General features: G+C 62.7%; 106 protein-coding genes and 1 riboswitch (2 of these 107 running past the window's edge). Of the genes, 49 read left to right on the top strand and 57 right to left on the bottom strand.

What is annotated here, in order from left to right:
- The 3 genes from AC3D25_RS16740 to AC3D25_RS16730 form a co-directional block, all read right to left on the bottom strand.
- A protein-coding gene (locus AC3D25_RS16740) for an NADP-dependent malic enzyme (protein WP_488889467.1) crosses the window boundary here: on the bottom strand, positions 1-1,752 show its 5' portion. It extends 522 nt beyond the left edge of the window; only the first 1,752 of its 2,274 coding nucleotides appear in the window; it begins with the start codon at positions 1,750-1,752; its stop codon lies off the left edge, out of view.
- A 264-nt stretch (positions 1,753-2,016) separates the two neighbouring features.
- Complete coding sequence (locus AC3D25_RS16735) at positions 2,017-3,246, bottom strand: MFS transporter (RefSeq protein WP_488889466.1); 1,230 nt, start codon at positions 3,244-3,246, stop codon at positions 2,017-2,019.
- A gap of 218 nt (positions 3,247-3,464) precedes the next feature.
- A complete protein-coding gene (locus AC3D25_RS16730) occupies positions 3,465-3,608 on the bottom strand; it encodes a hypothetical protein (RefSeq protein ID WP_488889465.1) in 144 nt (47 codons plus the stop codon).
- 22 nt (positions 3,609-3,630) lie between these two features.
- Between AC3D25_RS16730 and AC3D25_RS16725 the strand changes: the two genes are divergently transcribed.
- Positions 3,631-4,317 (top strand): orotate phosphoribosyltransferase, encoded by a 687-nt coding sequence (locus tag AC3D25_RS16725; protein ID WP_488889464.1) that lies wholly within the window; start codon positions 3,631-3,633, stop codon positions 4,315-4,317.
- Positions 4,318-4,377: 60 nt separating this feature from the next.
- Here the strand turns inward: AC3D25_RS16725 and AC3D25_RS16720 are convergent, their stop codons facing one another.
- Positions 4,378-5,091 carry a response regulator gene (locus AC3D25_RS16720; RefSeq protein ID WP_488889463.1) on the bottom strand — a complete coding sequence of 238 codons (714 nt, stop codon included), beginning with the start codon at positions 5,089-5,091 and terminating at the stop codon, positions 4,378-4,380.
- A gap of 327 nt (positions 5,092-5,418) precedes the next feature.
- On the opposite strand from AC3D25_RS16720, the gene AC3D25_RS16715 reads away from it, so the two are divergent.
- The 6 genes from AC3D25_RS16715 to AC3D25_RS16690 all read left to right on the top strand — a co-directional run bounded on the left by AC3D25_RS16715 (position 5,419) and on the right by AC3D25_RS16690 (position 11,894).
- Positions 5,419-5,976 carry a YbhB/YbcL family Raf kinase inhibitor-like protein gene (locus tag AC3D25_RS16715; protein WP_488889726.1) on the top strand — a complete coding sequence of 186 codons (558 nt, stop codon included), beginning with the start codon at positions 5,419-5,421 and terminating at the stop codon, positions 5,974-5,976.
- Positions 5,977-6,138: 162 nt separating this feature from the next.
- The gene (locus tag AC3D25_RS16710) at positions 6,139-6,705 is read left to right on the top strand and encodes a flavodoxin family protein (protein ID WP_488889462.1); all 567 of its coding nucleotides are present in this window, start codon (positions 6,139-6,141) and stop codon (positions 6,703-6,705) included.
- Between the two features lie 189 nt (positions 6,706-6,894).
- Positions 6,895-7,848, top strand: a complete 954-nt coding sequence (gene argC, locus AC3D25_RS16705) for an N-acetyl-gamma-glutamyl-phosphate reductase (protein WP_488889461.1) — start codon at positions 6,895-6,897, stop codon at positions 7,846-7,848.
- A gap of 458 nt (positions 7,849-8,306) precedes the next feature.
- Entirely contained in the window at positions 8,307-9,695 is a 1,389-nt protein-coding gene (locus AC3D25_RS16700) for a DUF2957 domain-containing protein (protein ID WP_488889460.1), read from the top strand.
- Between the two features lie 61 nt (positions 9,696-9,756).
- Positions 9,757-10,983, top strand: coding sequence for a DUF2957 domain-containing protein (locus AC3D25_RS16695; protein WP_488889459.1), 1,227 nt, complete (start codon positions 9,757-9,759; stop codon positions 10,981-10,983).
- 122 nt (positions 10,984-11,105) lie between these two features.
- Positions 11,106-11,894, top strand: a complete 789-nt coding sequence (locus AC3D25_RS16690) for an OmpW/AlkL family protein (RefSeq protein WP_488889725.1) — start codon at positions 11,106-11,108, stop codon at positions 11,892-11,894.
- 131 nt (positions 11,895-12,025) lie between these two features.
- Here AC3D25_RS16690 and AC3D25_RS16685 read toward each other — a convergent pair whose 3' ends face one another.
- The 3 genes from AC3D25_RS16685 to AC3D25_RS16675 all read right to left on the bottom strand — a co-directional run bounded on the left by AC3D25_RS16685 (position 12,026) and on the right by AC3D25_RS16675 (position 13,891).
- Positions 12,026-12,391, bottom strand: coding sequence for a response regulator (locus AC3D25_RS16685; RefSeq protein WP_488889458.1), 366 nt, complete (start codon positions 12,389-12,391; stop codon positions 12,026-12,028).
- 8 nt (positions 12,392-12,399) lie between these two features.
- A complete protein-coding gene (locus AC3D25_RS16680; protein WP_488889457.1) occupies positions 12,400-12,864 on the bottom strand; it encodes a hypothetical protein in 465 nt (154 codons plus the stop codon).
- A 133-nt stretch (positions 12,865-12,997) separates the two neighbouring features.
- Complete coding sequence (locus AC3D25_RS16675; RefSeq protein ID WP_488889724.1) at positions 12,998-13,891, bottom strand: NAD(P)-dependent oxidoreductase; 894 nt, start codon at positions 13,889-13,891, stop codon at positions 12,998-13,000.
- A 63-nt stretch (positions 13,892-13,954) separates the two neighbouring features.
- On the opposite strand from AC3D25_RS16675, the gene AC3D25_RS16670 reads away from it, so the two are divergent.
- The 3 genes from AC3D25_RS16670 (at position 13,955) to AC3D25_RS16660 (ending at position 16,042) form a co-directional block, all read left to right on the top strand.
- The gene (locus AC3D25_RS16670) at positions 13,955-14,713 is read left to right on the top strand and encodes a Mut7-C RNAse domain-containing protein (RefSeq protein WP_488889456.1); all 759 of its coding nucleotides are present in this window, start codon (positions 13,955-13,957) and stop codon (positions 14,711-14,713) included.
- A gap of 57 nt (positions 14,714-14,770) precedes the next feature.
- Positions 14,771-15,037: a hypothetical protein gene (locus AC3D25_RS16665; protein WP_488889455.1), complete on the top strand. Its 267-nt coding sequence runs from the start codon at positions 14,771-14,773 to the stop codon at positions 15,035-15,037.
- Between the two features lie 279 nt (positions 15,038-15,316).
- Entirely contained in the window at positions 15,317-16,042 is a 726-nt protein-coding gene (locus AC3D25_RS16660; protein ID WP_488889454.1) for a hypothetical protein, read from the top strand.
- A 191-nt stretch (positions 16,043-16,233) separates the two neighbouring features.
- Here the strand turns inward: AC3D25_RS16660 and AC3D25_RS16655 are convergent, their stop codons facing one another.
- The 4 genes from AC3D25_RS16655 to AC3D25_RS16640 all read right to left on the bottom strand — a co-directional run bounded on the left by AC3D25_RS16655 (position 16,234) and on the right by AC3D25_RS16640 (position 20,465).
- Entirely contained in the window at positions 16,234-17,541 is a 1,308-nt protein-coding gene (locus tag AC3D25_RS16655) for an MFS transporter (protein ID WP_488889453.1), read from the bottom strand.
- 200 nt (positions 17,542-17,741) lie between these two features.
- Positions 17,742-18,056 carry a high-potential iron-sulfur protein gene (locus tag AC3D25_RS16650; RefSeq protein ID WP_488889452.1) on the bottom strand — a complete coding sequence of 105 codons (315 nt, stop codon included), beginning with the start codon at positions 18,054-18,056 and terminating at the stop codon, positions 17,742-17,744.
- Positions 18,057-18,198: 142 nt separating this feature from the next.
- Entirely contained in the window at positions 18,199-19,299 is a 1,101-nt protein-coding gene (locus AC3D25_RS16645) for an NAD(P)/FAD-dependent oxidoreductase (protein WP_488889451.1), read from the bottom strand.
- A gap of 188 nt (positions 19,300-19,487) precedes the next feature.
- A complete protein-coding gene (locus tag AC3D25_RS16640) occupies positions 19,488-20,465 on the bottom strand; it encodes an AAA family ATPase (protein ID WP_488889450.1) in 978 nt (325 codons plus the stop codon).
- A gap of 312 nt (positions 20,466-20,777) precedes the next feature.
- Here AC3D25_RS16640 and AC3D25_RS16635 point away from each other — a divergent pair, with 312 nt between their 5' ends.
- The 4 genes from AC3D25_RS16635 to AC3D25_RS16620 all read left to right on the top strand — a co-directional run bounded on the left by AC3D25_RS16635 (position 20,778) and on the right by AC3D25_RS16620 (position 24,210).
- Positions 20,778-21,308: a hypothetical protein gene (locus AC3D25_RS16635; protein WP_488889449.1), complete on the top strand. Its 531-nt coding sequence runs from the start codon at positions 20,778-20,780 to the stop codon at positions 21,306-21,308.
- Between the two features lie 41 nt (positions 21,309-21,349).
- The gene (locus tag AC3D25_RS16630; RefSeq protein ID WP_488889448.1) at positions 21,350-22,156 is read left to right on the top strand and encodes an endonuclease/exonuclease/phosphatase family protein; all 807 of its coding nucleotides are present in this window, start codon (positions 21,350-21,352) and stop codon (positions 22,154-22,156) included.
- Between the two features lie 502 nt (positions 22,157-22,658).
- Complete coding sequence (locus AC3D25_RS16625; RefSeq protein WP_488889447.1) at positions 22,659-22,868, top strand: hypothetical protein; 210 nt, start codon at positions 22,659-22,661, stop codon at positions 22,866-22,868.
- 202 nt (positions 22,869-23,070) lie between these two features.
- Positions 23,071-24,210: an IS481 family transposase gene (locus AC3D25_RS16620; protein ID WP_488888469.1), complete on the top strand. Its 1,140-nt coding sequence runs from the start codon at positions 23,071-23,073 to the stop codon at positions 24,208-24,210.
- Positions 24,211-24,444: 234 nt separating this feature from the next.
- Here the strand turns inward: AC3D25_RS16620 and AC3D25_RS16615 are convergent, their stop codons facing one another.
- From AC3D25_RS16615 to AC3D25_RS16605, 3 genes are all read right to left on the bottom strand, one after another.
- Positions 24,445-24,867: a response regulator gene (locus AC3D25_RS16615; protein WP_488889446.1), complete on the bottom strand. Its 423-nt coding sequence runs from the start codon at positions 24,865-24,867 to the stop codon at positions 24,445-24,447.
- Between the two features lie 187 nt (positions 24,868-25,054).
- The gene (locus AC3D25_RS16610; RefSeq protein ID WP_488889445.1) at positions 25,055-26,044 is read right to left on the bottom strand and encodes an aldose 1-epimerase; all 990 of its coding nucleotides are present in this window, start codon (positions 26,042-26,044) and stop codon (positions 25,055-25,057) included.
- Complete coding sequence (locus AC3D25_RS16605) at positions 26,041-26,823, bottom strand: phytanoyl-CoA dioxygenase family protein (protein ID WP_488889444.1); 783 nt, start codon at positions 26,821-26,823, stop codon at positions 26,041-26,043. Before AC3D25_RS16605 ends, AC3D25_RS16610 begins: the two co-directional genes overlap by 4 nt.
- 303 nt (positions 26,824-27,126) lie before the next feature.
- Here AC3D25_RS16605 and AC3D25_RS16600 point away from each other — a divergent pair, with 303 nt between their 5' ends.
- From AC3D25_RS16600 to AC3D25_RS16575, 6 genes are all read left to right on the top strand, one after another.
- Positions 27,127-28,224 carry a LacI family DNA-binding transcriptional regulator gene (locus AC3D25_RS16600; RefSeq protein WP_488889443.1) on the top strand — a complete coding sequence of 366 codons (1,098 nt, stop codon included), beginning with the start codon at positions 27,127-27,129 and terminating at the stop codon, positions 28,222-28,224.
- Positions 28,225-28,486: 262 nt separating this feature from the next.
- Positions 28,487-29,422 (top strand): ABC transporter substrate-binding protein, encoded by a 936-nt coding sequence (locus AC3D25_RS16595; protein ID WP_488889723.1) that lies wholly within the window; start codon positions 28,487-28,489, stop codon positions 29,420-29,422.
- A 217-nt stretch (positions 29,423-29,639) separates the two neighbouring features.
- A complete protein-coding gene (locus AC3D25_RS16590; RefSeq protein WP_488889722.1) occupies positions 29,640-31,205 on the top strand; it encodes a sugar ABC transporter ATP-binding protein in 1,566 nt (521 codons plus the stop codon).
- A complete protein-coding gene (locus AC3D25_RS16585) occupies positions 31,202-32,179 on the top strand; it encodes an ABC transporter permease (protein WP_488889442.1) in 978 nt (325 codons plus the stop codon). Before AC3D25_RS16590 ends, AC3D25_RS16585 begins: the two co-directional genes overlap by 4 nt.
- Before the next feature lie 10 nt (positions 32,180-32,189).
- Positions 32,190-33,143, top strand: coding sequence for an ABC transporter permease (locus tag AC3D25_RS16580; RefSeq protein ID WP_488889441.1), 954 nt, complete (start codon positions 32,190-32,192; stop codon positions 33,141-33,143).
- Positions 33,144-33,200: 57 nt separating this feature from the next.
- A complete protein-coding gene (locus AC3D25_RS16575; protein ID WP_488889440.1) occupies positions 33,201-33,812 on the top strand; it encodes an alpha-ketoglutarate-dependent dioxygenase AlkB family protein in 612 nt (203 codons plus the stop codon).
- A 9-nt stretch (positions 33,813-33,821) separates the two neighbouring features.
- On the opposite strand, the gene AC3D25_RS16570 is transcribed toward AC3D25_RS16575, so the two are convergent.
- Positions 33,822-34,217 carry a RidA family protein gene (locus AC3D25_RS16570; RefSeq protein WP_488889439.1) on the bottom strand — a complete coding sequence of 132 codons (396 nt, stop codon included), beginning with the start codon at positions 34,215-34,217 and terminating at the stop codon, positions 33,822-33,824.
- Positions 34,218-34,342: 125 nt separating this feature from the next.
- Between AC3D25_RS16570 and AC3D25_RS16565 the strand changes: the two genes are divergently transcribed.
- Complete coding sequence (locus AC3D25_RS16565; protein WP_488889438.1) at positions 34,343-34,840, top strand: MgtC/SapB family protein; 498 nt, start codon at positions 34,343-34,345, stop codon at positions 34,838-34,840.
- Between the two features lie 7 nt (positions 34,841-34,847).
- On the opposite strand, the gene AC3D25_RS16560 is transcribed toward AC3D25_RS16565, so the two are convergent.
- From AC3D25_RS16560 to arsC, 3 genes are all read right to left on the bottom strand, one after another.
- Positions 34,848-36,011, bottom strand: a complete 1,164-nt coding sequence (locus AC3D25_RS16560) for a GGDEF domain-containing protein (RefSeq protein WP_488889437.1) — start codon at positions 36,009-36,011, stop codon at positions 34,848-34,850.
- Between the two features lie 179 nt (positions 36,012-36,190).
- Positions 36,191-36,502 (bottom strand): hypothetical protein, encoded by a 312-nt coding sequence (locus AC3D25_RS16555; RefSeq protein ID WP_488889436.1) that lies wholly within the window; start codon positions 36,500-36,502, stop codon positions 36,191-36,193.
- 125 nt (positions 36,503-36,627) lie between these two features.
- Complete coding sequence (arsC, locus tag AC3D25_RS16550; protein WP_488889435.1) at positions 36,628-37,050, bottom strand: arsenate reductase (glutaredoxin); 423 nt, start codon at positions 37,048-37,050, stop codon at positions 36,628-36,630.
- A 463-nt stretch (positions 37,051-37,513) separates the two neighbouring features.
- On the opposite strand from arsC, the gene AC3D25_RS16545 reads away from it, so the two are divergent.
- Entirely contained in the window at positions 37,514-37,795 is a 282-nt protein-coding gene (locus tag AC3D25_RS16545; RefSeq protein WP_488889434.1) for a hypothetical protein, read from the top strand.
- A gap of 457 nt (positions 37,796-38,252) precedes the next feature.
- Here the strand turns inward: AC3D25_RS16545 and AC3D25_RS16540 are convergent, their stop codons facing one another.
- The gene (locus AC3D25_RS16540; RefSeq protein ID WP_488889433.1) at positions 38,253-39,812 is read right to left on the bottom strand and encodes a methyl-accepting chemotaxis protein; all 1,560 of its coding nucleotides are present in this window, start codon (positions 39,810-39,812) and stop codon (positions 38,253-38,255) included.
- Positions 39,813-40,163: 351 nt separating this feature from the next.
- Here AC3D25_RS16540 and AC3D25_RS16535 point away from each other — a divergent pair, with 351 nt between their 5' ends.
- The gene (locus AC3D25_RS16535; RefSeq protein ID WP_488889432.1) at positions 40,164-40,457 is read left to right on the top strand and encodes a hypothetical protein; all 294 of its coding nucleotides are present in this window, start codon (positions 40,164-40,166) and stop codon (positions 40,455-40,457) included.
- 130 nt (positions 40,458-40,587) lie between these two features.
- On the top strand, positions 40,588-41,157 hold the full coding sequence (locus AC3D25_RS16530; RefSeq protein ID WP_488889431.1) for a J domain-containing protein: 570 nt from the start codon (positions 40,588-40,590) through the stop codon (positions 41,155-41,157).
- A gap of 218 nt (positions 41,158-41,375) precedes the next feature.
- Here AC3D25_RS16530 and AC3D25_RS16525 read toward each other — a convergent pair whose 3' ends face one another.
- The 7 genes from AC3D25_RS16525 to istA all read right to left on the bottom strand — a co-directional run bounded on the left by AC3D25_RS16525 (position 41,376) and on the right by istA (position 52,497).
- Positions 41,376-42,998, bottom strand: a complete 1,623-nt coding sequence (locus tag AC3D25_RS16525) for a hypothetical protein (RefSeq protein WP_488889430.1) — start codon at positions 42,996-42,998, stop codon at positions 41,376-41,378.
- Between the two features lie 245 nt (positions 42,999-43,243).
- Positions 43,244-45,658 (bottom strand): hypothetical protein, encoded by a 2,415-nt coding sequence (locus AC3D25_RS16520; protein ID WP_488889429.1) that lies wholly within the window; start codon positions 45,656-45,658, stop codon positions 43,244-43,246.
- 52 nt (positions 45,659-45,710) lie between these two features.
- Complete coding sequence (locus AC3D25_RS16515; RefSeq protein ID WP_488889428.1) at positions 45,711-46,709, bottom strand: PDDEXK family nuclease; 999 nt, start codon at positions 46,707-46,709, stop codon at positions 45,711-45,713.
- Positions 46,706-48,313, bottom strand: a complete 1,608-nt coding sequence (locus tag AC3D25_RS16510) for a hypothetical protein (RefSeq protein WP_488889427.1) — start codon at positions 48,311-48,313, stop codon at positions 46,706-46,708. The genes AC3D25_RS16515 and AC3D25_RS16510 overlap by 4 nt, the downstream gene beginning before the upstream one ends.
- 22 nt (positions 48,314-48,335) lie before the next feature.
- Positions 48,336-49,754, bottom strand: a complete 1,419-nt coding sequence (locus AC3D25_RS16505) for a TnsD family Tn7-like transposition protein (protein WP_488889426.1) — start codon at positions 49,752-49,754, stop codon at positions 48,336-48,338.
- Positions 49,755-50,180: 426 nt separating this feature from the next.
- The gene (gene istB / locus AC3D25_RS16500; RefSeq protein WP_488889254.1) at positions 50,181-50,990 is read right to left on the bottom strand and encodes an IS21-like element helper ATPase IstB; all 810 of its coding nucleotides are present in this window, start codon (positions 50,988-50,990) and stop codon (positions 50,181-50,183) included.
- Positions 50,980-52,497, bottom strand: a complete 1,518-nt coding sequence (istA, locus tag AC3D25_RS16495) for an IS21 family transposase (protein WP_488889255.1) — start codon at positions 52,495-52,497, stop codon at positions 50,980-50,982. Before istA ends, istB begins: the two co-directional genes overlap by 11 nt.
- Positions 52,498-53,091: 594 nt before the next feature.
- On the opposite strand from istA, the gene AC3D25_RS16490 reads away from it, so the two are divergent.
- On the top strand, positions 53,092-53,862 hold the full coding sequence (locus AC3D25_RS16490) for a hypothetical protein (RefSeq protein WP_488889425.1): 771 nt from the start codon (positions 53,092-53,094) through the stop codon (positions 53,860-53,862).
- 282 nt (positions 53,863-54,144) lie between these two features.
- On the opposite strand, the gene glmS is transcribed toward AC3D25_RS16490, so the two are convergent.
- From glmS to AC3D25_RS16465, 5 genes are all read right to left on the bottom strand, one after another.
- Positions 54,145-55,962 carry a glutamine--fructose-6-phosphate transaminase (isomerizing) gene (gene glmS / locus AC3D25_RS16485; protein WP_488889424.1) on the bottom strand — a complete coding sequence of 606 codons (1,818 nt, stop codon included), beginning with the start codon at positions 55,960-55,962 and terminating at the stop codon, positions 54,145-54,147.
- Positions 55,963-56,051: 89 nt separating this feature from the next.
- On the bottom strand, positions 56,052-57,416 hold the full coding sequence (gene glmU, locus AC3D25_RS16480; RefSeq protein ID WP_488889423.1) for a bifunctional UDP-N-acetylglucosamine diphosphorylase/glucosamine-1-phosphate N-acetyltransferase GlmU: 1,365 nt from the start codon (positions 57,414-57,416) through the stop codon (positions 56,052-56,054).
- Between the two features lie 97 nt (positions 57,417-57,513).
- Entirely contained in the window at positions 57,514-58,503 is a 990-nt protein-coding gene (gene ttcA / locus AC3D25_RS16475) for a tRNA 2-thiocytidine(32) synthetase TtcA (protein WP_488889422.1), read from the bottom strand.
- 2 nt (positions 58,504-58,505) lie between these two features.
- Positions 58,506-58,901, bottom strand: coding sequence for a dihydroneopterin aldolase (locus AC3D25_RS16470; protein ID WP_488889421.1), 396 nt, complete (start codon positions 58,899-58,901; stop codon positions 58,506-58,508).
- A 70-nt stretch (positions 58,902-58,971) separates the two neighbouring features.
- Positions 58,972-59,814, bottom strand: a complete 843-nt coding sequence (locus AC3D25_RS16465) for an SDR family oxidoreductase (protein ID WP_488889420.1) — start codon at positions 59,812-59,814, stop codon at positions 58,972-58,974.
- A gap of 13 nt (positions 59,815-59,827) precedes the next feature.
- On the opposite strand from AC3D25_RS16465, the gene AC3D25_RS16460 reads away from it, so the two are divergent.
- Both AC3D25_RS16460 and AC3D25_RS16455 read left to right on the top strand, forming a co-directional pair.
- Positions 59,828-61,033 (top strand): class I SAM-dependent methyltransferase, encoded by a 1,206-nt coding sequence (locus AC3D25_RS16460; RefSeq protein WP_488889419.1) that lies wholly within the window; start codon positions 59,828-59,830, stop codon positions 61,031-61,033.
- Between the two features lie 1,087 nt (positions 61,034-62,120).
- Positions 62,121-62,315 (top strand): DUF2905 domain-containing protein, encoded by a 195-nt coding sequence (locus tag AC3D25_RS16455; RefSeq protein ID WP_488889418.1) that lies wholly within the window; start codon positions 62,121-62,123, stop codon positions 62,313-62,315.
- Here the strand turns inward: AC3D25_RS16455 and AC3D25_RS16450 are convergent.
- The 4 genes from AC3D25_RS16450 to AC3D25_RS16435 form a co-directional block, all read right to left on the bottom strand.
- Positions 62,312-63,559, bottom strand: coding sequence for a multifunctional CCA addition/repair protein (locus AC3D25_RS16450; RefSeq protein ID WP_488889417.1), 1,248 nt, complete (start codon positions 63,557-63,559; stop codon positions 62,312-62,314). The two genes, AC3D25_RS16455 and AC3D25_RS16450, sit on opposite strands and share 4 nt — an antisense overlap.
- Positions 63,556-64,173 carry a glutathione S-transferase family protein gene (locus tag AC3D25_RS16445; RefSeq protein WP_488889416.1) on the bottom strand — a complete coding sequence of 206 codons (618 nt, stop codon included), beginning with the start codon at positions 64,171-64,173 and terminating at the stop codon, positions 63,556-63,558. Before AC3D25_RS16445 ends, AC3D25_RS16450 begins: the two co-directional genes overlap by 4 nt.
- A gap of 30 nt (positions 64,174-64,203) precedes the next feature.
- Entirely contained in the window at positions 64,204-65,157 is a 954-nt protein-coding gene (locus AC3D25_RS16440) for a complex I NDUFA9 subunit family protein (protein WP_488889415.1), read from the bottom strand.
- Between the two features lie 96 nt (positions 65,158-65,253).
- A complete protein-coding gene (locus tag AC3D25_RS16435; protein WP_488889414.1) occupies positions 65,254-67,221 on the bottom strand; it encodes a lytic transglycosylase domain-containing protein in 1,968 nt (655 codons plus the stop codon).
- A 20-nt stretch (positions 67,222-67,241) separates the two neighbouring features.
- Between AC3D25_RS16435 and AC3D25_RS16430 the strand changes: the two genes are divergently transcribed.
- A complete protein-coding gene (locus AC3D25_RS16430) occupies positions 67,242-67,835 on the top strand; it encodes a 5-formyltetrahydrofolate cyclo-ligase (protein WP_488889413.1) in 594 nt (197 codons plus the stop codon).
- Between the two features lie 1,172 nt (positions 67,836-69,007).
- Here AC3D25_RS16430 and AC3D25_RS16425 read toward each other — a convergent pair.
- Positions 69,008-69,520 (bottom strand): winged helix DNA-binding protein, encoded by a 513-nt coding sequence (locus AC3D25_RS16425; protein ID WP_488889412.1) that lies wholly within the window; start codon positions 69,518-69,520, stop codon positions 69,008-69,010.
- Positions 69,521-69,682: 162 nt separating this feature from the next.
- Here AC3D25_RS16425 and pxpB point away from each other — a divergent pair, with 162 nt between their 5' ends.
- From pxpB to AC3D25_RS16400, 5 genes are all read left to right on the top strand, one after another.
- Positions 69,683-70,342 (top strand): 5-oxoprolinase subunit PxpB, encoded by a 660-nt coding sequence (gene pxpB, locus AC3D25_RS16420; protein ID WP_488889411.1) that lies wholly within the window; start codon positions 69,683-69,685, stop codon positions 70,340-70,342.
- Positions 70,339-71,370, top strand: a complete 1,032-nt coding sequence (locus AC3D25_RS16415; RefSeq protein ID WP_488889410.1) for a 5-oxoprolinase subunit C family protein — start codon at positions 70,339-70,341, stop codon at positions 71,368-71,370. Before pxpB ends, AC3D25_RS16415 begins: the two co-directional genes overlap by 4 nt.
- Before the next feature lie 33 nt (positions 71,371-71,403).
- The gene (gene pxpA / locus AC3D25_RS16410; RefSeq protein WP_488889721.1) at positions 71,404-72,150 is read left to right on the top strand and encodes a 5-oxoprolinase subunit PxpA; all 747 of its coding nucleotides are present in this window, start codon (positions 71,404-71,406) and stop codon (positions 72,148-72,150) included.
- Between the two features lie 114 nt (positions 72,151-72,264).
- Positions 72,265-72,984 carry a DUF969 domain-containing protein gene (locus AC3D25_RS16405; RefSeq protein WP_488889409.1) on the top strand — a complete coding sequence of 240 codons (720 nt, stop codon included), beginning with the start codon at positions 72,265-72,267 and terminating at the stop codon, positions 72,982-72,984.
- Positions 72,981-73,937 (top strand): DUF979 domain-containing protein, encoded by a 957-nt coding sequence (locus AC3D25_RS16400; RefSeq protein WP_488889408.1) that lies wholly within the window; start codon positions 72,981-72,983, stop codon positions 73,935-73,937. Before AC3D25_RS16405 ends, AC3D25_RS16400 begins: the two co-directional genes overlap by 4 nt.
- Before the next feature lie 27 nt (positions 73,938-73,964).
- Here AC3D25_RS16400 and AC3D25_RS16395 read toward each other — a convergent pair whose 3' ends face one another.
- From AC3D25_RS16395 to AC3D25_RS16345, 11 genes are all read right to left on the bottom strand, one after another.
- Entirely contained in the window at positions 73,965-75,158 is a 1,194-nt protein-coding gene (locus AC3D25_RS16395; RefSeq protein WP_488889407.1) for a TraB/GumN family protein, read from the bottom strand.
- Entirely contained in the window at positions 75,055-76,059 is a 1,005-nt protein-coding gene (locus AC3D25_RS16390) for a peptide ABC transporter ATP-binding protein (RefSeq protein WP_488889406.1), read from the bottom strand. The genes AC3D25_RS16395 and AC3D25_RS16390 overlap by 104 nt, the downstream gene beginning before the upstream one ends.
- The gene (locus tag AC3D25_RS16385; RefSeq protein WP_488889405.1) at positions 76,056-77,063 is read right to left on the bottom strand and encodes an ABC transporter ATP-binding protein; all 1,008 of its coding nucleotides are present in this window, start codon (positions 77,061-77,063) and stop codon (positions 76,056-76,058) included. Before AC3D25_RS16385 ends, AC3D25_RS16390 begins: the two co-directional genes overlap by 4 nt.
- 1 nt (position 77,064) lies before the next feature.
- Positions 77,065-77,982, bottom strand: coding sequence for an ABC transporter permease subunit (locus AC3D25_RS16380; protein WP_488889404.1), 918 nt, complete (start codon positions 77,980-77,982; stop codon positions 77,065-77,067).
- 85 nt (positions 77,983-78,067) lie between these two features.
- Positions 78,068-79,078, bottom strand: coding sequence for an ABC transporter permease subunit (locus AC3D25_RS16375; RefSeq protein WP_488889403.1), 1,011 nt, complete (start codon positions 79,076-79,078; stop codon positions 78,068-78,070).
- Positions 79,079-79,191: 113 nt separating this feature from the next.
- Positions 79,192-80,820 (bottom strand): ABC transporter substrate-binding protein, encoded by a 1,629-nt coding sequence (locus AC3D25_RS16370; RefSeq protein ID WP_488889402.1) that lies wholly within the window; start codon positions 80,818-80,820, stop codon positions 79,192-79,194.
- A 543-nt stretch (positions 80,821-81,363) separates the two neighbouring features.
- Positions 81,364-82,203, bottom strand: coding sequence for a methylenetetrahydrofolate reductase [NAD(P)H] (gene metF / locus AC3D25_RS16365; protein ID WP_488889401.1), 840 nt, complete (start codon positions 82,201-82,203; stop codon positions 81,364-81,366).
- A 27-nt stretch (positions 82,204-82,230) separates the two neighbouring features.
- Positions 82,231-82,584, bottom strand: a complete 354-nt coding sequence (locus tag AC3D25_RS16360) for a phage holin family protein (RefSeq protein ID WP_488889400.1) — start codon at positions 82,582-82,584, stop codon at positions 82,231-82,233.
- Positions 82,585-82,687: 103 nt separating this feature from the next.
- On the bottom strand, positions 82,688-84,109 hold the full coding sequence (gene ahcY, locus AC3D25_RS16355; protein ID WP_488889399.1) for an adenosylhomocysteinase: 1,422 nt from the start codon (positions 84,107-84,109) through the stop codon (positions 82,688-82,690).
- Between the two features lie 32 nt (positions 84,110-84,141).
- Positions 84,142-84,264: riboswitch (S-adenosyl-L-homocysteine riboswitch) on the bottom strand.
- Between the two features lie 1,247 nt (positions 84,265-85,511).
- Positions 85,512-86,234 carry an LrgB family protein gene (locus AC3D25_RS16350; protein WP_488889398.1) on the bottom strand — a complete coding sequence of 241 codons (723 nt, stop codon included), beginning with the start codon at positions 86,232-86,234 and terminating at the stop codon, positions 85,512-85,514.
- Positions 86,235-86,255: 21 nt separating this feature from the next.
- Positions 86,256-86,618, bottom strand: coding sequence for a CidA/LrgA family protein (locus tag AC3D25_RS16345; RefSeq protein WP_488889720.1), 363 nt, complete (start codon positions 86,616-86,618; stop codon positions 86,256-86,258).
- A gap of 229 nt (positions 86,619-86,847) precedes the next feature.
- Between AC3D25_RS16345 and AC3D25_RS16340 the strand changes: the two genes are divergently transcribed.
- Entirely contained in the window at positions 86,848-87,786 is a 939-nt protein-coding gene (locus AC3D25_RS16340) for a LysR family transcriptional regulator (protein WP_488889397.1), read from the top strand.
- An 87-nt stretch (positions 87,787-87,873) separates the two neighbouring features.
- Here AC3D25_RS16340 and AC3D25_RS16335 read toward each other — a convergent pair whose 3' ends face one another.
- Entirely contained in the window at positions 87,874-89,547 is a 1,674-nt protein-coding gene (locus tag AC3D25_RS16335; RefSeq protein ID WP_488889396.1) for a DUF937 domain-containing protein, read from the bottom strand.
- A gap of 338 nt (positions 89,548-89,885) precedes the next feature.
- On the opposite strand from AC3D25_RS16335, the gene AC3D25_RS16330 reads away from it, so the two are divergent.
- Positions 89,886-91,577 carry an isovaleryl-CoA dehydrogenase gene (locus tag AC3D25_RS16330; protein ID WP_488889395.1) on the top strand — a complete coding sequence of 564 codons (1,692 nt, stop codon included), beginning with the start codon at positions 89,886-89,888 and terminating at the stop codon, positions 91,575-91,577.
- Positions 91,574-93,019, top strand: a complete 1,446-nt coding sequence (locus AC3D25_RS16325; RefSeq protein WP_488889394.1) for a coniferyl aldehyde dehydrogenase — start codon at positions 91,574-91,576, stop codon at positions 93,017-93,019. The genes AC3D25_RS16330 and AC3D25_RS16325 overlap by 4 nt, the downstream gene beginning before the upstream one ends.
- A 190-nt stretch (positions 93,020-93,209) precedes the next feature.
- Here the strand turns inward: AC3D25_RS16325 and AC3D25_RS16320 are convergent, their stop codons facing one another.
- The 5 genes from AC3D25_RS16320 to fliE all read right to left on the bottom strand — a co-directional run bounded on the left by AC3D25_RS16320 (position 93,210) and on the right by fliE (position 96,406).
- Positions 93,210-93,557 carry an EscU/YscU/HrcU family type III secretion system export apparatus switch protein gene (locus AC3D25_RS16320; RefSeq protein ID WP_488889719.1) on the bottom strand — a complete coding sequence of 116 codons (348 nt, stop codon included), beginning with the start codon at positions 93,555-93,557 and terminating at the stop codon, positions 93,210-93,212.
- Positions 93,551-94,930 carry a flagellar hook-length control protein FliK gene (fliK, locus tag AC3D25_RS16315; protein WP_488889393.1) on the bottom strand — a complete coding sequence of 460 codons (1,380 nt, stop codon included), beginning with the start codon at positions 94,928-94,930 and terminating at the stop codon, positions 93,551-93,553. Before fliK ends, AC3D25_RS16320 begins: the two co-directional genes overlap by 7 nt.
- A gap of 91 nt (positions 94,931-95,021) precedes the next feature.
- Entirely contained in the window at positions 95,022-95,351 is a 330-nt protein-coding gene (locus AC3D25_RS16310; protein ID WP_488889392.1) for a flagellar protein FliT, read from the bottom strand.
- A gap of 6 nt (positions 95,352-95,357) precedes the next feature.
- Positions 95,358-95,789: a flagellar export chaperone FliS gene (fliS, locus tag AC3D25_RS16305; RefSeq protein ID WP_488889391.1), complete on the bottom strand. Its 432-nt coding sequence runs from the start codon at positions 95,787-95,789 to the stop codon at positions 95,358-95,360.
- A 263-nt stretch (positions 95,790-96,052) separates the two neighbouring features.
- Positions 96,053-96,406 (bottom strand): flagellar hook-basal body complex protein FliE, encoded by a 354-nt coding sequence (gene fliE / locus AC3D25_RS16300; protein WP_488889390.1) that lies wholly within the window; start codon positions 96,404-96,406, stop codon positions 96,053-96,055.
- A 375-nt stretch (positions 96,407-96,781) separates the two neighbouring features.
- Here fliE and fliF point away from each other — a divergent pair, with 375 nt between their 5' ends.
- The 13 genes from fliF (at position 96,782) to fliR (ending at position 108,395) form a co-directional block, all read left to right on the top strand.
- The gene (gene fliF, locus AC3D25_RS16295; RefSeq protein ID WP_488889389.1) at positions 96,782-98,557 is read left to right on the top strand and encodes a flagellar basal-body MS-ring/collar protein FliF; all 1,776 of its coding nucleotides are present in this window, start codon (positions 96,782-96,784) and stop codon (positions 98,555-98,557) included.
- A complete protein-coding gene (gene fliG, locus AC3D25_RS16290) occupies positions 98,547-99,542 on the top strand; it encodes a flagellar motor switch protein FliG (protein ID WP_488889388.1) in 996 nt (331 codons plus the stop codon). Before fliF ends, fliG begins: the two co-directional genes overlap by 11 nt.
- Entirely contained in the window at positions 99,535-100,203 is a 669-nt protein-coding gene (gene fliH / locus AC3D25_RS16285) for a flagellar assembly protein FliH (protein WP_488889387.1), read from the top strand. Before fliG ends, fliH begins: the two co-directional genes overlap by 8 nt.
- Before the next feature lie 14 nt (positions 100,204-100,217).
- Complete coding sequence (gene fliI, locus AC3D25_RS16280) at positions 100,218-101,780, top strand: flagellar protein export ATPase FliI (RefSeq protein ID WP_488889718.1); 1,563 nt, start codon at positions 100,218-100,220, stop codon at positions 101,778-101,780.
- Positions 101,781-101,794: 14 nt separating this feature from the next.
- Positions 101,795-102,244, top strand: a complete 450-nt coding sequence (gene fliJ / locus AC3D25_RS16275; RefSeq protein WP_488889386.1) for a flagellar export protein FliJ — start codon at positions 101,795-101,797, stop codon at positions 102,242-102,244.
- Between the two features lie 53 nt (positions 102,245-102,297).
- Positions 102,298-103,800, top strand: a complete 1,503-nt coding sequence (locus AC3D25_RS16270) for a flagellar hook-length control protein FliK (protein WP_488889385.1) — start codon at positions 102,298-102,300, stop codon at positions 103,798-103,800.
- A gap of 185 nt (positions 103,801-103,985) precedes the next feature.
- Positions 103,986-104,486, top strand: a complete 501-nt coding sequence (gene fliL / locus AC3D25_RS16265; protein WP_488889384.1) for a flagellar basal body-associated protein FliL — start codon at positions 103,986-103,988, stop codon at positions 104,484-104,486.
- A 42-nt stretch (positions 104,487-104,528) separates the two neighbouring features.
- Positions 104,529-105,527, top strand: coding sequence for a flagellar motor switch protein FliM (gene fliM, locus AC3D25_RS16260; RefSeq protein ID WP_488889383.1), 999 nt, complete (start codon positions 104,529-104,531; stop codon positions 105,525-105,527).
- On the top strand, positions 105,520-105,984 hold the full coding sequence (gene fliN / locus AC3D25_RS16255; protein WP_488889382.1) for a flagellar motor switch protein FliN: 465 nt from the start codon (positions 105,520-105,522) through the stop codon (positions 105,982-105,984). Before fliM ends, fliN begins: the two co-directional genes overlap by 8 nt.
- Positions 105,981-106,508: a flagellar biosynthetic protein FliO gene (fliO, locus tag AC3D25_RS16250; protein WP_488889381.1), complete on the top strand. Its 528-nt coding sequence runs from the start codon at positions 105,981-105,983 to the stop codon at positions 106,506-106,508. Before fliN ends, fliO begins: the two co-directional genes overlap by 4 nt.
- Positions 106,509-107,303 (top strand): flagellar type III secretion system pore protein FliP, encoded by a 795-nt coding sequence (gene fliP, locus AC3D25_RS16245; RefSeq protein ID WP_488889380.1) that lies wholly within the window; start codon positions 106,509-106,511, stop codon positions 107,301-107,303.
- 14 nt (positions 107,304-107,317) lie between these two features.
- On the top strand, positions 107,318-107,587 hold the full coding sequence (fliQ, locus tag AC3D25_RS16240; protein WP_488889379.1) for a flagellar biosynthesis protein FliQ: 270 nt from the start codon (positions 107,318-107,320) through the stop codon (positions 107,585-107,587).
- 16 nt (positions 107,588-107,603) lie between these two features.
- Complete coding sequence (fliR, locus tag AC3D25_RS16235) at positions 107,604-108,395, top strand: flagellar biosynthetic protein FliR (protein ID WP_488889378.1); 792 nt, start codon at positions 107,604-107,606, stop codon at positions 108,393-108,395.
- Between the two features lie 354 nt (positions 108,396-108,749).
- On the opposite strand, the gene flgL is transcribed toward fliR, so the two are convergent.
- The 4 genes from flgL to flgJ all read right to left on the bottom strand — a co-directional run.
- Complete coding sequence (gene flgL / locus AC3D25_RS16230; RefSeq protein ID WP_488889377.1) at positions 108,750-109,976, bottom strand: flagellar hook-associated protein FlgL; 1,227 nt, start codon at positions 109,974-109,976, stop codon at positions 108,750-108,752.
- Positions 109,977-109,986: 10 nt separating this feature from the next.
- Positions 109,987-111,960: a flagellar hook-associated protein FlgK gene (gene flgK, locus AC3D25_RS16225; protein WP_488889376.1), complete on the bottom strand. Its 1,974-nt coding sequence runs from the start codon at positions 111,958-111,960 to the stop codon at positions 109,987-109,989.
- A gap of 385 nt (positions 111,961-112,345) precedes the next feature.
- On the bottom strand, positions 112,346-113,104 hold the full coding sequence (locus tag AC3D25_RS16220) for a flagellar brake protein (RefSeq protein ID WP_488889375.1): 759 nt from the start codon (positions 113,102-113,104) through the stop codon (positions 112,346-112,348).
- A 283-nt stretch (positions 113,105-113,387) separates the two neighbouring features.
- Positions 113,388-113,866: the final stretch of a flagellar assembly peptidoglycan hydrolase FlgJ gene (flgJ, locus tag AC3D25_RS16215; protein WP_488889374.1), read on the bottom strand. 571 nt of this gene lie beyond the right edge of the window; the window shows 479 of its 1,050 coding nt (coding positions 572-1,050); its start codon lies off the right edge, out of view; it ends in the stop codon at positions 113,388-113,390.

Here is a 113,866-nt window from a genome sequence, read left to right as displayed (position 1 = left end):
CAGGTTCATCGCGGCGAAATGCTTCACGTCGGCCGCTTTGCCCAGCACCTGCTCGATGAACTTCAGATGGCTGTGATACGAGTCGATCAAGCCGCAGATCATGCCGTCGGCGTCGCCAAGACGCACCAGCAGCGCGCCGATCAGCGTGTTGAACTTGCGCAGCGCCGCCTTCGCGTTCTCCGGCGTCACGCCCTCGCGCGCGGCGATCGCGTGATATTCCTGCCAGCATTGCTGATAACGCGGGTCGTCCTCGGGATTGACGATCTCGAAATCGGTGCCGGGCGTGAGCTTCGAGCCCATCTTCTTCAGGCGCATTTCCACCACGGCCGGACGACCGATGATGATCGGCTTCGCGATCTTTTCCAGCAGCACGAATTGCGCGGCGCGCAGCACGCGCTCGTCCTCGCCTTCCGCGAACACGATGCGCGCGGGCGCGGCCTTCGCGGCCTGGAACACCGGCCGCATCACCATGCCTGTGCGATACACCGTCGTGCCGAGTTCCTCGCGATACGCGTCCATGTCGTGGATCGGACGCGTCGCCACGCCCGAATCCATTGCCGCCTGAGCGACTGCGGGCGCGATCTTGATGATGAGGCGCGGGTCGAACGGCTTCGGAATCAGGTATTCCGGACCGAATTCGAGCGAATGGCCTTCGTAGGCTTTCGCGACTTCATCGCCTTGATCGGTCTCTTCGGCGAGTTCGGCGATCGCGCGCACGCACGCGAGCTTCATCTCTTCCGTGATGGTGGTCGCGCCCACGTCGAGCGCGCCACGGAAGATGAACGGGAAGCACAAGACGTTGTTCACCTGGTTCGGATAATCCGAACGGCCCGTCGCGATGATCGCGTCCGGGCGCACCTTCTTCGCTTCTTCCGGGCGGATTTCCGGCTCCGGGTTGGCGAGCGCGAGGATCAGCGGCTTGTCGCCCATCACCTTGACCATTTCCGGCTTCAGCACGCCGGCGCTCGAACAGCCGAGGAACACGTCGGCGCCGTCGATGGCATCGGCCAGCGTGCGCGCGTTCGTGGTCGCCTGATAGCGTTCCTTCGACGGATCGAGATTGCCGCGTCCTTCGTAGATCACGCCCTTCGAGTCGCAGACAAGCACGTTCGACTTTTTCAGGCCGAGATCGACGAGCAGATCCAGACACGCAATCGCCGCCGCGCCCGCGCCGGAACAGACGAGCTTGATCTCGTCGAGCTTCTTGCCGACCACTTTCAGGCCGTTGAGAATCGCCGCCGACGCGATGATCGCGGTGCCGTGCTGGTCGTCGTGGAAGACCGGAATCTTCATGCGCTCGCGCAGTTTCTTCTCTATATAGAAGCACTCCGGCGCCTTGATGTCTTCCAGGTTGATGCCGCCGAGCGTCGGTTCGAGCATCGCGATGGCTTCGACCAGCTTGTCCGGATCGGTTTCCGCGAGCTCGATGTCGAACACGTCGATACCGGCGAATTTCTTGAACAGGCAACCTTTGCCTTCCATCACCGGCTTGGCCGCGAGCGGGCCGATATTGCCGAGCCCGAGCACTGCCGTGCCGTTCGTCACCACGCCGACCAGATTGCCGCGCGAGGTGTATTTCTGGGCGTCGAGCGGTTCGTCGAAGATCGCCATGCAGGCGGCCGCGACGCCCGGCGAATAGGCGAGCGATAGATCGTACTGGTTGGAAAGCGGCTTGGTCGGCGTGACCGAAATCTTGCCGGGCTTCGGATTCTGGTGATACGCGAGGGCGCTTTGCTTCAGTTGTTCGTCCATGATTAGCCTGAGACGTTTAGAGTTTTTCGGGAAATGCGGTCGCTGCGCCGCTGCTGTTCGGTTGTCATGTCCGGCTGCGGCAGGTCGAGCGGAAACCGTTCTGACGGCAACCCCTTCGCACCGGATAGGCGCGGCGTCGCGCCAGCGTGGATGACCCTGGCGGACAGCGTTTTTTGGGGGAGGATTAGTGTACACCCCGCGTCCCGATTGACGCGACGCACCAATCGGCGGGGTTTTCGAGGGGAAACGGCAATGCAGCGGCCGTCAGTCGAGTTCAGCGCCGCGCCGTTCGGGAATCAGGAAAAGCGTCGCGGCGATATCGAGCAAATAGATGGACGCGAGCAGCGTGAGCGCCGCCGCGAACGAGTAGCGCGCGGCGAGCGCGCCGACCGCGACCGGGCCAAATCCGCCGACCGCACGACCGATATTGAACAGCACGTTTTGCGCCGTCGCGCGGGCTTCGGTCGGATACAGCTCCGAAATCAGCGCGCCGTAGCCGCCAATCATGCCGTTCACGAACACGCCCATCAACGCACCGCCGATCAGGAGCGCCGCCGGCGTCGAAAGATTGGCGTAGACGAAAACCATCAGCACCGCGCCCGCCTGATAGGCGAGAAACGTGGGCTTGCGGCCGAAGCGGTCGGCGGCGACACCGAAAAGCCAGATGCCGAGCGCCATGCCGAGCACGGTTGCGGCGGTCCAGAGGCCGGATTTCGTCAGCGAATATCCGAAGGTTTTCGAGAGATAGCTCGGTAGCCAGATCATCAGCCCGTAGTAACCGAAGTTCTGCACGGAACACAAGACGATCACGCCGAGGCTGGCACGCGTGGTTTTTGCATCGGCGAAAAGGTGCTTCAGCGGCACTTTGCCGCGCCCGAGCGCCTTCCGTTCGACAAACATCGCCGGTTCTTCCACCCGGCGCCGCACCAAGAACGACACGACGGCCGGCAGCAATCCGACCGCGAACATCCCGCGCCAGCCGATCACCGGCAAAAGGAGCGGCGTGAGCAGCGCGGCGGCGAGCACGCCGAGTTGCCAGCCAAGCCCGACATACGACGACACCCGCGCCCGTTGCCGCGCGGGCCACGCTTCCGCGACCAGCGCCATGCCGATCCCGAACTCGCCGCCCAGTCCGATGCCCGCGACCGTGCGGTAGAACAGCAAGTCGCCGTAACCTTGCGCCAGCGCGCACAGTCCGGTGAACACGGCGAACACGAGAATCGTCCAGGTCAGCATTTTTACGCGGCCGAAGTAGTCGCTAAGCGTGCCGAAGATCAGACCGCCCGCGACCGCGCCGATCAGCGTCCAGGTCACGAGTGAGCCAGCTTGCGTTGAGGTGAGATGCAAGTCGGCGGCGATCGCCGGCAGCATGAAGCCGAGGATCAGCAGGTCGAAGCCGTCCATCGCGTAGCCGAGCATCGACGCGACGAGCGCGCGGACGGCATACGCGCCCGACTGCGGACGGGTGACGGTGGAACGGTAAGCGTTTGTCATGGAGGCGGCGGGTTGGCGCGCGGCGACGGCCGGACGAAGCGTCGAGGGCTAAAAAAGTGCGCCGAGTGTACGTCGCGCGCCGCCGCGCCACAACTCGCGAAAAAAGTGGCGCGCAGCGGCCTGGACGCGGCCTCGGAGGCGAATATCTCCATGCTTTCAAGCGCTTTACGCGCCTTTCGGCGCTCGCTTGGGCGCGCCCAGTCGGGTAAAATCGCGGGCTACGCGCGCAGCAAACGAGCATCAAACGAGCGGGCAAAGCGGGCGTTTCTCGCCGCCGCTTCTTCGTTCACCGCTTCGTTCACCGCTCCGTTCATCGCTGCGCCACGGGCCTTTTGGGCCTCTTCCGCTTCGAGAAGCGCCACTCTTCAGTCCAAGGATTCGCCCATGACAGGCTTTGATCGCCAGACGATCTCCGACACCACCGCCAAGATGCTGCTGGAAGTGCAGGCGGTGCATTTCAACGCGGAAAAACCGTACATCTTCACGTCCGGTTGGGCGAGCCCGGTCTATATCGACTGCCGCAAGCTGATTTCGTATCCGCGCGTGCGCCGCGGCCTGATGGAAATGGCCGAAACCACCCTTCTTCGCGATGTCGGCTACGAGCAGATCGACGCCGTCGCGGGTGGCGAAACGGCCGGTATCCCGTTTGCCGCGTGGCTGTCGGACCGCCTGATGGTGCCGATGCAATACGTGCGCAAGAAGCCGAAGGGTTTCGGCCGGAATGCGCAGATCGAAGGTTTGCTGACCGAAGGCCAGCGCGTGCTGCTGGTGGAAGATCTGACCACGGACAGCCGCAGCAAGATCAATTTCATCAACGCGCTGCGCACGGCGGGCGCGACGGTGAATCATTGCTTCGTGCTGTTCCACTACAACATCTTCAAGGAAAGCGTGTCGGTCCTGAAGGATATCGACGTCGATCTGCACGCGCTGGCGACGTGGTGGGACGTATTGCGGGTCGCGAAGCAGGAAGGCTATTTCGACACCAAAACGCTCGACGAAGTGGAGAAATTTCTCCACGCGCCCGCCGAATGGTCGGCGGCGCACGGCGGCGCGACGTCCTCGCCGCAATAAAAAAATGGAGTAATCAGTTAAAAGCCGCTCGATCAGAACGAGCGGCTTTTTTATTGCCGTTTAATTGGGCGACTTTAGTGGTTCAGGTGGATCGTCGAGGGTGCCGTCTCCGACATAAGCCGAAAGATTTAGCAATCCATTACTTTGCGCATATTGAAACAGTTCGGAATCTCTTTCAATTCCGAGTTTTCGCATTGCCGTGTTTTTCTGCGTGCTGATCGTTTTAATACTTCGCCTTAATTGAAGCGCTATTTCGGTAATCGTCATGCCCGATACGAATAGCCGCACGACTTCGAGTTCGCGTTTCGATAAAACGACGTCGCGCTGTTCGCCGCTCGTCGTCATGCCCATACTGTCCAGCGCGGCGCGCACGGACGGTCCGACATACTCCTTGCCGTTCATCACATTCGTGATGGCAAGGCCGATATGGCTGAGATCGTCGGATTTGTTGATCACCGCTTTTACGCCAACCTCGCGCAGCCGCTTCAGCAGGGCTGGGTTCTCGAGCATCGTGAGAACGACGATCCGCACGCTGGGAAATTGCCGGCCGATATAACCCAGCAGCGGCATGCCGTCGCCGAACTGACCGCCGGGCATCGCGAGATCCGAAACCAGAACGTCGCACGGCGTTTTCTGTAAAACCGCCATGAGTTCGGTGGATTGCCTCGCCTGGCCGACGACTTCGATATCGGGAAACTTGATCAGGGCCTGCGTTGCGCCGAACAGAATCACAGGATGGTCGTCGGCAATTATCACTTTTATTCGCTGACCCATATTTCACCCTCGACGCTTAATTAGAATAACGATTTACGCATTATAGGCAGCGTGTGTTTTTCCATTTCAATTCTCTTTACTTTGCCAGACGTTACCATGATGTACATTGCCGGCGTTGTAGCACGATTGCGCATGTTAATTTAATCCAACGAACAACTTTGATGCTTTGTTGCGATGTTAAACTCGAATCTGACATTAAACGCATTTCTGAGACAAAAAACATCGTATAGGCGGCGAATGTCGAAACGCCGCCTCGACAGGAGGATCCGCATCATGCGCCTGGCAACCTGGGTCGTGCGTCTTGCTGTGCCTCGTTTTCCCAGCCGTATGGCGGCCCAAATGAGCGGTCCAATGAGCGCCCTTTTTGCCTGCGCGATCGCGGCGTCGCCAGCGTGGGCGCAGGCTCCGTTCACCTTGGTAAGCCAGGACCTCGCGCCCAACGCGCTGGTTCCTGCCGCGCAGGTTTTCAACGCGGGCGACTGCAATGGCGGCAACCGCTCACCGCAGCTGTCGTGGCATGGCGCGCCGGCCGCGACGCAAAGTTTCGCCGTCAGCATCGTGGATCCCGACGCGCCCGGCCGCGGCTGGTGGCATTGGGCGGTGGCGGGCATCCCGGCGAGCGTCACCCGCCTGACCGGCAACGCGAGCGCGTCCGGCGCCCTTCGCGCGATGGGCGCGGTCGAGGCGCGCAACGATTTCGATACCGACGGCTACGGCGGTCCTTGCCCGCCTGCCGGCAAGCCGCATCACTACGTCGTCACGGTGTACGCGCTCGACAGCCGCGGCCTGCGCCTCCGGCAAGGTAGCCCCGCGCTGATGTTCGAGCACGAAATCCGTTTATCGACGCTCGCCACCGCCGCCCTCACCGTGACGTATGGACGTTGACGACGGACGTTGACGGCAGACGTTGACGACGAACGTTGACGACGGACGTTCGCCGCGCCACGTTGGGGCTCAATTTGACGCTATAGACTGACTGTCGCTCCCGCGCCGCACCGTGTGCCGGCGGGCAAAACGCGCAGCGGCCTACTCTCCGAAGGAACCCTCATGTCGAAGATCGTCATCGTGTATCACAGCGGCTACGGCCACACGAAAAAAGTGGCCGAAGCCGTGCTCGCGGGCGCGCAGGATGCCGGCGCGGACGCAAAACTGGTCGCGGTCGGCGATCTCGACGACGCCAGTTGGGCCGAGCTCGACGCAGCCGACGCCATCATTTTCGGCGCGCCGACCTACATGGGCGGCCCGTCCGCCGACTTCAAGAAATTCGCCGACGCCAGTTCCAAGCCCTGGTTCGCGCAAAAGTGGAAAGACAAGATTGCCGCAGGCTTCACCAACTCGGCGACCATGAACGGCGACAAGTTCTCGACCATTTCCTACTTCGTCACGCTCGCGATGCAGCACGGCATGATCTGGACGGGCACCGGCATGATGCCGTCCAACACGAAGGCGGCGACGCGCAACGACCTGAATTTCGTCGGCGGATTCACGGGATTGCTCGCGCAGTCGCCCGCCGACGCCTCGCCCGACGAAGCGCCGCCGTCCGGCGATCTGGAGACGGCGAAGGCGTTCGGCGCGCGCGTCGCGGGCGTCACGGCGCGCTGGATCGCGCAGTGAGCGACATTTATTTCGCGGCGCTTTCTGCGATTGTGCAGCGCTTTTAGGGGACACGGCCACTCGTCCGTTCGGCCAATCTCGCTTGGCCGCCGTCCAATCGACATCAAAGCGCATTAAAATATCGCTTTTGGCCGCTTTCGCGCGAGGTCCGACGGATCTGCGTTGTTAGCGCGAACAAGCGAGATCGAGATGACCACGAAAGTATTTGTCGACGGACAGGAAGGCACGACCGGCCTGAAGATTTTTGAATATCTGTCGGAGCGGCGTGACATCGAGGTGCTGCGCATCGAGGAAGCGAAGCGCAAGGACGTCGAGGAACGCCGCCGGCTCATCAACGCGTCGGACGTGACGTTCCTGTGCCTGCCGGACACGGCGTCGCGCGAGTCGGTGTCGCTGGTGGACGCGGGCAACACGCGCACCTGCGTGATCGACGCGAGCACGGCGTTCCGCACGCAGGACGACTGGGCTTACGGCCTGCCCGAACTCACCCGCGCCCAGCGCGAGCGGCTGCGCACGGCCAAGCGCATCGCCGTGCCGGGTTGCCACGCGTCGGCGTTCATTCTCGCGATGCAACCGCTCGTGGCGGGCGGCCTCGTTCCCGCCAATTTCGACTCCCACGCGTATTCGATCACCGGCTACAGCGGCGGCGGCAAGAAAATGATCGCGGAGTTCGAAGCGGGCGGCAACGCGAAGCTCACGAGCCCGCGTCCTTACGCGCTTGCGCTCGGCCACAAGCATCTGCCGGAAATGGCGGTCCGGTCGGGGTTGACGAAAAAACCCGTGTTCACGCCGATCGTCGGCAATTTCCTGAAAGGGCTGGCCGTTACCACGTATTTTTCGCCCGATCAGTTGAGCCGCGCGGCGAAACCGCAGGACGTGCAGGCGCTGTTCGCCGAGTACTACGCGGGCGAGCCGTTTATCCGCGTGATGCCCTTCGACGCGGACAGCAATCTCGACGACGGCTTTTTCGACGTTCAGGCATGTAACGACACGAATCGCGTCGACCTTTTTGTGTTCGGCAACGAAGAGCGTTTCGTCACCGTCGCGCGCCTCGACAATCTCGGCAAGGGCGCGTCGGGCGCGGCTATCCAATGTATGAATCTGCACATCGGCGCCGACGAACAGGCGGGTCTCGCGCGCTAAATCTCGTTCGCTCCGCCGGGTTTGCGGTCCGGCGCGTAGCGTAGAAAGCAACGCAAAAAGCCGGCTTCATCGAATGATGAAGCCGGCTTTTTCATTCTGGCCGCGCTCGCTGGCCTTTCAAGATCTTCCCGAAGTAACAATTCCCGACATTGAATCCGAGCGCACCGAAATAAGTGCCGCATAGGGAATCTCCGAATATTTAAACGAACGTTCGTTCGTTGATTATTAGGCGGTTTTGCGGCGACTGTGCTGAGTTTTGAGCGTCTGTCAGAACTTTCTTTCGTGATTCGTCGCGCGAGCAAAATTTTTGTTTCAACTCGGCCTGAACGGCCCGCCAGTACAGGATTCGCTGGAAAACCGCTGTTTTAATCGCATCTTTTAGATTTTTTCGTCGACTGACAGCTAGAAAGTGCGAAGTGAAATTACCGACGCACAACATAAAATAGGGAGACAGCGGTATGCGGCATGCCATTTCAAAAACTCTCGCGGTCGCGTTCGCCACCGCTCCCTTGCTGATCGCCTGCGGCGGCGGCAAGTCCGACAATCCGGGTCCGATCAACACGCCGCAGTGCTCGGGCGCGAGTTGCGGCACGCAGGGCGCGCCGGCAATCGGCGCGGGACCGGCCCCGCTTTGTCCGGCGAATGCGGATATCGGCGCGAACACGTATCTCGGCGGCGCGGGCAGCGGCGAGATCGTCAGCATCAACATCGACGCCGTGAACATGAAGTACACGCTGAAGTGGCTGGAATCGCCGATCCCGCTCGTCGCGGGCACCGTGACGCCGACGCGCGCGGGCACCACCGTGACCGGCGCGGTTGCGCATCTTCCGAAAGGCAGCCTCCCGACCGACGAGCAAACCCGCTGCGCTTTCGTCCTCACGCCGGGCGCGGGCGCCGCATCGGACGGTTCCGCCTACGCGACCTACTTCAACCCGCAGAATCCCCCGATCGTGTTCGTCGGCAACGGCGTCGCGGGCGGCGGTATTCCGGGCGGCAAGATCAGTTTCCCGGGCGTCGATATCGTCGTCGCGAAGGAATTCGCCGTCGCGGCGCGCAGCTTCGACTTCTATCCGTTCATCGGCTTTTCGAGCGTGAGCACGAACGTCGCGGATCTCGCGGGGAATTACACCTCGCTGCTGTATCACCTCGTCCCTTCCGACAAATTCAAGGCCGCGGGCCTCACTTCGCTAGAAAGCTACGACGCCGCCGGCCGCTGCACGGCGTTGCCCGGACAAGCGTTCACGACTTGCCAGACGGCGCAGAACCCGTGGCTGGCGGACTCGAAAGGCAGCTATTTCACGAGCGCGAACGCCCCGCAAATCGAAGCGCCGCGCAAAAGCGACGACGGCCTCCTGGGACCGTTCCCGATCGTCGCGAGCGCGCACATGGTGCTCGGCAAACTCAACGGCCAGATCGTGCCGGTGGTCGTGCGAACCGGTCAGGTCAACCCCGTCCTCACGTCGCCGCAAGTGGACGACGAATCAGGCATCGCCATGCTCGCGCCGATCAAGCCGATTGCGTCGGGCGATATCAACGGCGGCTACGTCGGCGCGGATTCGAACTTCAAGTACACGGCGACGTTGCTGCAGAACCAGGTCGGCTCGTTCCTGAATCCGATGACGCAACAGGCCGAAACCGGCTTCGGCATGAACTACACGGCGAGCAACGTGCCGGGTCTCGTCATCGCGCAGACGCAGGACGGCAGCCTCGGGCGGCTGATCGCAGTCGGCGGTCTTTACGCGATGTTCGTCGGCGGTGCGGTGAACGGCGGGCCGACGCCTTCGTCGGTGAACGGCGACACACTCGCGAGCCCGTACTTCGGCATCGGCGCGCAGATCAGCAAGTAACCGTGAGCACGCGGCCGGCGCATCCGGCCGCGACAAAAAGAAAACATCAGGAGGCAGCAGCATGAATTGGAGAACTCTCGTGGCGGTGGTTTGCGCGGCACCGCTCTTGTGGGCGTGCGGCGGCGGCAGCGACGCGCCGCAGCCGCCTGTCGTGCGGCTCTGTCCGGCATCGCTCGACTACAGCACCGCGTTCACCGGCGGCGGCGGCGACGGCGAACTCGTCAAACTGCAACTCGATACCGCCAAACTCACGTGGCAAATCACCTATGTCGAATCGCCGATTCCGGTCACGACCGGCACGATTTCGCCGACACGCGCCGGCACCACGCAAACCGGCACGCTGACAATGGAAACCGGCCTGCCGACGACCAAGCTCAACCAGTGCGCGTATCAACTGAACGGCGCGAGCCTCGATCCGACGCGGCCCGCGCGGATTTTCGTCGGCTTCGGCGTGGCGGGCGGCACGATTCCGGGCAAGCGGCTTCAGTTCAACGGCGTCGTCGGTCAGGGTTTCGTGCCGGATCGAACGTTCCCGTATTACCCGTTCATCGGCTTTTCGACGCTCGAAACGAACTTGGCGAACGTGGCCGGAACGTATAACCAGTTGGGTTATCACGAAGTGCCCTCGCAGACCTACGCGAAAGTCGCGGTGGATTCGAAGATCACCATCAACGCCGACGGCACCTGGAACGAGTGTGACAACACCGGCATCAACGCCGGCGAATGCCAGCAGGCGGGTTCGAACTTCACGCCGTCGCCGGATGGCAGCGGCGCGTTCGTGACCAACAATTTCCTGGGCCAGGTGAAGCCGACGGAATCGGCGACGACGGTCGGCAAGGGCTACATGATCGTCGGCAAGTTGCGCAATCAGCTCGTGCCGATCCTGATCCGCACCGGCTCCGCCAACGCTGACATCACGAAAGGCCTGCCCTACGCCGACGACGAATCCGGCATCTCGATGCTCGCGCCGCAGCAAAACGTGGCGTCGGGCGCGGTGAACGGCGAGTACGTCGGCGTCGATAACCTCTTCAACTACCGCACGACCGCGATCGCCGGCACGCAGGCAACGCTGATCGACCCGTTCCAGCCGTCGCAAGCGTCGCTCGCGCGCGCGCTGAATCTCGACTACACGCAGGCGGTTCCCGGCCTCGTCACCTCGACGGTCGTCAACGCTTCGACCGGCGCGGCGCCGACGGGCAAGCTGATTTTTTCCGGCGGCGTATTCGGCTACCTCGACCTGAGCGACGCCACCGCGCCGTATTTCACGATCGGCGCGTTCGTCCAGTGACATTCAGAAGGCGGCGGCCGGCGCGTCCGGCCCGACCGTCCCGCACGAAAAGGCTGAAGGGAGACAACATGAACAAGCACTACGCCCGGCTCGCGGCGGGGATCGTCGTGTCGGGAACGGCCATGCTGGCCGTGAATAACGCTCGGGCGCAAGCCGCGGGCGACAACGTGGTCGGTCTCGGCTGGTTTCACATCATGCCGCAGGATTCGAGCACGCCGATGACCACCCACGTCGCGCCGACGCCGATCAACACGCCGCTGCGCCTGCCCGCCCAGTTCACGTCCGAAGGCACAAGCCTTTCGACCAAAAGCGCCGACACCGTCGGCCTGACGTTCACCCACTTTTTCACCGATCACATCGCGGGAACGTTCGTGGGCGGCGTGCCCCCGACTTTCGAGATTCAGGGACACGGCACGATTCGTCCGCCCGGCCCGGCGGGCGCGCTCGGCAGCCAGAATCTCGACGAAACGAATCCGCTCGTGAAAAGCGTGCGCCAGTGGAGTCCGGCGTTGTTGTTCCAGTATTACTTCAACGCGCCGACGGCGAGCCTGCGGCCGTTTGTCGGTGTCGGCGTGTCGTATAACTACTTTTCGAACATCAAGCTGACGGACGGATTCGTCGCCTCGACGCAGGAGAATCTCGGCGCGACTCTCGCGGCGGGCGCGGGGAAGCCGGGGAAAACGTCGGTGGAGGCGAAGGCTTCGTCGTCGTGGGCGCCCGTTTTCAATCTCGGCGCGATGTACAACTTCGACAAGCACTGGGGCTTGATCGCGTCGGTCACGTATATCCCGCTGAAGACGACCTCGTCGGTCATCATCAAGGCCGCCGACGGCACGGAACTGGCGACGTCGAAAGCGGACCTGAAAGCCGATCCGATCATCACGTTCGTCGCGGTGTCGTATCGCTTTTGAAAATGCCAAAAAAAAGCCCGCCTAGTTGGCGGGCTGAATCCATATCAGTGGAGACATGGAGGAGACAGAAACGACTTTAGCAAAAACATTGGTGCGTTGCAACAATTTTTGCAGCGGTGCGTCGATCCGCCTCACGGCTCGGTCATCGAGAGTATGAAAGTGAGTTGATCCGCCGAAATCGGTTTGACGAGATGCACGTCGAATCCGGCGTCCTGCGTCATCGCCCGATGCTGCGGCTGTCCCCAACCTGTCAGCGCGACCAGCAACATCGCGCCGCCATTTGGCGACGCGCGCAACGCCTGCGCCGCGGCGAGCCCGTCGAGAAGCGGCATCCCGAGATCCAGAATCACCACCTCGGGCGAAAATTGCTGCGCAACATGCACGGCTTGCGCGCCGTCGGCCGCCAGCGCCACGATGTGACCCATGCCGTTCAGCAGATTCGCGAGACCGGCCAGCGCGTCGTCGTCATCGTCGGCAATCAGGATGCGCTTCGTCATGGAACACCTCACCGGTTGCCGGAAACGACGAGTTTCACCGCGCCCGCGCCCGTCGTGGAGGCCGTGATCTGCGTGCGCTTCGCGGGCGCGCCGAGATAGAAATGCTGGCGGGTTGGAGAATTCTGATCGTGCGTGGCATCGGGCAGACACGACGCGATATCGGCGGCGACACCTTGCAGCGCGTCCGCGCCGCTCGCGTTTTTTGCGGTCCACAAACATTCGTAACTGCCCGCGCGCGCGGCGCAACGGGCGTCGTCGCCGTAGGGTTGCGCGGCGGCGCGGCCGTCGTCCGGCGACAGCGCGGCAAAATCCGGCGCAGCGGCCACGATCCGTTTGAGGGCGATGCACGGACTCGGCGCGTCGTCGGCGCGAGCGTCGCATATCGATAACAACGCGCAGCACGCCGCGCCCAATGCCACCACGTCGCGCAGACGCGCGTTCGCATTGTCCAACAGCGCTCGCCCGGCGTTCATGTCGCGTCTCCGTAAGTCTTTATTCTGCTTTTCCGCAGACAACTGGAGAGCGAGTCTGCGCTCAGGCCAAGCGCTGCGTATGTTCGCCAGCGTATGGTTCGGCGCTGCTTTTACAGCAACTCCGATGCCGCGATCACTTCCCCGCGCGCCGCGCCGCGATCTTGCCGAGCACCGCGAAATCCAGATCGCCGTCGCCATGCGCGAGCACGTCGATCAGGTTGTCGCGCAAGAGGCTCGCCACCGGCAGCGGCGTGTTCACGGCATCGCCCGCAGCGAGCGCGAGCCGCACGTCCTTCAGTCCGAGCCGCGCCTTGAACGCCGCCGGTTCGTAGCGCGCGTCGGCGATCATCTTCCCGTAACCCTGATACACCGGTCCGGGAAAAATCGTGTTCGTGATGAGATCGTGGAAACCATGCACGTCGATACCGTGGTTCGAGATCAGCGCGGCCGCCTCCCCGAACGTCTCGATCGCCGACGCCAGCATGAAGTTCGCCGCCAGCTTCAGCACGTTGGCGTGCGACGGCGTCGTCCCGGCGCGCCACGTTTTCTGGCCGATCGCGTCGAAAATCGGCTGCACGCGCGCGATGGCGTCGTCCGCGCCCGCCGCGATGATATTCAGCTTGCCCGCCGCCGCCACATCCGGCCGGCCGAGCACGGGCGCGGCGACATACGCGATGCCGTGCTGCGCGTGCAGCGCGGCGAGTTCGTCGGCGAGCGCGACCGAAACGGTCGCCATGTTGACGTGGACCAGCCCTTTCGGCGCGTGCCGCAGCAGTCCGCCGTCGATCAGCACGCTGCGCAGCGCGGTGTCGTCGGCGAGCATTGAGAACGCGGCGTCGCCCGCGAACGCTTGCTCGGGCGTGTCCACGACCGATGCGCCCAGATCCGCGATCGCCTTCGTGCGTTCGCGTGAACGGTTCCAGACGCGCACGCTGTGTCCGGCCTTGAGCGCGTTCGCCGCCATCGCGCTGCCCATTTCACCCAGTCCAATAAAGCCGATGTCCATGCCGGTGCTCCTTGTCGAAATTGAAAATCGAGTAGATCACAACGTCCCGAAGCATGCAGCGCGCGCCGATGCGATACTGCTTTCATGGTCACGGCGACGTTTCGTTTCTATCGCGAACTGAACGAATTTCTTGCGCGGGAGCAGCGCGAGCGCGCGTTTTCGTCCGCGTGTCCGGCGGCGGCGAGCGCCAAGCACATGATCGAAGCACTCGGCGTGCCGCACACCGAAGTCGCGCTGATTCTCCTGAACGGCGCGCCGGCTGGCTTCGATACGCCGTTGCCCGACAGCGCGACGGTCGAGGTGTATCCGGCGGGTGCAGCACCCGCGCTGTGGCTCGGCGGCTCGCCGCTTCTGCGCGAATCGCTCGGGACGGACGAATTGCGTTTTATCGCCGATGCGCATCTCGGCGCGCTCGCCCAGTTGCTGCGGCTCGCGGGCTTCGACACGCGCTACGACAACCATTTCGCCGACGACGAAATCGAACGCTTGGCCGCCCGCGAACGACGCGTCGTGCTGACGCGCGACCGCGAACTGCTGAAGCGCCGCAGCGTGGAACACGGCTGCTACGTGCGTGCGCTGCAGGGCGACGCGCAGTATCGCGAGGTGGCCGCGCGGTTGAACCTTGCGCCGCGCGTGCGGCCGTTCCGGCTGTGCCTGATGTGCAACGCGCCGCTGCGTCGCGCGGACCTCGACGAGATCGACGGCCGCGTGCCCGAAGGCGTGCGCGAGCGGCACACGCGCTTCGTCACCTGCGACGTCTGCCGCCGCGTATTTTGGGAAGGCTCGCACTGGAAACGCATGCGTTCGCGCATCGATGCGTTGTCGCCGGAAGGCGGCGCGTGACAAAGCTCGTACAATACGCGTCCCGTATTCGTCTCAATTACTGTCCCGGAGCTTCGCGTGAAGAAATTCGACCTCGAAAAAAACAAGGCGCTCAAGCTCGCCAACGACCTGAAGCAAAGCGGCGCACGTTTTGGCGCCACTGCTCAGCCGAAACTCGATCGCCGTGAGCAGCGTCGGCTGGATCAGGAAAAGGGACTTGTGCCGTTCGCGTGCAAGCTCGATAGCGCGCTGGTGGAGCAGTTGCAGGAGCGGGCTGCCGCGCACGAGGGGGGTATGGCGGAAGTGCTCGCCGAGCTGCTGGTTGCGGGTGGGCTTAAGAGATAGACCGGTGTGGTTTTGCTGGCGCTTTGGTTTTGTTTGCCGGGGCTGGCGGTTTTGCTAGCGCCCTTTGCTTTTGTCGGTTGGCGCTTCCTGGGAACTTGACCAGGTCTTGGGTTGCTGGCGCTTTTGCTTTTGTTTGCCTGTGGTTCTTGGGAGCTTGACCAGTCTTGGGTCGCTGGCGCTTTTGTTTTGGTTGTTCTGTGCTTCTTGGGAACTTGACCAGTCTTGGGTTGCTGGCGCTTTTGTTTGGTTGTTCTGCGCTTCTTGGGAACTTGACCAGTCTTGGGTCGCTGGCGCTTTTGTTTTGGTTGTTCTGTGCTTCTTGGGAACTTGACCAGTCTTGGGTCGCTGGCGCTTTTGTTTGGTTGTTCAGTGCTTCTTGGGAACTTACTTTCGTGTAGGTCTATTAGCACGCCGCTATGCGCGGCAGCAGTCACTTTCTTTGCTGCTGCAAAGAAAGTAACCAAAGAAAGCAGCTTATCCGTCAAGTGTCCACCACACATAACCAACCGGATAGGCGCGCAGGCTGACTCGGCTGTCGCGCAGTTATTCGTATTGGCACAGCGCCTGTCAGTTCCATCCTCGCTGCGCGAGGACGATGGGCATAACAAAAAACCGGCGGTTTGGTTTGGTTTGGTTTGGTTTGGTTTGGTTTGGTTTGGTTTGGTTTGGTTTGGTTTGGTTTGGTTTGGTTTGGTTTGGTTTGGTTTGGTTTGGTTTGGTTTGGTTTGGTTTGGTTTGGTTTGGTTTGGTTTGGTTTGGTTTGGTTTGGTTTGGTTTGGTTTGGTTTGGTTTGGTTTGGTTTGGTTTGGTTTGGTTTGGTTTGGTTTGGTTTGGTTTGGTTTGGTTTGGTTTGGTTTGGTTTGGTTTGGCTTTATTCGGTTATACCTTACTGGCAGGCACTTTGTGCCTGCCGGGATGAATGAGCGGCTCCACTTTGTTTTTGTGGTGCGATGGCCGAATCAGCTTGCGCACCACTCCCGGCGACCGTTCGTGGTGGACGCTTAGTAGGTCACGCTGCTTTCTTTGGTTACTTTCTTTGCAGCAGCAAAGAAAGTGACTGCTGCCCCGCACAGGGGCGTGCTAATAAACCTACACGAAAGCAAGTTCCCAGCAAGCGCAAGCAAACAAACGACTGGGCGCTAGCAAACCCATACCCAAACCCAAACCCAGAACCCAAGACCGAACCCCGGCCAGCCTCAGGCCGCTCCTCCCCGTGCCTCATCAACATCGACATGGCGCGTCGCCGGAATACACGCCACCGCGATCAGCGAAAGCACAATCCCCCCCATCACATAGAACGCGGGCGCAATCGGCGAACCGGTGGCCTTTACGAGCCACGTCACGAAGAATTGCCCGAACCCGCCGAACACCATCACCGCGAGGTTATAGGCAAGCGACAAGCCGGTCGATCGGATATGCGCCGGAAAAAGCTCGGCAAGGAGCGCGCCGAACGGTCCGTAGTACCCGGACAACGTAATCGACAAAAGCGCCTGCACGATCACGAGCCGCAGCACGCTCGGCGCGGCGGCGAGCCACAGAAACAGCGGGTAGATCAACACGAGCGTGATGAGCAGCGACCACATCGAAAGTCCCTTGCGGCCAATCCGATCGGACCACGCGCCCGCGACCGGCGACAGCACCGTCAGCAGCAAATTTCCCACGATCAACGCGGTGAACGACTCGCCGAACGGCAGCTTCAACTGCTTCACCGCGAAGGTCGGCAAATAGCCGATCAACACATACACCGTCACCGTCAGCGCAATCACCGCGCCGAGACCGCACAGCACTTCACGGCCGTGACTGCGCAGCACTTCGCCGAGCGTCGCCGGTCGCGCGGTTTTCTTCGCGTGCAGGAAGGCTTCGGTATCGGTCATGTTGCGGCGAATGTAGAAACCGACCGGCCCGATCACCAGCCCGAGAATGAACGGCACGCGCCATCCCCACGCATGTAGCGCTTCGGGCGACAGGCCGCGCGAAATCGCCGCGCCGACGACCGCGCCGAGCAGCAGCGCCGCCGCCTGACTCGCCATCTGGAAACTGCCGTAGAAACCGCGCTTCGAGAACGGCGCCGATTCGATCAGCAAGGCAGTCGAACTGCCGAACTCGCCGCCCGCCGAGAAGCCCTGCAACAATCGAGCGAACACGATCACGAGCGGCGCGCCGATCCCGATCGCCGAGTAGGGCGGCGCGATGGCGAGCAGGAAGATGCCGAGCGTCATCAGCGCGATCACCATCGTGAGCGCGGCCTTGCGTCCCGCGCGGTCGGCGTAGAGGCCGAGCACGATGCCGCCGACGGGCCGCATCACGAACGCGACGCCGAAGGTCGCGGTGGTGAGAAGGATCGAGGAATAGTCGCTGTCGGTGGGAAAGAACAATTGCGCGATCACGACGGTCATGAAACCGAACACCGTGAAGTCGTACCATTCGAGCGCATTGCCGATCACCGCCGCCGCCACGGCACGCGTGTTCGGCGTAGTCCTTGTAGTGCGATTGTCTGTTGCCATGATTCCCCCGCCCTTGGGCGCACTGCTGTTGTTGTCGTGTGCAGCGGGATGCGGACTCGGGCGAATCGACGCCCCGTGCTTCGTGCCTTGGCGAGTGTAAAGAGCAAGGGGAGCGTAATCAAGCGACGACGAAAAGCGCGCCGGGCATGTCCGCCCGGCGCGCTGCTTACTACGGTGCTGCTCTCTCAGGCTTTTTGCGTTCAGGCCTTCTTGTTGTATGCGTTGCACCAGCCCTTCGACGCCACTTGCTTCGCGCCGAACATCGGGCAGCCGGCATAAGCGTCGGCGGCCTTGCCCTGATAGAACGAGCAATTGCCGCAATCCTGGCCGGCGGCGTATTTCGGGAACTTGGCTTTGTCGACGGTGGCTGCGTCGAGCTTGTAACCCAGCGCCTGCGCGGTCGGATCGGATTCGGCGACCTTCTGGGCGTCGGCGGCGAACGCGGTGCGCGAGAGCGCCAGCGTCGAGACGACGCCCGCGCTGGAAATGAGGAATGTGCGGCGTGATGCTTTCATCGAGGCGACTCCACTGTATTGGGGGAACGCCGTTCTGGCGACGGCGATGCCCGAGCATAACAACGTGAAGGCGCAGCGAACGACCCAAATTTCAAAGATAACCGACGACGAAATGTGACGGCTGACCGGCGATCGAACGCGATCAGCGCAGCATGTCCGCCACTTTTTCCGCGATGGCGAGCGACGCCGTCAATCCCGGCGACTCGATGCCGAACAGGTTCACGAGTCCCGGCACGCCGTGCGCCGATTTGCCCTGGATGATGAAATCGGCCGCCGCCTGGCCCGGACACGAAAGTTTCGGGCGGATCCCCGCGTAGGCTGGCTGCAGCGAGTCGTCGGGCAGGCCCGGCCAGTAAGCGCGGATCGCCGAATAGAACGCGTTGGCGCGTTCGGGATCGACGTCGTAGTTGATCGACTGGACCCATTCCACGTCCGGGCCGAATTTTGCCTGACCGCCAAGATCGATGGTGAGATGCACGCCCAAGCCCGCTTCGTTCGGCATCGGATAGATCAGGCGGTCGAACGGCGCGCGTCCGCTCACGCTGAAGTAGTTGCCCTTCGCGAAATAGAGCGGTGGCACGTGACGGTCGTCGAGACCGTTGATCCGCGCCGCAAGCGCGTTCGCGTACAGCCCGGCGCTGTTGACCACGCACGCGGCCTGGAAGCGCGCGGGCGCTTCGCCGCCGGTCGTCACGACGAAGCGGCCGTCGCGCGCGTCGATCGCCTCGACCGGCGTGTGAAACGCGATGTTCGCGCCGTGGCGCTCGGCGTCGCCTTGCAGGGCGAGCATGAACTGATGGCTATCGACGATGCCGGTTTCCGGCGAATACACCGCTTCCACGCACTGAAGCTGCGGCTCCATCGCCATCGCGTCCGCGCCCGAAAGGCGCACCAGTCCGGTAACGCGATTCTCGATGCCCTTCTGTTCGATCGCGGCGAGTTGCGGAAGCTGGTTGCGTGCGGTGGCGACGAGCAGCTTGCCGCATCGGCGATGTTCGACGCCATGCGTCGCGCAAAAGTCGTACAGCATCGCGCGGCCTTTGACGCAGAGTTCCGCTTTCAGCGAACCGCGCGGGTAATAGATGCCCGCGTGGATCACTTCGCTGTTGCGCGAACTCGTGCCGGTCCCGATCGCCTCGCCGGCTTCCAGCACCATCACTTCGCGGCCGCGCGCGGCCAGCGCCCGCGCGATCGCGAGTCCGACCGCGCCCGCGCCGATCACCACGCATTCGATCTGATCCATGTCGTTTCGTCTCGCGCCACATTGATGATTACATTCTATGCGTCCGACTATTGCACGTTGCACAACAAACGACCGTTCATTTCACCGCTTTTTGAAGGCATTCCGGAAAAGGCAAGAAATAGCGGGCCTTTTGTCAAAAAAACCACCTTTCAGTGGCTTTTTTGGCAAGTTTTCCACAAGCCACGCTTTCAGAATCCGATCGCTTTCTTGCGTCCCGCATGATCGATTTCGATATCGCGCGCTTCAACCACGTGCCGACCGTCGATCCGCGCGTTGCCGAACGCGTTCAGCATCGCCCGGCGCATCGCGCGCGGCGAAGCGCGGGTCAGCGCGTCGAGCGGTGCGTCGCCGAGCGTTTCCGGAAAGCGCCGTCCCCACACGTGCGACGTGCGGATTCCGTCGTAGATCGACTGCGCGATCCGGCGCGCGCCATCGCGATCCGGCGGCGGAATCTCGTACACGTTCATGCGGTTCATCAGCGGTTCGGGAATCGCGCGCGCGTCGTTCGCGGTCGCGATCCACACGACGTTGCCCGCGTTGATCGGCACTTCCGCGAACTCGTCGGTGAAATTTTGTGCGGTGTCGTGTTCGAGCAGCGCGTAGAGCGCGCCGAGCGGATCGTATTGCGCGTCGCCGGTGGCTTTGTCGATTTCGTCCACGGTGATCACCGGATTCGCGTAGCTGCCGTTCACGAGCGCCTCGAAAACCTTGCCCGGCTTGGCGTTGCGCCATTGCGACGACGCGCCCGAGAGAATCCAGCCGGCCGTGAGCGAACTCATCGCGACGTAGTGACACGACGTGCCAAGCAAACGCGCCAGTTGTCGCGCGAAATGCGTCTTGCCGATGCCGGGGTCGCCGAGCAGCAGCATCGGCATGAGTTCGAGGCGGTCCTCGGTTTCGAGACACAGCGCGATCTGCTTGCGGATATCGGCCAGCGGTTCCTCGAAATTCGGCAGCGCGCCGACCAGATCGTCGATGGACGGCATGCGGTTCGGCTTTACGCAAAAGCGCAGATTACCCGCCTTCAGCATCTTTTCGTAGGTGGCGCGCAGCGCGTCGCTCGCGCCCTCGGTCAGATCGTTGAGCGCGGCCTCGACGTCGTCGAGGCTGTACACCTCGCTGAACGACGCGACCGAAAGTTCCTGTTTGACCACGGCTGTTGACATCTCGCACCCCGTCTTTTTGTGAATCGGCGGTTTCAGTGTCATCGACGAGAAATGGGCGCGCAAGCGAGCACTCTCCGGCGTGTGCTGCTAATGGTGGCGCGCGGCGGCGCTCCGGGCTGTAAAACCGATCCGCTTGTATGATTAAAGAATTATCGGCGGAACGCGGCGGAGTTATCGGTTCGCCGTCCATTCAAGCCCAAGCGAATTCAGGTGCGGATCGTGCTCCATGTGTACGCGGCCAGTCTCGCTCGCGGCCTGAACCCCGCCGCCATGTCGCTGTCAGAAAACAACTTCGCCGGAGAAATGCGCCCCATGCTGAAACGAAGCACCGTCCGAAGCACCGTCCGATCGATTGCCCGAAGCGCGCTGTGCGCCGCCGCGCTCGCCGGTTCCGTTGCGGCCGAGGCGCAGGTCGCGATGCCGCAACCGGTCAAGTGGGAGCTTCAGGTGATGAGCGACGGCCAGCAGATCGACGCGTTTTCCGGCACGACGAGCGTGGGCCAGGCGCGTACCGATACGCATCACCACGTCGTCAAAAACCGCGTAGGCTGTGCGGACCAGCCGGCGGGCGATATCGACTTGCAGCGCACGCTGACGCTCTCGCCGGTCCACGCGAGCGCCGACGACGTGACGCTGTCCATCGAGGCGCAGGAAACGCTCGAAGATCCGTCGAACCGGACCACCGCCGAAGGCTGCAAGCTGCCGCCGCAGCCGCGCCAGGTGAACGCCTCGCATCCGGGGCTGGTGCTGAAGCCGGGCGAGTGGTCGAGCTGGACGATCATCGAAAAGAATCCTTCACTGACCTACCGGGTGCGCGCCAGCTTGAGCACGCCGGCTCAATGACACCGTGACGCCACGAGCCGCGCGGTCCACGACAGATACGCATGCGAAATCCCGAACTTCTTCCCGCCAGTCCGCCCGCGACGCTTGAAGCGCCGGATTTCGTCGCGGTGAGCTGGAACCTGCACAAGGGCCGCTCGCCGCTCGGCCTTCAGGCGTGGAGCGCGATGCAGCGCTGGGTGCAGTCCACCCGTGCCGACGCGTATTTCCTTCAGGAAGCGATGGCACGCCGCATGCCGCAGCCCTTGCTCGCCACGGGTTTCGGCAATCCGCTCGCCGCGCCGCCGGAGGACATCTGGCATTGTCAGGCGACCGAAATCGCGACTGCGCTCGAACTCCAGATCGCGCTTGGGCCGAACGTGTTCAAGCCATCGTGGCGGCATGGCAACGCCATTCTGTCGCCGCATCCGCTCGACCTCGGCGGCCGCTGGGATATTTCCGCGCACCGGTTCGAACGGCGCGGCCTGCTCGTCGCGCGCGCGACCTTCGCCGGACGTTCGATCACTTTGCTCTGCGCACATCTGGCCCTCACGCGCTCGGCGCGCTTGCGTCAGATGAACTGGATTGCGCACTGGATCGCGCGGGAAGCGCCGGACGGCCCGCTCGTGCTGGCGGGCGATTTCAACGATTGGCGCAATGATTCGGTGCCGTTGTTCGGCGAACTGGGCATGAACGAAGTCGCGACCTTGCTCGGGGAATCGGGGCGGACGTTTCCGGCGTTCTCGCCGGCGCTCGCGCTGGACAAGATGTTCGTGCGAGGGATGAAACCCGTCGAGTGGATTACGCCGACGCAAGACACGGCTTGGCTTTCGGATCATTTGCCGTATATGGCGCGGCTTCACGTAGAGTGAACGGGGCGCTGGCGCTTGGGTTTAGGGTTTAGCGCTCTTGCGGTTTTCGCTTCCAGCAGGGTTTGGTGCTGCTGTTCAGCGCTTTCTGGGAACTTGCTTTCGTGTAGGTCTATTAGCTCGCCGCTATGCGCAGCAGCAGGCACTTTCTTTGGCTTGCTGCAAATAAAGTAACCAAAGAAACCAGCGGCGGTTTGGCGCCGTGGGGCGGCTTGAGATTGGATTACACCGGCAGATGTTCGGGCGCTTCTTGGAAACTTGCTTTCGTGTAGGTCTATTAGCACGCCGCTATGCGCGGCAGCAGTCACTTTCTTTGCTGCTGCAAAGAAAGTAACCAAAGAAAGCAGCTTATCCGCCTAAGTGTCCACCTCGAATAACCTCGCGGATAGGCGCGCAGGCTGACTCGGCTATCGCGCCGTTATCCGTATTGGCACAGCGCCTGTCAGTTCCATCCTCGCTACGCTTGGACGACGGGCATATTTGAAAAACCGTCGGTTGGTTTGGTTTGGTTTGGTTTGGTTTGGTTTGGTTTGGTTTGGTTTGGTTTGGTTTGGTTTGGTTTGGTTTGGTTTGGTTTGGTTTGGTTTGGTTTGGTTTGGTTTGGTTTGGTTTGGTTTGGTTTGGTTTGGTTTGGTTTGGTTTGGTTTGGTTTGGTTTGGTTTGGTTTTTCGGTTATGCCTTACCGGCAGGCATTTATGCCTGCGGGGATGAATGAGCGGCTCCACTCTGTTTTGTGGTGCGATGGTCGAATCAGCTTGCGCACCACTCCGGGTTACGGGTCGTGATGGACACTTAGACGGTCACGCTGCTTTCTTTGGTTACTTTCTTTGCAGCAGTGTACAGACCGGAGACATAGCTGACAGGTGTACGGAGACATGGTTGACACTTTCGGGTAATCGAACGCCCGAAATCCTCCCATGCCCTGGAACGTAAAAGACACCATGAGTCTCCGACAGGAATTCGTTCAACTCGCCACCCAACGGAGCGTGCCGTTCAGCGAGTTGTGCCGACGTTTCAACGTCAGCCGCCAGACCGGCTACAAGTGGCTTGCCCGCCACTCGACGCAAGGCCTTGAAGGTCTCGTCGATCGCTCGCGTCGTCCGCACGACAGTCCCGCGCGCTCATCCGATGAGATCGTCGCCGTCGTGCTCGACCTGCGCCGCGAGTACGGCTGGGGCGGACGCAAGATCGAGCGTCGTCTGCAAGATCTCGGCCACGCCAATGTGCCCGCACCCTCCACGATCACCGAGATCCTGCGCCGTCACGACCTGCTCCACGCGCCTGAGGACAGACCGCAGCGGCCCTGGCAGCGCTTCGAGCACGAGCATCCGAATGCGCTGTGGCAGATGGATTTCAAGGGCGATTTCCCGACCCTGGAGGGTGGCCGCTGTGCGCCGCTGACGGTGCTCGACGATCACTCGCGCTTTAACATCGTGCTCGCCGCCTGCGGCCGGACAACCACGGAAGTCGTGCAGACCGAGCTCGAGCGGGCGTTTCGCTGCTATGGGCTACCGTCACGCATCAATACCGATAACGGTGCGCCGTGGGGTTCCCCGAGCGCGCCGGGCCAGTTGACCGAGCTCGCGGTGTGGCTGATCAGACTGGGTATTCACGTGAGCTACAGCCGACCGTATCATCCTCAGACGAATGGCAAGGATGAGCGATTCCATCGGTCGCTGAAAGCTGAAGTGCTGGCGCGGCACGTGTTCACGACCCACGCCCACGTGCAGCAGGAGTTGGAACGCTGGCGACAGGTGTACAACACGCAACGCCCGCATGAGGCGCTGGACCTGGCGACGCCGGTGAGCCGCTACCAACCCAGCCCGCGAGCGATGCCCGAGCATCTGCCAGAACCGCAATACGGGCCTGCCGATGAAGTGCTGCGGGTCAATTCAAATGGCCTGGTGCGTTTCAGAGGCGAGGCGCTGCGTCTGTCGACTGCGCTCAAAGGGCTGTACGTGGCCGCACGTCCAAAGCACGACGAAGACGGCGTAATTGAGTTCTGGTTTGCCCATCAACGCATTGCAAAACTTGACCTGAAAGCAGCAAAACCCTGAACATCAGGTGTCAACGATGTCCTCGTACATGTGTCAACTATGTCTCCGGTCCGTACACAGCAGCAAAGAAAGTGACTGCTGCCGCGCACAGCGGCGAGCTAATAGACCTACACGAAAGCAAGTTCCCAGAAACCACAAGCAAACAAAACCAAAGCGCGAGCAACCAAAACCCCGAGCAAACTGCCAAAAACCACCAGCACCCAGAACCACAAGCGCCAGCAAAAACCAAAAACCCTAAACGTTCCGGCTAGCGTGCGGCCCAAAAGACCGCGCAATGAGCGCCTCGATATCCGTGAACGACACGGGCTTCACCAGATGATGATCAAACCCGGCTTCCCGCGAGCGCTGCCGGTCGGCCTCGCCACCGTAACCCGTGAGCGCAAGCAACAACGCCGACCGCGTGGCAGGACGCGAGCGCATCTGACGCGCGACCTCAAATCCATCCATACCGGGCAGTCCAATGTCCAGAATCACCACTTCGGGCTTGAACGCGTCCACATCCGCGAGCGCGCTCGGTCCATCGTGCATCGTGCGCACATCGTGGCCGAGCGTCTCCAGCAACATCGACATGGCTTGCGCCGCATCGACGCTGTCGTCGACGAGCAACACGCGACGCGGCTCCCCGATGGCGTCGTTCGCGACGTCTGTACTGTTCATTGCATTCCTTGGCGGTCGATCGACAGCGCGCTCATCCTGACCCCACCGGCACGCTGTGTTTTTGAGATAAAACAAGTAATTTTGCGGCACTTTAGCACACGCATTCGCCGGGCGTAAATGCGCCGCCGCCCCTGTCCAGTGGCCCCTCTCCACGTATTTTTGATGTGCGGCGAATAATTGTGACGTTTTATTTCGAGATCGGTGATGAGAAATCCAGGCGAGGAATCCAGCGGAATTCCGCACTCACCGATTCACCCGGCTGCAACACGCCTCCGCCGACTGTTTCCGGCGCGGCGTCGAGATTGAGCCAGTCCGCCGTGTTGCTGACCGGCTCCACGCACAGCAAGTCGCGGCGGTCCGATGGCGCGTAGATCACCGTGTGCGCGAACGCGGGGTCGGCGCGCAACGTGAGCGCGCGCCGTTCGTCCGGCCACGCGATGGTAGCCTCGCCGCTCCACTGTGAAAAATTGTTGTCGAGATCGAAGGCGTCGGCGGAAAGTCCTTCCGGCGATGCCAGCGCCGACACCGACGGATGCGCGCCCAGGTGCGTCGGCAGCAGATCGGCGCTGGCGTGCCACATCGTGGCGACATGTGCATGAATCCGCGTTGCAGGCGTGCGCGGGTAATAAGGATGGTGACCCATGCCGAACGGCATCGCGCGGCTGTCGAGATTGCGCACGGTCATCGTCACGGCGAGCCCGGTTTCGCTCAACTCGATACGCTGCGACGCCTCGTAGCGAAACGGCCAGCGCTCGGCCGGGGCGTCGGCGGGCGTATGCGAAAAATGCAGTTCGACACTCGACGCCGTCCTCGCGCCGACACGCCACGGACGCCGCCACGCGTGGCCGTGCAGCGCGTGCTCGAAGGCGTTGCCATCGGCGCTCAGGTCGATATCGCGGCCATCGAAATGAAAACGCGCGTCGCGGAGACGGTTGCAATACGGCAGCAGCGGGAAACTCGCCATGCCGAGCGGATCGCGCGCGGCGAGTGCGTTGGGCGTCGCGGGACGCAGCCAGTGCAGCGGGCCGCCGCCGTCGCCGGGTTCATCGAAAAAAGCCGCGATCGCGCCGCCCGTTTCCGGCGCGATCAGCGCGCGCCGTCCGTGCGCCCGCAACTCGACGAGCGAGCCGTCCAGCACGCGAGCGGCGTAGTCGGCTGTGAAGTCGGCGGCGGTCAATACGCGAACTGCCGGTAGTTTTCGTCGAAATGACGCGGTGCAGCATCAACTTGCGGGTTGTAGCGCAGAAGTCGCCGGGCGCGCGCGGGCAGGTTTGCGAACGTGTCGCGCGGCACCTCGATCCGCACTTCCGGCCGGAAATACCACGAACGGCTATACCCGATCACGACCATCGGGCGCGGCGTGCCGGTCAGGTTCGGCGTGCCGCGATGCAGGCCGCGCACATCGCGCAACATGACGTCGCCGAGGCGCATCGGCACGCGTTCGGCGGGAAAGCGGCCACTTTCGAGACCGGCGAGCGCTTCCTCGCGCGACACGCGATGCGTACCGCGCGTGTTTTCGAGCGAGCCGTTTTCCTCGTCCACATCGACCAGCGGAAAATTCAGCGCAAGCTGGAACGATGGCGTTTCCGGATACGCGTCGAAAAGCGGCGGCGTGTCGCGGTGCCAGTCCTGAAACGCGGAGCCGCGCACTGGGGTATCCGTGGCGAGCTGGCACATCACCGGGTCCGGACCCGCCACCCGTTCGACCACGCCGAGAATGTCCTCGTCGCAGAAGATCGCGGGATCGGCGAACAGGCCGTCGAATGGCAAGGTCACGTAGTAGCGGCCCGCGCCGCGATTGCCCTCGGCCGCCGCGTGCGGCGCGAGAAGCGGCTCGAACGCCGCGCGCCACTTGTCCAGCGTCGCGCGCGGGAAATGGCCGGGAAACATCACGCATCCGTCGCGCTCGAACGCGGCGGCAAGCGCGTCGCGGGCGCTCTCGTCATAACGAGGCATCGTTATCTCCTGAATGTGACGCCGCGCGTCGAGGCGCGGTCGGTGCTAGCCAGCGGCTGCGAGCCGACGGCTGCGAGCCAAACGGCTATCAGCACGCACCAAGAATCGCACGGTTCCTGACAGAACGTCAATATTATTAGTAATAACCATTAGACGCCGATCTGAAGGCGGAAAGCACCGCCACACGGTGGTTTCCGCGTGTTGTACGTCGGTAATATTAGTGCTACCGTCGTCCCGCCGGCGCGCTCTCAAAAAGCGCGCCGCCTCCCGCATCGACAACGCCGCCCGCGCGCGGCCCGCACAATGAAAAAATCCACGCAACGCCGCCCGACGATGACCGACATCGCGAAGCTCACCGGCGTTTCGCAATCCACCGTTTCGCTCGTGCTGAACAACGCGACCGGCGCGAAATTCTCGGACGCCACACGCACGAAAGTGCTCAAGGCCGCCCAGGATCTCGGCTACCGGATGACCCAGCGCGACCCGCTTTCCGAGCTATCCGACCTGTCGGCGGCCAACCAGCGCAACCTGATCGTTTATCTCGCCGATGAAATTTCCACGAGTCCGCATCCGGTCGTGAATATCGACGGCGCGCGTGACGCCGCCTTCGCGCACGGCCGTCTGCTCTCGGTTTACTCGACCCACGGCAATGCCGAAATCGAGCAGCAGGTGCTCGACGCGACGCTCTCGAATCCGCATGTGCTCGGCGTGATCTACGCCACCGTGTACACGCGGCGTGTGACGCCGCCGCCGGCTTTGTCGAAGGTGCCGGCCGTGCTGTTGAACTGCTACACGAGCGACGCGGAGCTTTCTTCGGTCGTGCCGGCCGAGGTCGCGGGCGGCCACACCGCGACGGATTATTTACTGCACGCAGGCCACACGCGGATCGGCTATATCAACGGCGAGCCGTGGCAGGACGCCGCGCGCGACCGGCTGAAGGGTTATCGGATGGCGCTCGCCACCGCCGATCTGCCGTTCGCGCCGGAACTCGTGCGCGAGGGCGACTGGAGTTCGGGCGCGGGCTTCGAGCAGACGCTTTCGCTGATGCGCGAGCCGAACCCGCCGACCGCCATTTTCTGCGCGAACGACCTGACGGCGCTCGGGGCAATCGAGGCGTTGAAGCAGCTTGGCTTGCGCGTACCGGAAGACGTGTCCGTGCTCGGCTACGACGATCAGGAAATCGCGCGCCACACGCATCCGCCGCTGTCGACGGTCGTGTTGCCGAACTACGAACTGGGCCGCTGGGCAGTCGAAACGCTGCTGCAGGAAGAGCACAACCGCGCAGCGGGCGCGCCGCTCAGGAGACGCGTCGTGAAGCTCGACGGTCCGCTGGTGGAACGCGGCTCGGTCAGGGTAATTACCGAAGCAAAACAGCCCGCAATTAATAATATTAGCGATTGACCAATAATAAAATGCGGTGAAATAATCGTCGCACTTCGCCACGGAGGAGAACGAAGGGCCGAGCACCCTTTTTCCGCGAAGCACCCATTAAAACCAAATACCTCGAAGCACCCGTCGCACCGTCATAGCCATAAAAAAACACCCATCCTTATCGGAGGAAGACATGCTGTCGTCAACAAACACCAACAAAACGTCGAGCCGGTCGCAATCTCACATTCGTTCGGCGGTGCGCCCGCTGGCGGCTTCGCTCGTCGCGCTCACGATGTTCGCGGGTATCGGCGCGGCGCACGCCGACGACGCTCTGCCGAAGATCGCGAACAAGAAGCCGCTGCGCGTCGGCTTTGCGCAGACCGAGAGCAACAATCCGTGGCGTCTCGCGGAAACCAAAAGCTTCAAGGACGTCGCGGCGAAATGCGGCTGGCAGATGGTGATGACCGACGCCAACAGTTCGCCCGCCAAACAGGTCGCGGATATCCAGAGCATGATCGCGCAGCACGTCGATCTGCTGGTGTTCCCGCCGCGCGAGGAAAAACCGCTCGCGCCGGTCATTCTGCAAGCGAAGAAAGCCGGCATTCCGGTGATCCTGGTGGACCGTAACGTCGACCAATCGCTGGCGAAGGCAGGCCGGGACTACATCACGTTCATCGGCTCGGACTTCATCGATCAGGGGCAACGCGCCGCCGACTGGCTCATCAAGGCGACAGGCGGAAAGGCAACCATCATCGAACTCGAAGGCTCGACCGGCGCGTCGGCGGCGAACGATCGCAAGAAAGGCTTCGACGACGCCATCGCGAAGAATCCGGGCATGAAGATCGTCGCGTCGCAAAGCGGCGATTTCGCCCGCGACAAGGGCCGCCAGGTCATGGAAACGCTGCTGCAGGCGCATCCTGACGTGACCGCCGTCTACGCGCACAACGACGAAATGGCGCTCGGCGCGATCGCCGCGATCAAGGCGGCAGGCAAGCAGCCGGGCAAGGACATCACGATCGTGACCATCGACGGCACGAAGGGCGGCATGGACGCCATCGCCGCCGGCGAACTTGGCGCGAGCGTGCAATCCAGCCCGTTCTTCGGCCCGCTCGCGTGCGACGTCGCGCAGAAGTTCGCGAAGGGCGAAACCATCCCGCCGTGGGTGAAAGTCTCCGACCGCTTCTACGACAAGAGCAATATCAAGGAAAGCATGCAGTACGGCTATTAAGCCGCTGTAGAGCGCCCGCAAGAGCAACGTTGGTGTTTGGAGCGGCGCGCCCACGCGTTTTGCGGGCCGCCGCTTCTTTTGTATCGGCGAGACCGTTCGCGCATCTCGTGCGCGGACGCCGCCAGAAGGAGACGCTGCAATGGAGACGCCTGAACACCCGCGCGCCGCCGCGAAATCCGCCGCAACGCCGCAAGGCGGTCAAGCCCCGCTGCTCGACATGAAGGACATCGACATCGCCTTCGGCGGTGTCGCTGCGTTACGTCATGCGCGGCTCACGGTCGCGGCGGGCGAAGTCCACGCGCTGATCGGCCAGAACGGCGCGGGCAAGTCCACGCTCATCAAGATTCTCACCGGCGCATACCAGCGCACGGGCGGCACGATCCGCTTCGACGGCCGCGAAGCCGATTTCCGTTCGCCGAAGGAAGCCCGCAACGCCGGGATCAGCACGATTTATCAGGAAATCAACCTGGTGCCGTTCCGCTCGGTCGCCGAGAACATTTTTCTCGGCCGCGAGCCGCGACGGTTCGGGATGATCGACTGGAAGACGGTGCACGCCCGCGCGAAGGAATTGCTCGACTCGTTCGGCTTGCAGATCGACGTCGCGAAGCCGGTGCGCGAATACTCGACCGCGATCCAGCAAATGGTCGCGCTCGCGCGCGCCGTATCGTCGGACGCGAAGATGGTCATCATGGACGAATCCACTTCGTCGCTCGACGAACGCGAAGTCGAATTGCTGTTCACGGTCGTGCGGCGTTTGCGCGACGACGGCCGCGCGGTCATCTTCGTCTCGCACCGGCTGGACGAGCTTTACGCGTTGTGCGACCGCGTCACCGTGATGCGCGACGGCCAGACCGTCGCCGAAAGCGCGATGGCGGACATGGACAAGCTGCAACTCGTCACGACGATGCTCGGCCGCACGCTCGCCGCCGTCGTGCAGGAAGACAGCGCGGTCAAGGAAGCAAACCTCGCGCGGCGCGGCGCGGTGGCGATATCCGCGAGCCAGTTGAGCGCGGGCGCGAAGGTCGCCGATGTTTCGCTCGATGTCCACGCGGGCGAGGCCGTCGGTCTCGCCGGGCTGCTCGGCTCCGGCCGCACGGAAACCATGCGCCTGCTGTTCGGCGCGGACGCGGCGCAGAAAGGCACGCTCTCGATCGGCGGCGAAAAGGTCACGCTGAAGTCGCCGCAAGACGCGATCGCTCGCGGGATCGCGTATCTCACCGAGGATCGCAAGGGCGAAGGGATCGTGCCGCAGCTTTCCGTGCGCGACAACCTGACGCTCGTGTGCCTGCGCACGCTCACGAAACACGGCGTGGTGGACGTGGCGAAACAGCGGGTGATCGTGGACCGGTTTATCGAGTCGCTCGGCATCAAGCTGCGCTCGCCCGACCAGCCGATCCGCGAACTTTCCGGCGGCAACCAGCAGAAAGTGCTGCTCGCGCGCTGGCTCGCGACGAATCCCAAGCTGCTGCTGCTCGATGAACCCACGCGCGGGATCGACGTGGGCGCGAAAGCGGATGTCGCGAAGATCGTGCGCGAACTGCGCGATTCGGGGCTGGCGGTGTTGTTGTCGGCGTCGGAACTGGAAGAACTCACCGCCGTGGCCGACCGGGCGGTCGTGATCCGCGACGGGCGGACGGTCGCGCAACTCGACGGCGCGCAGATGAGCGAGGCGTCGATCATGGACGCGATCGCCTACGGCGCGGGCGAAGCCTCGGCGCTCGTGGAAGCGGCCGAAGGTACGCAGACGAGCACGCAGACAAGCACGCAAGGAAGCACGACATGACGCAAGAAACGCAAACCGCGCCGAGCGTTCAGGCGACGCCGCGCAAGAAGTATCGCGTGACGATCCAGCGCGAGATCGCCGTGCTGATCGCGATGATTCTGTTCAATCTGCTGTTCACCAGCCACTTCTGGTCGCTGCAGACCTTCAACGTGAATCTCACGCAGGTCGTGACGATCGTGATCGTCGGGATCGGCATGACGCTGGTGGTGGCGACGGGCGGGATCGATTTGTCGGTGGGCGCGTCGATGGCGATTTCAGGCGCGCTCGCGCCGATGCTCTTCATGAATATCGACGGCCCGCTCGGCATCCTGCTCGCCTTCACGCTGCCGATATTCGCGGCGGCGCTGTGCGGCGTGTTCAACGGCTTTCTAGTGACGCGGCTCGCGGTCCAGCCGATCGTCGCGACGCTCGTGCTGTTTATCGCCGGGCGCGGCATCGCGCAGGTCGCAACCGACGGCAGCCTGCAGGCGTTCAACAACCCGGCGTTCCAGTGGATCGCGCTCGGCAAGGTCGCGGGCGTGCCGTTCCAGATCCTGCTGATGTTCGCGCTCGTCGCGCTGTTCGCGTGGATCGTGCGCAAGACGCTGTTCGGGCAATACCTGCTCGTCACCGGCGGCAACGAACAGGCCGCGTATCTCAGCGGCATTCCGACCGCGCGCGTCAAGCTGATCGCCTACACCGTCTGCGCGGCGCTCGCGGGTCTCGCGGGGCTGATCTCGATCTCGGTGAATTCGTCGTCGGATGCGAACGTGGTCGGCCTCGGCGTCGAACTCGACGCCATCGCGGCGGTCGCGGTCGGCGGCACCGCGCTGACGGGCGGCAAAGCTCACATTTTCGGGACGCTGATCGGCGCGCTGATTATCCAGTTGCTGCGCTACACGCTGCTCGCGCATGGCATTCCGGACGCGGCGGCGCTCGTCGTGAAGGCGGGCATCATCATCGCCGCCGTGTACGTGCAGCGTCGTCCGCGCTAAGGAACCCACGATGAAAAAGAACCTTCCTATCCTGATCGCGCTCGCCGCCCTGCTGATTTTCGGCGTCGTGCGCTATGAGCATTTCGCGTCCGCGTACAACATCATGTCGTTCTGGCGCTATAACTCGATGTTCGCGCTGATTTCGGTCGGCATGGCGTTCGTCATCATCACTGGCGGGATCGATTTGTCGGTCGGCGCGGTGGCGGCGTTGTCCAGCGTGGTCGCAGCGCTTGCCAGTTCGCACGGCGGCGTCGCGGCGGTGCTCGCGGGCGGCGCGGCGGGACTTGCGGTCGGCGCGCTCAACGGCATGATCATCACGCATATGCGGATCCTGCCGTTCATCGTCACACTCGCGACGAGTCTCGGCGCGCACGGCGCGGCGCTCCTGCTCGGCCACAACGACGCCGTATCGATTGCCGCCGATTCCAGTTTCGCCACCTTCGGCCAGGGCGATCTGTTTGGCCTGCCGATTCCCGGCCTCGTCGCCGTGGCGGCGGCCGTGCTCGGCTGGCTCGCGCTGCGCAGCACGACGTTCGGACGGCACGCACTGGCGATCGGCGGCAGCGAGGAAGCGTCGCGCCTGATGGGCCTGAACGTCGATCGCACGCTGGTCGCGGTGTATGCGCTGAGCGGCCTGCTCGCCGGACTCGCGGGCGCGATTCTCGCGGCGCAGTTCGGCGCGGGGCAGCCGAACGAAGGCATCGGCTGGGAACTGTTTGCGATTTCGGCGGTGGTGCTCGGCGGCACCCTGCTGACGGGCGGCGAAGGATCGATCGCGATGACGATTGCAGGCGTCGTCTTGCTCGGCCTCGTGTTCAACCTGCTCAATTTCGAGAACGGGCTCGGGTTCATCAGCTTGTCGGCGTACTGGCAATCGGTGATTCGCGGCGTGTTTTTGCTGCTCGTGATCGTGTTGCAAGCGCGCGTGCTGAAGAAACGGGGCGGTGTGAAAGTCGCGCATTGAGCGTGTGACGTCTGCTATCGTCGGGTATCGCACTGCACCTGGATTCACCGACGCGCCATGTTCGACCTGTTCGACGACATACCCAAGCCCGATATCGACTGGCAGCCCGACTGGCTCGCGCCGGACATGGCGTCCGACCTGATGGCCGCGTTGATCGACGAAGTGCGCTGGCAGCAGGACACCATGACGACGCCCGGCGGCCGCGTTCCGTTGCCGCGCCTGACCGCGTGGGAAGGCGAGCCGGACGCGGTGTACGTGTATTCGGGCATCCGCAACGTGCCGCAGCCGTGGAGCGCGGCGGTATCCGAACTGCGCACGCGCGCCGAAGCGGCGTCGGGCGCGCGCTTCAACAGCGTGTTGCTCAACCGCTACCGGAGCGGTCAGGACAGCATGGGCTGGCACGCCGACAAGGAACGCGAACTCGGCGCGGAGCCGGTCATCGCGTCGGTGAGTCTCGGCACGACGCGCACCTTCGAATTCCGTCACGCCAAAAGCCGCGCGCTCCACGCGCTGAAACTCACGCACGGCAGCCTGCTCGTCATGCGCGGGCGCACGCAACTGGAATGGGTTCATCGCGTGCCGAAGGAGCCGGAAGCGCGCGGCGAACGCATCAATCTCACGTTCCGCTGGGTCGATGCACTCGCAGCGCCCAGGCCGCGCGGACGCTAGCGCGCTTTTTCACGGCCGCCGCACGACGAAATCGATCTCCACGAGCGCATCGCGCGCCAACCCGGTCACGCCGATACACGTGCGCGACGGCAGCGGCTTCGGCTCGAAATACGACCGGTAGACGGTGTTCATCGCGGCGTAATCGCGCTTGAATTCGGTCAGGAAAATCCGCACGTTGACGACGTGATCCAGCGTCAGGCCGAGGCCGTCCAGCACGAGGATCAGGTTGTCCATCACGCGACGCGTCTGGCGTTCCACGCCTTCGGGCAGCGGCGCGGCGTCGTCGGCGGGATCGGTCGGCATCTGGCCGGTGATAAAAACCCACCCTTCGCTTTCGGCGGCGTGCGAAAACGGGCCGACCGGCGTCGGCGCGGCGTCGATCATCGAAAATTTCGGCAAGCTCATGGCGTCCTGGCGGGATTTGGCGTCTCGTGGCGTCTCGCGGCGATGCGAAACGCGGTTAAGGTAACGTCATAACTGTGCGTCGCCCACTTGCGCCATTCTGCCCCGCGAAAATTCATCGAGGTTCCATGCTGCCCTTTCCTCTCTTCGCCGATGCCGTCGTCCGCATGCTGTGGGCGGTCGCGATCGGCTGCGTCATCGGTCTGGATCGCGATCTGCACGGCAAGCCCACCGGCATGAAGACGCTCGGCCTCGTCTCGCTCGGCGCGTGCCTCGCGACCATGGCGGCGATGGGATTTTCGGGTCCCACGCTCTCGGCGGGCACCGACGTGTCGCGCGCCATTCAGGGGATCGTCACCGGCATCGGATTTTTGGGCGCGGGGGTGATCGTCCAGAATCCGAGCCAGTACAAGATTCGCGGACTGACCACGGCCGCGTCGATCTGGGTCACGGCGGCGGTCGGGATCGTCTGCGGGCTCGGCGCGTGGAGCGTCGCCGTTGCGGGAACCGTGCTGATGATCGTGTTGCTGACGCTCGGGCGGATCGCGGAAAAGGCGATCCATCGCCGCTGGATGAGCAAGCCGCGCGAGGAACGCGAAGCCGCCGCGATTCCCGACGACGAATGACCGGAATTCACGCGGTATCGTGCGCTTCGACCCGGTTGCGCCCCGCCTGCTTGGCCGCATAGAGCCGGCTGTCGGCGCGGGCGAGCAACGCCGCGAGCGGCTCGTGGCCGACCCAGCCCGCGATGCCTGCGCTGAGCGTGTAATGGAGCGGCCCGTCCGGCAGCTCGCACGGCGTGGCTTCGACGGAGAGCCGCAAGCGCTCGACCAGCGCGATCACATCGACCGCGTGCGGCGCGCGGCACATCAGACAAAACTCCTCCCCGCCGATCCGGCCGAACGCATCGTCTGGGCGAATCCGCGAGCGGACGATCGACGCGAAATGGCGCAGCACAGCGTCGCCGGCAGCGTGGCCGTGGAGATCGTTGACGCTCTTGAAGTGGTCGAGATCCACGACCGCCACGTATTCCCGCTCGCCATCCGCGGCACCTGCGCCTAAGCGCGCGGACGCCAGTTCGAGAAACGCCTTGCGCGACAGCGCGCCGGTCAGGTCGTCGAAGCGCGCGAGGTGTTCGAGACGTTGCGCGAGCCGGTCGTGCGCCATCATCACGAGACCGATACACACGGCCGGCAGCACGAGAATGCCAAGCGCGAGAAACGCGATCTGCACCGGACCGGGTTCGAGGAGCATGGCCTGCGCGGGCGGCGCAACCGCGTAGATCGCGCCGCGCGCCAGATGGGCGATGCCGCCAAGACCCGCCGCGCCCGCGACATAAAGGTAGTTATAGCGCGGCCGGTCTTTCGGACGCGAAAGGACGACGCGCCCGGCGATCGCGAGCGCGCACGCCGCATGAAATCCCGAGACGATCACCACGCGCGCGTTCACATCCGGGCGCACAAAGGTGAAATGAACGATCCCCGCCATGACCGCGAGCCACGCGCTCCAACCGAGCGCGGCGCGGCGCGCGTCGATGCGAATGCCGAAGAACTGGTTACAGCCCTCGTAGATGATCAGCACCGTCGCCGCGAGCAGCTGATTCGCGGTCACGATCCCGAGCGCAGGCGGCAAAACACCTTGCAGCGAGAACAGCACCAGCCCGACGAGCGCGATCACGTTCGCCCACACCCAGCGCGTCACGCCCGCGATCCTGTGCGGCAGGAGCGAGACCAGCACCAGGATCGAGAGAACGCTCGACAAGGCAGTGACGACGAGAATGCTGAGTGGACTGAACATCGAACACGAGAGGTGACGCCGCGCGGCGAGGACCTTGAGCGGCGGAACGCGGCGCGCGCGGCACGCGCTCGAAATGCCTTGAGCGCAGCGGGCGGCGCGTCCGAATGACGGCTTGGCTGCTGATCTATCGGCGCGGGCGTTTCAAACTTTAGGTGAATTGCGTCGACGCGGATACACGATCAATAACCGCCGCCCCAGCCGTGGCGCTCTTGCCAGCGATGTTCGCGCCAGGCTTCGCGCCGCCATTGCTGCTCGCGCCATTCGTGGTGACGCCAGGCGCGTTCGCGGCGGTCGTCGTAACCGTAGCCGCCGCCGTAACCGCCGTCACCGCCATAAGCGACCGCGACCGGCGGGCCGCCATACACCGCCTGCGGAGCGGCGTACACGCCCGGCACGCCGATCCCGACCGCCACGTCCACATGCGCGGACGCGCTCGCCGACGCCACCAGCACGCCGACACCGAGAATTGCCCCAAGGATCTTCTTGTTCATTTTTCGCGCTCCTTGCACACCGTGCAGAGTCAGTAAGGACGGTGTGAGTCTAGAAGGCGAGACCGGACACAGGTGCAACAGCGCTGCGAGAGTGGTAACTCGACGTTACGGTCCGAGTTAGCTGTTTAACGGACGCGCTGACCCTTATCGTCGATGACCATTTCGCCGTCCTCCTTCGCAAACGGCCCTTGCTGCGGCGACGGCAGAATATCCAGCACGCGCTCGGACGGACGACAGAGCCGCACGCCGAGCGGCGTCGAAACGAACGGGCGGTTCAGCAGCATCGGATGCACGACCATTGCGTCGAGAAGCTGCTCGTCGGTGAGGGAAAGGTCGTCGAGGCCGAGTTCCGCGAACGGCGAGCCTTTTTCCCGCAGCGCCTCACGCACGCCGATACCCGCGCGCCCGATCAGCGCAATAAGCGTCTCCCGGCTCGGCGGCGCGACCAGATATTCGATCACCACCGGCTCGATGCCCGCATTGCGAATAAGTGCAAGCGTGTTGCGCGACGTGCCGCACTTCGGGTTGTGATAGATCGTGACGGTCATGGCTGGCTCTCTGACGGAAGGGATCGACGGGATGCTGCCGACATTGTAGGGAATCCGGATGGCGATGGGTTCACGGCGCAGCGCCCAACGTGCGGCGTTTTTTCAGGCGGAAGGCAGGATCAAGTGTAGTAGCGATTGTGCTGTTCATTCGCCTGAGCGCGGCCTATAACGCAGTTATAGCGGGCTTTTTCCGACTTTCTTCGAGCCATTCCGGCCACGGCGCCGGCTCTTTTCCGGCTCAGTCGCGCCGCTTCGCCGGGTTCGTCCGGCGCATTCCGTATTGTTACGAATTGAACAAAACCGGCATTCGCCGAAGCGGCCTCGCCCGACATCGCGTCGCGTCATGACACGCGCCACGTCACCTCACGTCGGCCGATTCGCCACGCATCGCACAGACTGGTTTCGCCTTTCGCCGCCGAATCCTTGCGGGGCGAGACCGCACGTAAGCCATGAAGGAGTCGATATGAAAACACGTTTGATTTCGGCGATAACCCTCGCCGCCGCGTTTGCCACGTCCTTTGCGGGCGCGGCGAGCGCGCAGAGCGCGAACGACGCGCAGCAGCGGCCTGTCGCCGCGAGCGCGCAACCGTCGGCGAGCGCATTCCAGCGCGACGCAAACGCGTCCGAGCAATCCACGACCGACATGTCATACGGCGGCGTGCCGGAGACGAAGGGAGACGCAGGCGCGCCGGCTGCGAAGCCGTGCACGCATGGACCGCAATGCGATATTTTCTTTGGGAGTTGAGTTGAGTTAAGTTGAGTTGAGTTGAGTTGAGTTGAGGCGATGAGACGGAGCGCGTGAAAGCGCGCCCACCTCAAAACAAGCATGTGGACAGGCCGCGAGCCCACTCGGCTTGCGCGCGTTCAGCGAAAGGCGCGGAACCGATCGATTCCGCCCATGCCGCGCAAGGACGATTGGAGCATTGAAAGAAGGCGAAGGTCACGCCCTACCGGCAGGCATTTATGCCCGCCGGGACGAATGAGTGGCTCCACTTCGTCGAGCGGTGCGATGCGACGGCTGGTCTATCGCGCCACTCCCGGAAACCGCCCGTGGTGGACACTTAGGCGGCCACGCTGCTTTCTTTGCTTACTTTCTTTGCAGCTAGCCGAAGAAAGTAAGTCCCGCCCCGGACAGGGGCAACGCTAATAGACACACACGAAAGCAAGTTCCCAGCAGGCGCTGGAGGACCACAACACCCCCATTACCCCGCAGTACGAAACACCGCCACCGCCGAACTCAACCGCCGAGCCTGCTCCTCGAGCGACCCAGCCGCGGCCGCCGCCTCCTCTACGAGGGCGGCATTCTGCTGCGTAACCTCGTCCATCTGCGTAACGGCGATATTGACCTGATCGATACCGGTACTCTGCTCCGCCGACGCCGCCGCGATCTCGTTCATGATCGCGCTCACGCGGGCGATCGCGCCGACGATCTCGGTCATCGTCGTACCGGACCGCTCCACGAGGTCAGCGCCAGCTTCCACCCGCGACGTAGACGCATCGATCAAACCCTTGATCTCTTTCGCCGCGCCCGCGCTGCGTTGGGCGAGCGAACGCACCTCGCTCGCAACAACGGCGAACCCGCGCCCTTGCTCCCCGGCGCGCGCCGCCTCGACCGCCGCATTCAGCGCAAGAATATTGGTCTGAAACGCAATCCCCTCGATCACGCCGACAATATCGGCTATCTTCCGCGAATCGCCGACCATCGTGTGCATCGTGCCGACCACTTGCTGTGTCAGTTCGCCGCCCTGTGCCGCAAGCCCGGAAGCGCCCTGAGCCAGCACGCTGGCTTCTTTGGCGTTCGCGGCGGTCTGCTTGACGGTCGACGTCAGTTCCTCGATGCTGGCCGCCGTCTGCGCCAGCGACGAAGCCTGCTCCTCCGTGCGCTGCGACAGATCCGTATTGCCGGTCGCGATCTCGCTCACGCCGACGTTGATCGACTCGGTTCCGCTGCGCACCGTGCGCACCGTCGAGGTCAGCGAATCCTGCATCTTTTGCAGCGCCGCGCTCAGACGCCCCATTTCGTTACGGCTCGTCACCTCGATCCGCGCGGTAAGGTCGCCATCCGCGATACGGTGAAACTGCGCAATCGCCGCGTTCACCGGCACGACGATCGCGCGCATTAGCGCCGCGCGCCCCGCCCAGGCGAGCAGCAACGCGACGACCAGGCCCGCCGCAACCACGCCGCTCACGGCGGTGAAGCGCGTCTGCGCTTCGTTGTAGCGCTGCTCGGCGTGATCGAGTTGCAGCTGTTCGAGCGTCAGCATCGACTTTTCGTAGGTGCCGTAGAGCGACGGCAACTGCTTTGCCTGCAACTGCAGGAACGTCTGCCGGTCGCCGGATTTGAGCGCCGCGAGCGCCGGTTCGACGCCGTCGCGCAGGAACGTCTCGCGCTTCGTCTGCATATCCTTGATCAGCCCCTGCTCCTCGGCGTCGTCGCCCGCGCGGCTCACGAAATGCGCGAGACGCTCGTCGGAGCCTTGCCGGTATTGATCGAAGCGTTTCAGCACCGCATTCGCGCCGTCCTGGTCGTTGAGTTCGGCGAGCGACGCGTAGGTCGCGAGCGCGAGCCGCAAGCGCAGCAACTGACCGGCGCTGCCTTCGAGATCGGCAACGGCGGGGGTATCGACCGTGTACATCTGCTTCAGCGACTCGTTGCCCGCGCGCATCGACAGCAAGCCCGCCGCCGCGCCCACGATCAACACCACGCCGAAGAACGCCACCATGAGGCTCAGACAACCCCGGATGGACAGGCTTTTCAACATGCTCCTTCTCCTCTTCTTATCTTTCGAACACTCGAAATAATCGATTTGCTTCCGATCCGGACGCATTGCGCCGGGGCATCCCGTTGATGTGTGGCGTTGATCCGGTACTCCGGGAGTCACCGTAACTAACGGCGCCGAAAGGAAAATATTTATGGAGAGGGCATTAAGTATGTTGATAAAACTCAAATTAAAATCGAATAGCCCAATTAATGGGTTTATTGGCGATCCCATTGCAAAGATAACGCCGCTTCGCGACTTCACGCGCGGCACGGCGATTGCAGGAGAAACCTTACCGCGGCGTGTTTCGTTTTCTCATTTCACGCGCCGCGTTCAAAACTCAGGGAGACGGCGATGAAAGTATCGAAGAAAGGATTGTTGATTTCGGCCCTTATGCTGGGCCTCTCGGGCGGCGCGTTCGCGCAGGGCAACGGAGGCGGAACGGCCGGCGGCAATGGTGCGGGCCAGGGCGGCACCGGAATGAGCACGCCGAACGCGGGCGGCGTGACGGGATCGACTTCGGGCGCGACGGGGTCGAGCACGATGAGCGCGCCGTCGAGCAGCAAGCACATGAAGAAGTCGAAGAAGGCCACCAACGCTGGCGGCAGCGATGGCGATGCATCCGGAAGCATGCAAAAGTCGAACTGATCGAAGTCGATCGCTGTATCGACCGACGTCAAACGCCCGGCCCGCGCGGCCGGGCGTTGCTTTATGGGCACCGGATAATCGTCATTTTTGCGTGCTAAAGTGGCCGCACGAAATTCGGGGCGAGTGAACGATGGCAACGCTTTACGATACGCTCGGTGTGCACGACAAGGCCACCGAAGAAGAAATCAAGCGCGCGTACCGGAAGGCGGCGATGCGCTGGCATCCCGACCGCAACGCGGGTCACGAAGACGCGGCGCGGGCGGCGTTTCAGGAAATTCGCGACGCCTACGCCATCCTCTCCGACCGTGGGCAGCGCGAGGTATACGACGCGATTTTCGCGGCGGAGATGCGTCGCTGGGAGGACGAGCATCAGCGCGAGGAACGCGAGCGTGAGGAGCGCGAAGCGGCGGCGCGAGCAGCGGCGGAGGCGGTGTATGCCGAACGCATCGCGCTCGCGATGCGTTTCGCGACGCAGGGATTCAATCGCGATGTGGTATTCGGCGTGTTGCTCGGGCACGAATGCGAGGCGAGCGTCGCGCGGCAGATCGCGGAAAGTGCGGTGGCGTTGCATGAGTCGCGCATTCAGGCCGAGCGCGAGCCTGAACCCGATGAAATGAAGCCCGGCGAGCCGGAAGCGAAGCCAGCTAGTGCGCCGTTCGGATCGTTCTGGTATCAGTTTCTCAATGGGCTGCGCGCGTGAAATATCAATAAAAAACCCCCTTCCGGGGGTTTTTATTTCGTAGCAGGTTCTAACAGTTGTACTTAAAGGCGCTAATTGTCCTTAAGGGTTCGAAAAATTCTTATAAATCAACGGCCCGCTCGACCATCAGCCTTGCTGCCGCGAACGCTCATGTGTTGTACCTAGAAAAGTCCGTTCAGTTAGCGCAGTTCTAACAGTTATGCTTAAGCATGAACTCGTCAGGCCGGACTCTCGTCTGCCTCGTTGGGTTCGCCGATAAAATCGTCGAACGATAGGTGTGAAAACTTGGCAGCAGCCTGAGAAATCTTCCGCTTCGAAACCGGATTGATGACATCAATCGGAGCCGCCATCGGATGCTCCAGAAAGTGTTGCTTCACGACCTTCCGAAGGTCGGGGAACTTCTTCACCGATTCTTCGATGTCTTGCGCAAGCACGACCTTGATGTTGTACCGGCTCGGGTCCACGTTTGCCTGTGCGTCCGCGATTCTTCTTTGAGATTCCGGCGAAAGCTCGCCAGTGAGCCACAGTTCGAAAGTGAGCGTGAGATTCTGGAACTCGGGATGGTCGAGCGTTTGTCTTCGGACGCTCGGGATGCGCTTGGTCAGCCAGGCCTCAATTTCTTCATCCGGCAATCGGTTGCCGGGTATCAGCCCCCTGCATTCAATGAATCGAATCTCTTGGCCCGGTACGACTACCCTGACATCTACTTCGGCAACGTCCTTGCCACCCTTACGATAAATCATGTTCATGACGATGGTCGCGCTGGCCACCGTCCTGCGCATCACGTCTGCGACGATAAACTCAAACAGCGCCCCACGTAGCGTGCCGGCGGCGCCCGCGACCTTTCCAAGCTTGTCGAACAGCTGAGAGAATTTTTCGGGGTCGACTGCTTCTGTCGCTGCTTGCACGAGCGTGCCGCTCAATTCCATCAGTGCGCGGGCCACGTCGGTACCGAACAACGACTCTGAGGTCGCGGGAATAATTCCTTCGCGCCGGATAGCTTCGAGGGCTTCGCGGGTATAGCGGTGGGCGACGAAGAACTGCAGCGTGCGGACGTTGCGCACCTGGCGTAGCGTTCTGCATTTGTATATGAAGGGCTGGAGGTCGTTCAACCCGACCTCATCCTTCAGGAGCACGTCCAGAACCATAAAACCGGGTTTTGGGCGGCCGGCGCTCCAAGTCGCAAGCGCACTGACATATGACGGCGCCGTCAGGTCCCACTGAAAAACCGAGACGGTAGGTGCGGCACCCACTTGGCAGTTTCGCAGCTTGAAGCTCCCGTAGCTGCCGAGCCCCAGTTTCGCCGCCCACTCCTGAACGGACTCGAGGAGCACGGTTTCCGCTATAAGTCGAGCGCGTATCCCAGGGAGCAGTTCATCAAGCGACGTGTCCTTCTTGGCGAATGCGAAGCACTCGCCCAAGCCCGGCACCTCTATGGTCTGGAACAACTCGGTGTCCACAAGGTCCTGCCAGACACGCTCGAACGAGATTTGCCGGTCGCCGGACGAGATGCCTGCCGCCGATGCTAGATGTGCCAGCGGAAGTAGGCCGCCGCGCGCACCAAGGGCTCGAATCACTCGCGCGTAGGCCCCGTTACCTTCTTGAAGCGCTTCGGCTAATCGCGTCCAGAATTTGGTGCTCCCGTATTGCGCAGCGGTATACAGAAACTTGGCACGGCGGGCGAATGGCAGCTTCAGCTCGCGCACTGACTTGCTTCGCCGTTCGACTTTCTTTCGAGCTGCTGCGGGCGTAATGCCCAACCATGTTTCAAGACCGACAGCAAGCTGGCTGCTTAACTGCGGCCCATCTTTAGCCAGCAGCTCAAGGATTTCATCACTCATTGCCTATTTCCTGTCACAGAGCGCTATTTATAATAGCAAGGCGGAGTGACTGCGGCTCGCAAATTTTTGTTTGAGCCGTCAAAAATATTGTTTAAAAACAATTACTTGACCGATGCTCTCTGATTTCTGTCGTCAAAATTCGTGCGGAACGCTGTCACAGTATGCCTAGCAACTCGTCGATTGCCTCCTACCGCTCCGCCCTCGAGGTGAGCGCTGGGACGCTCGCTGGAGACGGGGCTGGACGCCTACGCGCCGAGGCGTTGCGATGCGGCACGCAAATGTGCGGCCAAGATTGCGTCGTATTCATCGTCGAAGTCAGCATCGATAACGACCGTACCATCTTCTGTCAGGAACACTTCCGACTTCACAGCCTCAAACTGCTCCCGTTCCGCATCGACGTTTGCGGTCACGCCTTCCGCTCTTGCAAAGCGCTTCCTATCTTGACGTACCTTCGCGTTCTTGCGAGCTCCGCGAATCGTCTCGGCTTCGAGAACCGTATCGACCTTCTTACTCGAGCGCCGATGGTGGTCGCTCACCTTCTTCTGCGCCTTGTTCGTGAGCATATTCATGTGATGGCGATGCCGGCCTTTCTCAACTTCATCCTCTGTCGTCAGTGCAGCGTCATCCAGGTTTCGAAGCTCAGCAGCTTTCCAGGTAACCCTTTCGAGCATCAACTCATCTTGCTCCACAAGTCTCAACTCGCCGCGGGTACCGCGATTGTCCCGCCACTGAAGCGTCGTCGCATGAACTCCGACACGCTTGTACTCAATTTTCATCTTTTCTGACTTGCTAACCCGGGTGGCCATAAAGTCATCGTAGTAGTTGTCAAGCTCATCAGACCTCCATCGCATCGATAGGTAAGCAACCTTCCCGCCGCGAACCGTACCGTCGCGCCAGGGGATGAACTTCTCCCAAGCCTCGCGCTCAGTAAGTTCGACCTTTTGGTCGCCGATGCGCGCGGCTTGGTGATACTGCCAGAGAGCGGTAGGATTGATACGGTGGCAGCCGTTCATGCGCATGGTGTCGCTCCGCAGATGGCGTCTCTTTGCAAAGCGATTGACGTGCTGGATGGCCAGCAGGACCAACTCCTCCAATTGCTCCACCGTGATGGGCGTTTCTTTTCTTGCGCGGTCGCGAAGGTCTTTCGAGAGAATATCGCGCTGCCGTGTGTATGCACCGCGTGCTTCCGCCATCAGCCGTAACATGATGCCGTTCAGGCTCTCACCGGTTCCCTTTTTCTCGCCTGCTGCTGGGGGCGCCAGGTACATGATGAGATGCATCTCCTTGCACGCCGTGTCGATAACGGCATCGCTCGCACCTGCGCCATTGTCGACAAAGACGCCATCTATAGACCCATGCGGCAAGTCCTCGACGTCGTGGAGACCGAGTTCCCGGGCACGCGGGGCTTTGTCAATATAGATGGATGCTATGCATCGGCGAAAGGATTCATTGTCCTCGCCAGCCATCGCGATTTCATACCCGACCACAGCTCCGGTCCGCCGAGAGACAGCGAAGATGATGGTCACGAAGATTGGTTCAATCTTATCAGCGACGAGCGCCGCGACAGGAACCTTGGCAACAAAGCCATCAACGTCAACAATTTCGAGAGTCATGTCCAGAGTCAGGTGCGTCGCCTGCCCGGACTTTGAGGATAAATATTTCCGCGACAGCCGGCGACCAAGTTGTCTGCGTTTGGCGTCCGTCGCCGCAAGGATGTATTTGTTGACGTGGTAGAGGAACTGCTTCCAGCTGGGAATCAGGCGCTCGGGATACTTCTCATACTGGTCGCTCACCATCGCGCTGTACGCGTTTGTGAGCGTCATCTTTTCGCCGATGAAGTATTTTTCGATAGCAGCGACAAATTTGGCGAAGTCTGCTGGACGCACATGGGTTTTGCGCATCATTCGCGGATGCCCCAGGTACTTAGTTTTGTCGTCGGCGATTTTCTCCAACCGCGTGCTCGGGCCGGGACGCCGGGTGTTTACTGCTATGCGCTGTTGGCCTGCTCCGCCTCTACGGTCGGTTCGTTTAATCAGTGCGCGCGGTACGCCACCGTAAGCGCAGTGTCTGTAGAAATATTCGAGGATTGTGGACTGGTAACCTGGAGGCTGCCCCATGTTCTGCCAGACGTGACGCAGCGCCTCCCTCCTGGCGTTCGGGTCGCTCAAGATGAACGGATTGAACATGTCCTTTGGTGCACCGTTGTAGTCGACCGTAACATCCGAATAGGCCTTGACGATAGACTTCCTACGGTCAAGGCCAACCAAGCTCGCATCGGAGACAGGAATAGACTCCTTTTGGATTTCATCCGGCGTGAAAATGTCTGAAATGGAGTAGACATCGCTCAGTGGGTCTTCATCACCGTCGAGAATCCATCGCTCCCAATGACCACCTCCGTATAGTGTGCCGCTTCCGCTTCCCGCGACCAGACGGAGAACATAGAGGTGGCGATTGTTTGCGTCCCACGTTACTGCCCGATAAAAGGCACCCCCGTTATCACGTCTGCGGGCAAACAATTTCATCGGAACCAGCCCGGAGGGCCATGCTCGCCGATGGTAGCTTTCAATGATGCGTGCTGCGAACGCTTCGTCCGTAATGATGCGAGGGGGAGGAACGGGCGAGCTTTCCTTCGCCGCGGGAGGCATGATATGCGAGCGCATGAGCTTCTCCTTGAAGCACGGCCGGCTGAAGCGCCGGCCTGAATGAAAACGTTTAAGCGAGCGGAATCGGGAGTCGCGTGTCGACGCGCTTCGAGTGGTCCAACGTTACGAATCCGTGCGACACAGCCGATACGAAAAGATGAACCACTGTGTTCATGCTGACGCCCATGCTCTCCGCGCGACGCTCCAGTACAGCTTCGAGGGTTCCGCGAACGCTATGAGTCATCAGGTTGTCTGCAAACTGTTTGGAGCGCTCATAAAGATGGCGCACCTTTTCGCTCTTTGCCATTGACCACAGTGCGGCGCAGTTCGCGAGCTCGCGGCTCGGAATTGCGTTGGAGCGCAGCATCTCCCACGTCCAGTCCCGGCCAGCGCAGATTGTGCGCTCCTTGATTATTCGGTCCTCATCCTTCTTCTCAAGAACGTGGCGAGCGTGCTTAACGCTCACGACGTGGTAGCGCAGTGTGTGCAGATTCGGATGCCAATAAGTGAGCACCAAATCAAACGTGAGCAAGTCCGAGCGATTCATCTTTTTACCCGTGGCCTGCGCTCGTAGATATGCCTCTTCGGTGTAGTACGGATACTGCTCACGAATGTCGACCACGTACGGATGGAACATCAACGCGAGCTGAATTGTGAACTCACCCATCGAAAGGGCTTGTAGAAGCCGATTTTCTTTGAGGCTTGGTAACACTCCGCGCGTTGCAAGTGATGGCTTCCGTGCTTCCAGTATCGATTCGTACCGCTCCCCAGTCTCCCAGTTGTATTCATCGAAGGGCTCGACCACAAGGCCAGGAGGTGTAGCGAAGGGACGCGGCAAATCAAGAATCGCGAATTTGGTCTGCTCGATTAGCTTTACGTGCTCTGAAGAGCAATCAGAGCTGGTCTGCGCAGTCTCAGGCTTCGGTATGATGGTCGCAGCCTCACGAATGTAAGGTTGACGATGGTAGCCCGTCGCTCGGGGCTTGCGGGCCGGCTCTTTGTAAGCGTCGAGCACAAAATCGAACTCAGGCCGTTTATCTGAGGGATTTCGCATGACTGGCGCAATCATTCGAATGCCTGTGCCGCCTTAGGCACATCTTGTTGTGCGTCGCTACACAATAGAAAGTCAACCAAGGGCGCAACCGGACTCTGGTTCGGCTGCCGTCGGTTTTCTCGCGGACGCCGCTTTGCCGTATCGGTCCTTTCGAGTGCACGCACTATTTCTGTCCCTTTCGTAGATACGGGGCGGCCCACTCTGGTGCACCAGTCATCCCGACTCTCGGAGTGGTTCGTCAACGCTTCGTCGGTCAGCGGGAAGAGATGACGGTACTGGGTCTTTTTGGAAAGGATAGTGCCCGCCAGAAGTCTCTTCGTCGAAACCTGCCTTCCGCATCCACTTCGCGCGAATTTCAGGGCGAGACTTACTACCCGCTCCGATAGTAGTTTGTCAATCACCTTGTTTCTGTCGGCGTCAAAGGTGATTTCTGGCACGCTTTCTCCGGCCGCCCTGAGCGATTTGACTGTTGGCGCGTATTGTCCGGGGCATGCCAGCTCCTTCCGAATCCCCCTATGGTTGAGATGCGGCATGTTTTCGCGAATGGCAATGTATTTGAGTTGTGCTCTCGCTGCCAACGACTCGCGATTTCTTTCGACAAAGCTACGGGTCTTGCGCGATGCGTATGTGAGAAGTTCCAGTTCAAGCCGCTGTCCTCCCGGCTTCCGCTTCAACGGCCTGAATTGAATGTCGTCTGCATTCATTTCCTCGATAGCGTTTTCGACGTTAGTCCAACCGTCGAAAAGAGCCATCAGCAGCGCGGAACTTTGCAACGGATTTAAGTAAACGAGTTTCCCCGTGAGACGGTCATTCGACAGGCCCTCGGTAGACAGAACGCCGCACCGTTCAAGAAGTCTCTTTGTCGAATGATTGGAAAGGTAGGCATGGGCGAGCTTCGTCTGCCTCACGTCAAACTCACTAAGCCCCAACTCTCGAGTACGACGTCGGACCACTTCGCCAATCGAATCACGATTCAAGCCAGGCATGTAGTCGGGGCAGAGCAACAGATTACTAACTCGATGAAGCTCTATCTCATGCTCCTCCTGGGACGACGACATCCCCGATACTTCATCAAGTGGCTTGAGTCCGCAGCCACAATGCTTCCCGGGCCATACGAGTTTGTTGTGGTTTTGTATGACCGCGCATTCTTCGCATCCGACCTCCAATGGGCGCCTGTGTTCTGAGCAAAACAGCAGTCCCGGCACCATGTTGGCCCGGTTCCAGTATGGTGTACCGCAGAGGGCAATGTTCGACTTTGCGCATTCAGGGCACAGGGTAGGAAGCACTCGAAACCTGCCACCGTTTGGACCATTCATGCCTAGAGGCGCCATGATTCCGGGCACGTACTCATGTTGAGTGTGTTTGATAATCACGTCGGTTTGCTCTGGGGTAGCCGTCCTCAGTTGCAGAGGCAGGAAGGTGTGGTGCCCGCGAAGGTCCTCAAACGTGCCGATGACATCTTTGAAGGGCTCGATGTAGCGGTCAAGACCGCTCGGCGCGTACCACGTTCCGGTCACCACATCGTGATGGGCATTCGCACTGGTTCTCGAAAAATACTTTGTTAGTAGTTCACCCTCTTCAATCGGGAAGTAGGCGCTGGGGAGTTTAAAATCTGTCATCGATTGCTGGGCAAGCGGCCCGTTAGCGTTTGGTGTGCGCGCGGACGGTTTCCGGGCGAAGATTGGCGATGCGCGCGATAGAGCTATCGGCTTGAGCGCAGGCACCCGGAGCGACCGTGTTCAATGCGTGCGTCACCCTGCGGGTAACGAAAATGCGCTTCCTTCCAGGAAGCTGAGCATGGGGGCCGGCCCCGCCTAGCCGCTCGGAGATTTGAGAAAAAGCGTGGTCACGCATTCCGAAGGCGAGCCGGCTTTGATACGAAGATGGAAGCGGCGGCCTGCCATGTTTCGATGCGCGATAATCCTCCGGCGTCGATGAAATGAACGTCTCGACCGCGGTCGGCGGCGCCTTCAACCGTCTCCCGCCATGCCGACGAATCTTCGATACCTCGTTGAGCTTGAGCCACGCCCGGTCATTGCGATACAACCAAGCCCAGGCCGCCGACGAGAGGCGACGAATCAATGAGCGCGAAGTGCCTTTATGCTGCGCGCACGTGGAGAGCCACTGAGACCGGTGCTCCTCGACCTCCCTCTGCTCCTTCGCAGTCTGTGGTGCAAGCGGTCGAGTACGTCGTGCACGCAAGGGAAGTGTGTCGGCCTCGGTCCCGAACATCGCAAGCAGAACAACCATGGTCGGATGGATGGGACGACCGCGTGCTGCATTGCGGATAGCAGACTCAACGTAGTCTCCTTCTTCTGTGATGTGAGTAAGGCGCGGGTCTTCGAATCCAGAAGAAAAGAAGCGTTGAAAGTCGCTCCGCAGGCTGGCTAGACTCCAACGGTTAGACTCGTTGAGGTAGCGGCGCTCGGTGAGAAGTCGTGCAATTTCCGACCAAGCCGTTTGCCTGTTGAATGAGCGAGTCGCTAGGTCAGTCGCCCACCGCGCGTATCTCACCGAGTTCTGGTGCGCGGCCTCAGACACGGGATGTATGAGTAGCGCTTCAAGTCGGCTTCCCGCACCGCCACACCTAAGCAACGCGTCATGGTGAATGCATCGCGTGACGTAGTCGATGCAGTGAGTCGTATGGTTCGCCGAACGACCAAGAAGCCGCTGGTCCAATCGCGCGCATTCTGGGCACTCTAACTCGGTACGGTTGCCGCATTGACAAAGCGCATCGAGCGAGGGACATGGAGTGCGGACCCGGCCGTCGGTAAGCGCACGCATTAGGGCCTCACGCGACAGTGCCGTCATGCCAATGGCGTGCCATTCGGCAAGGCTGTTGGCAACCAGGACAACGGCCGGTGGGCCGTAGTAGTTCTCGGTTATTGCGCAGAACCGACTTGCCCTGCATGGCAGCGAGTTCGCGATAGGGGTTGAGTGCCGACAGAACGACGCGTAGGCGAGCTTCGCGTCTCGGGAATCGGTCGTTTGAGCAACCATTTTGAGTATGGAACAGGCGCTCTCGGCTTCGGCCGCGGCGAAGAACGTGTACGTGCTCACGCGTCCGTCTCCTCGGGCTTCCTGGCAGGCGGGCTGCCAGACTGTGCGAGTTCACGGTTCACATCCGTCATCAGTCTATTGATGAGAGCGGCTGCGGTCATGATGGAGCCGCTCTGAGAAGAGTCATTGTCGCTGTCAAGCGCAAGAATTGACTGCACGACCGTCGGGAGTTCGAGCCAATCGCTGAACCACCTGATACGACCGAGAGTGAACGTACCGGAGCGCCGTGCGCGACGTACCGCCTCGAGCATCGGTTGCTGCAACAGGAGCGCCTGATGAGCGTATGCGAAGAACTGTGCCTTCGACAGCTCGGCCTTGCCGCCAGTTGCCCACGTTCCGGCAACGAAGGCTCCGACTGTTGATTTCCACTGGAAACTGACCCACTGTTTTCATCTAAAATTGACCCACCCCTGAAGCGCCAAAGCGCTACTCTGGTGCGTCGATTTCTGTCTTTTCTGCGGGTTTAGGTGAGGCTTTACGGGCGATGGCTCGTTTCGCCGGTTGCCCTGCGCTGCTGTTCCGGAAGCGCCACGAGTTGTTTCCTGTTTCTACAATATGGCAATGATGCGTTAAGCGGTCTAGCAGGGCTGTTGTCATCTTCGCATCACCGAATACGTTCGACCACTCCGTGAAGCTCAGGTTGGTCGTCAGAACGATGCTGGTGCGCTCGTAAAGCTTGTTGAACAGATGGAACAGCAATGCGCCTCCTGTCTGAGTAAAGGGCAAGTAGCCCAACTCATCAAGAATTACAGCATCCACATACATCAGCCGATTGGCGAGTTGCCCCGGTTTGCCCGCTACCTTCTCCGCTTCTAACAAGTTCACCAGTTCGACAGTGGAGTAGAACCGGACCCGCTTGCCGTACTGCTGGACTGCCTCGATACCAATAGCAGTTGCGAGATGCGTTTTGCCAGTTCCCGGGCCGCCGATAAAGACGATGTTTTGAGCGGACTCGCTGAACTTTAGTGTGTGAAGCTCCCGAACAAGGTTCTCATCGACGCTGGCTTCCGCAAACTCAAAGCCAGCCAAGTCCCGATGCGCTGGGAAGCGTGCCGCAGTCATTTGATACGCAATGGACCGGACTGCCCGCTCCGCCGTCTCAGCCTTCAGAAGCTGGCGCATGAAGTCCTCTGGGTCAAACTCGTTGTGACGCGCCTGAGCCAACAATTCAGGCCAGGTTTGTGCCATGCCGTGCAGCTTCAGCGCTTTCAATTGTGTGGCGGTTTCAATCGACATGGCCTTTCTCCTCTGGCGGCAAGTAACGAAGTTGCTCATAGCGGTGAACGTCTGCGAGCGGCTCGACCTTCAGTCGCAATGCGGTCTGAACGACTTCTCCGCCAGACGACCGAGTGGTGCTTTTTAGACGCGCAAGAATGTTGAGCACATGGTCGCCGCTTGGGCGACCTGATTCCAACGCTAATTCCACAGCAACCAGGACTGCTTCGAGGCCATGAACCGGCGTCGCCGACAACACCTGCACCATCACGCGGTCCCCACCTTCCTGCCGAAGCAGGTGACGCTGTAGTCTCTGCATAGGCTCCGGCATCGTCAGGAACGGTGCGCCGTTACGCAGTGCACCCGGTTTCATCGCGACCAACGCGACGTAGTGCTGCCAGTCGTAGAAGGTCTGGTAACGGTCGAAACTGCGCGGGTGGCGTGCGACCTCCTCGCCGTCTGCGACGACGCTCAGGTAGGTTGGATAGATGCGCAGACTCGCAACCTGATTAGCGTGCTTCGTGGGCACGCTGTAGCGGTTGCGCTGGAAGTGAATCAGGCTCGTAGAGGAAACACGAACGGGCTGCTCGATGTAGCCATCGAACGGTTTCGGATTGGCCATGAGTTGCGGCCGTTCCTCTTGCAGTACGTCGGCGACAGTCAGCTCCGGCCATTGGGGGTGACGCAGCTCCTGCCAAGCCGCTTTGCAGCGTTCGCCAAGCCAGATGTTCAGAACGTCGAGTGACTCCCAGCGCTGGCGAATTGCTTCATGCCAAATTTGCCGTCGTCGGTCTTGGACGTTCTTTTCGACGATGCCTTTCTCCCAACCGGCTGCTCGATTACAGAACTCCGGCTCGAACAGGTAGTGGCCGCACATCGTGTGGAAACGCGCATTGATTGCCCGCTCCTTGCCCGGGCCGACCTTGTCGACGGCGGTCTTCATGTTGTCGTATATGCCTCGACGCGGAACGCCACCCAACGCCTGAAACGAACGTGCGTGCGCGTCGAACAACATCTCATGACTCTGCGTGTAATAGGCAACAAGCCAGAAGGCGCGGCTGGCGGCCAACTTTAAGTGCGCGACCTCAAGCCGCTTGCGCAAGCCCCCAACGAAGACGTATTCGCAGCTCCAGTCAAACTGGAATGCTTCGCCATATTCAAACGCCATCGGGACAAACGCACCGCGCGGAGATTGTTCCTTTGCCTCGCTCCAGGCCCGAATGAAAGCGCAGATACGCCCATAGCTTCCGTCGTAACCAGCAGCGCGGAGGTCTTCATACATCTGCCGTCCGGTGCGGCGGTCGCGCTTAGGCCGCCGAGTGTCCGCGACGAGCCACATTCGCAATTGCTCGGACCATGGGTCTACCACACTGCGGTTCACGCGTTTGGGGTAGCGCGGCACATCCTCTTTCGGCTCTCTCAACCACTGCCGAACAGTATTTCTGGATAAGCCCGTGCGCCGGGATATGTCTCGGATAGAGACGCCGTCGCGGAAGTGCATCCGCCGAATCTTGGCCAACATGCTCACCGTAATCACTCCGGTTCTCCGCTCGGGCTACCGAGCGGACATTCGAACATGTGGGTCAATTTTCGATGAAAACTTTTAACCCAAGTGGGTCAGTTTTGCATGGCCATCAACATACGACGTTAGCCGCTATGTCGACTTGACGCCCGCAGACTTCCGTGCGAAGAGTCTGGCGAAGGGCTACATGCGGAACTACCGCGGGTTGAGCGTCTCCGAAATGATTCAGCGGTTCACGCCGGAAATTGTTGCGCAATATCTGCCATTCGTCGAATGGACGAGGGAGGACTATGCGGGCATTGGGCAGTTTCTCGCTGCAAACATTGGCAGATTTCAAAATTCGAATTATTCAACAGCGTTCCGCAAGCTGGCGTGTCTCTACGACCGTGCCGTGTATGGATGGGAATAGAACGAATTTAAGACATTTGCTAAGCCTGTACTGGCTATAGCTCAACAGAAATTTCGACTGACAGCCGCAAGCCCACCGAGCAGAGGCGACATATCGACAAGTCGTCGCGCAACCAAGTGGCGAACCTCGCCCTCGCATTGCCACGTCCCGTAGCTGCCCAACATAGAACAACTTATACGGACCGGTCACAAGTGAATTTCGAACTCTTCGAGAAATACGAATCTGCAATCCGGGACTACCGAGGCCCACAAGGCGACCCGCTATCTGCATCCCTTCGCATGCACGGCAACGGCGACCTGGTGGTGTATTACGCGCCGTTCGAGTGGGTGAATCCCTCGGCGAAGCTGGTGCTTGTGGACGCTACGCCCTGGAAGGCGCAGGCCGACATTGCGTTGACCGAGGCGAACCGCGCACTGCTCGAGGGTGCTCCCGCCTCCGAGGTGTTACGCCGCGCCACCCTCGCCGCCGCCTTTGCCGGTGTGACGCGCCAACGCGTCGTTGCGCTCCTCGACCATATCGGCGTGCATCGGTGGTTGAGTCTGAGTTCAAGTGCAGACTTGTTCGGCGAAGCGGGCGGCTTGTTGCAGGTGTCGTCCGTGCTTCAGTTTCCCGTATTCAAAAACGGCGAGAACTTCAGGGCCGGTTGGCATCCCGAAAGAGACCCGATGCTGCGCCTGCAAATGCGAAGCCACTTCGGGAATATGGCTAAAGCGATGCCAGAAGCCGTCTTCATTCCGGTGGGAGCGGCTGCGTCGAGAGGCATCGAGTGGCTGACCAAAGATGGCTTCGTGAGCATGGAACGAGTGCTTCATGGTCTCCCCCATCCACGCAAAGAAGAACCCGACCGCACGGCGTATTTCCTGGGCGAGAAGGAACGCGCTGACCTAAACGACAAAACACATCCCGACAAGATTGATGCGGCGCGTGATTACCTGCGGAGCGCGGTCGCGGCACTGAAGTGAGTTGGTCGCAGCTAGGCGGGAGTGCGGCTTGGCGCTCGGTGGAGACAAATGCGAATAACGAGCGTCCGGAAAACGGGGACGGAGCCACAAACGCTAACTAACGGGATGTATTTGCCCGCGTTGGTGGCGTCCTTGAGCTGTTGCGTCCTGGTTCTATTAGTTACCCTTAAGCCCCGCCACGCCTAGGTTTCCCGGCGGTCCGATGGGCTTAAGGATAACTTTTGCAGACGCTTTAAGTATAACTATTAGAAGTTGCCATTCGCCAACGTCACCGTCCCAAAATCACTCCACCGTCACCGATTTCGCCAGATTCCGCGGCTTATCCACATCCGTCCCGCGCGCGCACGCCGTGTGATACGCCAGCAATTGCAACGGCACGACGTGAAGGATGGGCGAAAGCTGGCCGTAGTGTTCCGGCATCCGGATCACGTGAATGCCTTCCTCGCTGACGATCCGCGTGTCGGCATCCGCGAACACATACAATTCGCCGCCACGCGCGCGCACTTCCTGCATGTTCGACTTCAGCTTTTCCAGCAGCGTGTCGTTCGGCGCGACAGTTACAACCGGCATCGCCTCGGTCACGAGCGCGAGCGGGCCGTGCTTCAATTCGCCCGCCGGATAAGCCTCGGCGTGGATATACGAGATTTCCTTGAGCTTCAACGCCCCTTCGAGCGCGATCGGATAGTGCAACCCGCGCCCGAGGAACAGTGCATTTTCCTTCCGCGAGAATTCCTCCGCCCACGCAATGATCTGCGGCTCCAGCGCCAGAACGCTATTCAACGCCGCCGGCAAATGCCGCAATTGCGCAAGATATTCCGCTTCCTGCTTAGACGTTACATGGCCGCGCATCTTGCCGAGCGTGACCGCGAGCACGAACAAGCCGACCAGTTGCGTTGTAAACGCCTTAGTCGATGCCACGCCGATTTCCGTCCCCGCGTGCGTCAGGAACGCGAGTTCGGTGAGCCGCACCATTGCGCTCGTTGCGACGTTGCAGACCGCCAGCGTGTGCTTGTGCCCGAGCGATTGCGCGTGTTTCAGCGCGGCGAGCGTGTCCGCGGTTTCGCCCGATTGCGAAATCACCGTCACCAGTTGCCGCGGATTCGGCACCGATTCGCGATATCGGTATTCGCTCGCAATCTCCACTTGCGTCGGAATCTTGGCGATGGATTCGAGCCAGTATTTCGCCGTCATCGCCGAATACGAACTCGTTCCGCACGCCAGAATCAGCAAGCTGTCGATATCGCCGAACACGTCGCCCGCCTTCGCGCCGAAAATACCCGGATCGAAGGTTTCGCCTTGCGGAATGGTGTCGGTGATCGCGCGCGGCTGCTCGAAGATTTCCTTCTGCATGTAGTGCCGGTACGGTCCCAGTTCGACCGCGCCGCCATAAGCCGCCACCACGCGTACTTCGCGCTTCGCCGGCAGGCCGTCACGATCGACGATCTTCACGCCGTCCAGCGTCAGTTCCACCACGTCGCCTTCTTCGAGGAACGCGAACCGGTCGGTGCTACCCGCGAGCGCGAGCGCATCGGAGGCGAGGAAGTTCTCACCCTCGCCCACACCGACGACGAGCGGCGAACCCTGCCGCGCGCCCACCACGGTATGCGGCTGCGCCTTGTGGAACACGGCAATCGCATACGCGCCGTGCAACTGCCTGGCGGCATCGCGCACGGTCTGAAACAGGTCGCCGCGATACAGGCTGTGGATCAGATGCGCGATCACTTCGGTGTCGGTCTGCGACACGAATTCGTAGCCCTTGCCTCGCAGCATCTCGCGCAGCGACTCGTAATTCTCGATGATGCCGTTGTGCACCAGCGCGAGTTCGTCGCGCGAGAAAATCGGGTGCGCGTTCGCCGTCACCGGCGCGCCGTGCGTCGCCCAGCGCGTGTGGGCAATGCCCGTAACGCCTTCGAGATGCGTCTCGCGCACTTGCGCGTCCAGGTCCGCGACCCGCGCCACGCTGCGCGCGCGCTTCGGCTCGCCGCCGCTCAGCACCGCGACGCCGCACGAATCGTAGCCGCGGTATTCGAGACGGCGCAGCCCTTCGACCAGCACCGGAACGATGTTACGTTGCGCAACCGCGCCGACAATTCCGCACATGGGATCTCATCCTTTGCAATGATGTTTTCGGGCGCTCGGCCGGCGGATCGAAGTCCGAATGCCGGCGGGCGCACCTGTTCTACGTACTTTCAGGTCTTTTTTGGCTTTACAGGCCGCACGTAACCGTCTTTTGCGATCTGCGATTTCTCGTTGAGCACCAGCTTCCCCGGCTCGACGTCCTTCCAGACCGTCGTCCCCGCCGCGATCGTCACGCCTTTGCCGATCCGCACCGGCGCGACGAGTTGCGTATCCGAACCGACGAACACGTCGTCTTCGATCACCGTGCGGAATTTGTTCGCGCCGTCGTAATTACAGGTGATCGTGCCCGCGCCGATATTCACGCGCGCGCCGATATCCGAGTCGCCGATATAGGTCAGGTGGTTCGCCTTCGAACCGTGGCCCATCACCGCGTTCTTCACTTCGACGAAATTGCCGACGTGCGTTTCGTCGCCGAGCTGCGCGCCCGGGCGCAGCCGCGCGTACGGTCCGAGCACGACGTTCGCGCCGGTCGTGCCGCCTTCGATATGCGTGAACGCGTCGATACGCGTGCCCGCGCCGATGGTCGCATCGCGAATCACGCAATTCGGGCCGATCTTCACGTTATCCGCGAGACTCACGCGGCCTTCGAACACGCAATTCACGTCGATCGACACATCGCGGCCGCATTCGAGCGTACCGCGCACGTCGATCCGCGCCGGGTCCGCGAGCGTCACGCCCGCCACCAGCAGCGCTTCGGCGACATTGCCCTGATGGATGCGCTCCAGTTCGGCCAACTGCTGCTTGCTGTTCACGCCGAGCGTCTCCCACTCTTCGTCCGGCTGCGCGGTCACGATCTCGACGCCCGCTTCCAGCGCGCGCTCGACGACATCCGTGAGATAGAACTCGCCCTGCGCGTTGTCGTTTTTCAGCGACGCCAGCCAGCCGGCGAGCTGCGCCGTCGGCGTGACGATGATGCCGGTATTGATTTCGGCGATCGCAAGTTCGGCCGCGCTCGCGTCCTTCTGCTCGACGATCTTCACGACCGAACCGTCGGCCTGACGCACGATCCGGCCGTAGCCGGCCGGGTCGTCGAGCGTGACGGTGAGAATGCCATAGCGCTCCGTACCTGCCGCTGCAATGAGCCGCTGCAACGTGCTCGCGCGCGTGAGCGGCACGTCGCCGTAAAGAACAAGAGTCGGAACGGAGGGATCGACGAGCGGCAAGGCCTGCTGGACAGCGTGACCGGTGCCGAGCTGCTGTTCCTGCACGGCGAACTGGACATCGGGCGCGGCGACCGCTTCCCGGACCTTCTCCGCGCCATGTCCGATCACGACCACGAGCCGCGTGGGTTCGAGCGAACGCGCGGTTTCGATGACATGAGACAGGAGCGGCCGGCCGGCCAGAGGATGGAGCACTTTGGGCAAGGCGGATCGCATGCGCTTGCCGGTGCCTGCCGCCAATATCACGATGTTCATGGCGTCAGCTTCGTATGAAGGTTTATGAGACTTGAATATAACATGCAGCCCCGCGCCTCAGAATGCCGCGCGGGCTGCATCTGCGCTGGTGCGAGGGTTAGCGCACGTCGTCGAATTGAACGATGGAAATGGACTGCTCGCCGCTCTCCGCGCCGCTTGCGCACGGCTCTTCGTCGAACGCGATGTCGCCTTGCGCGTCCGGCTCGCCCGTCGCCCGTAAACCGGCGAACGGAAACAGCGTGTGATCCATCAAATGCGACGGCACGACCTTGCCGAGCGCGTTGAACATATTTTCGACCCGGCCCGGAAAGCGCTTGTCCCAGTCGCGGATCAGCGCCTTCATTTCCGCGCGCTTCAGGTTCGGCTGGCTGCCGCACAAATTGCATGGAATGATAGGGAATTCGCGCAACGCCGCGTATTTCTCCAGGTCCGTTTCCTTCACGTAAGCGAGCGGACGGATCACGACGTTCTTGCCGTCGTCGGATTGCAGTTTGGGCGGCATGCCCTTCAGCTTGCCGCCGTAGAACATGTTCAGCAGCAGCGTTTGCAGAATGTCGTCGCGATGATGGCCGAGCGCGATCTTGGTCGCGCCCAGTTCGCCCGCGACGCGATACAGAATGCCGCGGCGCAGCCGCGAACACAGCGAACAGGTCGTCTTGCCTTCCGGCACGAGGCGCTTGACGATGCTGTACGTATCCTGATTCTCGATATGGAACGGAATGTCGAGCTTCGCGAGATATTCCGGCAGGATGTGTTCGGGATAACCGGGCTGCTTTTGATCGAGATTGACGGCGACGATATCGAAATTGATCGGCGCGCGCTCGCGCAGGCGCATCAGGATTTCGAGCATCGCGTAGCTGTCCTTGCCGCCGGACAGGCACACCATGACCTTGTCGCCTTCCTCGATCATGTTGAAATCGCCGATCGCCTGGCCGACCTGGCGCGCAAGCCGCTTGAACAGCTTGTTGTTCTCGTAGGCTTCCTTCTGCTCGCGACGCGTCAGCGCCTCGCGCGCGGGCCGCGCTGCGGGCGAGTCGGCGTCGGCGTCTTGCGCGGCGTTTTGGTCCAGTTCGACGGGCGAATTCATGCTCAAACCTCTTTGATACGGAAAACTTCGACGCCAACCGCGTCGCAATCGGGATAAACATCCGGCTTTTCAGTCGATACGACCACCGCGCGCACCTGCGGATGCGCGAGCAGTTGCGCGGCGACGTCGTCGCAGAGCGTTTCCTGCAAATGAATGTGGCCTTGCGCGACGCGTTTCGCGATGGTCGAACGCATGAAATCGTAATCGACGACTTCGCGCAGTTTGTCCGCGACCGGCGTGGACAGCGCGAGCGGCACGTACAACTCGACATTGATCACGACGCGCTGCTCGCCCTGCTTCTCGAAGTCATGCACGCCGATATTGATGCGCACTTCGTAGTTGCGCAGAAAAAGCCGCCGGCAATCGGCGAGCCGGGGATGCGAAAGTGCCGCAAGCATGGTCGTTTCCAGTTAATTCGCGCCGATTCGCGGCGCGTAAAGCAAATTCGGTTTGGAGGCGAACGGGCGATCAGCCGCGTTCGCCCATCATGTACATCACGTCGCGCGGGCTCGGCACCAGGTGTTGCCCGCCATCCACGACCAGCGTCGTGCCGGTCACGCCCGGCGCATCGGCGAGAAAGCACGCCGCCGCCGCGACGTCTTCCACGCGCGAGGCGCGCCCGAGCGGCGTCACGCGGTGCGCCTTCTCGAACTGCTCGGGCGTCTGTCCGGCGGAAATCACCGTCAATCCGGGCGCGAGCCCGACCACTCGCAGTTTTGGCGCCAACGCCTGCGCGAGCGCGACGGTCGCGTTGTCGAGCGCGGCCTTGGTGAGCGTGTACGACAGGTAATCCGGGTTCATGTTGTACAGCTTCTGGTCGAGCACATTGATCACGACGCCGCGCAGGCTTTCATCGTCGATAGCGGCGTCCGGCACGATTTCATGCAGCGCGCGCGCCAGCGTGAGCGGCGCGGCGAGGTTGATCGCGGTCATTTCCAGCAGCTTCGCGTAGCCGAAATCGTTCGCGGTGTCTTCGTCGAAACGCGATGCCGAGTTCACCACGCAAGTCAGGCCGCCGAGCGACTCCACGCACGCCGGGACGAGCTGACGCGTTTGCGATTCCACGGCCAGATCGGCCTGCAACACGACGGCGCGCCGCCCGAGCGCGCGAATTTCATCCGCGACCGCGTGCGCGTCGTCCGCCGATTCGCCGTAATGCACGGCGACATCCCAGCCGCGCGCGGCGAACGCCAGCGCGATACCGCGCCCGATGCGTTTCGCCGCGCCGGTCACGAGCACGACGCGCGCGGTGGCCTGACCCGACGGGTCAGACGGGTCAGACGGGACGGAAACCGAAGTAGAAACGCTCATTTACAATGCCGGAATGAATCCGAATGCTCTCCAATCCGACAGTTTACCTGCTCCCGGCCCCGACGCGCTCGCGCAATCGGCGGCGCTCGTCGCGCTAATCCATGCGGAAATCGACGCTCGCGGCGGCTGGCTGCCGTTCGCCCGCTATATGGAACTGGCGCTCTACGCGCCCGGCCTCGGCTACTACAGCGGCGGCGCGATGAAATTCGGCCGGCGCGCCGAGGACGGCAGCGATTTCGTCACCGCGCCCGAACTCTCGCCGCTGTTCGCGGCGACGCTCGCGCGGCCTATCGCCGAGGCGCTGCACGCGAGCGGCACGCGCGACCTGGTGGAATTCGGCGCGGGCACGGGCAAGCTGGCGGCTGGCCTGCTCATCGCGCTCACTGAACTCGACGTGCCGTTCGACAGCTACGCGATCGTGGATTTGTCGGGAGAATTGCGTGAACGCCAGCGCGCGACAATCGAAGCCGATGCGCCCGCGCTCGCCGCCAAAGTGAAATGGCTGGACGCGTTGCCCGAGCATTTCGACGGCGTGGTGATCGGCAATGAAGTGCTCGATGCGATGCCGGTGCGGCTTGTCGTGCGCAAGCTGGGCGCGTGGCACGAGCGCGGCGTGATCCGCCACGGCGCGACTTTCGCGTTCCTCGACAGACCGCTGGACGCGGACCCGCTCGTCGCCATCATCGATGAAGCGATCGACGCGACGAACGACGAACCGTTCGTGGAATACGTGACGGAGACGCACGAGGCGGCGCTCGCGTTCACGAAGACCATCTGCGCGATGCTCACGCGCGGCGCGGCGTTTTTGATCGACTATGGATTTCCGCGCCACGAGTTTTATCACGCGCAGCGCGCTGGGGGCACGCTGATGTGCCATTACCGGCATCGCGCGCACGCCGATCCGTTTCTTTTTCCCGGCTTGCAGGACATTACGGCGCACGTTGAATTCACCGGCATTGCCGAAGCGGGCGTTGAGACCGGCGCCGATTTGCTCGGCTTTACCACGCAGGCGCGTTTTCTGATGAACGCGGGGATTACCGACGTGCTCGGGCAGATCGATCCCGACGACTTTAAGCGCTTTTTGCCTGCGGCCAATGCGGTGCAGAAGTTGTTGTCGGAGGCCGAGATGGGGGAGTTGTTTAAGGTGATCGCGTTTTCGCGCGGGATTGGCGATACGGTTCGGGCTTTTGCCTTTGGCGACCGTTCGCACACGTTGTAGTTTGCTGGCGCTTCGGGGATTTGGTTTGCTGGCGCTTGGGGATTTGGTTTGCTGGCGCTCGGGGATTTGGTTTGCTGGCGCTCGGGGTTTTGGTTTGCCTGCGCTTCTCGGGAACTTGCACTGGGTTTTGGTTTGCTCGCGCTCTCCGCTTTTGCTTGCCTGTGCTTTCTGAGAACTTGCTTTCGTGTAGGTTTATTAGCACGCCCCTGTGCGGGGCAGCAGTCACTTTCTTTGCTGCTGCAAAGAAAGTAACCAAAGAAAGCAGCTTATCCGTCTAAGTGTCCACCACGAACCGTATCCGGGAGTGGCGCGCAAGCTGATTCGGCCATCGCAACACTCAACAGAGTGGAGCCGCTCATTCATCCCCGCAGGCACGAAGTGCCTGCCGGAACGGCATAACCGCAAAACCAAACCGAACCGAACCGAACTGAACCGAACGAACCGAACCAGACCAACCCAACCCAACCCAACCCAAACCGACCGCTGGTTGTTAGATCCGCCCGTCGTCCGAGTGTAGCGAGGATGGAACTGACAGGTGCTGTGCCAACATGAGTGAATGCGAGTTATGCGAGTCAGCCTGCGCGCCTATCCCTGTTGTTATTCGGGGTGGACACTTAGGCGGATAAGCTGCTTTCTTTGGTTACTTTCTTTGCAGCAGCAAAGAAAGTGACTGCTGCCCCGCACAGGGGCGTGCTAATAAACCTACACGAAAGCAAGTTCCCAAGAAGCACAGAACAACCAAAACAAAAGCGCCAGCAACCCGAGTTAGCGAGGATGGAACTGACAGGTGCTGTGCCAATATGAGTGAATGCGAGTTATGCGAGTCAGCCTGCGCGCCTATCCGCGCGGTTATTCGGGGTGGACACTTAGGCGGATAAGCTGCTTTATTTGGTTACTTTCTTTGCAGCAGCAAAGAAAGTGACTGCTGCCCCGCACAGGGGCGTGCTAATAAACCTACACGAAAGCAAATTCCATAGAAGCACTGAACAACAAAAGCAACGAGCGCCAGCAACCCGAGAACCGGGCAAGTTCCATAGAAGCACAGAACAACAATTCCCGAGCGCCAGCACCCCCAAAAAGGCACCTTATGATCCGCTGGCTACTGACCACCTTCATCGCCCTGTCGATTCTCTCGGCCTGCTGGCCGTGGCTGCGCAAACTCGGCATCGGCCGGCTACCCGGCGATTTCACCCTGCGCATTTTCGGGCGCGAATATCCGTTCCCGTTCATGTCCACGATCCTGCTCTCGATCGTGCTTTCGCTGATCGCCCGCGCGCTCTAGCCCTTCAATTCGCCGCCGAGCGCCGCCTGCACCGCCGCGACCCGCGCGTCATGCACGGCATCCTTGATCCTCGCGGGTGCGCTCGCGTGTTGCTGCGCCACCGCCCCCGCATCCACCGCGCGCGCCGCGACCAACGCATCGCGCAAACGCTCGGCCTGCGGATACGGCTGCTGCGACAAACCGAGCCGCCCACGAGCATCGGCGAGACACGCCTGCAAGGCCTCCGCGAACCGCGCGGGCTTGCGCAGCGCGTCGCATCGCTCGAACAGGCGCACCAGCGCCGCCGCGCCCATGTCCATCACGCGATGAATGTTGCCATGCTCGCGCGCGACCAAAAGCGCGAGATCGCGGCAGTCGTTCGGCACGCGCAGCCTTTCGCACAATGGCCGCAATAGATCGACACTGCGCCCTTCATGGCCGATGTGACGCGGCAAAATATCGTCGGGCGTCGTGGCCTTGCCGAGATCGTGGGTCAGCGCGGCAAAGCGCACCGGCAGCGCGAAACCCTGCGACGCGGCGTAGTCCACCACCATCATGACGTGTACGCCGGTATCGACTTCGGGATGGTAATCGGCGCGTTGCGGCACGCCCCATAACGCGTCCACCTCCGGCAAGATGCGCGGCAGCGCGCCGCAGTCGCGCAAAACCTCGAACATCCGCGACGGCGTCCTTTCCATCAGCCCGCGCGACACTTCCTGCCACACACGCTCGGGCACGAGCGCGTCCACTTCGCCCGCTTCGACCATGCGCCGCATCAGCGCGCGCGTTTCATCGGCGACGGTGAAATCGGCGAAGCGCGCCGCGAAACGTGCGATGCGCAGAATCCGCACCGGATCTTCGACAAACGCATCACCCACGTGCCGGAACAGCCGCGCCGTCAGATCCGACTGACCGTCGAACGGGTCGATCACCGGGCCGGTCAGTTCGCCGTCGGGCCGCACTTCGCGCGCCATCGCGTTAATTGTCAGATCGCGGCGCGCCAAATCTTCTTCGAGCGTCACGTCAGGCGCGTAGAAAAACTGGAAGCCGTGATAGCCCGCCGCCGTCTTGCGCTCGGTGCGGGCGAGCGCGTATTCCTCGTGCGTGTCGGGATGCAGAAACACGGGGAAATCCTTGCCGACCGGACGAAAACCCTTCGCGACCATCTGCTCCGGCGTCGCGCCGACCACCACGTAATCGCGATCCTGCACCGGCACGCCGAGCAATTCGTCGCGAATCGCGCCGCCCACCGCGTAGATATTCATTGCTCGCTCAGCGCGCCGTCGATCCACGCGCGCACCGCCGGCAGCGCGCTCAGGCGTTCGACGTAACCGCGCGCCGTCGTGCCGAGCAACGGCGCGTAGGTGTTGAAACGCATTGCGACCGGCGCGAACATCGCGTCCGCGATGCTGAATTCGCCGAACAGAAACGGACCGCCCGACGCGGCGAGGCATTCGCCCCAGATCGACTCGATCCGCGCGATATTCGCCAGCGCGCCCGGCGTCGCGCCCTGGCCCGGCGCTTTCGTGTGAATTTCCATCGGCATGTTCTCGCGCAACTCGCCGAAACCCGCGTGCATTTCCGCGCTGACGCTGCGGGCGCGCGCCCGCGCGGCGGCATCGCGCGGCCAGAGCGCATGCTCCGGAAAGCGCTCGGCGAGCGTCTCCATGATCGCGAGCGATTCCCACACGGCATCGCCGCTATCGGTGACAAGGCACGGCACCTTGCCCGACGGCGAATACCGCTCGATATTCGCTTTCGATTCCGGCCGGCCCAACCGGATCAGCGTTTCCTCGAAGGGAATGGCGAAGTGCTGGAGCACGATCCAGGGCCGCATCGACCACGACGAGACATTCTTGTCACCGATAACGAGTTTCATAAGCACGCAGCACATTGAGGTTCAGGGAATTCAGCGGCCCGCTGTCGCGCGAAACGCGTTGAAGCGCGAACGCGGCGACGAGCCGGTCAGGTACATCGGCGCAATGGCCTCCATGCTCGCCGGTTCGATACCAAGTTCCGGCGCAAGCGGCCCGCTCGCGATGCTCGGCGTTTTGGCCGAATCCAGATTATCGCGCGACATCATCGGTTCGCCTGGCGCGAGTTCGAGCGTCATCGCCTGAAGGCGGCCGAGGCTCTCGGGCAGCTTGATGATGCGCGGATGCTTGCCGATCGCCGCGCCGCTGAAGCGCACGAGTTCCGCGAGCGTGTAGACGGACGGACCCGCGAGTTCGTAGATGCGGCCGTTGGCGGCGTCGAGGTCGAGCACGTTGACCATCGCCGTCGCCACGTCGGCGACGTAGACCGGCTGGAATTGCGCGTCGGCGGAGGCGAGCGGAATGATCGGGAAAAGGCGGGCGAGAAACGCGAACTGGTTCAGCAGTTTGTCCTCGGGACCGAAGACGACGGATGGCCGGAAGATCGTGTAATCGAGCGCCGATTCGCGCACGAGCTTTTCGCCTTCGCCCTTCGAGCGCAGATACATGCTCGGACCGTCGCGATCCGCGCCGATCGCGCTCATATGCAGCAGGCGCTGAACGCCCTTCGACTGGCACGCCGCGACGATCTTGCGCGGCAGTTCCACGTGATTGCGCGCGAAATCGGGACCGTAGGGATCGCCGGCGCGGGAATGCAGCACGCCGACGAGATTAATCACAGCATCGGCTTCCGCCACGAAAGCGGCGAGTTGCGCGGGATCGTGAATGTCCGTTTCGATGATATCGACGGGCAGCATGCTCAGGTGCGCGGCGCTCGCGCGTCGGCGGGTCGCGATGCGAACATGCTTGCCGCGTTCGACAAGCGCATTCACGAGATGACTGCCGATAAACCCCGAACCGCCGATCAACGCTACCGTTTGATGTCGCATGCTCGCCTCTGGAATGGCGGCGGCTGAGCCGTCGCGTGAACGGCCGTGGTCGCCGCGTCGGTTCCGAGGCCCTCGCGCCGCCCGGGCTACGACCGCTTATGGCGCGATATAGCCGAGCCGCGCCTTGAGCGACTGCGGGCGGCCTTCGAACAGCGCCGCGTAATACACGGTGTTCGACAGCACGTTCTTCACGTAGTCGCGGGTCTCGGTGAACGGAATGGTTTCAGCAAAAATCGCGCCTTCCACCGGCGCGTTCAAGCCCTGGCGCCACTGGCGCGGCCGGCCGGGTCCCGCGTTGTAGCCGGCGGTCGCGAGCACGGCGGAATTGTCGAATTGGCTGTAGATCATCGACAAATAGTTGGTCCCGAGCAGAATGTTCGTGTTGATGTCGTTCATTTGCGCGCGCGTGACCGAACCCATGCCGATCTTTTTCGCGACCAGTTGCGCCGTGCCCGGCATCAACTGCATCAGCCCGCCCGCGCCCACGTCCGAACGCGCGTTGATGATAAATCGCGACTCCTGGCGGATCAGGCCGTAAGCCCATTCCACGTCGAGACCGGTGTCCTTCGCGTCACGCTCGACAATCTCGCGGAACGGCGACAGATAGCGCAGCGTGAAATCGTGCTCGGTCCGGGTTTTATCGGCGGTATTGACCGTGCGGTCGAACAGTTCGATGCGTTTCGCGTACTGCGCGGCGGCGATCAACTGACGGTCGTTCATCGTGCGCAGCGGCCAGTTCCATTCGCGGTTGCCTTCGAGCCGCAAGTTGAGCGCATAGAAACGTTGCGACAGCGCGAAGCCCGGCACCGATTCCATCTGATCGATCTCGGCGCTCGATACCGTCGTGCGTTGCGGCACGGTGATCTTCTGGCCGAGTTCCTCGGCGGCGAGCTGGCCGTAGAAGTTGTATTGATCGGCGATACCCTGGAATTCCTGCGCCGCCGTGGCCGCGTCGCCCGCTTGCTTCAGCGCGCGCGCGTGCCAGTAAATCCACGCGGGCTGGTTACGCAAGGCGGGCGGCATCTGCTCGACCGACCAGCGCACCATGTTCCAGTCGCCCGAGAGCAGCGCGCTGCGCGTGCGCCATTCGTAAGCGGGATTCGACAACGGCGCGTTCACCGAGAGCCGATACCAGTCCGTCGCGCCCGGAATGCGCTTGAGCGCCGCCTGATAACCGATCGTGCCCCAGCCCACCGCGCGCTCCGCTGCCGTGAGACCGGGCGCGACCGAACTGAAGGTGGCGGCGGCCATTGCCGGGTCGTTGCGGGCCATGCGCGTGACGGCGAGCAGCGCCAACTGATGCGCGGGCGTGTTCGGCATGACGCCGCGCGCGAGATAGAGCGGCGGCGTGGTGGTGGCGTTGTCGAAGAGCGTGGGATCGGGGCGCTCCTGACCCAAAGCATCGACGATCTTCGCGCCTGTGCTCGTGTAGTTCTGCTCGTAGGCAAGACGGATTTGCTGCCACACGTCGTCGCTCGTGAACTGTTGCGCACGCGCGAGCGCGCCGATCAGATCGACACAACCGTCGCCGTAGGATTTCGGATCGACGAGCAGCGTGCGCGCCGCGTCCGCCACGTTTTCTCCACGCGACGCCCGTGCTTCGAGCGCGTAGCACTTCACTTGCGTGTCGTCGTTCAGCACGAAGCGCGCGTATTGCTGCTCGAAGTTGCGCCAGTCGTGACGGCCGCCGAGCACGACGAGGTAGTCGTTGCGCATGCGATCGGCGATGGCCTGACCGTCGTAGCGCTGCAGGAACGACAGCACCGGCGCATCGGGCGCATCGACGCGCGCGTGACCTTGCGAGTCGAAGAGTTGCGGCTTGATCGTGAAGTATTCGAGATACGAAGGCGCCGGATAATTCGGAATTTGCGCGGCGAGTTGGATGGCGCGGCCTGCATCGTTCGACCGCGCGGCTTCACGAAGCTGCAGGAAAATACGGTCTTCGGCGGAAGGCGTGTAGTCCGCGTCGGGACGCACTGCGGAAGCCGTGCTGCAAGCGACGAGCGTCGCGGCGGCAAGCGCCGCGCCGACCGCGAGATATACTCGATTAAGGCGTTTTGACATCGTTATTTATGGAGCGCGAATTGAATCAGAGCATAGCACGCCACCCCTCTGGAGAATCCAAAAGCGCGCTGCGTTCGACCCTGCTCGCAACCCGCGAAGCACAAGGCGGAGCGCCCGATTTCGAGGCGCGAAACGACGCGCTCGCGCGGCGTTTGATGGCCGCTGTCGCGACGCATTCGCCGATGTGTATCGGCTTTTACTGGCCCGTCGGGGGCGAGTTCGACGCGCGCGCGGCGCTGGCCGTCTGGCTCGCGCTCGATCCCGCGCGTCGCGCCGGGTTGCCGGTGGTCGTCGAGCCACATGCGCCGATGGTCTTTCACGCCTGGCGCGAGGGCGCGGAGATGAAGTCGGGGCGTTACGGCATTCCCGTGCCGCGCGAAGAAGAAGTGTGTGTGCCGGACTTGCTGCTCGTGCCGTGCGTTGGTTTCGATGCTGCGCGGTTTCGGCTTGGGTATGGCGGCGGGTATTACGATCGGACGCTTGCTGCTTGGCCGGGAGCGGCGCGGCCGACGACCATCGGGGTGGCGTTCGAGTCCGGACGGTGCGACGCTCTGCCGCACGAGGTTCACGATCTGCCGTTGGACGTTGTGGTTACTGAGTCGGCGGCCTACTAGTTTTGCCTGTTCGGCGTGGTCGGTGGTTTGGTTTGCCTGTGCTTTCTGGGAACTTGCTTTCGTGTAGGTCTATTAGCACGCCGCTATGCGCGGCAGCAGTCACTTTCTTTGCTGCTGCAAAGAAAGTAACCAAAGAAAGCAGCTTGTCCGCCTAAGTGTCGACCTCGAATAACCACGCGGATAGGCGCGCAAGCTGATTCGGCTAACTCGCATTCGTCGGTATTGGCACAGCACCTGTCAGTTCCATCCTCGCTGCGCGAGGACGACGGGCATAACAAAAAACCATTGGTTGGCGGTCGGTTTGGTATTTGCAGTCATCCGTTCCGGCAGGCACTTCGTGCCTGCCGGAATGGATGAGCGGCTCCACTCTGTTGAGTGGTGCGATGGCCCAATCAGCTTGCGCACCACTCCCGGTTACGGTTCGTGGTGGACACTTAGACGGACTAGGTGCTTTCTTTGGTTACTCTTTGCGCTAGCCAAAGAGTGTGACTGCCGCCTCGCATAGCGGCGTGCTAATAAACCTACACGAAGGCAAGTTCCCAAGAAAGCGCGTTGCATGCGCTAGCTATGCCCAACGTCCGCGCGCAGCGAGGATGGAACTGGCAGGCGCTGTGCCAAAAGGAAAAACTTCGCGCTACCCGAATCAGCCTGCGGGCCTATCCGCGAAATTATGTGTGGTGGACACTTAGGCGGATAAGCTGCTTTCTTTGGTTACTTTCTTTGCAGCAGCAAAGAAAGTGACTGCTGCCGCGCATAGCGGCGTGCTAATAAACCTACACGAAAGCAGGTTCCCAAGAAGCACCCGAGCATCAGACGGTGTAACCCACCCACCCCAAGCCGCCCCACGGCGCCGAATCTCGTGCTGCTTTCTTTGGTTACTTTCTTTGCAGCTAGCCAAAGAAAGTGACTGCTGCCGCGCATAGCGGCGTGCTAATAAACCTACACGAAAGCAGGTTCCCAAGAAGCACCCGAGCGTCAGACGGTGTAACCCACCCACCCCAAGCCGCCCCACGGCGCCGAATCTCGTGCTGCTTTCTTTGGTTACCTTCTTTGCAGCTAGCCAAAGAAAGTGACTGCTGCCGCGCATAGCGGCGTGCTAATAGACCTACACGAATGCAAGTTCACAGAGAGCGCAGGCAAACAAAACTAAAGAGCGCAAGCAAAACCAAAACCTAAAGCGAAGCGGCAGCCCTAGCCGCAGTGTCATACAACCCAGAAGCCGTGCGCATCACCTGCGCCGCCTCCCCGATCTGCAGATTCGTCAGTCCACTCTCGCGCAGCGTACTAATAAGACAACGCTCGCGAACCTCGCGATACTTCCCGCACAGTTCCCTCCCCGCATCGGTCACCGAAAAGAAAGCTTCTTTGCCAGTTCGCTCACTTTTAACGTAGCCACGCGCAACGAGCTTCTTCAACGCATAACTAGCGACATGCGTGTCCTCGATATTGAGCACGAAGCAAATGTCCGCGAGCTTTTTCTGGCGGCCGCGATGATTCACATGGTGCAGCAGCGACACCTCCACCGCCGTCATGTCCTTCGCGCCGGCCGCCGACATGCAACGCACCATCCAGCGGTTGAACGCGTTGCTCGCCATGATGAGCCCGTATTCGAGTTCGGAAAGCTCCGCGCTCGATTCGGACACGAGATGCTCGGAAGACACTATCTTGCCAGGGTGACGGGACATGGCGATCAACACGCGGTAGGTTCGTTCAGATGCCGCGAAATATGCCCTCGAGGCGCTAGGAACGAATCATAGTAGATAATTCGTTGATATTTTATTGATAACGTACATTCATCGAAGCGCTCGGTCGGTCGTGCCGCACGCTTTTATCTACCGCGAAGACGCATGACGAAACCGACAATTCATCCGCTTGGCGACACCGCGCTGGTCTGCTCGGCACCCGCGCCCGCCACGCTCGATTGCCAGCGCCGGGTCTGGGCGCTGGCTGACCACGTCCGGCTCTGGCCGCACGTGGTCGAGGTCGTTCCCGGCATGAACAACCTGACCATCGTGTTCGATCCGCTTCAGGCGGATTACGAAGTGCTCGCCGCCGAACTCGAAACCGCGTGGGACGCGGCCGAGCCGGACACGGGCGCGAACGTCGCGGCCGAAATCGAGATTCCCGTGCGTTACGGCGGCCCGGACGGCCCCGATCTCGCGGCGGTCGCGAAACACACGGGCCTCACCGTCGATGAAGTCGTGAAGCGCCACACCAGCGCGCAATACATCGTGTTTTTCCTCGGATTTCAGCCCGGCTTCGCGTATCTCGGCGGCCTCGATGCGTCGCTCCACACGCCGCGCCATTCTTCGCCGCGCTTGGAAGTGCCGGCGGGATCGGTGGGAATCGGCGGGGAGCAGACGGGGATTTATCCGGCGGTGTCGCCGGGCGGCTGGCAGTTGCTCGGCCGCACCGATCTCGCACTCTTCGACCCCACACGCAACCCGCCCACGCTGATGCAACCCGGCGACCGCGTGCGCTTTACGGCGCTGGAGGTGTCGGTATGATCGACGTGATTCGCGCGGGCGTGCTGACGTCGGTGCAGGACCTCGGACGCCCGGGCTACCGGCATCTCGGCGTGAGTTCGGGCGGCGCGCTGGATGCGCTGTCGCTCGAAATCGGCAACCGGATCGTCGGCAACCGGCCGGATGCGGCGGGGATCGAAGTGACGTTCGGGCCGACCGTGCTGCGCTTCAAGCACGCGACGCGCGTCGCCATTACCGGCACGGATTTCGGCGCGACGCTCGACGATAAACCGGTCTATTCGTGGTGGAGTCTGCCGGTCGAGGCGGGACAGGAACTCACGCTGCGCGCGGCGAAGCGCGGCATGCGCGGTTACGTGTGCGTGGCGGGCGGGATCGACGTGCTGCCGATGCTCGGCTCGCGCAGCACGGATCTCGGCGCGTGTTTCGGCGGCCTTGGCGGGCGGGCGTTGCGCGACGGCGACCGTTTGCCGGTCGGCGTGCCGCTGCCGCATCGCGGGATTGCGTTTTCACCGGCCGAACCGGCGTTCGGCGTGAAGGCGCCCGCGTGGTGCAAGTTCGTGCTCGTCGACGAACCCGTGCGGCGCGGACGCCACGCGCCGGGCATCGCATGGTCGATCCCGATCCGCGTGTTGCGCGGTCCGGAATACGAGCGCTTCACGCCGGAGGCGCAGCGCAATTTCTGGAACGAGGAATGGACCATCACGCCGAACAGCAACCGGATGGGTTTCCGGCTCGCCGGCACGGCGCTGGAACGGGCGGACACCGGCGATCTGCTGTCGCACGCGGTCTTGCCCGGCACGATTCAGGTGCCGCCGAACGGCCAGCCGATTATCCTGATGGGCGACGCGCAGACGACAGGCGGCTATCCGAAGATCGGCGCGGCGATTCGCGCGGACGTATGGAAACTGGCGCAGGCGCGGCTGAACAGCGGCGTGCGCTTTATCGAGACTTCGGTCGAGGAAGCGCGCCACGCGCTCGCCGAAGAACGCATGTATGTGAGACAGGTTGAAACCGCCATCGCAATGCACGAAGAGCGTTGCGCGCGGTAATCGGGAGCCAGGAACATGAACCAAGTCAAAGTGATGGAAGTGGATCTGAACGCCGATCTCGGCGAAGGCTGCGGCTCGGACGAGGCGCTGCTCGACCTCGTAAGCTCGGCCAACATCGCGTGCGGCTGGCACGCGGGCGGCGCGACGGCCATGCGCGAATGCGTGCGCTGGGCGGTGGAAAAAGGCGTGGCGATCGGCGCGCATCCGAGTTTCAACGATCCCGAGAATTTCGGCCGCAAGGAAATGGACCTGCCCGCCGCCGACATCTACGCGGGCGTGCTGTATCAACTTGGCGCGTTGTCGGCGATCGCGCAGGCCGAGGGCGGACGGATCGCGCATGTGAAACCGCACGGCGCGCTTTACAACCAGGCGGCGCGCGATCCGAAAATCGCCGACGCGATCGTGTCGGCGGTGCATGACTTCGATCCTTCGCTGCTCATCTTCGGTCTGGCGAACAGCGGTCTCGTGGATTCGGCGCGCCAGTCGGGCATCGTCGCGATCGAGGAAGTGTTCGCGGATCGCGGTTATCGCGCCGATGGCTCGCTCGTGCCGCGCAAAGATCCGGGCGCGCTCCTCGACGACGAGGAACAGGTGCTCGCCCGCACGCTCGCGATGGTGCGCGAACAGCGCGTGCAGGCGGTGAGCGGCGAATGGGTGCCGCTGAACGCGCAAACCGTCTGCCTGCACGGCGACGGCGAACACGCCTTAGCCTTCGCGCGGCGGATTCGCGGCGCGCTGGAAGCGGCGGGCGTCGAAGTCCGCGCGGCCCACGCCGGCTGATCCGTTTCCGGAAAAAATCACACGACGCCTCGCAGAGTTTTGCGGGGCGTTTTCACAAGCGACGATGAAACCCGGCGTTCGAATCCGGCGCGCCACGACACAACGGGAGACTGCATGACAACCGCCATCAACCTCTGGCCGCTGATCGGCGTGGCCGTCATCATCGCGGGCTTTATCCTGCGTTTCAATCCGATGCTGATCGTGGCCGCCGCCGCCATCGCCACCGGTCTGGCCGCGCATTTTCCGCTCGAACGCATTCTCGCGGCGATCGGCACGGGCTTTCTCAAGACGCGCAATATTCCGCTCATCATCCTGCTGCCGCTTGCCGTGATCGGCTTGCTGGAGCGCCACGGATTGCGCGAACGCGCGCAGATCTGGATTTCGAGCATCAAGGCGGCGACCGCCGGACGGCTTTTGATCGTGTATCTGCTGATCCGCGAACTCACCGCCGCAGTCGGGCTGACCGGACTCGGCGGCCATCCGCAAATGGTGCGTCCGCTGCTCGCGCCGATGGCCGAAGGCGCGACCGAAGCGCGTTACGGCAAGCTCTCGGACGCCACGCGCTACACGCTCCGCGCGTATTCGGCGGCGACCGACAACGTGGGCCTCTTCTTCGGCGAGGACATTTTCGTCGCGTTCGGCGCGATCGTTTTGATGGTCACGTTCCTGAAGGAAGCGGGGATTGTCGTCGAGCCGCTGCACGTGGCCGTGTGGGGCATCCCGACGGCGATCTGCGCGTTCATCGTGCATGGCTTCCGGCTGTGGCTTCTGGACCGGAAGCTCGCGCGCGAACTCGGCGCGCTGACCCGCAACGCCGCCGGAGAAAAGGCATGACGCTCTCCATCGACTATCTGTTCTATCTGCTCGGCATCGTGCTCGTGGTGGTCGCGGGCATGATCCTCACCGACAAATCGCACCCGCGCCGCCTGACGGCCGGCACGTTCTGGCTCGTCTACGCGCTGATTTTCTTGATCGGCGATCACCTGCCGGTAACGGTGGTCGGCGTGCTGGTCGTGGCGATGGCGCTGATTGCCGGGCTCGGCGGCGTGACGGCGGCCAAGCCCAAAATGCTCTCCGACGAAACCCGCCGCCAGAGCGCCGTGCGTCTCGGCAACACGCTGTTCGTCCCCGCGCTCACGATTCCGGTCGTCACCGTGATCCTGACGCTTTCGGCGAACCATCTGGTCTTCGGCGGCGTGCCGCTGCTCGATCCGAAGAACGTCACGCTGATGGGCTTCGGGATCGGCTGCGTGGTTGCGCTGGCGGTGGCGTGCGTGATGACGCGCGACACGGTCGGCCAGTCGATGAAGGAAACGCGCCGTCTCGTGGATGCGCTGTCGTGGGCCGCCGTGCTGCCGCAGATGCTCGGCATGCTCGGCCTCGTCTTCTCGGACGCGGGCGTCGGCAAGGCGGTCGCGCACGTCACGACGGCTTACGTGAATCTCGATTACCGGCTGGTCGCGGTGGCCGTGTATTGCGTCGGCATGGCGCTTTTCACGATGGTGATGGGCAACGGCTTCGCCGCGTTCCCGGTAATGACGGGCGGCGTGGGCGTGCCGATTCTGGTCGGCGTGTTCCACGGCAATCCGGCGACGATGGTCGCGATCGGCATGTTCTGCGGCTATTGCGGCACGCTGATGACGCCGATGGCCGCGAACTTCAACATGGTCCCGGCCGCGCTGCTGGAGTTGCCGGACAAGAACGCGGTCATCAAGGTGCAGGTGCCCACCGCACTCACGATGCTGGTGGTGAATATCTTCTTGCTGAACTGGATGATGTTTTTATAGCGCGCGAACGCCGCGCTAACGTTCCATTCATGCCGGTTCCACGTTGAATCCGCGCTGGCGCAACAACTCCAGCACGCCGCGCCGCCCGCCCAGATGCAGCGCGCCAATGGCGACGAACACCGGCTTGTTCGGCCCCGCGATCTGCAGCATGCGCGCGACGAAACGCCGGTTGCGCTCGTATACCACGCGCGCATCGACCGTCGCCGCGACGCTCTTCGAGCGCGCGAGCTTCTCGGTCTTGGCGTCGTCCCAGGCCTTGAGCGCGTCGGCATCGCCGATCCTCCACAGCCGGTGCAATTCCTTGACGTCCGCGACATTTTCGGCGGGCGTCTGCACCAGATCCTGCGCGAGCATTTCGCGCTGCTGCGCCGACGAAAGCCGCGTGAACGTGGACATCTGCTCGGCGAGCGTCTCCAGCCCCACGATCTTCCCGCGCGCCCGCAGATACACGTTCTGAAGCTGCGCTTCCGAGCCATAGTCCGATTGCAGACCGGCGTCCACGGTGTCGTAGGTTTCCACCAGCATCGACGCGAGCCACGGCCGCGTATGGCTGATCTGATCGACCGCGCCCGCGTGCGCCTGCATCCGCGCCTCGACCTGCTTCCACATCGCGTCCGGCAAATAGTCGATCAGACATGCGCTGCGGCACATGCCGTAACGCGTCACGTCGTCTTGCGACACGAGCATGTCGTCGGGGGAAATTTCGAGCGCCAGCGTGGGCGATGCGTCGAGCGCGGCGAGGATGGGCTTGCGAAAAGGCTGGTCGGCCGGATAGTCGTCCGGATAACCGACGTGCAGCGTGCCGAGCAGATACAGCGTGGTCTGCCCTTTGGTCGCCACGTAGAACGGCATGCGCGGCGGCGTGCTGCGCACCGGGCCGCTCGCCGTCGTGCCATTCGAGCGGTCTGGCCGCTGCGACGGCGGCGTGAGACCGGGCAGCGATGCGCGCGGCGGCGGCGCCGACTGGGGCCCCGACGGCGACTGCACGGCGGGTGGTGGAACGGCGGGTGGCGGAACCGCCCGCGCGTCGATCGCCACGAACAAGCTCGACAACACGAGCGCCGCCGCCAGCACGCCGATTGCGAGGCGGCGCGACACGTCTCGCGCCGCCGGCGAATCAGGCATCGGCGTCCCCCACCTCCTCGGCGCGATGACACGATACGTGCCGGCCATCGACGAAACGCAGCAGCGGTTCTTCCGTCCTGCATCGCTCGATTGCATACGGGCAACGCTGGTGGAACGTGCAACCCGACGGCGGATTGAGCGGCGACGGCATTTCGCCTTCGAGCTTGATCTTGATGCGCCGGTCTTCCTCGAACAGCGCGGGCGTCGCCGACATCAGCGAGCGCGTGTACGGATGGCGCGGATTCGCGTAGATCGTCTTCTTGTCGCCGAGTTCGGCGACGCCGCCGAAGTACATCACCATCACGTCGTCGGCGATATGCTCGACCACCGAAAGATTGTGCGAGATGAACACGTAGCTCGTGCCGAACTGCTGCTGCAAATCCATGAACAGATTCAGGATCTGCGCCTGAATCGACACGTCGAGCGCGGAGACCGGTTCATCGGCGACGAGAATCTGCGGATCGAGAATCATCGCGCGGGCGATGGCGACGCGCTGGCGCTGGCCGCCCGAAAACATGTGCGGATAGCGCGTGGCGTGCTCGGGCCGCAAGCCGACCGTGCGCATCATGTGGGCGATGCGCTCGGCGCGTTCCTGCGACGACAGTTTCGTGTTGATCGCGAGCGGTTCGCCGAGCGTCTGCTCGACGGTCTTGCGCGGATTCAGCGAAGCGAACGGATTCTGAAAAACCATTTGCACGCGCTGACGCAAATCGGCGATCTTCGCGCGGTTCGCGCTCGCCACGTCCTCTCCGTCGATCAGCAAGCGCCCGGACGTGGGCGCTTCGATCATCGTGAGCTGGCGCGCGAGCGTCGATTTACCGCAGCCGGATTCGCCGACCACCGCCAGCGTCTTGCCGCGTTCGAGCGCGAACGAGACGCCGTTCAGCGCCTTCACCGTGCCCTGGCTGAACATGCTGCGCTTCACGCTGTAGTGCTTCGTCAGCTTGTCGGCGACGAGTACCGTGTCCTTGCCCGCCGTTTGTGCGACTGCGTTCATCGCGCGCCTCCGTGTGTTGCCAGACCATCCATGTTCAACGGCTTGATGCAGCGCGCGCGCACCGCCGGGTCGCGCGGATCGAGTTGAAAGAGCGCCGGACGTTCCTTCAGGCAAGCATCGACGACATACTTGCAGCGCGGCGCGAAGAGGCAACCCGTCGGCCGGTCGTCGCGTCCGGGCACCATGCCCGGCAACGCCGCGAGACGCTCGGCGCCGCGGCTATGCTCGGGAATCGCGGCCAGCAGCGCTTCCGTGTACGGATGATGCGGCTCGCTGAAAATCGTCGGCACATGATTCATTTCGATGACTTCGCCCGCGTACATCACGGCCACGCGTTGCGCGACTTCCGACACTACCGCGAGATCGTGCGAAATCAGCACAAGCGCCATGCCGCGATCGCGTTGCAGCGCGACCAGCAACTCCATGATCTGCGCCTGGATGGTCACGTCGAGCGCGGTGGTCGGTTCGTCGGCGATCAGCAGTTTGGGATTGCACGCGACCGCCATCGCGATCATCACGCGCTGGTTCATGCCGCCCGACATCTGGTGCGGAAACGCGTTGATGCGGTTCGCGGCGTCCGGAATGCCGACCTGATCGAGCAGTTCGAGTGCGCGCCGGTTCAGCGCGTCGCCGCGCAGACCTTCGTGCAGCTTCAGCACTTCCTTGATCTGGTAGCCGACGGTGTAGCTCGGGTTGAGGCTTGAGAGCGCGTCCTGGAACACCATCGCGATGTCCTTGCCGATGATCTTCCGGCGCTCGCGTGCCGACGCCTTGAGCAGGTTCTTGCCGTCGAAGGTGACTTCGTCGGCGGTGACGATGCCCGGCGCGTCGATCAGTCCCATCAGCGCCATCATCGTGACGCTTTTGCCCGAGCCGGATTCGCCCACCACGCCGACCACTTCCCCGGGCGCAACCGACAAGTCGATGCGGTCCACGGCGGGCAGCCCGTTGAAGCTGACCGCCAGATTGCGGATAGTCAGCAGATCGTTCGATTGAGCACTCATGTCAGGCCATCCGCTTGAGTTTGGGATCGAGTGCATCGCGCAGCCCGTCGCCGAGCAGGTTGATGACGAGCACCGAGATCAAAATGGACAAGCCCGGCATGGTGACGATCCACCACGCGCTTTCGATGTAATCGCGCGCCGAGGCCAGCATCGCGCCCCACTCCGCCGCCGGCGGCTGGACGCCGAGGCCGAGGAAGCCGAGCGCGGCGGCATCGAGAATGGCGGACGAAAAGCCGAGCGTCGCCTGCACGATCAGCGGCGCCGCGCAGTTCGGCAACACTTGCGAGAACATCAGCCGCACCGTGCCCGCACCCGCGACGCGCGACGCCGTCACATACTCGCGCTGCAACTCGCCGAGCGCGGACGCGCGCGTGAGCCGCACGTAACCCGGCAGCGCGACGATCGCAATGGCGAGCATCGTATTGACGAGTCCCGGCCCGATGATCGCGACCACGGCCACCGCCAGCAGCAGCGAAGGCAGCGCGAGCAGGACGTCCATGACGCGCATGATCGGCGTGTCGAGCCAATGGAAGAACGCGGCGAGCAGCCCGAGCACGACGCCCGGAATGAGCGCGAGCACGACGGAGACGAAGCCGATCCAGAACGACAGCCGCGCGCCGTACATCAGGCGCGAGAGGATGTCGCGGCCCGCTTCGTCGGTGCCGAAGACGAACTTCCAGTTGCCGCCTTCGTTCCAGGCGGGCGGAATTTTCACGAAGTCGCGATACTGCTCGATCGGGCTATGCGGCGCGATCAGCGGCGCGAAGATCGCGATAAAGACCAGCACCAGTACGATCACGCCAGCCGCGACCGCGCCGCGATTGCGCGAGAAGTTCGCCCAGAACTCGCGGCCCGCGACGAGGCGTCCGGACGGCGGCGGCGTGACGGCTTGGGGGAGGTTATTTTGTATGTCGGCCATTGTCATGCCTCCCGCTGAGCCGCCTCAAGGGCGGCATGCGCCCCCTCGGGGGGCAGCGAACGAATGTGAGCGTGGGGGTACATGTTTACCTCGTATGGCGAATGCGCGGATTCAACACGCCGTACAACAAATCGACGACCAGATTCACGACAATCACCAGCGTGGCGATCATCAGAATACCGCCCTGCACGACGGGATAATCGCGTCGTGAAATAGCGTCGATCAACCATTTGCCGACGCCCGGCCACGAGAACAGTGTCTCGGTCAGCACCGCGCCCGCGAGCAGCGTGCCGACCTGCAGGCCGATCACGGTCACCACCGGAATCAGCGCGTTGCGCAGCGCATGAACCACGACGACGCGCGACGGCGAGAGCCCTTTCGCGCGCGCGGTGCGGATGTAGTCCTCGCGCAGCACTTCGAGCATCGACGAACGCGTCATGCGCGCGACGACGGCGAGCGGGATCGTGCCGAGCACGATGGTCGGCAGAATCAGGTGGCTCACGGCGGACTTGAACGCGCCTTCGTCGGTCGAGAAGAGCGAGTCCCACAGCATGAAGCCGGTGACGTGCGGAATGTCGTATTCCACCGCGATGCGGCCCGACACCGGCGTCCAGCCGAGCTTGGCCGAGAAGAACATGATGAGAATGAGACCCCACCAGAAGATCGGCATCGAATAACCGGTGAGCGCCGTGCCCATGACGCCGTGATCGACCACGGTGCCGCGCCTCAACGCCGCGATCACGCCCGCCGGCAAGCCGACGACGAGCGCGAAGATCATCGCGCAGAGCGAGAGTTCGAGTGTGGCGGGGAAGCGCCCCATGAACTCGCCCATCACGCTGGTATTCGTGATGATCGACGTGCCGAGGTCGCCCTTGAGCGCGTGGCCGACGTAGGTCAGATATTGGAGAGGAAGCGGCTGGTCGAGGCCCAGTCGCTTCATGGCTTCGGCGTGCATCGCCGGATCCACGCCGCGTTCGCCCATCATCACTTCGATGGGGTCCCCCGGGATCAGGTGGATCAGCGCGAACGCCAGGATCGTGATGCCGATAAACGTCGGGATCACCATTCCTATGCGTCGCAAAACGAATCGGAACATGGTCGTCTCTTTTGGGGAGGGAAAATGCGACCGGCGACGCGGGCTTGTGACCCTTGTCGCCGGACCTTTTCGACTAGTTGTGAGTTAGTGCAAAAAACGTACCGCTATCAAGCTTACTGCATGCCGACGCCGTCGAAGCGCACGAAGCCGAGCGGCTCGATCTTGATGCCGGTCACCTTCTTGCTGACCGGCTGATAGACGGTCGAATGGGCGATCGGCGAGAACGGCAGTTGCTGCGCGAAAATCGCTTGCGCGTCGGTGTAAGCCTTCGTGCGCTGGCCGACGTCGTTCGTCACGCGGCCCTTGTTGACCAGATCGTCGAACGGCTTGTAGCACCACTTGGAAAAGTTGCTGCCCTTCACCGCGTCGCAGCCGAGCAGCGTGCCGAGCCAGTTGTCGGGATCGCCGTTGTCGCCCGTCCAGCCGATCAGCATGGCGTCGTGCTCGCCCGCGTGCGCGCGTTTCAGGTACTCGCCCCATTCATACGAAACGATATTCGCCTTCACGCCGATCTTGGCCCAGTCGGCCTGGATCATTTCCGCCATCAGACGCGCGTTCGGGTTGTAGGCGCGCTGAACCGGCATCGCCCACAGCGTGATTTCGAAGCCGTTCGGGAAACCCGCCTTCGCGAGCAACGCCTTGGCCTTGGCGGTATCGTAGGTCTGGCCTTTCAGGTTCTTGTCGTAGGACCATTGGGTCGGCGGCATCGGTGCGACGGCGGCTTGACCCGCGCCCTGATACACCGAGTCGATGATCGCCTTCTTGTTGATCGCCATGTCGAGCGCCTGACGAACCTGCACGTTGTCCAGGTTCTTCTTCGTCACGTTGTACGCGACGTAGCCCTCGTTGAAACCGGCCTGCGACGGCGTGTCGATACCCGATGCAGCCTTCAGCGGCGCGATATCGCCCGGACGCGGATAGCTCATCACCTGGCACTCGTTGCTCTTCAGCTTCTGCACGCGGACGGCGGCGTCAGGCGTGATCGAGAAGATCAGCTTCGAGATCTTCACTTCGTTCGGCTTCCAGTAGTCAGGATTGCCGTCGAAGCGGATGGTCGCGTCTTTCGTGTAGCTGCGGAAAATGAACGGGCCCGTGCCGACCGGGAACTGGTTGATGTCGGCGGCCTTGCCGTCCTTCAACAGCTTGTCCGTGTATTCAGCCGACAGGATCGACGCGTATTCCATTGCCACGTTCTGGATGAACGGCGCGTTGACTTCCTTCAGCGTGAACTTGACCGTGTACGCATCGACCTTCTCGATCTTCGCGATGAGCTTGTCGAGGCCCATGTCCGTGAAGTACGGGAACGACACCGGATACGCCTTGCGGAACGGCTGGTTCGGATCGAGCATGCGGTTGAACGTGAACAGCACGTCGTCCGCGTTGAATTCGCGAGTCGGCTTGAAGAACGACGTCGTCTGGAATTTCACGCCGTGACGCAGATGGAACGTGTACGTCAGGCCGTCGGCCGAGACATCCCACTTTTCCGCGAGACCGGGTTCGACCTTCGTGCCGCCGCGCTCGAACTCGACCAGGCGGTTATAGACGGTGAACGTGTTCGCCGTGAAATCGGTGCCGGTGGTGTACTGCGCGGGGTCGAAGCCAGCCGGGCTGCCTTCCGAGCAGTAGACGAGCGTTTTATTGGGGATCGCCGCGTGCGCGACCGTTGCCGCACCGAGCGTCGCCGCGAACATGGCGACGGTCATCGACCGACGGGCAGCTCGCAACAGGCCATTTTTATTCATGTTTCCTCCAGTTCGATACCGGCCGAAGCCGGCGTAGCGCGATATTACTGAGCTTTGCCAGCCCGAACAAGGCGGCGGATCCGGCGTGAAGCCGGCCGTATCGCGTGTCCGGACGCAGCGCTTGATCGCGACACGTGAAAGTCGCTGTGATCGGCGCGAGCTTGTCAGGTCGCGGTCTGAGCGGCGCGCATCGCGCGCCGCCGCGTTTTTCTTACGGGCGGTGAAAGCTGCCCGAAACGCGCATGTCATGGCGAAAAGACAGGCTCAACGGCGAATTCGGGCGCTACCGTAGCATGAACAAATTGAACGCGCGAACTTGCGCTTTGCCGCAAAACCGTGGCTATCGATCGAATCGAATGCGTTTTTGTTATCGACCCTGTTCAAGGATGATAGGTCGGATGGCGAAATATTGAATACGGCATTTTTTCGACGCGCGCACAGTTCGCGAATGCGGATCGCGGCGTGAGCAAGGCGGCGGTGAATGGGCGGAAGAACCGCGCGGCGAACGCCGCGCGGGTGAAACATGAGCGCGATGCGGCGCGATCAGGCCGCTTGCAGCCCGAGCCGTTCGCAGATCGTGCGCGTCGAAACGGCGCTGTTTAGCGTGTAGAAATGAATGCCCGGCGCGCCTTCGCGGATCAACCGCTGACACAGTTGCGTCACGACGTCGAGACCGAACGCGCGGATCGCTTCGCGGTCGTCGCCGAAACTCTCCAGACGCCGCGCGATCCATTTCGGCACTTCCGCGCCGCACATATCCGAGAAGCGCATCAATTGCGAGAAGTTCGTGATCGGCATGATGCCCGGCACGATGGGAATCTCCACGCCTTGCTTCTGCGCATCATCGACGAAGCGGAAATAAGCGTCCGCGTTGTAAAAGTATTGCGTGATCGCGGAATTCGCACCCGCCTTCACTTTGCGCACGAAATTTTCCATATCGGCGCGCGGCGAACGTGCTTGCGGATGATATTCGGGATACGCCGCGACCTCGATATTGAACCAGTCGCCGTGTTCCGCGCGGATGAATTCCACCAGCTCGGACGCGTAACGCAGCTCGCCGACTTCGCCCATGCCCGACGGTAAGTCGCCGCGCAACGCGACGATATGGCGAATGCCGTGCTCGCGGTACTGGCCGAGAATATCGCGCAGGCTTTCCTTCGACGACCCGACGCAAGACAGATGTGGCGCGGCTTCCAGCCCTTCCTGCGCCATTTCGACGACGGTATCGAGCGTGCCTTGCTGCGTCGAGCCGCCCGCGCCGAACGTCACGGAGACGAACTTCGGCTTGAGCCGCGCGAGTTGAGCGCGCGTCGCGCGCAGTTTTTCGACGCCTTCCTGCGTTTTCGGCGGGAAGAATTCGAATGAAAGTTCGATGGGTTTCATGATGATTTGAGCGGGCGGCGCGCTGCGCTACCCAAAATTGCGCTGGCCGAAGATCAGCGCCGACAGCAGCCACGACACGATGCTGTACAGAATCGAGCCAAAAAACGCCGACCAGAAACCCGACACCTCGAAGCCTTTCAGGAGCGACGCGCAGAGCCAGAAGCACAGCGCATTCACAACGAGGATAAAGAGCCCGAGTGTCACGATCGTCACCGGCAGCGTGAGCAGGATCAGCACCGGGCGCAGCACGGTATTGATGAGCCCGAGCACGATCGCGACGATGAGCGCCGTGCCGAAGCTGCGGATGTGGATCGACGGCACGAGGTAGGTGATGATCAGAAGCGCGAGCGCGTTGATCAGCCAGGTCAGCAGCACGGACATCGAGGGTTCTCCGGATTGAGGGAAAGCGTGTTGCCTGCGAACACGGGCGGGACGTTGCCGTCCGCGCCCGCGTGTTTACCGCATAAGCGTCATACCGTCGCGCTTAATAACGGTAGTGGTTCGGCTTGAACGGACCGTTCTTGTCGACGCCGATGTAGCCGGCCTGATCGTCGGACAACACCGTCAAATCCGCACCGATCCGGCCCAGATGCAGGCGCGCGACCTTTTCATCGAGCTGCTTCGGCAACACGTACACCTTGTTCTCGTACTTTTCGCCCTGCGTGAACAGTTCGATCTGCGCGAGCGTCTGGTTCGTGAACGAGTTCGACATCACGAACGACGGATGGCCCGTCGCGCAGCCGAGGTTCACCAGACGGCCTTCAGCCAGCAAAATGATGCGCTTGCCGTCGGGGAAAATGATGTGATCGACTTGCGGCTTGATGTTGTCCCACGTGTACTGGCGCGTCGATGCAACGTCGATTTCCGAGTCGAAATGGCCGATGTTGCAGACGATCGCGTTGTTGCGCATCGCTTTCATGTGATCGTGGCCGATCACATGGTAGTTGCCGGTTGCCGTCACGAAGATGTCGGCCTTGTCGGCGGCGTATTCCATCGTCACGACGCGGTAGCCTTCCATCGCGGCCTGCAGCGCGCAGATCGGATCGATTTCCGTGACCCACACGGTCGCGCCCAGACCGCGCAGCGATTGCGCGCAGCCTTTGCCTACGTCGCCGTAACCCGCGACCACCGCGATCTTGCCCGCGATCATCACGTCGGTTGCGCGCTTGATGCCGTCGACCAGCGACTCGCGGCAGCCGTACAGATTGTCGAACTTCGACTTCGTGACCGAATCGTTCACGTTGATGGCCGGGAACGGCAGGCGCCCTTCCTTTTCCATCTGATACAGACGATGCACGCCCGTCGTGGTTTCTTCCGTCACGCCCTGGATGTGTTGCAGGCGCGTGGAATACCAGGTCGGATCGGCGTCGAGATGCGACGCGATCGACTTGTACAGCGCGATTTCTTCTTCGTTGGTCGGCTTCGAAATGACCGAGCGGTCTTTTTCAGCCTTCGCGCCGAGGATCAGCAGCAACGTGGCGTCGCCGCCGTCGTCGAGGATCATGTTGGCGAATTCGCCGTTCGGCCATTCGAAGATGCGGTGCGAGAATTCCCAGTATTCGTCGAGCGATTCGCCCTTGAACGCGAACACCGGCGTGCCGCCCGCGGCGATGGCGGCGGCGGCGTGATCCTGCGTCGAGAAAATGTTGCACGACGCCCAGCGCACGTCCGCGCCGAGGGCCGTCAGCGTTTCGATCAGCACGCCGGTCTGGATGGTCATGTGCAGCGAGCCGGCGACGCGCGCGCCTTTGAGCGGCTGTTGCGTCTTGTACTCTTCGCGCGTCTGGACGAGGCCGGGCATTTCGGTTTCGGCGATATCGAGTTCCTTGCGGCCCCAGGCAGCAAGCGACATATCGGCGACAACGAATTCCTTGGAATTCTTGGAATCGAGAACTGCGGCGTTCATCACGCCCTCCTTTCTAAATAAAGACTAGAAATGTGACGTGAGCGCCGTTCGATGCGGCGGGTCAGTGAGCGCTTATCGCGCTTTCGAACCGTCCGGATTGAATGCTACCGAGCCTGGCGGCCATGAGTCTGGCCGTCGCAACGCTCCTCGGAAGCGAGGGTTGATTGTAGCAAATTGCCCGAAGGGGGTGGGCGGGCGTTTGGGGCCCGCGGGGGGGGGGGGGGGCGTTTGGGGCCCGCGGGGGTGGGCGGGCGTTTGGGGCCCGCGGGGGTGGGGGTGGTCGGGGTTGTTGGGGGTTGTTGCAGGTTGTTGGGGGTTTTTGCGTCTTTTGGGAACTTGCACTGGTTTTGGTTTGCTCGCGCTCTTTGCTTTTGTTTGCCTGTGCGCTCGCGATACTTGCGCTGGTTTGGTTTGCTGGCGCCCGTGCTTTTGTTTATCCGTGCTTTTGTTTGCCTGCGCTCTCTGTGAACTTGCATTCGTGTAGGTCTATTAGCACGCCGCTGTGCGCGGCAGCAGTCACTTTCTTTGCTGCTGCAAAGAAAGTAACCAAAGAAAGCAGCTAGTCCGTCTAAGTGTCCACCACGAACCGTAACCCGGAGTGGTGCGCAAGCTGATTCGGCCATCGCACCACAAAACAGAGTGGAACCAGTCATCCATCCCCGCAGGCACGAAGTGCCTGCCGGTAAGGCACAACCGGAAAAACCAAACCAAACCAAACCAAACCAAACCAAACCAAACCAAACCAAACCAAACCAAACCAAACCAAACCAACCAGCCAGCCAGCCCGCCCGCCCGACGGTTTTCAGATATGCCCGTCGTCCGAGCGTAGCGAGGATGGAGCTGACAGGGGCTGTGCCAATCCGAACGAATGCGCGACAACCGAATCAGCTTGCGCGCCTATCCGTGTGGTTATGCGAGGTGGACACTTAGACGGATAAGCTGCTTTCTTTGGTTACTTTCTTTGCAGCAGCAAAGAAAGTGACTGCCGCCGCGCATAGCGGCGAGCTAATAGACCGACACGAAATCAAGTTCCCAGAAGCGCGTTGCGAGGCGGCCTACGCCCGGCGTCCAAGCGCAGCGAGGATGGAGCTGACAGGAGCTGTGCCGATCCGAACGAATGCGCGACGACCGAATCAGCTTGCGCGCCTTTCCGTGTGGTTATGTGTGGTGGACACTCAGGCGGATAAGCTGCTTTCTTCGGTTACTTTCTTCGCAGCTAGCCAAAGAAAATGATTGCCGGCGCGCATAGCGGCGATCTAATAGACCGACACGAAAGCAAGTTCCCAGAAACCGCACGCAAACAAAAGCACAAGCGCGAGCAAATCAAAACCCGGGGCGACTTCCCAGAAGCCGCATCAAGATCCGACGGCGAACCCAACCCCACCCAGCGCAGCAAAAAAACCTAGAACGGTAAAAACACCAACGCCGGCGCGAGCAAAACCATGACCACTCCGGCGATCATCATCGTCAAACTGGCGACCACGCCTTCTTCGCTGCCAAGCTCGCGCGCCTTCGCAGTCCCCACCCCATGCGCTGCGGCGCCAAACAACGCACCACGCGCAAGCCGCGTCCGCAAAGGCACGAGCGCCAGCACGATCTCGCCGAACAACATGCCGCAAACGCCCGTCGCGATGACGAACAGTGCGGTCAAATCGCGCGGCGCATGAATCCGGTCGGAAACCGCCAGCGCAAAAGGCGTCGAAACCGATCGCGTCGCCAGACTCCGCTGCAATTCCGGCGACAAATGCAGCAATTTGGCAAGCGCCAGCGATCCACCCACCGCCACCAAAATCCCGACCGTCACGCCCACCGAAAGCGAAATCCAGTGCCGTTTCAACAAATGCCGATACTCATAGATCGGCACGGCGAACGCCACCGTGGCGGGCCCGAGCAGCCACATCAGCCAGCGCGTGTCGGCGAAGTACACGGAGTACGGAATGCGCGCGACCACCACGATCAACGCAAGCAACGCCGGCACGGCGACCAGCGGCGTCAGCCACGGACTCTTGAAGCGCGCGTACAGCCGCTTGGACGCGAAATAAAGCGCGACCGTCAGCACGAAACAACCGGCGGCGATCAACCGCGCGGCGTCGTCGGCGAAAAGGGAATCGTAGAAATGCGTCATGGCGCGCTCGTCGATCAAAACTCAGGCGCGCGCGGCGTGACGCGCTGTCATCACGCGACGCAGTTCGAGTCGGCGTTCTAGTTTCGCGGCCTGTTCGACCGCAAACGCGACCGCGACCATCACCATCAACGTCCCGCCGATCACCACCAGCGCCAAACGCCAGCCGTCTTCCCGGAAAAGGCCGCCATACTGCACCGCAGCAACCGCCGCCGGAATGAAGAAAAGGAGCATGTCGGTCAGCAGCCAGTCCGCGCCCGCCTTCACGAAACGCGGCGCGATACCGCCGCAAAAGAGCAGCGCCAGCAAAGCCAGCAAGCCGACCACGCTGCCCGGAACCGGCAAATGCAAGCGACGCGCAGCGAAATCGGCGGCGAACCAGATCATCGCGAGGACCGCGCTCTGCGACGCAATCAGCACGAAGCGGCCGAGCGCGGCGCGCGAGCCGCGAAAAGGCGTCGAGGCAAGGCGGATGGCGGTTGCAGAGGTCGTCATGGCGTTCTCGGGTGATCGATTAGGGTTAACCTGTAGCCCAGTATAGAGACGCCCGAAACATAATAAAAATGACTTAAAATTATCTGTTTCATTCCAAATTGGAATTCACCGGAGAGTCGCGATGGAACTGCGCGCGCTGCGATATTTCGTCGAAGTCGTGAAGCAAAAGAGTTTCACCGTCGCCGCCGAGCAGATGTTCGTCACGCAGCCGACCATCAGCAAAATGGTGAAGTCGCTCGAAGATGAAATCGGCTCGCCGTTGCTGCTGCGCGAAAGCCGCCAGATGGTGCTCACGGACGCGGGGCGGATCGTCTATCAGCGTGGCCTCGACGTTCTCGCGGCCCACGCGCGGCTCGAAGCCGAACTTAACGATCTCGGCACGTTCGGGCGCGGCACGCTGACAATCGGCATTCCGCCGATGGGCGGCTCGCTCTTCACGCCCGCCATCGCCGCGTTCCGCACGCGCTATCCGAAGGTCGAACTGAAACTGTTCGAGCGCGGCTCGAAGGCGATCGAGGCGGCGCTGCTCGACGGCGAAATGGAACTGGGCGGCGTGCTGCAACCCATCGATCTCGCGATGTTCGACGTGCTCCCGGTCAGCCGCCAATTGCTGTGGCTCGTGGCGCAACGCGGCTCGCGCTGGGACCAGGAAGCCGAAATCGCACTCGCGGATCTCGCCCTCGAACCGTTCGTTTTCTACGGCGAAAGCCTCGCGCTCAGCGACGTCGTGCTCAACGCGTGCCGCGAGGCCGGTTTCGCGCCGACCATCGTCGGGCGCAGCGGCCACTGGGATTTCATGGCCGCGCTGGTCGAAGCGGGTGTCGGGATTGCGCTGTTGCCCGCGCCGTATTGCCGGCGCCTCGATACCGAAGCGTTCACCTGCCGTCCGGTCGTGGCGCCCGAAATTCACTGGGACATGGCGGTCGGCTGGCGGCGCAACGGTTATCTGAGCCACGCGGCGCGCGCGTGGCTCGCGGTGGCGCGCGAAACGCTGCCCGCCAATCTCGGACAGGATTTTCTGCAGAATCCACCGGGCGATTCCTCGGCCCGAAGACGCTAGGCGCTTCTGGTTGAAGCATAAAAAACGCCGCCCGGCTGGATACCGGGCGGCGTTTCTCAATCCGGGAACGCATCCCCGATCAAATCATCACTGCTGGACGGCGAACTCGATACGGCGGTTCGCGAACCGGCCGCTTGCCGTCGAGTTGTCGGCGACCGGATGCGCGTCGCCGAAACCTTCCGCGCTGAGCGTGTCAGCCGCGACACCACGCTTGACGAGATCGGCGCGCACGGCTTCCGCGCGCTTCTTCGACAACGCGAGGTTCGTCGAAGCATTGCCGACGTTGTCCGAATAGCCGCCCACTTCCAGCTTGACCGGCTTGCCGCCCGTCGCGCACGCTTTCAGCAGTTGCGCGGATTTTGCGAGCGCGTCCTGCGCGTCTTTCGGCGGCATTTTCGAGCCCGTCGCGAAGTTGATGACCTGAAGGTTCAAGACTTTGGCGACATCGGCCGATTCGCAATCGTCCGGCTTGAGCGACGAAAACGCGTTCATGAACGAATCCTTCGCGCTCTGCACGGCTTGCTTCACATCGAACGTGCCGATGGTGAAGCCCGCGCCGAACAGCGACTTCAGCTTGTCGAGCCAGCCGAAACGCGGGTCGGCGGCGGCACCGCTCAGTTCGATCTTGTCGCCGGTGATCTTCACTTCCGCGCCGGGAACCTGCATCAGCGGCAACAGACCGCTCAGCTTGTCGAGCCAGCTTGCGGGTTTCGTCTCGGGATCGACCGTGACGTCCGCGTGGAACTTGTCAGCGCCGAACTTGGCGGTCAATGCGTCGATCAGCGTCTTCTTATCCGCTTCGCTGCCAACCGTGGCGTTGACGGTCGGAACGCCGGTTTTATCGACGGCGAACGTCAGCAGCGCATCCTTGGTCGGCACGATGGCCGGGGCCGACGCGGGCGCCGGTTCGGACGCTGCCACCGCGGAAGCGACCGGCGCCGAAGCGGCTTCGGACACAGCCACGGCAGCCGATGCAGGCGCCGGTGTCACAGCGGCGGGCGGCGTCTCCTGGTTCGTGCAGCTACGGCCGAGCAATACCGCCAGCAGCGCGAGCGCGGCGGCGATCGCAATCCACCACCATTTCTTGCTGCGCGGCTTTTCCGCCACCACGACATTGGGAACATTGCCCGCGTGCGCCTGGACACCTTGCGTCACCGGATGATCGAGGTGCGAGGACACGGCCTTCATCTGCGCCGCTACTCCCGAAATGAAGCTGGTCGCGCCGCCCAAACCGAGCGCGGCCGCGATATCTTCGGTCATGCTCGCTTTGACCATCGGCAATTGGTGGCCGAGCAAAGTCGGCAACTGGCCGACGTTGCCGCCGTTCTGCGCGAAATGGTGCTTGAGCACGCCGAACAGCGTCGTCGCGACGAGGCCCGTCAGCGCGTGTGTCGCACCCGCCGCGACGCCCGTCTGCTGTGCAACCTTGTTGCTGAGCGTTTCGACACGCTCCGGCGTGGAGATCGCGGAAAACACGCGCGAACCCATGCCGACGAGTTGCTGCAGGCCGTCGCCGTGAACGAGTTGCGGCAATTGATCGACGATATTGACGTCGGATTCCGGCGACATGATGGCGGAGAACAATCCGCGCGCGCCTTCGGGCGATGCGGCCTTGTTCATCAGGGCGCCGATCAGCGACGGGGCGACCAGGCCCACCACGCGCTTCGCCGCTTCCGGCGCGATGCCGAAGCGTGAAGAGACCTGCTGCAACACGCTTTCGGTCAAAGCGCCCTGGACCAGCTGTATTAAATTAATGCTCATGAAGTAGCTTCCTTGATGCGTGATGTAACGGAGGCCGGAACGGCGCCCATTGAGAGCGGCGCGATTATAGGGCGCGCGCTATTGAATTAAGCTTGACTAATTAAAAATCGGAATTTGCTCAAAAGCGGCGTCGCGACGCGTTCGGGCACCGGTGAAAAACCGTGTTTTGTGCCATCGTGGAAAGCGGAATTCACGCCGCGAAATCCCGGGAATTCTCCGAACGGTTCGTCTACCGGGCGAACGATCGTGCGGCCTATGATTCCCTATTTCGAGATAAGGTCCGGGCGCGCCCGCCAGGCCGCTCGTCGGCCAGAAATCTGTCCGCTCAGGAGACAACCATGACCGCGACCGCCGGGCCGTCGTTCGGCCAGACCCACGAGGTAACGAACCAGACGCCGCCGCTCGCCGGTTACGACGCGTTCGCCGCCGATCCCGCGCTTGTCGCGGCGGTGGACCGGGAAGGCGCACGCTGGCACGCGGCGGAACTGTCGCGGGTCGGCGTGGCGCTGACGCAGCCGGAAACGCTCGTCCTCGCCGATCTCGCCAACCGCCACGCCCCGGAACTCGCCACGCATAACGCGCGCGGCGAGCGGATCGACGCGATCGAGTTTCATCCGGCGTGGCATGCGCTGCTGGCGTCGCTGCGCCGCGACGGCATGCACGCAATGCCCTTCGACACGCCGCGCACCGGCGCCATGGCCGCGCGCGCGGCGGGTTACTTTTTGCACGCGCAACGCGAATCAGGCTCGCTGTGTCCCGTCACCATGACGTTCGCCAGCATTCCGGTGCTGCAAAAAGAAGCGGCGCTTTATGCCACGTTGCGCGAGCAATTGCTGTCGCGGGAGCACGATCCACGCGACATTCCGCTCGGTTCAGGCAAGCGTTCGATGCTGATCGGCATGGGCATGACGGAGAAGCAAGGCGGCTCGGACGTGCGCAGCAACCAGACGCGCGCCGCCGCGCTGGGCGCGGGCGGGCGCGGCGGCGAGTATCGGCTGGTCGGTCACAAATGGTTTTTCTCCGCGCCGCAAAGCGACGCGCATCTCGTCCTCGCGCGCACCGGGGAGCACGACGCGTTGTCGTGCTTCTACGTGCCGCGCTTCGCGCCCGACGGCAGCCGCAACGCGGTTCAAGTGCAGCAACTGAAGGACAAGCTCGGCAACCGGTCGAACGCGAGCAGCGAGGTGGAATTTCTGGACGCTTACGGCGTGATGATCGGCGAGGAAGGGCGCGGCGTGCCGACCATTATCGAGATGGCGAATTTCACGCGGCTCGATTGCGTGATCGGCAGCGCGGCGCTGATGCGCGCGGCGCTCGTGCAGGCCATCCACCACGCACGGCACCGGCGCGCGTTCGGCGCAAAACTCGTCGATCAGCCGCTGATGCGCAACGTGCTTGCCGATCTCGCGCTGGAATCGGAGGCGGCGACCGTGCTGTTCATGCGTCTCGCGGCCGCATTCGAAGGCAGCGCGTCGGACGGCGCGCTGGAAGAACGGGCGTGGCGGCGGATCGTGACGCCCGCCGCGAAGTTCTGGATCTGCAAGCGCGCGCTCGAATTCACCGGCGAGGCGATGGAAGTCTGGGGCGGCAACGGCTACGTCGAAACGGGTCCGATGGCGCGTTTCTATCGCGAAGCGCCGGTCAATTCCATCTGGGAAGGCTCGGGGAACGTGATGTGCCTCGACGTGCTGCGCGCATTCGAGCGCGAAACCGACGCCGCGCACGCGCTTTTCGCCGCATGGGACGTGACGGCGCGCGAAAACCCGGCGCTGGGCACGGCGCTCGCTGCGCTGATTGCGTCTCTTCGCGCCGATCCCGCCACGCGGCAAGCGTCCGCGCGCCGGATCGCGCAGCAACTCGTGCTCGTCGCGCAGGGCGTTTTACTTCAGCGGCACGCGAGCGCCGAGGTCGCGGCGGCGTTTATCGAGACACGTCTGGGCGACGCGCGCGGCGAAACCGGCCGCGTGTACGGCACCCTTCCCGCTCGTTTCGATCATCGCGCGCTGATCGATCGCGCTTTTGCGGCGTGAAGCTGACCACCACGGAACCTATCTTGAAGAACGATTTCACCGGCCAGACGCCGCTAGACCTGCTTTTCAACGACGCGCGCGCCGCCTTTGCGCGTGCGCCCTTTCCGGCATGGGAAGAACGCGCCGCGCATCTCAAAACGCTGCGGGCGATGCTGCTCGACAATCGCGAGGCCATCGCCGCCGCGATCAGCGAGGATTTCGGCTTTCGTCCGAAGCAGGAAATCGAGGTGGCGGAGATTCTGCTGGTCAAGTCGCAAATCGATGCAGCGCTGCGCCGCGGCAAACGCTGGATGCGCGCCGAGCGCCGCGCCATCAACAAGTGGATGTTTCCCGCCCGCGCGAGCATCGTGCCGCAGCCGCTCGGGGTCGTGGGGATCGCGGTGCCGTGGAATTATCCGGTGCTGCTGTCGCTCGGGCCGCTCGTCTGCGCGCTCACGGCGGGAAATCGCGCGCTCCTGAAGATGTCGGAACTCACGCCGCGGACCGGCGCGCTGTTCGAAAAGCTCGCCGCCAAGTGTTTCGCGCGCGATCACGTGGCGTTCATCGCGGGCGACGCCGTGCCGGGCGCGGCGTTCACCGCGCTGCCGTTCGACCATTTACTGTTCACCGGATCGACGCAAGTCGGGCGCGAGGTCATGCGCGCCGCCGCCGCGAATCTCACGCCGGTCACGCTGGAACTGGGCGGAAAGTCGCCCGCGATCATCGGCCCGGACGCGCGTTTCGATTTCGCCGTGGATAGCATTCTCACTGGCAAGACGCTCAACGCAGGGCAGACCTGCGTCGCGCCGGACTACGTGCTGGTGCCGCGCGGCACGGAAAGCGCGTTTATCGAGCGGGCGCGGCGCGCGTTCGAGCGCATGTATCCGGATCTGGCGAGCAATCGCGATTACACGTCGATCATCACGCCGCGCCACTTCGCGCGGCTCGAACAGCTCGCGCGCGAGGCCGATGCGGGCGGCGCGACGCTGCATCGGCTGGCCGATATGCCCGCGAACGCCGAGACACGGCGCTTTCCGCTGACCGTGGTGACGGACGCGCCCACCGATTGCCCGCTGCTGAATGAGGAAATCTTCGGCCCGTTGCTGCCGCTCGTGCCCTACGAAACGCTCGATGACGCCATCGCCTATATCAACGCACGTCCGCGCCCGCTTGCGCTGTATCTCTACGACGAGCAGCGCGCGACTGTCGAGCGAGTGATCCGGGAAACAGTCTCAGGCGGCGTTTCGATCAACGAAACGCTGCTGCATCTGGCGTGTGAAAGCCTGCCGTTCGGCGGCGTCGGCGCGAGCGGCATGGGCGCGTATCACGGTAAGGAGGGATTTCGGACTTTCTCGCAGATGAAACCGGTGCTCGAACAAAGCAGGTTCAACGCGCGCGGATGGGTTTCGCCGCCGTATGGCCGGCGCTTCGCCGCGCTGATGCGCGTGATGATGCGGTTCTGACAGGCGGGTTGGGCAAAGCGCCGCAGGCAGGAGCGAGTGGCGCAGTCGGCGGAGCGGTTGGCGGCGCGGTTCGCGGCGCAGTCGGCGGCGCAGTCGGCGGCGCAGTCGGCGGCCCGATTGCCGACGCAGCCGGCGGCGCAGTCGGCGACGCGGGAAGCCCGCGCGCTACGCACCAAGCGCGAGCGTCCGCTCAGCGGCGCGGCTTCCTCGGCAGCTTCTCCGGCAGCGGGCCAAAAGCCGCAGCGGGCGGCCCGCCTTCCTGCGCGGCGGCGTCGCCGTTTTCCAGCCGGTAAAGCCACGCCAGCAACTCCGCGACCGCCTGATACAACGCGGGCGGAATGCGCGAATCGAGATCGAGCTGCATCAGCAGCGACACCATTTCCGGCGATTCGTGCACATACAGCCCGGCGTCCTTCGCGCGCTGCACGATCATCTCCGCGACCAGCCCGTAACCCTGCGCGACCACGCGCGGCGCGGCGTCGCGCTGGTTCGGATCGTAGGCGAGCGCGGTGGCTTGCTTGCGCTTCTCGATCACGATTTCACCCCGTCGTCCGCCGACCCAGCGCGCGCGCCGAACAAGTGCGCAAGCGGCGATGCGACCGGCTTCGCCTGCGCGCTGTAGCTTTGCGCGGCCTGCAACTTGATCGCTTCGGCACTCGCGCCGCCGTCGATCGGCCGGATCGTCAGGCCCGTGAGTTTCAATCCGGCGGCGTCGAGTTGCTCGCGAAAGGCGTCGCCGTCGCGAACGAGCCGCGTCACGCCGTTCGCGCTCGCCTTGACCCGCGCGACGAGTTGCTGGCCCGTAAGAATGAGATCGGCGTCCACGGTGCCGAGCGTCGGCAGCGTCAGCGTGATGCGCGTGCGCCACGGGCGCTCGGCGTCGGCGGGGTGATCGGCGGTGCGCGCTTCGCGTTCCTGCGGCGCGATATCCCAATCCATGCGCGCGCCCGGCCACACTTCGCCGGACCAGCGGAACTGGTCGGTTGCGAGGACATCGAGTTGCTGGCGCACCAGCGCAATGGTCGCGGGATGAATCCCCGCCGCGATCGACGCCTGCACGGCGGATTCGCGCGGCGATACGCTGCCCGCGCCCGCCGACGCCTGTCCGGTCTGGCCCGGCGCGTTCGAAAACACGGAGGCCGGCATGTCTTTCACCGATTCGGCGAGCGCGGCCGCCTGTTGCGCGTTCTGCGGCAACGCGACGGGATGCGGATCGGCCGCGCCGGGCGCGCGCGCCGTGGCGACGTCGATCGCGGGGATATCGATCGAGGGCACGTCGAGAAAGCCGTCGTCCGGTGCGTTGCTGCCCGAAAGCGCCGAAGGCGGTTCGAGGCGCGCCTGCGGTTCGGCCGCAAGCGACGCGGCCGTGCGCTGGCCCGCGAGCCACTGGACCAGATGGGATTCGTAGAACAGACCGCTTTGATCGACGGTTTTGGCGAGCGCGCTTGCCAGCACGGACGAAGGCAGCGGCGGCGCGGGCGGTGCGAGCGCGGCCGCGGCATTCGCGGCGAAGGCGGCGTCGGGACCGTCGGGCGGGGTGAGCAATGCGTCGAAAAGGGTGCCGGTGATGCTGGCGAACGCGCTCGCCGCAAGCGGCGGGCGCGGCGCGGTCGGCCAGAGCGGCGCGCTGCTCGTCAGAATGGGGGCGACGCCACCGCCTAAACGCGAAATCACGTCGAGCGTGCGTGCCACCGTGCTCAGCGCGGTTTGCGCGGACGGCCCGGCGGCGGCGAGCGGCGTGGCGAGCGAGACGGCAGGACTTGCCAGCGGCGTATCGATGGCAAGCTGAAACGTGTTCGCCTGCGCCGTCGTCTGGCCCGTCGCCGCGCCGTTCGACGGGCGGATCGCGGATAAGAGAATCTCGGTCCGGCTGGCGAGCAGCGAAGCGATCGCAGAATCCAAGCTCGTCATGCCGGTTACCTTTCAACCACCGCGACAACGCGACGGCCCTGTTGACTGGCGAAACTTGCGATTCCGCCACTTTCCATTACAGCGGACCGCCTTAGCGCAGTCCGATCATCTTTTTCAGCACTCGCGCGGGCCGGTTCACCGTGAACAGCGCCGACAAACGCGCGAGACTCGGCGAACTCAGGTCGCGGATCGCGGCGTCGTCCGCCAGGATCCGGCGCACGAGATCGAGCTTGCGCGCCCGCGAAAGATCGTCGAGTTCGGAACTCGCATCGACTTCCTTCAAGCGGTCGATCAATTCGCGATACCTGCCCTGCATCGTCTTCAGCTCGCTCCACTCCCCGCTGCGCGCGGCCACCAGCATTTGACCGGAAAGCGCAGCGATTGCCTCGTAGTGAGCGAAATATTCTTGAATTGTGTTCATTCGTAGTCAGGCATTCTCCGCAGCTTGCGCTGCGGTCAATCGTGCCACTTCCGGTCCGATGCCGATCCAGGCTTCTTCGAGCGTCGCCAGCAGGCCATCCACTTCAATCAGCCGCTGTTCGTCCGCATGCAGGTTCGCGAACAGCAACTGACGCGTCATATACGTGTAGAGCGCATCCAGACGGGCCGCGATATCGCCGCCCACTTCCTTGTTCAGTGCCTGTTGCAAGCCGCTCGCGACGATATCGATCGCTTTCGTGATCGAATCGCCGCGCGCCGGAATGTTGCCTTGCAGCAAGTGCATCCGCGCCTGCGCAATCGCGCGGCGCGCGCCCTGATAAAGCATCGCGATCAGCCGGTGCGGGCTCGCGCCCATCACCCCAGTCTCGACGCCCACGCGTGCGTAGGCGTTGGCACCAGTGTGTCCTTGGGAATACATCGAGCTTCTCCTTTAAACGATGCAGATCGCGTCGGTCCCTACCCGCGGCGCGCACTGCTTTGGTGCGTCGCGTCATGCGGATGGGCGCCGGTGCGAACCGGTATGAATCAATGCTGGCAAAACGGTTCTCAAAACTTCTGACCATTTGCCGAGCGGTTACCGGTGTTATCGGAAAAGCGCGGAAAAGCTTTAGGGCAGAGGCCATCGCAGCCGCCGGAAGCATCGCATCCGGCCGGCCTGAACCGGATCTGGAAAAGCGTCCGTCAGACCGAAACCTGCATGATCTCGTTGTACGCCGTCACCAGTTTGTTACGCACTTGCAGGCCGAACTGGAAGCCCACGTTCGCTTTCTGCATATCGACCATCACGTCGTTCAGCGACACGTTCGGCGCGCCGATTTCAAACGCATGAGCTTCGCTGACCGACTTTTGCTGGTTGTCGCTGATCTTGTCGATGGACGACTTGAGCGCGTCGGCAAAGCTGCCCGCCGATGCCGCGCCCGACGCGGAGCCGCTCGCGCCCGTCACGCTGCCCGACGCCGACGTGCCGCCCGCGGCCTGCGCGGCGAGCGATTGCAGTTGCGACAGCGCGGAACCCAGCGGATTAATAGAATTCATGTCTTGCTCCGTAATTCGGAAAAAAAGCGCGGGAAAAAGCCCGGAAATAAGCGCGGTAGAAAGCTCGCAGCGAAATTCGCGGGGAAACCGGGCGGCTGTATCGAGGGTGCTTCGGGACATCGAACCGGGACCGTCCCCGGCCGCAGAAACAGGCCTCTTCACCAGTGTCTGGGCGGTTCGTCGATACAGCCTCACCGATTACGAAAGAGAATATCAGCCGGGTCCTGGCTAAAGCCGTGAAAGAACGGGTAAAACCCGGCTCTGTTCGCTCAATAGACTTCTGCGCCACTGCGGATAATCCAATCTCGAAAAGTCCTCTACGGGCGCCTGACCACAGGGCGACCAGGACTTCCCAGATTCGGAGAGCTTTAAAGCATGGACACGTCCACCAATTCCCTTATTACCCCCGACGCCCGGATGAGCCTGGCCGGTACGCCCGCTGGCGTAGGCGGCAACGGTGCGCCCGCGAATCTCGGTGGCGGCGCGGAGTTCGGCGGTTTCGCCCAGCGCGTGCCCGGACTTTCGCAATTCCGCTCGAATCCGCGGATGCCGCTGATCGTCGCAGTCGCGTTTCTGGCCGTCGTGGTCGCCGCGCTGGTGCTGTGGTCGCGCCAGCCTGACTATAAGGTGCTGTTCAGCAACCTCTCCGACCGGGACGGCGGCGCGATCATCGCCGCGCTCCAGCAGGGCAACATTCCCTACAAGATCGCCGATGCCGGCGGCGCGATCCTCGTGCCGAGCGAACAGGTCCACGAAACGCGTCTGCGTCTCGCGAGCCAGGGTTTGCCGAAGAACGGTTCGGTCGGCTTCGAACTGATGGACAACCAGAAGTTCGGCATCAGCCAGTTCGCGGAACAAGTGAACTACCAGCGCGCGCTCGAAGGCGAACTGGAAAAGACCATCGGCTCGATTTCGTCGGTGAAAGGCGCACGCGTTCACCTCGCGATCCCGAAGCCCAGCGTTTTCGTGCGCGACAAGGAACTGCCGACCGCCTCGGTGATGGTCGATCTCTACCCGGGCCGCGTGCTCGACGAAGGCCAGACGTCCGCAATCCAGCACATGGTGTCGTCGGGCGTGCCGGACATGCCGGTCAAGAACGTGACCATCGTCGATCAGGACGGCAATCTCCTCACGCAGCAAAGCGCCGCCAACGGTCTCGACGCGTCGCAGCTCAAGTTCGTTCAGCAAGTCGAGCACAACACGCAAAAGCGGATCGACGCGATTCTGTCGCCCCTGTTCGGCGCGGGCAATGCCCGGTCGCAAGTGAGCGCGGATATCGATTTCTCCAAGCTGGAACAGACGGCGGAAAGCTACGGCCCGAACGCGAATCCGCAAAGTACCGCGATCCGCAGCCAGCAATCGAGCGAGTCGTCGGAACAGTCGGGCAGCGGCGCGTCGGGCGTGCCGGGCGCGTTGTCGAACCAGCCGCCGCAGGCATCGTCGGCGCCGATCTCCGCAGCGGCGCCGGGCGCGAGCGGTGCAGCGGCTTCCGGCCCGCCGGTGAACCAGCGCAAGGACACCACCACGAATTACGAAGTGGACCGCACGGTGCGCCACTACGAACAGCCGATGGGCGGCATCAAGCGCCTGTCCGTGGCGGTGGTCGTGAATTACCAGAAACAAGTGGATGCAAAGGGCAAGGTCACGATGACGCCGCTGCCCGCCGAGCAACTCGCGCAAGTCCAGCAGCTGGTCAAGGACGCGATGGGCTACGACGAAAAGCGCGGCGACTCGGTGAACGTGGTCAACAGCACTTTCTCCGCCGATCTGAACACGCTCCCGGACGTTCCGTGGTGGCGCACGCCGGACATGATCGCCCGCGGTATTGCGCTCGCGAAGTATCTCGGTATCGGCGCGGTGGCTCTGTTCCTGTACTTCAGCATGGTGAAGCCGGCAATGCGCCGCGCCTTCCCGACGCCGGAACCGGCTGCAGCGCTGCCGTCGCCGGAGGAACTCACGCTGCTCGACGGGCCGTCGCTCGGTGGACCGGCGAAGGTGGAAGAAGAAATGGATGCCGAGGTCAGTCTCCTCGGTCATGAAAGCAACAAGGCAAAATTTGACCGCAACCTCGATTACGCACGGATGGTCGCGCGTCAGGATCCGAGAATCGTTGCCACGGTCGTGAAGAATTGGGTGTCCGATGAACGCTGAAGGTCTCACTAAATCCGCACTTCTCCTCATGTCGATTGGCGAGGAAGAAGCCGCCGAAGTCTTTAAATATCTCGCTCCGCGCGAGGTGCAGAAGATCGGCGCAACGATGGCGGCACTGAAAAACGTGACGCGCGAGCAGCTCGACAACGTGCTGACCGAATTCGTGCAGGAAGCCGAGCAGCACACGGCGCTCTCGCTCGATTCGAGCGAGTACATCCGCTCGGTGCTGACCAAGGCGCTCGGCGAAACCAAGGCGGGCGCGCTGATCGACCGGATTCTGCAGGGCAGCGATACGAGCGGTATCGAAGGCCTGAAGTGGATGGATTCGGCGGCGGTCGCGGAACTCATCAAGAACGAGCACCCGCAGATCATCGCGACGATCCTCGTTCACCTGGACCGCGATCAGGCATCGGAAATCGTGGCGCTCCTCACCGAGCGGCTGCGCAACGACGTGCTGCTGCGGATCGCGACGCTCGACGGCATTCAGCCGGCGGCGCTGCGCGAACTCGACGACGTGCTCACGACGCTCCTCTCCGGCAGCGACAACCTGAAGCGCGCGCCGATGGGCGGCATCCGCACGGCGGCGGAAATCCTCAACTTCATGTCGAGCAACCACGAAGAATCGGTGATCGAGACGGTGAAGGAATACGACGCGGAACTGGCGCAGAAGATCATCGACCAGATGTTCGTGTTCGAGAACCTGCTGGACCTGGAAGACCGCGCGATCCAGTTGCTGCTGAAGGAAGTGGAGTCGGAAACGCTGATCGTCTCGCTGAAGGGCGCGCAGCCTGGCCTGCGTCAGAAATTCCTCTCGAACATGTCGCAACGCGCGGCCGAACTGCTCGCGGAAGACCTCGATTCACGCGGCCCGGTCCGCGTGTCGGAAGTCGAGACGCAACAGCGCAAGATTCTCCAGATCGTGCGCAATCTCGCCGAAAACGGCCAGATCCAGCTAGGCGGCAAGGCCGAGGACGCATATGTCTAACGCGGCCACGCAAAAGGCCCAGCTCTCGGCGTATCAACGCTGGGAGATGGCGTCCTTCGATCCGGTGCCGGTGGACACTTCCGCCGCCGACCAGGCCGCGCTCGAAGCGCATTTGCTGCGCGTGCAGGAAAGCGCGCACGCCGAAGGGTTGTCGGCCGGTCATGTCGCCGGTCAGGCAATGGGTTATCAGGCGGGCTACGAACAAGGTTTCCATAAAGGTTTCGAAGAAGGCCGCGCCGCCGCTCACGCGGAAGCCGCGCGCCTCGCCACGCTCGCCGACGCGTTCAAGATCGCGCTCGCGGCGGCCGATTCCGTCGTCGCCGAATCGCTCACGGCGCTCGCGCTGGATATCGCGCAACAAGTCGTGCAGCAACATCTGACACTCGATCCGACCGCAGTTTTGAGCGTGGCGCGCGAAGTGATCGCCGCCGAGCCGGCGCTCGCGGGCGCGCCGCATCTGACGGTAAGCCCGTCGGATCTGCCGATTGTCGAAGCTTATTTGAAGGAAGAGCTCGAAGCCGCTGGCTGGACCGTCCGGACCGATCCGGCAATCGAACGCGGCGGCTGCCGCGCCCAGGCCGCGACCGGCGAAGTCGACGCGACCAATGCAACACGCTGGGAGCGCGTCGCCGCCGCGCTCGGGAGAACGCAACCGTGGTAAATCCGCAACCGCACGTGGCGCCCGCGCCGCAACACGCCGCGCCCGTCGCGCGCCGCGTCACACAGGAAGGTTTGTCCGAGCTCGAACAGGAACTCGCCCGCGCGTCGTTCGGACCGCTCGCCGCCGAAGTGGACGACGGAGAAACGCCGAGCGTCGAAGAGCACGCCGCGCAAACCATCGCCGAACTCGCCGATATCGCCGGGAATCCGCATCTGGACGGCTGGCGCGCGCAACTCGAAGCGCTCAAGGGCCGCAGCATGATTTCGAAGCCGCTGCGCCCGTGTGGACGCCTGACGCGCGCTGCCGGTCTGGTGCTGGAAGCGGTCGGCCTGCGTCTTGGCGTGGGCGCGGAATGCATGATCGAATTGCCTCCCGGAAGCTCGATTCCGGTGGCCGAAGCCGAAGTGGTCGGTTTCTCCGGCGACCGCCTGTTCCTGATGCCGACGACCGAAGTGTCGGGTCTCTTGCCCGGCGCGCGCGTGTATCCGCTGGAAAGCGCGCCGATCGCCGATCCGATGGCGGGCGCGAAACGCCTGCCGGTCGGCTGGAACATGCTCGGCCGCGTGGTCGATGCGTCGGGCCGCCCGCTCGACGGACTCGGCGCGCTCGGCTCGAAAGTGGATGCGCCGCTCACCGCGCCGACCATCAACCCGCTCAATCGCGAGCCGATCCATAAGGTGCTGGACGTCGGCGTGCGCGCGATCAACGCGTTGCTGACCGTCGGACGCGGCCAGCGCATGGGCCTGTTCGCGGGCTCGGGCGTCGGTAAATCGGTGCTGCTCGGCACGATGGCGCGTTACACGAGCGCGGAAGTGATCGTGATCGGGCTGATCGGCGAACGGGGCCGCGAAGTGAAGGAATTCATCGAGCAGATTCTGGGCGAGGACGGTCTCGCGCGCTCGGTGGTGGTGGCCGCACCGGCCGACGTCTCGCCGCTTCTGCGGATGCAGGGCGCGGCTTACGCCACCTCGCTCGCCGAATATTTCCGCGATCAGGGCAAGCACGTTTTGCTGCTGATGGATTCGCTGACCCGTTACGCGATGGCGCAGCGCGAGATCGCGCTGGCAATCGGCGAGCCGCCCGCGACCAAAGGTTATCCGCCTTCGGTGTTCGCGAAGCTGCCCGCGCTGGTCGAGCGGACCGGTAACGGACCGGAAGGGGCCGGATCGATTACCGCGTTCTACACCGTGTTGACCGAAGGCGACGACCAGCAGGATCCGATCGCCGATTCCGCGCGCGCCATTCTGGACGGTCACATCGTGCTCTCGCGTTCGCTCGCGGAAGCCGGTCACTATCCGGCCATCGACATCGAAGCGTCGATTAGCCGGGCAATGACCGCTTTGATCGACGATAAGCATCTCGACCGAGTGCGTATGTTTAAGCAAATGCTGTCGCGCTATCAGCGCAACCGCGATTTGATCAACGTCGGCGCGTATTCCGCCGGCCGCGACGCGCTGCTGGACCGTGCGATTGCGCTGTATCCGCGCATCGAAGCGTTCCTGCAGCAGGGATTCCGAGAACAAGCCGAGTTTGAACCGAGCTTGGCGCAACTAGACCAGTTATTCGCAGGAAGTTGAGGAAGCATTAGCCCATGTCCAAAAACTTGCCCATCAACACCTTGATCGACCTCGCCCGCGAGGAGCTCGACGCCGCGACCAAAAAGCTCGGCAAGCTCCAGCAGGAAAGAAACGAGATCGAAGGCCAGTTGAATTCGCTCATCACGTACCGCGACGAGTATCACGCGCGGTTCGCGACGTCGGCGCAACAAGGGACCACGGCGCAGAACCTGCGCAATTTCCAGGCTTTCGTCGATACCCTCGACGCCGCGATCGCCCAGCAGCGCGCGCTTTTCGTCGGCGCGACGCAGCGGCTCGAAGCCGCCAAGCCGGAATGGCAGCAGCGCAAGCAGAAGCTCGGCTCGTATGAAGTGCTCGCCGCGCGCGGCGAAGCGGTGCTGGCTCTGAAGGCCGCGCGCGTCGAACAGCGCGACGCCGACGAACACGCGTCCAAGATGCTGCGGATGCGGGCCGAAAAAGCCTGAAATCCGCGGAATTAATCACCGAATAGCAGTTTTAACCGAATCAAGAGGTCCGCATGTCGTCCGTCTCCCTCGCCAGCCTGATCAACGGCGCGGCGTCTTCCGTGTCCGGCAGTTCCGCCGCGTCCCGCGATAACGCCGCGAACGCATCGTTCAGCCTGGCGTTGAAGAATCTCAACGCGAAGGCGCAAGCCGACGCCCAGGCCGCGCGGGCCGCCGCCGCCGCGCACACGAGCAGCGTCCACGACGCGCCGAAACCGCGCGACACGCCGCCGGCCAAAGACGCGAGCACGGACCAGACGGACGACGCCCAGAGCGCCGACGACGCCGACAAGACCGACGATGCGTCGAAGGCCGATGCCTCGGGCGAAACCGACAAGGCCCAGGATTCGCAGCAGGCCGACGCCACGAACAAGGCGGCGAAACCGGGTGCATCGAAGGCGGAAGCCGGACATGCAGCCAACGCCGCCACCGATAGCGCCGATGCCGCCGCCGACGCGCAAACCCGCGCATCGGCCCGCGCCAACGCGGCAGCGTCTGCCGGCATGACGATGACCGATCTGGCGAACGCAGCCGCGGCCGCATCGTCCACGCCGGCCGACACGTCCGCGAGCGCAACCGGCGACGCCGCCAAGCCCGCCGCGACGCAATCCGCCGACGACCCGAAAACCGCGCAGGACGCCCTCATGGCCGCGCTCGCCGCGATGAACGGCGCCGCCGCGCAAAATCCGGCGACGGCGACGGCTTCCGGATCGGCGGGTGACGGGCGCAACGCGACCGACGGCAAAGGCGGACGCGGCAAGGGACTCGGCGTGGGCGCGGGACTGGTCGGCGCATTAGGGAATGGAAATGCCAACGGCGCGGGCGCGGCCGCGCTGGCGAACGCCAGCATGGACCCGAATGCGGCGCTCGCACCCACGCCTGCCGCGCCATCGGATGCCGCCGCGCTCGCGCAGGCAGTCGCCGCCGCCACGCCGCAAGTCGATAGCGGCACCACCGCATACAAGCAAGCCGCCGACGACGCCGCGCACGCCAGCGCGTTGCAGGCTGCATCGGCGCTGTCGGGGAAATTCACGCAGACGAGCACCGTCGCCGCCTCCAGCGCGGCGATCGCGCCGCACGTCGGTTCGTCCGGCTGGGACGACGCGTTCAGCCAGCAAGTCGTGTTTCTTTCGAGCGCCAAGCAGCAAAGCGCCGAGCTGACCCTGAATCCGAAAGATCTGGGGCCGCTTCAGGTCACGCTCCAAGTGACCGATAACAATGCACACGCGCTCTTTGTCTCGCAGCACGCGCACGTTCGCGAGGCCGTGGAAGCGGCGCTGCCGAAACTGCGCGAGGCGATGGAGCAGAACGGCATCAGTCTTGGCAGCACGAGCGTCAACGACGGCTTCGCGCGCCAGCAAAGCCAGCAGCAGAGCGGCGGCCAGGATTCCGGTCCGGGCGGACGCTCGAGCGGCGGCATCGGCGCGTTCGGCGGTCTGGGCGGCTCGGATGGCACGACTGCCGCCGTAACGGTGCCGGTGCGCCGGACGGTCGGGCTGGTCGATACGTTCGCCTGATTTCACCCTTTTTCATTCCGCGAGCGCCGCGGCCGGTCCAACGGTCGCGGCGCTTTGTCGTATTTCAACCTTCCGGCGCGCTCCGACCCAAAAGAACGAGTTAGCCCCAAATCTCCCTTCTGTTCGGCTCATCGCAAAGTACGGCTTTCGCCAACAATACAGGCTACAGATTGAGGTAAGCATTCATGGCAACCACCACCGCAAAAGATCAGCAACCCATCGTCCCCGCGAAGAGCGGCAAGCTCAAGCGCATCATCGTCATCGCCGTTGGAGCCGCCGTGCTGCTCGGCGCAGGCGCTGGCGCCGCGTATTTCGTGCTGCCGAAGTTCATGGGCCACAGCAACGCGCCGGCCAAGCCGGTCCCGGCGCCGCCGCCCGTGTTCTTCCCGCTCGACTCGATGACGGTGAACCTGCAGTCCGACGACGGCATGCACTACCTGCGCGCCGGTCTCACGCTCAAGCTGCGCGACGAGAAAGCCCAGGCCGCGCTCACCGAACGTCTGCCGGAAATCCGCAGCCGCGTGCTGCTGGTGCTCTCGAACAAGCACCCGGAAGATCTCGCGTCGCTCGATGGCAAGCGCGCGCTCGCCGCCGAACTGCGCACCGCGATCGAGAAGATCGCGAGCACGCCGGAAGCGCCGGTACACGTCGACGACGTGCTTTTCACCGAATTCGTCGTCCAGTAAGACGCACGAACCGAACACGCGAACCCGGACCAAGGAATCAGGATGGGCCACGAAGAGTTCATGTCGCAGGAGGAGGTCGATGCCCTCCTCAAGGGCGTCACTGGCGAAGTCGATCAAGTTTCGGATGAAACTGCGGCTGCCGGCGTCCGCCCGTACAACATCGCGACGCAGGAACGCATTGTCCGGGGCCGGATGCCCGGCCTCGAAATTATCAACGACCGCTTTGCGCGCCTATTGCGCGTCGGCATCTTCAACTTCATGCGGCGCTCGGCGGAAATTTCCGTCGGTCCGGTGAAGGTGCAGAAGTACAGCGAATTCACCCGCAACCTGCCGATCCCGACCAACCTGAACCTGGTCCACGTGAAGCCCCTGCGCGGCACCTCGCTGTTCGTCTTCGACCCGAACCTGGTGTTCTTCGTCGTCGATAACCTGTTTGGCGGCGACGGCCGGTTTCACACCCGCGTCGAAGGCCGCGAGTTCACGCAGACGGAGCAGCGCATCATCAGCAAGCTGCTGCATCTCGTGTTCGAGCATTACGCGGCTTCGTGGAAAAGCGTGCGCCAGTTGCAGTTCGAATACGTGCGCTCGGAAATGCACACGCAGTTCGCGAACGTGGCGACGCCGAACGAAATCGTGATCGTCACGCAGTTTTCCATCGAGTTCGGCTCGACGGGCGGCACGCTGCACATCTGCATGCCGTACTCGATGATCGAACCGATCCGCGACGTGCTGTCTTCGCCCATTCAAGGCGAAGCGCTCGAAGTGGACCGCCGCTGGGTGCGCGTGCTGTCGCAGCAGGTGCAGACGGCGGAAGTGGAACTGACGGTCGATCTCGCTGAAATCCGCTCGTCGTTCGAGCAGCTGCTGAACATGCGGGCGGGCGATGTGTTGCCGATCAGCGTGCCGGAGCAGGTGGTCGCGAAGGTGGATGGCGTGCCGGTCATGGAATGCGGTTACGGAATTTTTAACGGTCAATATGCGTTGCGCGTGCAAAAAATGATCAGCGCAACGGACACGATGAGGGAAGGTGGTTATGACTGATTTGACGCAGGAAAGCGCATTGCCGGAAGGCTTCGACGCGGCACCGGTTGCAACCGCAGCCGAACCGAAAGCGGTCGATTTCGCCATGGACGACTGGGCGAGCGCGCTTGCCGAACAGAACGAGAACGAAGCGCCGGTCGCGGCTGCCGCGGGCGTATTCCAGCCGCTCTCGAAAGTCGCCCCGACGACGACGCGCAACGATATCGACATGATTCTCGATATCCCCGTGCAGATGACGGTGGAACTCGGGCGCACGAAGATCGCGATCCGCAACCTGCTGCAACTCGCGCAAGGTTCGGTCGTGGAACTCGACGGCCTCGCCGGCGAACCGATGGACGTGCTGGTGAACGGCTGCCTGATCGCGCAGGGCGAAGTGGTGGTCGTGAACGACAAGTTCGGTATCCGTCTCACCGACATCATCACGCCCGCCGAACGTATCCGGAAACTGAACCGATGAAAGTCTTTGCCCGCCGCGCAGCGCTTGCATGTATCGCGAGCGCACCGCTTTTCGCCCACGCCGCCGACATGAACGCGGTGAACCATGCCGCGCAGATCGCATCGAGCGTCGGCGCGGGCACGGCGGTCCCGTCGCTCGGATTCGGCGCGGTGCTGCAGACGCTGTTCGGTCTCGTGATCGTGATCGGCTTCGTGTTCGGCTGTGCGTGGCTCGCGCGCCGTTTCGGCTTGCAGGGTTCGAAGCGCGGCGGTCTGGTGAAGGTGATCGGCGGCGCGTCGCTCGGCAACAAGGAGCGCGTGGCGGTGGTCGAGATCGGCGACACGTGGCTCGTGCTCGGCACGGCGCCCGGCAACGTCCGCCTGCTGCACACGCTGCCCGCCGGATCCGCTGAGGCCGGCGGCAGCAGCGCTGAAACGCCCGCCCCGACGCAAACGTTGCAAGGTGGATTCGGTCAACGATTTCGCGATGCCCTCGCCGGCGAAGCGAACAAGCGTCTGCAAAAGTTCGCAGGCGGGAGCAAGTAAATGCTGGTCAGCCGTAGTCAAGTCGCGCGCACTCTGAAGACCGCGCTCCCCCGTCTCATCCCGATTCTGTTCCCGGTCATGCTCGCGGCCCTGCCGCATCTGGCCTTCGCGCAAAGCACGGCCGGCCTGCCCGCGTTCAACACGAGCCCCGGTCCGAACGGCGGCACGACGTATTCGCTCAGCGTCCAGACGATGCTGCTGCTCACGATGCTGTCGTTCCTGCCCGCGATGGTGCTGATGATGACGAGCTTCACGCGCATCATCATCGTGTTGTCGCTGTTGCGCCAGGCGCTCGGCACGGGCAGCACGCCGCCGAACCAGGTGCTCGTCGGACTCGCGCTGTTCCTGTCTATTTTCGTGATGTCGCCGGTGCTCGACCGCGCTTATACCGACGCATACAAGCCCTTCTCGGAAGGCACGATCCAGATGGATCAGGCGATGCAGCGCGGCGTCACGCCGTTCAAGGAATTCATGCTGCGCCAGACCCGCGAAACCGATCTCGCGCTGTTCGCGAAAATTTCCAAGGCGCCGCCGATGAACGGTCCCGAAGACGTTCCGCTGTCGCTGCTCGTGCCGTCGTTCATCACGAGCGAACTGAAGACCGGCTTCCAGATCGGCTTCACCATTTTCATTCCGTTCCTCATCATCGACATGGTGGTGGCAAGCGTGCTGATGTCGATGGGCATGATGATGGTGTCGCCCACCAGCATCGCGTTGCCTTTCAAGCTGATGTTGTTCGTGCTGGTGGATGGTTGGCAATTGCTGATCGGCTCGCTCGCGCAAAGCTTCACGTAATCCGGAGAATTTCGATGACCCCAGAATCCGTCATGACGATGGCGCACCAGGCGATGTACGTCGGCCTGATGCTCTCCGCGCCCGCCTTGCTGGTCGCGCTGGTTGTAGGTTTGCTCGTGAGCCTGTTTCAGGCCGCCACGCAGATCAACGAAGCCACGCTCACGTTTATTCCGAAGCTGCTCGCCGTTGCGGTGACGCTCGTGATCGCCGGTCCGTGGATGATGGAAACGCTGCTCGACTACATGCGTCACATCCTCACGATCACGCCCGCCGTCACCGGTTAAGGCGCGCTTTTCCCCGATGTTTTCCGTCACCTACGCGCAACTCAACGTCTGGCTCACCGCGTTTCTCTGGCCGTTCACGCGCATTCTCGCGCTGATCGCGACCGCGCCGATCACGAGCCACGCGGCCATTCCGCAGCGCGTCAAGGTGGCGCTCGCCGCGTTCATTACGTTGATCGTCGCGCCGACCGTCGGCGCGATGCCGCAGGTGACCGTGTTCTCCGCCGACGGCGTGTGGATCATCGTCAACCAGTTCCTGATCGGCGCCGCGCTCGGCGTGACGATGCAGATTGCGTTCGCCGCGATCGACGCGGCCGGTGAGTTCATCGGCCAGCAGATGGGCCTGAGTTTCGCGACCCTCTACGATCCGCGCGCGGGCGGCAATGCGGTGGTGATTTCGCGCTATCTGAACACCATCGCGATGCTCGCGTTCCTCGTTTTCGATGGTCATTTGCAGATGATCACCGCGCTCGTCTCGACGTTCCAGAGCGTGCCGATCGGCACGAACGTGATCGGCGCGGCGTCGCATTCGACCGGCTGGCACACCATGGCTTCGTTCGGCGGCGCGATCTTTTCGACCGGACTGCTGCTCTCGCTGCCGGTGGTCGCGGCGCTGCTGATCTCGAATCTGGCGCTCGGCATTCTGAACCGCGCCGCGCCGCAGATCGGTATCTTTCAGGTGGGTTTCCCGGTTACCGTACTCGTCGGCCTCATGCTGATCCAGTTGATGACGCCGAATCTGATTCCGTTCTTTCAACGGATCTTCGATATGGGTATCGATCAAATGGGGCGGGTCGCGGCGGGGTTTTGAGGGTTTTGGCTTTCCGGGCCGCTCGAAACGCTTTTCTCCAAATCGCCTCAATTCCCCGATTCAGACCTCCGCTCTGGATCCGTCACGCCTCGCTGTCTCCCCTCGTTATCCTCCAATCGCAGCATCGCAGCGGGTTAGCCGGCGGTGTCGTCGCTAAGCCGTTTTCCGGCGTCAGCGCCTGCGTCGCGACAGCGAGTGCGCCCACCTCCGTGCGTAGTATGTCGCGCCGTTCGCGTTGCCTTAGCGATCGCCGGCTTGTCCACGGTTTCCCATCCCCACGCAAAAAAAGCCGTCCCGAATACCTCCCGGAACGGCTTCTTCAAAACGCACCCGGCCCGAACCGGGCCGTCACGCTCAGCTCAGATAGTTAAACAGCGACATCTTCTGAATCTGCGTGAACGCCTGCTGCGCGCCCTGCAACGCATTCTGCGTCAGTTCGTACTGGCTGATCGCCGATACCAGATTGATGCTCGTCAAATCGGCGAGATCGCTCTGGTATTGCGTCGTCGAATCCGCCATCGAGGTCTGCACGGCCTGCACTTCCTGTTCACGCCCGCCCACCGTCGCCTGCACGCCGAGCACGTTGTTGAACGAGTTCGAAAGCTGCGTCGATGCCGTGCCGAGCGCGTTGGTCAGCGCGGCCTGGCCGGCGGTGGTCGTGGTCGGCTGCTTGAGCGCGGCAACCAGGTTGTCGATCGCCGAGAACACGTCCTTGTTCGACGAGCCAGCCGGATCGACGGTGAACGTGTCGCCGTTGCCCGGGGCGCCGTCGATCGTCACCTTCTGGCCGCTGCCGAGCGCGATATCGGTCTTGCCCGAGTACGTCACGTTGCTCGCAATCGAAGCGCCCGACGAGTCGGTCACCGAATACTGCGTCACGCCACCGCTCACGCTGAACGCAATCTTGTAACCGGTCGCGTTGCTCGCGGCGGTCGTATCGCTGGTCGTTACCGACGAAATCGTGCCCGTGCCGCTATTGCCGAGCGTGGCGGTCGCAACAGGCGAGCTCTCCGACGCCGAAATGTTCTGGAACACGGCGGCGCCCGTGTCGGCGACCGGCATGACGCGCCCGTCGCTGATCTGGACTTGCCGCTGGCCGAGATCGCCCGCATAAGTCGCGCCGACGCCCGTCGGGCTGTTTGAAAACGGCGCGGAATCCGCCTTGAAGCCGCCGAAAATATAGTTGCCCTGGCCGTCCGTGGTGTTCGCGAGGCCGAGAAGCTGGCTGCGCAAACCGGCGATCTGCGTGCCGATCGCGCTGCGGTCGCCGTCGTTGAGCGAACCGTCGCCCGCCGAAACCGCGAGCGTCTTGATCTTCGTGATCACGCTCGCGACCGTGCCGAGCGTCGAGTCTTCCTGCTGCAGCGACGAAAGCGCGCTGGTCTGGTTGGCCGTGTATTGCGTGATCGCGGATGTCTTCATGGTGAGCTGCACGGCCTGAGCGGCGCCGAGCGGGTCGTCGGAAGCGGTGAGAATCCGCTTGCCGGAAGCAATCTGCTGATACATCGACGCGAGCGTGCTCTGCTGATCGCCCATCGCCGACACGTTCATGTTGAAGTACTGGGAGCTGGAAATACGCATCGCTTATGCCTCAGTTGAAGATGCCGAGCAGCGTCTGGAACAGCGACGACGCGGTCTGGATGACCTTGCTGTTCGCCTGATAGAGCTGCTGGTATTGCATCAGGTTCGCTGCTTCCTCGTTCAGGTTCACGCCGGACACCGCTTGCTGCGCGGCCGTGACCTGAGCGAGCAGCGCCGTTTGCGACGTGCTCGTGCTCTTGAGCTGGTTAGTCTGATTGCCGATCGTGTTCACATAGTTCGCGTACGAACTCGTGAGCGTGTCGGTGCCGCCGTTCATGCTCTTCGACGACACCATCTGCGCCATCGCGAGCGCGTTGCTGCCGTCCGCCGTGCCGCTCGTGTTCGGCGTCACCTTGAAGCTGTCGCCGACCACCGGCGAGCCGGTAATCGTGGTCGTCACGCCATGCGAGGCCGGATCCGCGCCGCTCGAGGTAACGGTGATGCCTTTGGTCGAGTCGTAGGCGAACGGCGTGCCGGCCGGCACCACGGTCGCATCCGCGAGCGTGACATCGACATCGGACGTGAGCTTGCCGGATGCCGAATACGTCAGCGTCATGCCGCTGCCGCTCGAATAGCCGGGCGCCACCGTGCCGGCGGAAATCGCGCCGCTGCCGGTGTTGCCGTTGGTAGCCGTGGTCAGCACCGGGGTGGCCGCCGCGATCGCGGACGGGTTCGAGTTGGACAGCGCGAAATTGTCGAGCGCGCCACGGGTCGGCTGGACGCTGAAGCTGTCGCCCGCTTTCACCGCGCCGCTGAACGTGAACTGCAAACCGTTGATCGTGCCGCTCGTCGGCGCGACGCCGGCGGACGGGTTCGGAATCGTGCCCATCACGTTGCCGGACGCGGTGTCGGTCATCGTGTACTTCGAGCCGTCGTAGCTCAGCGTGTAGTCGCCGGTGGTCGGCTGCGTCGGATCGGTGAAAGCCGCCGACACGCCGCCCGTGCCCGTGTTGCGGACGTCGGAATACACGGTCGGCGTCGCGACCTTGAACAGGTCGCCGCCCGCCTTGCCGCTCAGGTCGAGACCGAGCGCGTTCTGCGCGTTCAGTTGCGCCGAGAAACTGGTCGCGATCGCGCCGAGTTGCGCCGCGCCCGGATCGAGCGTCTGGCTGCGGAACGACAGCAGACCGCCGACCGTGCCGCCCGTCAGCGCGGAATCGGGCACGTACTGCATGTCCTTCGGCGCGAGCGTGGAGCCGTCGCTGCTCTGGAATGCGACCGTCAGTTCGCTCGGGTCGGTCGGCGACGTCACGGCCTGCAAGCTATAAGGCTTGTTGCCCACGACGAGCGGCTGGCCGTTGCCGATAAACACGTTGTAGTTGCCGTCCGATTGCGACACCGTGACGTCGACCATCGCGCTCAGGTTCTGCACCGCGAGATCGCGCTGATCGAGAAGCTGGTTCGGCGGCTGGCCGGCGGCGGACGCCTGGTTGATCTGCTTGTTCAGGTCGGAGATCTGCTTCGAGTAGCTGTTGATCTGCGTGACGGCGCTCGTCAATTGCGTGTTGACGTTCTGGCGCAACTGGTCGTACTGCGAGCCTGCGGTCGTGATCTGGTCAGCGAGCGTCTGCGCGCTGCTCATCAGCGTCTGGCGCGACGAAGTTGCGTTCGGATTGTTCGCCACCGACTGCAGGCCGGTGAAGTAGTTGCTCACGCCCGACGCGATGCCGGTGGTCGGATCGCCGACCAGATTGTTCAGCTCGGCGATCAACGTGTAGTACGTGTTGGACGCGCCGCTCGACGATTGCGCCGAGCTAAGCTGGTTCGACAGGTACTGGCTGTACGAGCGCGTGACGGTTGCGGTCTGGACGCCGGTGCCGAGATAGCCGGAGTTCGTGTACTGGCCCGAGGCCTCCTGGTACTCGACTTTTTCCTGCGTATAGCCCGCGGTCGCGGCATTGCTGATGTTCTGTCCAGTGACCGTCAGTCCCCACTGGGCTGCGTTGAGACCGCTGACGCCGATATTAAAAATGTTGTTGGACATGCATGGATCCTGAAGAGGCGGCGCACAGGGCCGCCGCTTGACTTGAACTGTTGTTTATCGGCCGATTACGCGGGAAGTTGAGCGCGCAATCGTTGCAATGCCGCGGGAACAGGCGATTAGCCGAACCTTCAACATGCGGTGTACCGAACCCAAACAGGGCTTCTGCGGCTCGCTCGCAAAACGTCGCGCGAACGAGCCCGTGCGGACATTATGCGCAACACGTTGGTATCCCGATCGGCGAAGAAGCGGGGTTTTATACGGTCAATTCGGGGAAATGAAGAAGGCCGATGGAATCCATCCGGCACGCGCCGCCCGCCAGAATGCGGCCGACGCGGTTACAACGCGACGCGAGCACGATGCTCGCGTCCGGTCCTGCAGAAGCGAATCAGCGCGACAGCGAACGCCGTTTCATTTCGAGCTGCGTGATCAGGCGTTGCAGCGTGTTTTCCGTCGATCCCGGCAGCGATGCGAACTTGAAGCCGAGCGTAAAGCGGCGGTCGCCCTTGGCGGTCGTCACTTCGCGATGCGACACCAGTTGCAGGTCGAGCACGACCTTGCCGGGATTGCTGAAATGCAGTTCGACTTCCTTCAGCAGGACGCCGAGGTCGAGATTCGCGACGCGTTCGTCCAACGTGCGGAGCGCGACGCCGCCAAGCGACAGATCGTTGACTTCGAAGCGGAAGCGCTCGCCGGTCGGCAGCAAACCGCTGCACATATACGGATCGAGCACCGGCGCATCGACGCGGAAATATTCGCGGCGCTGCATGTAGAACAGCACCGGCGGGAAATCGGCTTCGTAGGCGGGATGACCGTCGAACGTGGTTTCGCGCGGGGTTTCCGTCGAAAATTCGACGCGCACGCCGTCCGGCGCCGCGTGGAACACGAGCCGCTTCGAGGCGAGCACCGCGCTGTTCTGCTCGGGCACGCCGCCCCAGTCGAAGGTGAACGTGGCGGTCGACGGATCGACGTCGAGCAGCCGCGTGACGATTTGCCCGTCGCCGTACTCGGCGGTCAGGAAATCGCCCCGGTTGGCGAGATTGCGCAGCGACACGCCGATTTCGAGCGGATTGCGCCGGCCGAAATCGACCGGGTCGTCGTGTTCGTTTTCAGCGTAGTCGTGATCGTGCGACTGGTTGTTGTCCATGGGGCTAGCCGTATTCGTTTTTTGCTCGCTCGCAAGCGCGTCTGGGCGCTCAAGCGTAGGACCGGATCGTCATCGATCCGGCACTTCGGTGTTCGGATTAGCGGCAGCGCGGCTCGAAAATTTAGGGCTCCGCCGCAAAAATTTCTTCGCTATTGTGCGATTTTCACCGGAAAACGTTTGCATGGCGACATCGTCGTCGCATCCTGCGCGATGGATGCGTCCGGACTTTTCCGCGACATGGCCCCGTTGCTGTGTGCCGCGCTTTATTCAGCCGACACTACACTCAAACGATCTGACGCATGATCGAGATGAGCTTTTTCGCGTATTGCGGATCGGTTGCGTAGCCTGCTTTCTGCATGCCGTGCGCGAACCCGGCGGCATCGCGCGATGCCTGCACGACCGGCGCATAACGCGGATTGTTCTTCAGCACGCTCGCGTAGTCGGTCAGCGCATGTTCATACGAATCATAGGCTCTAAACTGCTCGACCACCTTTTTTGGCTGACCGTTCACATATTCTGTCGTCACGGCGGCCACGGTCTTGCCCGTCCAGTCCTTCGTCGCTTTCACGCCGAAGATATTGTGGCTCGTCGATCCATCCGTGTTCTTGATCTCGCGCTTGCCCCAGCCGGACTCCAGCGCCGCCTGCCCGATGATGAAGCGCGCCGGAATGCCGGTCGCCTGGCTCGCGGCCTGCGCGGGCGCGGCGAGCCGGTCGACGAACGCGTTCACCTTGTCCGAGCCGTTGCCGCGCGCGGGCGGCG

It is taken from the genome of Caballeronia sp. SL1002, from assembly GCF_057814995.1.
The sequence above is the reverse complement of the archived record's forward strand: the minus strand, read 5'-3'. Positions and strand labels throughout refer to the sequence as shown.

What these genes read in the sequence shown, in the direction of transcription:
- AC3D25_RS16735 (WP_488889466.1), bottom strand. Translation starts at nt 3,246, where the DNA reads ATGACAAACGCTTACCGTTCCACCGTCACCCGTCCGCAGTCGGGCGCG.
- AC3D25_RS16725 (WP_488889464.1), top strand. Translation starts at nt 3,631, where the DNA reads ATGACAGGCTTTGATCGCCAGACGATCTCCGACACCACCGCCAAGATG.
- AC3D25_RS16720 (WP_488889463.1), bottom strand. Translation starts at nt 5,091, where the DNA reads ATGGGTCAGCGAATAAAAGTGATAATTGCCGACGACCATCCTGTGATT.
- AC3D25_RS16715 (WP_488889726.1), top strand. Translation starts at nt 5,419, where the DNA reads ATGGCGGCCCAAATGAGCGGTCCAATGAGCGCCCTTTTTGCCTGCGCG.
- AC3D25_RS16710 (WP_488889462.1), top strand. Translation starts at nt 6,139, where the DNA reads ATGTCGAAGATCGTCATCGTGTATCACAGCGGCTACGGCCACACGAAA.
- argC (WP_488889461.1), top strand. Translation starts at nt 6,895, where the DNA reads ATGACCACGAAAGTATTTGTCGACGGACAGGAAGGCACGACCGGCCTG.
- AC3D25_RS16700 (WP_488889460.1), top strand. Translation starts at nt 8,307, where the DNA reads ATGCGGCATGCCATTTCAAAAACTCTCGCGGTCGCGTTCGCCACCGCT.
- AC3D25_RS16695 (WP_488889459.1), top strand. Translation starts at nt 9,757, where the DNA reads ATGAATTGGAGAACTCTCGTGGCGGTGGTTTGCGCGGCACCGCTCTTG.
- AC3D25_RS16690 (WP_488889725.1), top strand. Translation starts at nt 11,106, where the DNA reads ATGCTGGCCGTGAATAACGCTCGGGCGCAAGCCGCGGGCGACAACGTG.
- AC3D25_RS16685 (WP_488889458.1), bottom strand. Translation starts at nt 12,391, where the DNA reads ATGACGAAGCGCATCCTGATTGCCGACGATGACGACGACGCGCTGGCC.
- AC3D25_RS16680 (WP_488889457.1), bottom strand. Translation starts at nt 12,864, where the DNA reads ATGAACGCCGGGCGAGCGCTGTTGGACAATGCGAACGCGCGTCTGCGC.
- AC3D25_RS16670 (WP_488889456.1), top strand. Translation starts at nt 13,955, where the DNA reads ATGGTCACGGCGACGTTTCGTTTCTATCGCGAACTGAACGAATTTCTT.
- AC3D25_RS16655 (WP_488889453.1), bottom strand. Translation starts at nt 17,541, where the DNA reads ATGGCAACAGACAATCGCACTACAAGGACTACGCCGAACACGCGTGCC.
- AC3D25_RS16650 (WP_488889452.1), bottom strand. Translation starts at nt 18,056, where the DNA reads ATGAAAGCATCACGCCGCACATTCCTCATTTCCAGCGCGGGCGTCGTC.
- AC3D25_RS16645 (WP_488889451.1), bottom strand. Translation starts at nt 19,299, where the DNA reads ATGGATCAGATCGAATGCGTGGTGATCGGCGCGGGCGCGGTCGGACTC.
- AC3D25_RS16640 (WP_488889450.1), bottom strand. Translation starts at nt 20,465, where the DNA reads ATGTCAACAGCCGTGGTCAAACAGGAACTTTCGGTCGCGTCGTTCAGC.
- AC3D25_RS16635 (WP_488889449.1), top strand. Translation starts at nt 20,778, where the DNA reads ATGCTGAAACGAAGCACCGTCCGAAGCACCGTCCGATCGATTGCCCGA.
- AC3D25_RS16630 (WP_488889448.1), top strand. Translation starts at nt 21,350, where the DNA reads ATGCGAAATCCCGAACTTCTTCCCGCCAGTCCGCCCGCGACGCTTGAA.
- AC3D25_RS16620 (WP_488888469.1), top strand. Translation starts at nt 23,071, where the DNA reads ATGCCCTGGAACGTAAAAGACACCATGAGTCTCCGACAGGAATTCGTT.
- AC3D25_RS16615 (WP_488889446.1), bottom strand. Translation starts at nt 24,867, where the DNA reads ATGAACAGTACAGACGTCGCGAACGACGCCATCGGGGAGCCGCGTCGC.
- AC3D25_RS16605 (WP_488889444.1), bottom strand. Translation starts at nt 26,823, where the DNA reads ATGCCTCGTTATGACGAGAGCGCCCGCGACGCGCTTGCCGCCGCGTTC.
- AC3D25_RS16600 (WP_488889443.1), top strand. Translation starts at nt 27,127, where the DNA reads ATGAAAAAATCCACGCAACGCCGCCCGACGATGACCGACATCGCGAAG.
- AC3D25_RS16595 (WP_488889723.1), top strand. Translation starts at nt 28,487, where the DNA reads ATGTTCGCGGGTATCGGCGCGGCGCACGCCGACGACGCTCTGCCGAAG.
- AC3D25_RS16590 (WP_488889722.1), top strand. Translation starts at nt 29,640, where the DNA reads ATGAAGGACATCGACATCGCCTTCGGCGGTGTCGCTGCGTTACGTCAT.
- AC3D25_RS16585 (WP_488889442.1), top strand. Translation starts at nt 31,202, where the DNA reads ATGACGCAAGAAACGCAAACCGCGCCGAGCGTTCAGGCGACGCCGCGC.
- AC3D25_RS16580 (WP_488889441.1), top strand. Translation starts at nt 32,190, where the DNA reads ATGAAAAAGAACCTTCCTATCCTGATCGCGCTCGCCGCCCTGCTGATT.
- AC3D25_RS16575 (WP_488889440.1), top strand. Translation starts at nt 33,201, where the DNA reads ATGTTCGACCTGTTCGACGACATACCCAAGCCCGATATCGACTGGCAG.
- AC3D25_RS16570 (WP_488889439.1), bottom strand. Translation starts at nt 34,217, where the DNA reads ATGAGCTTGCCGAAATTTTCGATGATCGACGCCGCGCCGACGCCGGTC.
- AC3D25_RS16565 (WP_488889438.1), top strand. Translation starts at nt 34,343, where the DNA reads ATGCTGCCCTTTCCTCTCTTCGCCGATGCCGTCGTCCGCATGCTGTGG.
- AC3D25_RS16560 (WP_488889437.1), bottom strand. Translation starts at nt 36,011, where the DNA reads ATGTTCAGTCCACTCAGCATTCTCGTCGTCACTGCCTTGTCGAGCGTT.
- AC3D25_RS16555 (WP_488889436.1), bottom strand. Translation starts at nt 36,502, where the DNA reads ATGAACAAGAAGATCCTTGGGGCAATTCTCGGTGTCGGCGTGCTGGTG.
- arsC (WP_488889435.1), bottom strand. Translation starts at nt 37,050, where the DNA reads ATGACCGTCACGATCTATCACAACCCGAAGTGCGGCACGTCGCGCAAC.
- AC3D25_RS16545 (WP_488889434.1), top strand. Translation starts at nt 37,514, where the DNA reads ATGAAAACACGTTTGATTTCGGCGATAACCCTCGCCGCCGCGTTTGCC.
- AC3D25_RS16540 (WP_488889433.1), bottom strand. Translation starts at nt 39,812, where the DNA reads ATGTTGAAAAGCCTGTCCATCCGGGGTTGTCTGAGCCTCATGGTGGCG.
- AC3D25_RS16535 (WP_488889432.1), top strand. Translation starts at nt 40,164, where the DNA reads ATGAAAGTATCGAAGAAAGGATTGTTGATTTCGGCCCTTATGCTGGGC.
- AC3D25_RS16530 (WP_488889431.1), top strand. Translation starts at nt 40,588, where the DNA reads ATGGCAACGCTTTACGATACGCTCGGTGTGCACGACAAGGCCACCGAA.
- AC3D25_RS16525 (WP_488889430.1), bottom strand. Translation starts at nt 42,998, where the DNA reads ATGAGTGATGAAATCCTTGAGCTGCTGGCTAAAGATGGGCCGCAGTTA.
- AC3D25_RS16520 (WP_488889429.1), bottom strand. Translation starts at nt 45,658, where the DNA reads ATGCGCTCGCATATCATGCCTCCCGCGGCGAAGGAAAGCTCGCCCGTT.
- AC3D25_RS16515 (WP_488889428.1), bottom strand. Translation starts at nt 46,709, where the DNA reads ATGATTGCGCCAGTCATGCGAAATCCCTCAGATAAACGGCCTGAGTTC.
- AC3D25_RS16510 (WP_488889427.1), bottom strand. Translation starts at nt 48,313, where the DNA reads ATGACAGATTTTAAACTCCCCAGCGCCTACTTCCCGATTGAAGAGGGT.
- istB (WP_488889254.1), bottom strand. Translation starts at nt 50,990, where the DNA reads ATGTCGATTGAAACCGCCACACAATTGAAAGCGCTGAAGCTGCACGGC.
- glmS (WP_488889424.1), bottom strand. Translation starts at nt 55,962, where the DNA reads ATGTGCGGAATTGTCGGCGCGGTTGCGCAACGTAACATCGTTCCGGTG.
- glmU (WP_488889423.1), bottom strand. Translation starts at nt 57,416, where the DNA reads ATGAACATCGTGATATTGGCGGCAGGCACCGGCAAGCGCATGCGATCC.
- ttcA (WP_488889422.1), bottom strand. Translation starts at nt 58,503, where the DNA reads ATGAATTCGCCCGTCGAACTGGACCAAAACGCCGCGCAAGACGCCGAC.
- AC3D25_RS16470 (WP_488889421.1), bottom strand. Translation starts at nt 58,901, where the DNA reads ATGCTTGCGGCACTTTCGCATCCCCGGCTCGCCGATTGCCGGCGGCTT.
- AC3D25_RS16465 (WP_488889420.1), bottom strand. Translation starts at nt 59,814, where the DNA reads ATGAGCGTTTCTACTTCGGTTTCCGTCCCGTCTGACCCGTCTGACCCG.
- AC3D25_RS16460 (WP_488889419.1), top strand. Translation starts at nt 59,828, where the DNA reads ATGAATCCGAATGCTCTCCAATCCGACAGTTTACCTGCTCCCGGCCCC.
- AC3D25_RS16455 (WP_488889418.1), top strand. Translation starts at nt 62,121, where the DNA reads ATGATCCGCTGGCTACTGACCACCTTCATCGCCCTGTCGATTCTCTCG.
- AC3D25_RS16450 (WP_488889417.1), bottom strand. Translation starts at nt 63,559, where the DNA reads ATGAATATCTACGCGGTGGGCGGCGCGATTCGCGACGAATTGCTCGGC.
- AC3D25_RS16445 (WP_488889416.1), bottom strand. Translation starts at nt 64,173, where the DNA reads ATGAAACTCGTTATCGGTGACAAGAATGTCTCGTCGTGGTCGATGCGG.
- AC3D25_RS16440 (WP_488889415.1), bottom strand. Translation starts at nt 65,157, where the DNA reads ATGCGACATCAAACGGTAGCGTTGATCGGCGGTTCGGGGTTTATCGGC.
- AC3D25_RS16435 (WP_488889414.1), bottom strand. Translation starts at nt 67,221, where the DNA reads ATGTCAAAACGCCTTAATCGAGTATATCTCGCGGTCGGCGCGGCGCTT.
- AC3D25_RS16425 (WP_488889412.1), bottom strand. Translation starts at nt 69,520, where the DNA reads ATGTCCCGTCACCCTGGCAAGATAGTGTCTTCCGAGCATCTCGTGTCC.
- pxpB (WP_488889411.1), top strand. Translation starts at nt 69,683, where the DNA reads ATGACGAAACCGACAATTCATCCGCTTGGCGACACCGCGCTGGTCTGC.
- AC3D25_RS16415 (WP_488889410.1), top strand. Translation starts at nt 70,339, where the DNA reads ATGATCGACGTGATTCGCGCGGGCGTGCTGACGTCGGTGCAGGACCTC.
- pxpA (WP_488889721.1), top strand. Translation starts at nt 71,404, where the DNA reads ATGGAAGTGGATCTGAACGCCGATCTCGGCGAAGGCTGCGGCTCGGAC.
- AC3D25_RS16405 (WP_488889409.1), top strand. Translation starts at nt 72,265, where the DNA reads ATGACAACCGCCATCAACCTCTGGCCGCTGATCGGCGTGGCCGTCATC.
- AC3D25_RS16400 (WP_488889408.1), top strand. Translation starts at nt 72,981, where the DNA reads ATGACGCTCTCCATCGACTATCTGTTCTATCTGCTCGGCATCGTGCTC.
- AC3D25_RS16395 (WP_488889407.1), bottom strand. Translation starts at nt 75,158, where the DNA reads ATGCAATCGAGCGATGCAGGACGGAAGAACCGCTGCTGCGTTTCGTCG.
- AC3D25_RS16390 (WP_488889406.1), bottom strand. Translation starts at nt 76,059, where the DNA reads ATGAACGCAGTCGCACAAACGGCGGGCAAGGACACGGTACTCGTCGCC.
- AC3D25_RS16385 (WP_488889405.1), bottom strand. Translation starts at nt 77,063, where the DNA reads ATGAGTGCTCAATCGAACGATCTGCTGACTATCCGCAATCTGGCGGTC.
- AC3D25_RS16380 (WP_488889404.1), bottom strand. Translation starts at nt 77,982, where the DNA reads ATGGCCGACATACAAAATAACCTCCCCCAAGCCGTCACGCCGCCGCCG.
- AC3D25_RS16375 (WP_488889403.1), bottom strand. Translation starts at nt 79,078, where the DNA reads ATGTTCCGATTCGTTTTGCGACGCATAGGAATGGTGATCCCGACGTTT.
- AC3D25_RS16370 (WP_488889402.1), bottom strand. Translation starts at nt 80,820, where the DNA reads ATGAATAAAAATGGCCTGTTGCGAGCTGCCCGTCGGTCGATGACCGTC.
- metF (WP_488889401.1), bottom strand. Translation starts at nt 82,203, where the DNA reads ATGAAACCCATCGAACTTTCATTCGAATTCTTCCCGCCGAAAACGCAG.
- AC3D25_RS16360 (WP_488889400.1), bottom strand. Translation starts at nt 82,584, where the DNA reads ATGTCCGTGCTGCTGACCTGGCTGATCAACGCGCTCGCGCTTCTGATC.
- ahcY (WP_488889399.1), bottom strand. Translation starts at nt 84,109, where the DNA reads ATGAACGCCGCAGTTCTCGATTCCAAGAATTCCAAGGAATTCGTTGTC.
- AC3D25_RS16350 (WP_488889398.1), bottom strand. Translation starts at nt 86,234, where the DNA reads ATGACGCATTTCTACGATTCCCTTTTCGCCGACGACGCCGCGCGGTTG.
- AC3D25_RS16345 (WP_488889720.1), bottom strand. Translation starts at nt 86,618, where the DNA reads ATGATCTGGTTCGCCGCCGATTTCGCTGCGCGTCGCTTGCATTTGCCG.
- AC3D25_RS16340 (WP_488889397.1), top strand. Translation starts at nt 86,848, where the DNA reads ATGGAACTGCGCGCGCTGCGATATTTCGTCGAAGTCGTGAAGCAAAAG.
- AC3D25_RS16335 (WP_488889396.1), bottom strand. Translation starts at nt 89,547, where the DNA reads ATGAGCATTAATTTAATACAGCTGGTCCAGGGCGCTTTGACCGAAAGC.
- AC3D25_RS16330 (WP_488889395.1), top strand. Translation starts at nt 89,886, where the DNA reads ATGACCGCGACCGCCGGGCCGTCGTTCGGCCAGACCCACGAGGTAACG.
- fliK (WP_488889393.1), bottom strand. Translation starts at nt 94,930, where the DNA reads ATGACGAGCTTGGATTCTGCGATCGCTTCGCTGCTCGCCAGCCGGACC.
- AC3D25_RS16310 (WP_488889392.1), bottom strand. Translation starts at nt 95,351, where the DNA reads ATGAACACAATTCAAGAATATTTCGCTCACTACGAGGCAATCGCTGCG.
- fliS (WP_488889391.1), bottom strand. Translation starts at nt 95,789, where the DNA reads ATGTATTCCCAAGGACACACTGGTGCCAACGCCTACGCACGCGTGGGC.
- fliE (WP_488889390.1), bottom strand. Translation starts at nt 96,406, where the DNA reads ATGAATTCTATTAATCCGCTGGGTTCCGCGCTGTCGCAACTGCAATCG.
- fliF (WP_488889389.1), top strand. Translation starts at nt 96,782, where the DNA reads ATGGACACGTCCACCAATTCCCTTATTACCCCCGACGCCCGGATGAGC.
- fliG (WP_488889388.1), top strand. Translation starts at nt 98,547, where the DNA reads ATGAACGCTGAAGGTCTCACTAAATCCGCACTTCTCCTCATGTCGATT.
- fliH (WP_488889387.1), top strand. Translation starts at nt 99,535, where the DNA reads ATGTCTAACGCGGCCACGCAAAAGGCCCAGCTCTCGGCGTATCAACGC.
- fliJ (WP_488889386.1), top strand. Translation starts at nt 101,795, where the DNA reads ATGTCCAAAAACTTGCCCATCAACACCTTGATCGACCTCGCCCGCGAG.
- AC3D25_RS16270 (WP_488889385.1), top strand. Translation starts at nt 102,298, where the DNA reads ATGTCGTCCGTCTCCCTCGCCAGCCTGATCAACGGCGCGGCGTCTTCC.
- fliL (WP_488889384.1), top strand. Translation starts at nt 103,986, where the DNA reads ATGGCAACCACCACCGCAAAAGATCAGCAACCCATCGTCCCCGCGAAG.
- fliM (WP_488889383.1), top strand. Translation starts at nt 104,529, where the DNA reads ATGGGCCACGAAGAGTTCATGTCGCAGGAGGAGGTCGATGCCCTCCTC.
- fliN (WP_488889382.1), top strand. Translation starts at nt 105,520, where the DNA reads ATGACTGATTTGACGCAGGAAAGCGCATTGCCGGAAGGCTTCGACGCG.
- fliO (WP_488889381.1), top strand. Translation starts at nt 105,981, where the DNA reads ATGAAAGTCTTTGCCCGCCGCGCAGCGCTTGCATGTATCGCGAGCGCA.
- fliP (WP_488889380.1), top strand. Translation starts at nt 106,509, where the DNA reads ATGCTGGTCAGCCGTAGTCAAGTCGCGCGCACTCTGAAGACCGCGCTC.
- fliQ (WP_488889379.1), top strand. Translation starts at nt 107,318, where the DNA reads ATGACCCCAGAATCCGTCATGACGATGGCGCACCAGGCGATGTACGTC.
- fliR (WP_488889378.1), top strand. Translation starts at nt 107,604, where the DNA reads ATGTTTTCCGTCACCTACGCGCAACTCAACGTCTGGCTCACCGCGTTT.
- flgL (WP_488889377.1), bottom strand. Translation starts at nt 109,976, where the DNA reads ATGCGTATTTCCAGCTCCCAGTACTTCAACATGAACGTGTCGGCGATG.
- flgK (WP_488889376.1), bottom strand. Translation starts at nt 111,960, where the DNA reads ATGTCCAACAACATTTTTAATATCGGCGTCAGCGGTCTCAACGCAGCC.
- AC3D25_RS16220 (WP_488889375.1), bottom strand. Translation starts at nt 113,104, where the DNA reads ATGGACAACAACCAGTCGCACGATCACGACTACGCTGAAAACGAACAC.